This window comes from Halosimplex amylolyticum (genome assembly GCF_051414035.1).
Lineage (GTDB): Archaea > Halobacteriota > Halobacteria > Halobacteriales > Haloarculaceae > Halosimplex > Halosimplex amylolyticum.
Genome location: NZ_JBLKNW010000002.1, coordinates 501941 through 616580, shown reverse-complemented (window position 1 = coordinate 616580; position 114640 = coordinate 501941). Strand labels below are relative to the sequence as shown.

At 69.0% G+C, this 114640-nt stretch carries 94 protein-coding genes (2 of these 94 cut by a window edge); 40 read left to right on the top strand and 54 right to left on the bottom strand.

Going from position 1 to position 114640, the window contains the following annotated elements; translation table 11 throughout:
* The 3 genes from purM to ACMGFE_RS13470 all read left to right on the top strand — a co-directional run.
* Positions 1-915 carry the 3' portion of a phosphoribosylformylglycinamidine cyclo-ligase gene (purM, locus tag ACMGFE_RS13480; protein ID WP_436925725.1) on the top strand. 102 nt of this gene lie to the left of the window's left edge, so the window shows 915 of its 1017 coding nt (coding positions 103-1017); the start codon falls outside the window, past its left edge; it ends in the stop codon at positions 913-915.
* Positions 916-1479: 564 nt separating this feature from the next.
* Entirely contained in the window at positions 1480-1893 is a 414-nt protein-coding gene (locus ACMGFE_RS13475; RefSeq protein ID WP_436925724.1) for an SCP2 sterol-binding domain-containing protein, read from the top strand.
* A gap of 72 nt (positions 1894-1965) precedes the next feature.
* Positions 1966-2154: a DUF7470 family protein gene (locus ACMGFE_RS13470; RefSeq protein WP_436925722.1), complete on the top strand. Its 189-nt coding sequence runs from the start codon at positions 1966-1968 to the stop codon at positions 2152-2154.
* Here ACMGFE_RS13470 and ACMGFE_RS13465 read toward each other — a convergent pair.
* Both ACMGFE_RS13465 and ACMGFE_RS13460 read right to left on the bottom strand, forming a co-directional pair.
* Positions 2151-2618, bottom strand: coding sequence for a hypothetical protein (locus ACMGFE_RS13465; protein WP_436925721.1), 468 nt, complete (start codon positions 2616-2618; stop codon positions 2151-2153). The two genes, ACMGFE_RS13470 and ACMGFE_RS13465, sit on opposite strands and share 4 nt — an antisense overlap.
* Before the next feature lie 57 nt (positions 2619-2675).
* Complete coding sequence (locus ACMGFE_RS13460) at positions 2676-4655, bottom strand: DUF460 domain-containing protein (protein ID WP_436925720.1); 1980 nt, start codon at positions 4653-4655, stop codon at positions 2676-2678.
* A 362-nt stretch (positions 4656-5017) separates the two neighbouring features.
* On the opposite strand from ACMGFE_RS13460, the gene ACMGFE_RS13455 reads away from it, so the two are divergent.
* The 3 genes from ACMGFE_RS13455 to ACMGFE_RS13445 all read left to right on the top strand — a co-directional run bounded on the left by ACMGFE_RS13455 (position 5018) and on the right by ACMGFE_RS13445 (position 7564).
* Positions 5018-5662 (top strand): helix-turn-helix domain-containing protein, encoded by a 645-nt coding sequence (locus tag ACMGFE_RS13455; RefSeq protein WP_436925719.1) that lies wholly within the window; start codon positions 5018-5020, stop codon positions 5660-5662.
* 94 nt (positions 5663-5756) lie between these two features.
* Entirely contained in the window at positions 5757-6719 is a 963-nt protein-coding gene (locus tag ACMGFE_RS13450; RefSeq protein WP_436925718.1) for an ABC transporter ATP-binding protein, read from the top strand.
* Entirely contained in the window at positions 6716-7564 is an 849-nt protein-coding gene (locus ACMGFE_RS13445) for an ABC transporter permease subunit (protein WP_436925716.1), read from the top strand. Before ACMGFE_RS13450 ends, ACMGFE_RS13445 begins: the two co-directional genes overlap by 4 nt.
* 210 nt (positions 7565-7774) lie before the next feature.
* Here ACMGFE_RS13445 and ACMGFE_RS13440 read toward each other — a convergent pair whose 3' ends face one another.
* Positions 7775-8470 carry a class I SAM-dependent methyltransferase gene (locus ACMGFE_RS13440; RefSeq protein WP_436925715.1) on the bottom strand — a complete coding sequence of 232 codons (696 nt, stop codon included), beginning with the start codon at positions 8468-8470 and terminating at the stop codon, positions 7775-7777.
* A 158-nt stretch (positions 8471-8628) separates the two neighbouring features.
* On the opposite strand from ACMGFE_RS13440, the gene ACMGFE_RS13435 reads away from it, so the two are divergent.
* A complete protein-coding gene (locus ACMGFE_RS13435) occupies positions 8629-9021 on the top strand; it encodes a VOC family protein (protein ID WP_436925714.1) in 393 nt (130 codons plus the stop codon).
* A 1-nt stretch (position 9022) separates the two neighbouring features.
* Here ACMGFE_RS13435 and ACMGFE_RS13430 read toward each other — a convergent pair whose 3' ends face one another.
* Entirely contained in the window at positions 9023-9388 is a 366-nt protein-coding gene (locus ACMGFE_RS13430; RefSeq protein ID WP_436925713.1) for a DUF7522 family protein, read from the bottom strand.
* A 153-nt stretch (positions 9389-9541) separates the two neighbouring features.
* Between ACMGFE_RS13430 and ACMGFE_RS13425 the strand changes: the two genes are divergently transcribed.
* Together ACMGFE_RS13425 and ACMGFE_RS13420 are read left to right on the top strand one after the other, a co-directional pair.
* Entirely contained in the window at positions 9542-10513 is a 972-nt protein-coding gene (locus tag ACMGFE_RS13425) for an aldo/keto reductase (RefSeq protein ID WP_436925712.1), read from the top strand.
* Complete coding sequence (locus ACMGFE_RS13420; protein ID WP_436925711.1) at positions 10510-11232, top strand: acetoacetate decarboxylase family protein; 723 nt, start codon at positions 10510-10512, stop codon at positions 11230-11232. The genes ACMGFE_RS13425 and ACMGFE_RS13420 overlap by 4 nt, the downstream gene beginning before the upstream one ends.
* Here the strand turns inward: ACMGFE_RS13420 and ACMGFE_RS13415 are convergent.
* Positions 11158-12627, bottom strand: a complete 1470-nt coding sequence (locus ACMGFE_RS13415) for an FAD-dependent oxidoreductase (RefSeq protein WP_436925710.1) — start codon at positions 12625-12627, stop codon at positions 11158-11160. The genes ACMGFE_RS13420 and ACMGFE_RS13415 overlap by 75 nt on opposite strands.
* A 286-nt stretch (positions 12628-12913) precedes the next feature.
* Between ACMGFE_RS13415 and ACMGFE_RS13410 the strand changes: the two genes are divergently transcribed.
* Both ACMGFE_RS13410 and ACMGFE_RS13405 read left to right on the top strand, forming a co-directional pair.
* On the top strand, positions 12914-13801 hold the full coding sequence (locus ACMGFE_RS13410; RefSeq protein ID WP_436925709.1) for an SDR family NAD(P)-dependent oxidoreductase: 888 nt from the start codon (positions 12914-12916) through the stop codon (positions 13799-13801).
* Positions 13802-13852: 51 nt separating this feature from the next.
* Positions 13853-14848 (top strand): SDR family NAD(P)-dependent oxidoreductase, encoded by a 996-nt coding sequence (locus ACMGFE_RS13405; protein WP_436925708.1) that lies wholly within the window; start codon positions 13853-13855, stop codon positions 14846-14848.
* Between the two features lie 171 nt (positions 14849-15019).
* Here the strand turns inward: ACMGFE_RS13405 and ACMGFE_RS13400 are convergent, their stop codons facing one another.
* The 5 genes from ACMGFE_RS13400 to rnz all read right to left on the bottom strand — a co-directional run bounded on the left by ACMGFE_RS13400 (position 15020) and on the right by rnz (position 19282).
* A complete protein-coding gene (locus tag ACMGFE_RS13400) occupies positions 15020-15502 on the bottom strand; it encodes a hypothetical protein (RefSeq protein WP_436925707.1) in 483 nt (160 codons plus the stop codon).
* A gap of 340 nt (positions 15503-15842) precedes the next feature.
* Entirely contained in the window at positions 15843-16769 is a 927-nt protein-coding gene (locus ACMGFE_RS13395; RefSeq protein ID WP_436925706.1) for a PhzF family phenazine biosynthesis protein, read from the bottom strand.
* Between the two features lie 85 nt (positions 16770-16854).
* The gene (locus ACMGFE_RS13390; protein WP_436925705.1) at positions 16855-17400 is read right to left on the bottom strand and encodes a hypothetical protein; all 546 of its coding nucleotides are present in this window, start codon (positions 17398-17400) and stop codon (positions 16855-16857) included.
* Between the two features lie 68 nt (positions 17401-17468).
* Entirely contained in the window at positions 17469-18239 is a 771-nt protein-coding gene (locus ACMGFE_RS13385) for a class I SAM-dependent methyltransferase (RefSeq protein ID WP_436925704.1), read from the bottom strand.
* Positions 18240-18346: 107 nt separating this feature from the next.
* Positions 18347-19282: a ribonuclease Z gene (gene rnz / locus ACMGFE_RS13380; protein WP_436925703.1), complete on the bottom strand. Its 936-nt coding sequence runs from the start codon at positions 19280-19282 to the stop codon at positions 18347-18349.
* A 355-nt stretch (positions 19283-19637) separates the two neighbouring features.
* Here rnz and ACMGFE_RS13375 point away from each other — a divergent pair, with 355 nt between their 5' ends.
* Positions 19638-20783 (top strand): DUF4382 domain-containing protein, encoded by a 1146-nt coding sequence (locus ACMGFE_RS13375; protein ID WP_436925702.1) that lies wholly within the window; start codon positions 19638-19640, stop codon positions 20781-20783.
* Between the two features lie 105 nt (positions 20784-20888).
* Here ACMGFE_RS13375 and ACMGFE_RS13370 read toward each other — a convergent pair whose 3' ends face one another.
* The gene (locus tag ACMGFE_RS13370) at positions 20889-21416 is read right to left on the bottom strand and encodes a hypothetical protein (protein WP_436925701.1); all 528 of its coding nucleotides are present in this window, start codon (positions 21414-21416) and stop codon (positions 20889-20891) included.
* A gap of 206 nt (positions 21417-21622) precedes the next feature.
* Between ACMGFE_RS13370 and alaS the strand changes: the two genes are divergently transcribed.
* Complete coding sequence (gene alaS / locus ACMGFE_RS13365; protein ID WP_436925700.1) at positions 21623-24400, top strand: alanine--tRNA ligase; 2778 nt, start codon at positions 21623-21625, stop codon at positions 24398-24400.
* A 157-nt stretch (positions 24401-24557) separates the two neighbouring features.
* A complete protein-coding gene (locus tag ACMGFE_RS13360) occupies positions 24558-25259 on the top strand; it encodes a hypothetical protein (RefSeq protein WP_436925699.1) in 702 nt (233 codons plus the stop codon).
* 450 nt (positions 25260-25709) lie between these two features.
* On the opposite strand, the gene ACMGFE_RS13355 is transcribed toward ACMGFE_RS13360, so the two are convergent.
* The 3 genes from ACMGFE_RS13355 to ACMGFE_RS13345 form a co-directional block, all read right to left on the bottom strand.
* Positions 25710-25988 (bottom strand): ubiquitin-like small modifier protein 1, encoded by a 279-nt coding sequence (locus tag ACMGFE_RS13355; RefSeq protein WP_436925698.1) that lies wholly within the window; start codon positions 25986-25988, stop codon positions 25710-25712.
* A gap of 117 nt (positions 25989-26105) precedes the next feature.
* Complete coding sequence (locus tag ACMGFE_RS13350; RefSeq protein WP_436925697.1) at positions 26106-28070, bottom strand: DUF8167 domain-containing protein; 1965 nt, start codon at positions 28068-28070, stop codon at positions 26106-26108.
* Positions 28067-29323: a potassium channel family protein gene (locus ACMGFE_RS13345; RefSeq protein ID WP_436925696.1), complete on the bottom strand. Its 1257-nt coding sequence runs from the start codon at positions 29321-29323 to the stop codon at positions 28067-28069. The genes ACMGFE_RS13350 and ACMGFE_RS13345 overlap by 4 nt, the downstream gene beginning before the upstream one ends.
* A 164-nt stretch (positions 29324-29487) precedes the next feature.
* On the opposite strand from ACMGFE_RS13345, the gene ACMGFE_RS13340 reads away from it, so the two are divergent.
* Entirely contained in the window at positions 29488-30690 is a 1203-nt protein-coding gene (locus ACMGFE_RS13340; RefSeq protein WP_436925695.1) for an NAD-binding protein, read from the top strand.
* A gap of 39 nt (positions 30691-30729) precedes the next feature.
* On the opposite strand, the gene ACMGFE_RS13335 is transcribed toward ACMGFE_RS13340, so the two are convergent.
* From ACMGFE_RS13335 to ACMGFE_RS13325, 3 genes are all read right to left on the bottom strand, one after another.
* Positions 30730-32331, bottom strand: a complete 1602-nt coding sequence (locus tag ACMGFE_RS13335; protein ID WP_436925694.1) for an HPP family protein — start codon at positions 32329-32331, stop codon at positions 30730-30732.
* Between the two features lie 126 nt (positions 32332-32457).
* Positions 32458-33183 carry a guanosine phosphorylase gene (locus tag ACMGFE_RS13330; RefSeq protein ID WP_436925693.1) on the bottom strand — a complete coding sequence of 242 codons (726 nt, stop codon included), beginning with the start codon at positions 33181-33183 and terminating at the stop codon, positions 32458-32460.
* 493 nt (positions 33184-33676) lie between these two features.
* Complete coding sequence (locus ACMGFE_RS13325) at positions 33677-34519, bottom strand: DUF63 family protein (protein ID WP_436925692.1); 843 nt, start codon at positions 34517-34519, stop codon at positions 33677-33679.
* A gap of 159 nt (positions 34520-34678) precedes the next feature.
* On the opposite strand from ACMGFE_RS13325, the gene deoC reads away from it, so the two are divergent.
* From deoC to ACMGFE_RS13305, 4 genes are all read left to right on the top strand, one after another.
* Positions 34679-35368: a deoxyribose-phosphate aldolase gene (gene deoC / locus ACMGFE_RS13320; protein WP_436925691.1), complete on the top strand. Its 690-nt coding sequence runs from the start codon at positions 34679-34681 to the stop codon at positions 35366-35368.
* A 572-nt stretch (positions 35369-35940) separates the two neighbouring features.
* Positions 35941-37140: an MFS transporter gene (locus ACMGFE_RS13315; protein ID WP_436925690.1), complete on the top strand. Its 1200-nt coding sequence runs from the start codon at positions 35941-35943 to the stop codon at positions 37138-37140.
* 92 nt (positions 37141-37232) lie between these two features.
* A complete protein-coding gene (locus ACMGFE_RS13310; protein ID WP_436925688.1) occupies positions 37233-38492 on the top strand; it encodes a tRNA (N(6)-L-threonylcarbamoyladenosine(37)-C(2))-methylthiotransferase in 1260 nt (419 codons plus the stop codon).
* A gap of 47 nt (positions 38493-38539) precedes the next feature.
* Complete coding sequence (locus ACMGFE_RS13305) at positions 38540-39331, top strand: alpha/beta hydrolase (protein WP_436925687.1); 792 nt, start codon at positions 38540-38542, stop codon at positions 39329-39331.
* A gap of 11 nt (positions 39332-39342) precedes the next feature.
* Here ACMGFE_RS13305 and ACMGFE_RS13300 read toward each other — a convergent pair whose 3' ends face one another.
* From ACMGFE_RS13300 to ACMGFE_RS13285, 4 genes are all read right to left on the bottom strand, one after another.
* Entirely contained in the window at positions 39343-40749 is a 1407-nt protein-coding gene (locus ACMGFE_RS13300; protein ID WP_436925686.1) for a dihydrolipoyl dehydrogenase family protein, read from the bottom strand.
* Positions 40750-40845: 96 nt separating this feature from the next.
* Positions 40846-42276 carry a carotenoid oxygenase family protein gene (locus ACMGFE_RS13295; RefSeq protein WP_436925685.1) on the bottom strand — a complete coding sequence of 477 codons (1431 nt, stop codon included), beginning with the start codon at positions 42274-42276 and terminating at the stop codon, positions 40846-40848.
* A gap of 53 nt (positions 42277-42329) precedes the next feature.
* Positions 42330-43268, bottom strand: coding sequence for a cation diffusion facilitator family transporter (locus ACMGFE_RS13290; protein WP_436925684.1), 939 nt, complete (start codon positions 43266-43268; stop codon positions 42330-42332).
* Between the two features lie 50 nt (positions 43269-43318).
* Positions 43319-43867, bottom strand: a complete 549-nt coding sequence (locus tag ACMGFE_RS13285) for an HIT family protein (RefSeq protein WP_436925683.1) — start codon at positions 43865-43867, stop codon at positions 43319-43321.
* A 220-nt stretch (positions 43868-44087) separates the two neighbouring features.
* Here ACMGFE_RS13285 and ACMGFE_RS13280 point away from each other — a divergent pair, with 220 nt between their 5' ends.
* The gene (locus tag ACMGFE_RS13280) at positions 44088-44285 is read left to right on the top strand and encodes a hypothetical protein (RefSeq protein ID WP_436925682.1); all 198 of its coding nucleotides are present in this window, start codon (positions 44088-44090) and stop codon (positions 44283-44285) included.
* On the opposite strand, the gene ACMGFE_RS13275 is transcribed toward ACMGFE_RS13280, so the two are convergent.
* Positions 44280-44753 (bottom strand): GNAT family N-acetyltransferase, encoded by a 474-nt coding sequence (locus ACMGFE_RS13275; RefSeq protein WP_436925681.1) that lies wholly within the window; start codon positions 44751-44753, stop codon positions 44280-44282. The genes ACMGFE_RS13280 and ACMGFE_RS13275 overlap by 6 nt on opposite strands.
* 109 nt (positions 44754-44862) lie before the next feature.
* Between ACMGFE_RS13275 and ACMGFE_RS13270 the strand changes: the two genes are divergently transcribed.
* On the top strand, positions 44863-45105 hold the full coding sequence (locus ACMGFE_RS13270; protein WP_436925680.1) for a hypothetical protein: 243 nt from the start codon (positions 44863-44865) through the stop codon (positions 45103-45105).
* Between the two features lie 51 nt (positions 45106-45156).
* Here the strand turns inward: ACMGFE_RS13270 and ACMGFE_RS13265 are convergent, their stop codons facing one another.
* The gene (locus ACMGFE_RS13265) at positions 45157-46026 is read right to left on the bottom strand and encodes an NAD-dependent epimerase/dehydratase family protein (protein ID WP_436925679.1); all 870 of its coding nucleotides are present in this window, start codon (positions 46024-46026) and stop codon (positions 45157-45159) included.
* Between the two features lie 212 nt (positions 46027-46238).
* Between ACMGFE_RS13265 and ACMGFE_RS13260 the strand changes: the two genes are divergently transcribed.
* Positions 46239-47522, top strand: coding sequence for an RNA-guided endonuclease InsQ/TnpB family protein (locus ACMGFE_RS13260; RefSeq protein ID WP_436925678.1), 1284 nt, complete (start codon positions 46239-46241; stop codon positions 47520-47522).
* An 11-nt stretch (positions 47523-47533) separates the two neighbouring features.
* Here the strand turns inward: ACMGFE_RS13260 and ACMGFE_RS13255 are convergent, their stop codons facing one another.
* Positions 47534-47941 (bottom strand): universal stress protein, encoded by a 408-nt coding sequence (locus ACMGFE_RS13255; protein ID WP_436925677.1) that lies wholly within the window; start codon positions 47939-47941, stop codon positions 47534-47536.
* A 162-nt stretch (positions 47942-48103) separates the two neighbouring features.
* On the opposite strand from ACMGFE_RS13255, the gene ACMGFE_RS13250 reads away from it, so the two are divergent.
* Positions 48104-48802, top strand: coding sequence for a DUF2270 domain-containing protein (locus ACMGFE_RS13250; protein ID WP_436925676.1), 699 nt, complete (start codon positions 48104-48106; stop codon positions 48800-48802).
* A 91-nt stretch (positions 48803-48893) separates the two neighbouring features.
* Here ACMGFE_RS13250 and map read toward each other — a convergent pair whose 3' ends face one another.
* Entirely contained in the window at positions 48894-49790 is an 897-nt protein-coding gene (gene map / locus ACMGFE_RS13245; RefSeq protein ID WP_436925675.1) for a type II methionyl aminopeptidase, read from the bottom strand.
* A 129-nt stretch (positions 49791-49919) separates the two neighbouring features.
* On the opposite strand from map, the gene ACMGFE_RS13240 reads away from it, so the two are divergent.
* Entirely contained in the window at positions 49920-50174 is a 255-nt protein-coding gene (locus ACMGFE_RS13240) for an antitoxin VapB family protein (protein ID WP_436925674.1), read from the top strand.
* Positions 50171-50563: a PIN domain-containing protein gene (locus ACMGFE_RS13235; protein ID WP_436925673.1), complete on the top strand. Its 393-nt coding sequence runs from the start codon at positions 50171-50173 to the stop codon at positions 50561-50563. Before ACMGFE_RS13240 ends, ACMGFE_RS13235 begins: the two co-directional genes overlap by 4 nt.
* A gap of 24 nt (positions 50564-50587) precedes the next feature.
* On the opposite strand, the gene ACMGFE_RS13230 is transcribed toward ACMGFE_RS13235, so the two are convergent.
* Both ACMGFE_RS13230 and ACMGFE_RS13225 read right to left on the bottom strand, forming a co-directional pair.
* Entirely contained in the window at positions 50588-51556 is a 969-nt protein-coding gene (locus ACMGFE_RS13230) for an isoaspartyl peptidase/L-asparaginase (protein ID WP_436925672.1), read from the bottom strand.
* Between the two features lie 104 nt (positions 51557-51660).
* Positions 51661-53745 (bottom strand): receiver/sensor box histidine kinase, encoded by a 2085-nt coding sequence (locus tag ACMGFE_RS13225; protein WP_436925671.1) that lies wholly within the window; start codon positions 53743-53745, stop codon positions 51661-51663.
* A gap of 204 nt (positions 53746-53949) precedes the next feature.
* On the opposite strand from ACMGFE_RS13225, the gene icd reads away from it, so the two are divergent.
* A complete protein-coding gene (icd, locus tag ACMGFE_RS13220) occupies positions 53950-55227 on the top strand; it encodes an NADP-dependent isocitrate dehydrogenase (protein WP_436925670.1) in 1278 nt (425 codons plus the stop codon).
* A gap of 59 nt (positions 55228-55286) precedes the next feature.
* On the opposite strand, the gene ACMGFE_RS13215 is transcribed toward icd, so the two are convergent.
* Positions 55287-57467: an NHL repeat-containing protein gene (locus ACMGFE_RS13215; RefSeq protein WP_436925669.1), complete on the bottom strand. Its 2181-nt coding sequence runs from the start codon at positions 57465-57467 to the stop codon at positions 55287-55289.
* 155 nt (positions 57468-57622) lie between these two features.
* Here ACMGFE_RS13215 and ACMGFE_RS13210 point away from each other — a divergent pair, with 155 nt between their 5' ends.
* The 3 genes from ACMGFE_RS13210 (at position 57623) to ACMGFE_RS13200 (ending at position 60408) form a co-directional block, all read left to right on the top strand.
* Positions 57623-58846 carry a hypothetical protein gene (locus tag ACMGFE_RS13210; RefSeq protein WP_436925668.1) on the top strand — a complete coding sequence of 408 codons (1224 nt, stop codon included), beginning with the start codon at positions 57623-57625 and terminating at the stop codon, positions 58844-58846.
* A gap of 84 nt (positions 58847-58930) precedes the next feature.
* Positions 58931-59581 carry a PH domain-containing protein gene (locus ACMGFE_RS13205; RefSeq protein WP_436925666.1) on the top strand — a complete coding sequence of 217 codons (651 nt, stop codon included), beginning with the start codon at positions 58931-58933 and terminating at the stop codon, positions 59579-59581.
* Positions 59578-60408, top strand: coding sequence for a PH domain-containing protein (locus tag ACMGFE_RS13200; protein WP_436925665.1), 831 nt, complete (start codon positions 59578-59580; stop codon positions 60406-60408). The genes ACMGFE_RS13205 and ACMGFE_RS13200 overlap by 4 nt, the downstream gene beginning before the upstream one ends.
* Before the next feature lie 23 nt (positions 60409-60431).
* Here ACMGFE_RS13200 and ACMGFE_RS13195 read toward each other — a convergent pair whose 3' ends face one another.
* The 12 genes from ACMGFE_RS13195 to ACMGFE_RS13140 form a co-directional block, all read right to left on the bottom strand.
* Positions 60432-60686 (bottom strand): hypothetical protein, encoded by a 255-nt coding sequence (locus ACMGFE_RS13195; RefSeq protein ID WP_436925664.1) that lies wholly within the window; start codon positions 60684-60686, stop codon positions 60432-60434.
* 289 nt (positions 60687-60975) lie between these two features.
* On the bottom strand, positions 60976-61914 hold the full coding sequence (locus tag ACMGFE_RS13190) for a branched-chain amino acid transaminase (protein ID WP_436925663.1): 939 nt from the start codon (positions 61912-61914) through the stop codon (positions 60976-60978).
* A gap of 1742 nt (positions 61915-63656) precedes the next feature.
* A complete protein-coding gene (ribB, locus tag ACMGFE_RS13185; protein ID WP_436925662.1) occupies positions 63657-64325 on the bottom strand; it encodes a 3,4-dihydroxy-2-butanone-4-phosphate synthase in 669 nt (222 codons plus the stop codon).
* Position 64326: 1 nt separating this feature from the next.
* Entirely contained in the window at positions 64327-65058 is a 732-nt protein-coding gene (locus ACMGFE_RS13180) for a DUF120 domain-containing protein (protein WP_436925661.1), read from the bottom strand.
* Positions 65059-65295: 237 nt separating this feature from the next.
* Positions 65296-66879, bottom strand: coding sequence for a methyl-accepting chemotaxis protein (locus tag ACMGFE_RS13175; RefSeq protein ID WP_436925660.1), 1584 nt, complete (start codon positions 66877-66879; stop codon positions 65296-65298).
* Complete coding sequence (locus ACMGFE_RS13170; protein WP_495849300.1) at positions 66872-67168, bottom strand: DUF8530 family protein; 297 nt, start codon at positions 67166-67168, stop codon at positions 66872-66874. Before ACMGFE_RS13170 ends, ACMGFE_RS13175 begins: the two co-directional genes overlap by 8 nt.
* Before the next feature lie 221 nt (positions 67169-67389).
* Positions 67390-68367 carry a 4-demethylwyosine synthase TYW1 gene (twy1, locus tag ACMGFE_RS13165; RefSeq protein ID WP_436925658.1) on the bottom strand — a complete coding sequence of 326 codons (978 nt, stop codon included), beginning with the start codon at positions 68365-68367 and terminating at the stop codon, positions 67390-67392.
* Between the two features lie 794 nt (positions 68368-69161).
* A complete protein-coding gene (locus tag ACMGFE_RS13160; protein ID WP_436925657.1) occupies positions 69162-70241 on the bottom strand; it encodes a M14 family zinc carboxypeptidase in 1080 nt (359 codons plus the stop codon).
* A gap of 321 nt (positions 70242-70562) precedes the next feature.
* Positions 70563-74321, bottom strand: coding sequence for a heparinase II/III domain-containing protein (locus ACMGFE_RS13155; RefSeq protein ID WP_436925656.1), 3759 nt, complete (start codon positions 74319-74321; stop codon positions 70563-70565).
* A 330-nt stretch (positions 74322-74651) separates the two neighbouring features.
* Positions 74652-78455 carry a heparinase II/III domain-containing protein gene (locus ACMGFE_RS13150; RefSeq protein ID WP_436925655.1) on the bottom strand — a complete coding sequence of 1268 codons (3804 nt, stop codon included), beginning with the start codon at positions 78453-78455 and terminating at the stop codon, positions 74652-74654.
* 119 nt (positions 78456-78574) lie between these two features.
* The gene (locus ACMGFE_RS13145) at positions 78575-79903 is read right to left on the bottom strand and encodes a neutral/alkaline non-lysosomal ceramidase N-terminal domain-containing protein (RefSeq protein WP_436925654.1); all 1329 of its coding nucleotides are present in this window, start codon (positions 79901-79903) and stop codon (positions 78575-78577) included.
* Complete coding sequence (locus ACMGFE_RS13140; protein ID WP_436925653.1) at positions 79904-81136, bottom strand: DegT/DnrJ/EryC1/StrS family aminotransferase; 1233 nt, start codon at positions 81134-81136, stop codon at positions 79904-79906.
* 125 nt (positions 81137-81261) lie between these two features.
* Here ACMGFE_RS13140 and ACMGFE_RS13135 point away from each other — a divergent pair, with 125 nt between their 5' ends.
* From ACMGFE_RS13135 to ACMGFE_RS13100, 8 genes are all read left to right on the top strand, one after another.
* The gene (locus ACMGFE_RS13135) at positions 81262-82425 is read left to right on the top strand and encodes a hypothetical protein (protein ID WP_436925652.1); all 1164 of its coding nucleotides are present in this window, start codon (positions 81262-81264) and stop codon (positions 82423-82425) included.
* An 866-nt stretch (positions 82426-83291) separates the two neighbouring features.
* Positions 83292-84518, top strand: coding sequence for a HEAT repeat domain-containing protein (locus tag ACMGFE_RS13130; protein WP_436925651.1), 1227 nt, complete (start codon positions 83292-83294; stop codon positions 84516-84518).
* A gap of 174 nt (positions 84519-84692) precedes the next feature.
* Entirely contained in the window at positions 84693-86873 is a 2181-nt protein-coding gene (locus ACMGFE_RS13125) for an ABC transporter ATP-binding protein (protein ID WP_436925650.1), read from the top strand.
* Positions 86874-86967: 94 nt separating this feature from the next.
* On the top strand, positions 86968-87189 hold the full coding sequence (locus tag ACMGFE_RS13120; RefSeq protein ID WP_436925649.1) for a hypothetical protein: 222 nt from the start codon (positions 86968-86970) through the stop codon (positions 87187-87189).
* 235 nt (positions 87190-87424) lie between these two features.
* Complete coding sequence (locus ACMGFE_RS13115; protein WP_436925648.1) at positions 87425-88510, top strand: ABC transporter permease; 1086 nt, start codon at positions 87425-87427, stop codon at positions 88508-88510.
* Positions 88497-89609 (top strand): ABC transporter permease, encoded by a 1113-nt coding sequence (locus ACMGFE_RS13110; protein WP_436925647.1) that lies wholly within the window; start codon positions 88497-88499, stop codon positions 89607-89609. Before ACMGFE_RS13115 ends, ACMGFE_RS13110 begins: the two co-directional genes overlap by 14 nt.
* 226 nt (positions 89610-89835) lie before the next feature.
* Positions 89836-90096 carry a hypothetical protein gene (locus tag ACMGFE_RS13105; protein ID WP_436925646.1) on the top strand — a complete coding sequence of 87 codons (261 nt, stop codon included), beginning with the start codon at positions 89836-89838 and terminating at the stop codon, positions 90094-90096.
* Between the two features lie 223 nt (positions 90097-90319).
* Positions 90320-92260 (top strand): ABC transporter substrate-binding protein, encoded by a 1941-nt coding sequence (locus ACMGFE_RS13100; protein WP_436925645.1) that lies wholly within the window; start codon positions 90320-90322, stop codon positions 92258-92260.
* A 267-nt stretch (positions 92261-92527) separates the two neighbouring features.
* Here the strand turns inward: ACMGFE_RS13100 and ACMGFE_RS13095 are convergent, their stop codons facing one another.
* From ACMGFE_RS13095 to ACMGFE_RS13055, 9 genes are all read right to left on the bottom strand, one after another.
* The gene (locus ACMGFE_RS13095) at positions 92528-93226 is read right to left on the bottom strand and encodes a type 1 glutamine amidotransferase (protein WP_436925644.1); all 699 of its coding nucleotides are present in this window, start codon (positions 93224-93226) and stop codon (positions 92528-92530) included.
* A gap of 49 nt (positions 93227-93275) precedes the next feature.
* Complete coding sequence (locus ACMGFE_RS13090; RefSeq protein WP_436925643.1) at positions 93276-94040, bottom strand: sugar phosphate isomerase/epimerase family protein; 765 nt, start codon at positions 94038-94040, stop codon at positions 93276-93278.
* 227 nt (positions 94041-94267) lie between these two features.
* Positions 94268-95302 carry a Gfo/Idh/MocA family protein gene (locus ACMGFE_RS13085; protein WP_436925642.1) on the bottom strand — a complete coding sequence of 345 codons (1035 nt, stop codon included), beginning with the start codon at positions 95300-95302 and terminating at the stop codon, positions 94268-94270.
* 121 nt (positions 95303-95423) lie between these two features.
* Positions 95424-97064, bottom strand: coding sequence for a SufS family cysteine desulfurase (locus ACMGFE_RS13080; RefSeq protein ID WP_436925641.1), 1641 nt, complete (start codon positions 97062-97064; stop codon positions 95424-95426).
* A 195-nt stretch (positions 97065-97259) separates the two neighbouring features.
* Positions 97260-98558 (bottom strand): CapA family protein, encoded by a 1299-nt coding sequence (locus tag ACMGFE_RS13075; RefSeq protein WP_436925640.1) that lies wholly within the window; start codon positions 98556-98558, stop codon positions 97260-97262.
* 22 nt (positions 98559-98580) lie between these two features.
* Positions 98581-100665: an alpha/beta hydrolase family protein gene (locus tag ACMGFE_RS13070; protein ID WP_436925639.1), complete on the bottom strand. Its 2085-nt coding sequence runs from the start codon at positions 100663-100665 to the stop codon at positions 98581-98583.
* A 182-nt stretch (positions 100666-100847) separates the two neighbouring features.
* Positions 100848-101906: a Gfo/Idh/MocA family protein gene (locus ACMGFE_RS13065; protein WP_436925638.1), complete on the bottom strand. Its 1059-nt coding sequence runs from the start codon at positions 101904-101906 to the stop codon at positions 100848-100850.
* Between the two features lie 134 nt (positions 101907-102040).
* Positions 102041-103108 carry a Gfo/Idh/MocA family protein gene (locus ACMGFE_RS13060; RefSeq protein WP_436925637.1) on the bottom strand — a complete coding sequence of 356 codons (1068 nt, stop codon included), beginning with the start codon at positions 103106-103108 and terminating at the stop codon, positions 102041-102043.
* Positions 103105-104091, bottom strand: a complete 987-nt coding sequence (locus tag ACMGFE_RS13055) for an LLM class flavin-dependent oxidoreductase (RefSeq protein WP_436925636.1) — start codon at positions 104089-104091, stop codon at positions 103105-103107. The genes ACMGFE_RS13060 and ACMGFE_RS13055 overlap by 4 nt, the downstream gene beginning before the upstream one ends.
* An 829-nt stretch (positions 104092-104920) precedes the next feature.
* On the opposite strand from ACMGFE_RS13055, the gene ACMGFE_RS13050 reads away from it, so the two are divergent.
* Positions 104921-105865 (top strand): dihydrodipicolinate synthase family protein, encoded by a 945-nt coding sequence (locus tag ACMGFE_RS13050; protein ID WP_436925635.1) that lies wholly within the window; start codon positions 104921-104923, stop codon positions 105863-105865.
* A 201-nt stretch (positions 105866-106066) separates the two neighbouring features.
* Here ACMGFE_RS13050 and ACMGFE_RS13045 read toward each other — a convergent pair whose 3' ends face one another.
* The 3 genes from ACMGFE_RS13045 to ACMGFE_RS13035 form a co-directional block, all read right to left on the bottom strand.
* Positions 106067-107287, bottom strand: coding sequence for an aminotransferase class V-fold PLP-dependent enzyme (locus ACMGFE_RS13045; protein WP_436925634.1), 1221 nt, complete (start codon positions 107285-107287; stop codon positions 106067-106069).
* Positions 107284-108018 carry a fumarylacetoacetate hydrolase family protein gene (locus tag ACMGFE_RS13040; protein WP_436925633.1) on the bottom strand — a complete coding sequence of 245 codons (735 nt, stop codon included), beginning with the start codon at positions 108016-108018 and terminating at the stop codon, positions 107284-107286. The genes ACMGFE_RS13045 and ACMGFE_RS13040 overlap by 4 nt, the downstream gene beginning before the upstream one ends.
* A gap of 138 nt (positions 108019-108156) precedes the next feature.
* A complete protein-coding gene (locus tag ACMGFE_RS13035; protein WP_436925632.1) occupies positions 108157-109755 on the bottom strand; it encodes an N-acyl-D-amino-acid deacylase family protein in 1599 nt (532 codons plus the stop codon).
* Between the two features lie 141 nt (positions 109756-109896).
* Between ACMGFE_RS13035 and ACMGFE_RS13030 the strand changes: the two genes are divergently transcribed.
* A complete protein-coding gene (locus ACMGFE_RS13030; RefSeq protein ID WP_436925631.1) occupies positions 109897-111327 on the top strand; it encodes an arylsulfatase in 1431 nt (476 codons plus the stop codon).
* Here the strand turns inward: ACMGFE_RS13030 and ACMGFE_RS13025 are convergent.
* The gene (locus tag ACMGFE_RS13025; protein WP_436925630.1) at positions 111324-112985 is read right to left on the bottom strand and encodes a glycoside hydrolase family 3 protein; all 1662 of its coding nucleotides are present in this window, start codon (positions 112983-112985) and stop codon (positions 111324-111326) included. The genes ACMGFE_RS13030 and ACMGFE_RS13025 overlap by 4 nt on opposite strands.
* Before the next feature lie 103 nt (positions 112986-113088).
* A complete protein-coding gene (locus ACMGFE_RS13020; protein ID WP_436925629.1) occupies positions 113089-113988 on the bottom strand; it encodes a Gfo/Idh/MocA family protein in 900 nt (299 codons plus the stop codon).
* Positions 113989-114105: 117 nt separating this feature from the next.
* Here ACMGFE_RS13020 and ACMGFE_RS13015 point away from each other — a divergent pair, with 117 nt between their 5' ends.
* On the top strand, positions 114106-114640 hold the 5' portion of the coding sequence (locus ACMGFE_RS13015; RefSeq protein ID WP_436925628.1) for an SDR family NAD(P)-dependent oxidoreductase. 329 nt of this gene lie beyond the right edge of the window; only the first 535 of its 864 coding nucleotides appear in the window; the start codon lies at positions 114106-114108; its stop codon lies beyond the right edge, outside the window.

Sequence of the window (114640 nt, the reverse complement as noted above, 5' to 3'; positions counted from 1 at the left end):
GCGGCGACCGCGGCGCTCGTCGGCGCCACCGGCGACTTCGAGGGTGACTACGCGGGCCTGCTCGACATCGGCGACCGCTACCTCGCGCTCGCCGCCGACGGCGTGGGTACCAAACTGCTCGTCGCCGAGGCGCTCGACGACTACTCGACCATCGGCATCGACTGCATCGCGATGAACGCCAACGACCTGGTCGCCGCGGGCGTCGACCCCGTCGCCTTCGTCGACTACCTCGCCGTCGAGAAACCCGACGACGCCACCGCCGAACAGATCGGCGAGGGGCTCGACGAGGGCGCAGAGCGGGCCGGCGTCGCCCTCGTCGGCGGGGAGACGGCCGTGATGCCCGACGTGATCAAGGGCCTCGACATCGCCGGCACGTGCGCGGGCCTCGCGCCGAAAGACGCCATCTTCCCCGGCGAGGCCGAGGCCGGCGACGTCGTCGTGGGGTGGCCCTCCTCGGGCATCCACTCCAACGGCCTCACGCTCGCTCGCGAGGCGGTCACCCGGAATCACGAGTACACCGACCCGTTCCCGCCGAACACCGACCGCTCTATCGGCGAGGAACTGCTCGAACCCACCCGCATCTACAGCGATCTCCTCGGCCCGCTTCGCGAGGCGGAGACTCACGCCGCGGCTCACGTCACGGGCGGCGGCTGGACGAACCTCACCCGGATGGGTGAGTTCCACTACGAGATCACGGACCCCTTCGACGCCCAGCCGGTGTTCGACTTCGTCCAGCAGGAGGGCGACGTGGCCGACGAGGAGATGCACCACACGTTCAACATGGGAACCGGGTTCGTGGCGGCGATGTCCGAGGACGACGCCGAGGACGTCGTCGAGGCGACCGACGACGGTCGGATTATCGGTCGTGTTCAAGATGGCGAGGAGTCCGTCGCGATCCGCGGGCTGGAACTGTAACGGGCGCAGACTACTGATTTTCTGTCGTGGCGCGCGCTGTCGAGTGTCCCGAGCGAACGCGAGGGCACGAGACGACACCGTGCGAGGGATGAGCGAGGGAGCGCAGCGACCGAGTGAATCGGCTGGGGAGGCGTGAGGCGCGGTGCTGTGTGGTGCGGTCCTGCTGTTCCTGGCGTCCTGGCGAGCGAAGCGAGCCAGGGCTCAGGAGACGAGCAAAGCGAGTCTCCTGGCGGACTGAAAGGGCGAGGTCCGGTCGGTGGCGTCCTCGTGAGCCATGCGAACGAGGGCTCGAAAGAGGAGCGAAGCGAGTCTTTCGGCGCCCCGGCGAAGTAAGCACGCGAACGAAGTGAGCGCGCGCAGCGAACCGCGGCGTCCCGAGCGGGCCGAGGGCTTTCATCGCTTGCTGTCGACGACAATTTCACCTGCTAGCGAGCGGGTCGAGAGGCGCCGGCGCGTACTATTGTCCACAGCCGGAACCGGGGGAAGAGGGTGACTGGAGACTGACACGACAACCACAGCTAGAGCCGAAAAGCCCAAGCCCGGAACGGAGCCACACCAGACAAGATGACACCGACGTTGCCCGGCGACGCGGACGAGTGGGCCGACCAGTTGCAAGCGAGACTCAACGACCGGGAGGCGTTCACCGAGGCCGCCGAGGGCTTCGACGCCACCTTCCGGTTCGACATCCTCCCGGACGACCGCTACGACGGGAACCCGATCACGCTGACCGTCGTCATCACCGACGGCGCGTGTGTGGCCGCGCGGGGGAGCGACCCGAACGCGGAGTACGACTTCGGCCTGCGGGGACCCTACGGGGCGTGGGTCGACCTGCTGGAAGACGAGATCGAGGTCACCGAGGCGGTCATGGGCGGCGCCTTCGAGTTCGAGGGGTCGGAGATGCAGTTGCTGAACCGCCGCGAAGCCGTGACGGAGCTCGTCCGCGCGGCGCAGAACGTCGACACGGAGTACGCGTACTGATTCTCCATCGCTGGCAGGTCCGTCACGACCGGTACTGAAACCGTTAAGTCGCGGGGCGGAGCACGGGGAGACGTGTTCGACAAACTCGGCGCCGCCGGGATCGTGGGCGTGCTCGTGATCCTCGGCGGGATCGGACTGCTCGCCTGGGTCGACCCGCTGATCGCCGCCGGTATCGGTCTCGTGGTCGCCGGGCTCGGATTGGTGCTCTACGGCCTGGTCACGAACGTCCTCGCCTCGTTCGGCATGGGCGGGATGGTTTAGCGGTCGAACGACCGCGCCGTCCGGTGCCGGCCCGCAATCCGCCGCGCGCCGGCGCCGACCCCGTACCCGAGCGCGCACGCGACGAGCACGAACGCGACCGAGAGCGCAAGCATCTCCGCGGCGTACCGGAGCCGGTCGGGCGGCGCCATCACGCACACCTCGGACGAGCCCGCCTCGGGGAAACAGCCGACGTGTACCCTCCAGAACTCGCTTCTGAGCGCCAGCGCCAGCCCCGGCGCACTCGTCGCCAGGACGCCGACACCTAGCCCGTAGCCGCGGTAGCCGGCGCGGGCGGCGAGCGCAGCGAGCACGCCCGTACTGATGGATGGCACTCGCGGCCATAGCCAGCCCGGGGGCAAGAACAGCCAGTGCACGACGAAGACGAACACGCCGACCCCGAGCAGGACCCGCAGGTAAAGCTCCCGCTCGTCGGTCGGCGCCGGTCCCTCGCCGAGGCGCGCCATGGACGTTTCCGCGTCGTCGGGAGTGAAAAACGTGCGTGCCGACTCGACGATCCCCGGTTAGTCGCTCTCGCCGCGGTCGCCGGCGCGGTGTTCGCTGATGAGGCGGTCGACCATCTGGGCGTTGCGCTCGCGTTCGCGCTCCTCGGCGCGCTCTTCCCAGTCGGCGATCGCCTCGTCGATCTCCCGTTCGCGGGCGACCGCCAGTTCGTCGACTTCCTGGACGGTCACCATGTCGGCGGGCGCCACCGGGACGTCGTGTTTGAAGAGGATCTCGTCGGCGACGTCGGAGAGGCCGCCGTTGCGGAGGACGATCTGCGGGTCGATATCGACGATCTTGTCGGCCGTCGAGGCGCCCGCGCCGGAGGCGTCGCGGAAGAGGATCACGTCGTCATCGGCGAGTCCGAAGCGCTCGTCGGCGTCGTCGATGGCGTCGCTGGTGAACTGCTCGACGACCTTGACGGGCGTCAACCCCTGTTTCTTCTCGGCGACGTCCGCGAAGTTCGAGTGGTCGAGCTTCCAGAGCGCTTTCAGCCGCTCTAGCTTCCCTTCCAGTTCGTCGATGCGGTCGTCTTTCTCGTCGATCTCGCCCTTCAGGCGGCGGTTCTCCCGCTCCAGTCGGGTGACCTCGCGGTCCTTGCGGGCCTCGACACGGGTCTCGCTGCGGGCCTCCGAGAGCTTGCGCTCGTAGTCGTCGATCTCGTCGTCTTTCTCGTCGATGGTCGCTTCGAGGTTCTCGACGTGGGACTGCAGCTGGGCGACCTGGGATTCGAGCTGGCCGATGCGCCGCTGTTCGGGCGATTGCTCGTTGTCGGGCTGCTCGGACTCCTCGGGCTGTTCGCCGCCGTCGTCGCGCAGGTCGGCGAGGACGGTCTCGACGCTCTCCTCGTTGGCGACGACGCGGGCGACGACGGGGCCGACCTCCTGGCCGGGCGGCACCTTCGCGGCGATGCGCTCGAACTGGTCTTTGTGGGCGTCGAAGGCGCCGAAAGCGGCGGCCATGGCGTCGCGCTCGTGGTCGTTGTCGTAGCCCTCCTCGCGGGTGCGGTGCTGTTTCACGTCGACGGGGAGGTCCCGATCCGGCGTCCACCCGGCGGCGTCGAACGAGCGGCGCAGTTTCTCGACGGTCTCGGGCATCGGCGTCACGTCCGCGGCGACGATGACCGGCCGGCCGCGCTCGACGATCCACTCGGTCACCTCCGCGCTGTCGGCCGTGCGGGTGCTGAGGACGTCCAGCACCTCGCCGTCGAGGCCGACGATGGCGACCGCCGTGGTGGTCCCGGGGTCGACGCCGACGACGACGTGGTCGCGGCGCTTGGCGAGCGGGCGGAACTCGATGCCGTCGCGGCGGACGCGCTCGACCTCGACGCGCACGTCGCCGGCCCGCTCGTTCGAGACCGGGATGTCCCGCGGGCGGCCCTCGACGGTGAATATCGCGTTGGAGAAGCCGCCGTACTTCTCGGTCTCCTCGCGCTCGAAGTCCAGCCCGGCCTCCTTCAGGTCGGCCTCGACCTCGCGGGTCCGCTTCTTGACGGAGCCGTGGATCCGGCGAGTGTAGCGGTCCTCGCTCCAGCCGCCGCCACCGCCGGTCGAGCGGCCGCGGGAGACCTTGATCTCCGTCTCGTCGGTGAACGCCGAGACGACCTGCCCGACGTTCCGGGCGGCGAGGCGGGCGGCGGCCTCGGCCTCTTTCATCGGGTCCTTGCTGTAGGGCACGTCGTGGCGGTTGGCGACCCGTGAGAGGGGTTCCGGCCGCTCCGCCCCGGTGACCTGCACCAGCGTCGTCTCGTCGGGGAGTTCCCCCAAAAAGTGGACGAGGGCGTCCTTGTTCTCCGCGAGTTCGTACATGTTGTCCGTGGCGACGATGGCGGGTTTCTCGTCGCGGATCAGCCGGCGGAGCTTCCGCCGGGAGACCACGTCGCGGTCGACGTGCTCGCCGTCGAACGCGACCAGCGCGTAGGAAACGTCCCCGCGCACGTCGCCACTCTGGACGTCCACCCCGAAGACGACTGCGTCCAGCGCACTCGTTCGCGTGCTCACACGCCTGCGTAGGCAACAGTCGAATATAAACCCGGCGCGGGAACCGGGCAACCGGCCGGGGGCGCGTCTCCGATGGCCTGCACCGGTCGAAGCGCTCGTGATAGGTGCGTATAATATCCCGGGCCCCGTAGGTCGGGGACACAAATGGGAGGACGGGTGAGTCCTCGCTGACTCGCCGGTGGCCGGTCGAAAGCGGACGGCAGCGGTTCGAGACCGAACGAAACACGGACAAACCATGAACGGCGAACAGACCGTCGAACTGTCGAGACTGCTGTCGGTCGCAGGAGGAGGCGTGGAGCATCGCGCGGAAACGACCGCAGCCGTGCGGGGAGCGGTCAGTTGAGCCCGGAGACCGAGTATCCATGCGAGAAGCCGAGATCACTATCAGCGAATCGGAGTACGAGGCCATGGGCATCGGGGAGCTGGTGTCGCTCTGCCGCGAGGCGGGCCAGCGCGAGTTCGAGGAGCTCGCGTGTCACGGGAACGGCGCCGTGGTGCAGGTGGAGGTAGAGACGCGGCTCGACGAGGGGCGGCTCGACGACCTCGAGTACGTCGACCAGTGGGAGCGAGTGACCGACACAGAGGGCGCGTACCTGTATGTCATCGGGTTCACGGCACCGGATCTGTCCGCGGACATCACCGAGTACGCGGAGGACCTCGTCGGCACCTGTGACCCGGACGTCGACGAGGACGGCACCACCCTCTCTCTGGTCGGGTCCCAGGAGGCCATCCGGGGGAGTATCGGCGAGTACGTAGACTCCGGCGTGTCGCCCGACCTGCGAAAGCTGGGGGAGTACGACGGCCCCACTCGGCCGATGGAGCAGCTCACCGACCGCCAGCGCGAGATCCTCCGGGTCGCCTTCGAGGAGGGGTACTACGAGGTCCCGCGCGAAGCGTCGACGGAGGACGTCGCGGCCGAGGTCGGTGTCGACCCGTCGACCGTCGCCGAACACCTGCAACGCGCCGAGCGAAACCTGCTGACCCAGTTCCTCTCGACGGGGACGTGAGGGGACAGGGAGGACGGCGCCGGTCGGACAGTTAAACCCGCCCAGTATCTTCGGAGACAGAGCGTCGGGTCCGCCGGTGGTATCGCGAGTCGAGATGACCGCCATCCGTACGCGAAACCTCACGAAGCGATTCGGCGACGTCGTGGCCGTCGACGGCCTCGACCTCTCCGTCAACGAGGGGGAGGTGTTCGGCTTCCTCGGTCCGAACGGCGCCGGGAAGTCGACGGTGATCAACGTGTTGCTGGATTTCGTCAGACCGACCGAGGGGTCCGCGACCGTGCTGGGACACGACCCCCAGACCGACGCCGGTCGGATCCGTCGTCGGACCGGCGTTCTGCCCGAAGGTGGGGCGCTCTACGGCCGGCTGACCGGCCGCGAGCACGTCGAGTGGGTCGCCCGGGCGAACGGCGTCGAGGCGGACGTCGACGCGCTGCTCAAGCGCGTCGGGCTCTCGGCCGACGCAGCCGACCGGGCCGTCGAGGGCTACTCCAAGGGGATGGCCCAGCGGCTCGCGTTCGGGCTGGCGCTGGTCGGGGACCCCGACCTCCTGATCCTCGACGAGCCGTCGTCGGGACTGGACCCGACCGGGATGCAGGACCTCCGGGAGATCGTCCGGGCGGAAGCCGACGAGGGTCGAACCGTGTTCTTTTCGAGTCACCTCCTGAGCGAGGTCGAAGCGGTGTGCGACCGCATCGGGATCATGAACGACGGACGCCTCGCGACGACCGGGACGCCGGAGGAACTCCGGACCGACCTCGACCTCGGCGGGTCGATCCGGTTCGACGTCGCACGCGTCCCCGACGACCTCGCGCTCGAATCCGTCGCCGGCGTCGAAACGGTCGAGACCGGAGACTCGTCGGTCGCGGTGACGGTCAGCGATCCGACGGCGAAGATCGCGGTCGCCGTCCGCCTCGCCGAACGGGCGCGGGTGCTCGATATCGTCTCGGAGGACGCCTCGCTCGAACAGTTGTTCAACCGGTACACGTCGAGCGGGCGGACGGCGGACCCGACGCCAGTGCCGTCGACGGACCCGCTGGTAGTGGAGGGCGAGCGATGAGCGTCCGCGCCGTCGCGCACAAGGACTTCCTCGACGTCCGGCGTGCGAAGATCGTCTGGGCCGCCGGCGGCGCCTACACGGCGCTGACCGCGCTGTTCTTCCTGCAGGTCCGGCTCGGCAGTTTCGAACGGGCGTCCGACGACGTGCTGGCGCTGTGGAACGTGGTGTTCGTCGGCGCCGTGTTCGTGCCCGCGGTCGCGCTCGTGGCGGCGTACCTCGCCATCGCCGGCGAACGCGAGTCCGGGAGCATCAAGCACCTGCTCTCGACGCCGGTCAGCCGTCGCGACGTCGTGCTCGGGAAGTACCTCTCCCGGGCGGGCGTCGTCGCCGCCTCGCTCGCGCTCGCGTTCGCCGTGGCCGCCGCGCTGGCGTCGGTCTGGTTCGGCCCCGTCCGGTGGCGCGCGTTCGTCGGGATCGCCGCGCTCACGACCGTGTACGCGCTCGCGTACGTCTCGGTCGCGATCGCGATCTCGGCGGCGACCGCCACCCGATCGCGGGCGATGCTCGGCGCCCTCGGCTTTTACTTCTCGACCAACCTGATGGCCCTCAACGACGACGTTTCGGGCCTCGCGGGCGTCGAGTACGTCCTCCGCGAACTGCTCGGAGTGAGCGTCGATCCCGAGTTGATCCAGTTTCTCGGCGTCCTCACGAACCCCACGCGCGCGTATCTCTTCGCGGCGACAGCCGCGTTCCCCGAGGAACTCACCGAGGCGATGGAGATCCCCGTCCCCGCGGATCCGGCGTGGTACCTCCGGCCGGAGGTCGCGCTCGGACTCCTGCTCGCCTGGCTCGTCGTTCCCGCCGCCTTCGGGATTCGTCGATTCGAACGAGCCGACATCGACTGAGAGCCGCTGGCCAGCGCTCTCCCGGCGTTCAGCCGCGAAACGAGCGGTCTCGGCGCCTCGGGCAGGCTTCGTCGCGGCGTCCCACCCGTGCAGACAGCGGGTTCCGACGCGAAGCCGCTCGCGGAGCGCGGTCTGCTCGGAGGCGACCACGGAGAAGATTCGACGCTCGTGTACTCTCGGACGGGACGACGGTGCGGTACCGGACCCCGCTCACCCGGGTTCGGCCCGGATCGCGGTGATCACGCCGAACAGCCTGGTGGACGACTCGCGGAGCGCGAGGGCGGACTGAGAGACGAGCGCCAGCGGTTCCTGGTTCCATCGGCAGCTGTGTTTCTCGTAGTGCGCGTCGGCTCGCCAGTCCTGGAACCGGCCGAACAGTTCCACGCTGCTGCGGCCGTGCTCGAGGAGCAGCACCTGACCGTCGGGCTCGCAGACCCGGTTCATCTCGTCAAGCGCCGCGACGGGGTCCGGGAACGTACACGTCGAGAGCGACGAGATCACCGTCTCGAAGCTGTCGTCGGGGAACGCCAGCGCCTGGGCGTCCATCTCCGCCAGCGTGCCGGCGCGTCCCAGGCGGCGAAGCTCCTCGTCCGCCTCGCGGAGCATCTCCGGGCTGATATCGACGCCGACGTACTCCGCCGACTCGGGCACGTACTCGGCGTTGGTGCCCGTGCCGCAGGCGACGTCCAGGACGCGGCCGGTCGCCCGCTCGAAGAGCCGGCGCCGATACCTCCCCACGAGCAGTCGGTCGAGCCAGCGCATCCGGGCCACCGTCTCGGCCTGGTCCGCGTACGTCTCCCGGATGTCGGCCAGCGAATCCGGCCGACGACCTGTCCGTTCGGCCGTCTCGGCTCCAGCGAGTCCCGTCGTCGGTGTCGATCCGTCGTGGTGGGTGGCGTCTGTCATCAGCCGTCCCTACTCGTTCCGGACTAACAAGTCATACTGCCGACGTACTGGGAGGGTTTATCCGTGGGCCCCGCTCGCGCTCCGTACCGCGGCGAACGGTCGCGAGACCGCTCTCCGGATGCACAAGACCGAAACGACCGCCCCGAGAATCCGCCGTCATGGAAGCGACGGCGATCGACCACGTGAACGTGCGCGTCCCCGAATCGGCGATCGAGCCCTTCGTCGGCTTCTACCGCGACGACATGGGGTTCGACCTGGAGTACTACGAGGACTACCGCGCGGGCGAGCGCGAGTTCTTCTACGTCCGCCTCGGGCCGTCCTGTATCATCCACGTCTCACCCCGCGAGAGCGTCCCCGAGCCCACGGGGGAGACGATCAACCACTTCGCGGTGTTCGTCGACGCGTCGATGGACGAGGTGATGGAACGGGTCGAGGCGGCCGACGTCGAGGTGCTCACGGAGGCGGTCCGCGAAGGCGCGGCCGGCGAGTACCCCTGCGTCTACGTGGAGGACCCCGTCGGCTACACGGTCGAGTTCAAGGCGGCGGGGTGACTCAGAGGAACTCCGTGCAGGTCTCGGCGAACGTCGCCAGCGGCAGGTCGGCTTCGGAGTCGACGCTGACGAACAGACCGGTGAACTCGCCGGTCGCGAAGTGGAAGGCCGTCAGTTCATCGAAGCGGTGGATCGAACACTCCAGGTCTCCCGCGCCGAACAGGTCTTCGAGGTGTCCACGACCGAGCCCCTGGAGGATCAGTTCGTCGTGGACCCGGTCGGCGTACGTCTCCGCGCGCTCGGCCGCGTCTGGCCGCGAGTAAAACACCTCGTACCCGTCCTCGTCGTACGTCGCGGCCAACCGGAGGGAGTCGCCGGCCGCGTCCCGGAGGGCGTCGATCAGGGCACCCTTGTCACCGTCTACCATGCCGTGTTCTTGTCGGCCTCCCATTGTCAAAGTAGGGGGAGAATCGTGTCTGAACCCTGGTAGGCCAGGGTCGTCTCGGATCGGGAGCGCTCCGGACCCGGCTCCGACTTCCGCGAACGGTCGTTTTACGTCGGCACGCACCCTCACTCCGGTATGGAGTACACCACGCTCGGCTCGACCGGCATGGAGGTCTCGAAGGTGTGTCTGGGCTGTATGAGCTTCGGCAGCGGCGACGACTGGATGCTGGACGAGGAGGAGGGTCGCGAACTCGTCGAGCGCGCGATCGACCTGGGCGTCAACTTCTTCGACACCGCCAACACCTACTCGGCCGGCGAGTCCGAGGAGATCCTCGGCGACGTGCTCGCCCACTACGACCGCGACGAGCAGGTCGTCGCCACCAAGGTCCGCTTCTCCGGCGCCAAGGACCACCGCAACGCCGAGGGCCTCTCGCGGAAGACCATCGAGCAGGAGCTCGAGCACTCCCTCGACAGGTTGGGAATGGACACCGTCGACCTCTACCAGATCCACCGCTGGGATTACGACACGCCCATCGAGACGACCCTGCGCGCGCTCGACGACGCCGTCCGCCGGGGACAGGTCCGCCACGTCGGCGCCTCGTCGATGTGGGCCCACCAGTTCCAGGAGGCGTTGCACGTCAGCGACCGCGAGGGGCTGGCCCGCTTCGAGACGATGCAGAACCTCTACCACCTGACCCACCGGGAGGAGGAACGGGAGATGTACCCCGTCTGCAACAAGGAAGACGTCGGCGTCATCCCGTGGTCGCCGCTCGCCGCGGGGTACCTGACTCGCCCCCACGAGGAGTTCACCGAGACCGCCCGCGGCGAGCACGAGATCGACTACGGGACCCCCTATCACGAGGGCCCGGGCAGCCAGGAGATCAACGAGCGCGTGCAGGAACTCGCCGCCGACAGGGGCGTCACGATGGCCCAGATCGCGCTCGCCTGGCACTTCCAGAACGACAACGTCGACGCCCCCATCGTCGGCACCTCCAGCATCGAGCACCTGGAGGACGCGGTCGAGGCGCTCGACGTGTCGCTGTCGAGTTCCGACGTGGCCTACCTCGAGGAGCCCTACGAGCCCGTGCCCGTCTTCGGTCACGAGTGACCCGCCCCCGCCCGGAGACGCACGCGCTCTCCACCGGGCACGAGGTCGCGGTGCCGCTGGAGACCGAGGCCGAAGCCACCGCCCTCGTCGTCACGGCCGACGCCGAGCGAGTCGGCGAACGGCTCCCCGACGGTCTCTCGCCGGTCCGGGTCGCGCCGGGACGCGCCGCGGTCACGCTCCTCTCGGTCGAATACGAGCGTCTCGGCGACGACGCGATGGCGCCCTACGAGGAGTTCGGCGTCCTCCTCGCGGCCACTCCCGCGTCCGGGGCCAGAGTCCCGGAACTCGGGGTCCTCGGGAACGGACTGGGCGGCTACGTCGCGACGCTCCCGGTGACGACCGAGCCCGCTCGCGCGCTGGGTGAGGAGATCTGGGGCTACCCCAAGCGCGTCGCGGACGTCTCGATCACCGACCGCGGCGGGCGGCGGCGGACGGCCGTCGGCGACGAGCGAGGCCACGCCCTCACGCTCGACGCGCCCTGTCGGCCCCGGATCCGGTGGACCGTCGCCACGGAGAGCTACACCGGGGACGGGTCGCCGGAGCGCCAGCCCCTCCGTCTCGCCGGCGCGTTCGGCGTCCGGCCGTTCGGGGGGTCGTACTCGCTGGGGCGACACCCGCTGGCCGAGCGCTTGCGCGACCTGTCTCTAGGGCGGGTGCTGTGCGCGCTCGCGTTCGACGGCCGGTTCGTCATCGGTCGTGGCCGACCGCTCTCGCTCTGACGGAACCGGCCCGGGCCGGGGCGGACTCGGGCCGGCCGACTCGCCGCCGACAGGGAGCAACACGCGTGCGAGTATCCCCGGTCGGAGCAGTTCGGTCGGCGGGACCTCCAGTCCGACGACCGCCCCGTAGGCCTCGGCGACGACGCTGTCGTCGTGGGCCTGCCGGAGCAGTCGCGTGAAGTACCGGTCGAACAGCTTCGTCCCGAGCGACGGCGACCCCTCCGTCTGGGCGTACTGGTAATCGGTGCCCGTCGCCATCCGCCAGGGGGTGTCGAGCACCGGGGCCACGCGGTCGAAAAAGCGGGGGCCGATACGGTCGAGGCCACCGTCGGCGAGCGCGTGGTGGAGCACCAGCGCGTCGAGGGCGGCGATAGACATGCCCTGTCCGTAGACGGGGTTGAAACTCGTGATGGCGTCGCCGGTGACGACGAGGCCGTCGGGGAACCGGTCGAGCGCCTCGTAGCGGCGTCGGAGACTCCCGGGGAAGGGGTAGCGGGCGACGCCGTCGGACACCCACGGCTGCGTCCGCAGGATGTCGCCGACGATGTCGATGGGGAGGTGGTCGGCGAATTCGAGGACGCCCTCGCGGTCCGTCGGCGCGCCGTCGCCGTGTATCTCGGCGAGGAGCACGTCCCACTGGCCGTCTTCGATCGGTATCAGGACGCCGCCGCGGGTCTCCGGCGCGTTGGCGGGCACGCTGATCAGCCGGCGGTCGTCCGGCGGCCGCTCGATCCGGAGCGACGCGTACTGCAGGTCGATGCGGACCTCGTCCGTCGGCGGAGCGGCGTAGCCGTTGTTCGCCAGCCACTCGGGCGTCCGACTCGTCCGTCCCGTCGCGTCGACGACCAGATCCGCCGCGAACGTCTCCGGTGGGCCGCCGCCGTCGCGGACCGTGACGCCGGTCACCGCCCGCCCCGCGTCGTCCGTGCGGTAGTCGCGGAACTGGCACTCGCCGAGGAGTCGGACGCCGTCCAGTTCGCCGACGCGCCGCCGCACGACGTGTTCGAACAGCGGCCTGCTCGCGCAGTAGGAGGGCGTCCGCTCCGTGCCGGTGGCGAGAAAGCCGCCGTGCTGGTACTCGACCAGTTGCTTCGTGATGTCGAGGACCAGCCCGCCGGCGCCGGCGAGGTCCTCGCCGAAGCCGACGAACAGATCCTCCAGCGTCTCCTGCCCGGCCGCCAGCAGCGCGTGGGGATGACTGGTCTGGGGCGCGCCGTCCCGCGCGACCGGTGTGTCCGGGAACGGGTCGCGCTCGACGACGAGCACCTCGTCGAAGCCGTCGGCGAGGACTCGCGCCGCGCAGAGTCCGGCGACGCTGCCGCCGAGAACCACGGCTCGACCCCCGAGGTCGCCGACGCGGTCCGGTTCGTACCGGTCGACGGCCGCCAGCGTCACCGCTCACACCCCCGGACCGCCCGCGAGGGCGCGATCGCCGTCGACCGCCTCGCTGGGTCGCCACCGGGCGTCCCGCGTGCGTTCGCGGCCCTCCGGCGCGACCGTCCGACGCGTTCCACCACGGCTAGAGAGGACAACTCGCTCACACGAGACCCTGCGCGCCCCACTTAGTTAGGTAATGCCCCTCACCTGTGGTGTAGATTTAAATCACCAACTGGGAATCCGGCGGTGAGGGGGCGACCGGACAGCCGGAATCCTTTTTTCGGCGCGACGCGGTCGGTCGGGCGTGTCATCGAACGACGAGACGGGGGCGACGGCGACGGACGGGGACGGGGCCAGCCCGGTCGTGCTGGTGACGGGTGCCGGCGGGGGGATCGGGTCGGCGATCGCGCTGGCGTTCGCCCGCCGAGGGTGGCGCGTCTACGCGACGGACGTGGCGACGCCGCTCCCCGAACGCGTGCGGGAGTGCTGCGAGACGGCCGAACTCGACGTCACCGACGAGGGGCAGTGTCGCGCAGTCGTCGACCGGGTGGTCGGCGAGGCGGGGCGACTGGACTGTCTGGTCAACAACGCCGGCTACGCCGAGGCCGGGCCGGTCGAGGACGTGCCCGTCGACGCCGTTCGCGCGGAGTTCGAGGTACTGGTCCACGGGCCGCACGCGCTCGCCCGGGCCGTGCTCCCGCACATGCGCGGGCGGGATCGGGGTCGGATCGTCACCGTCTCCAGCGTGCTGGGGCTGAGCTTCTCGCCGGGACTGGGCGCCTACGCCGCCGGGAAGGCGGCCGTCGAGTCGCTCCACGACGCCCTCCGCGTGGAACTCCGCGGGACCGGCGTCGACGTGGCACTCGTCGAACCCGCGTGGGTGGCGACGGACTTCGGCGACGCGGCCCGTCGCCGACTGGCCGGTCGCGAGCGGACCCCCGCCTACGCGCGGACCTACGCCGGCCTCGACGACGGCTGGATCCTCGACGGGACCCCGCTGGCCGCCGCACCCGAAGCGGTGGCCGGCGCGGTGGTTCGAGCGGCGACGGCCGACGACCCGAACGCCCGCTACCCCGTCGGGCGCTTCGCCCGGTTCGTCCGCTGGACCCACTGGCTCCCGGCGCCGGTGGTCGACTCGATACAGGCCGCGTACGGTCGCGTGACTGCGGCTATCGGTCGCTGGACTCGGTGACCAGGGGCCGTCAGGGAGAGTGTTTACGGGCTGGGGCTCGAACAGTCGCCGATGACAGACGCTCCGCCCGACGACGGATCCGCGCTCGGCGACGGACACGTCGCGCTGGTCACCGGCTCGACCGACGGCATCGGCGAACAGACGGCGCGCAACCTCGCAGAGACGGGCGCGACGGTGATCGTCCACGGCAGAGACCGGGAGAAAGGCCAGCGGCTGGTCGCCGAACTCCCCGGAGACGGCCACGCCTTCTACGAGGCGGACTTCACCGACGTGTCGGACGTCCGTGGCCTCGCGAACGCCGTGGTGGCCGACTTCGACCGCCTCGACTGCCTGGTCAACAACGCCGGGACGATGCAGAGCGACCGGCACCTCGTGGACGTGCCCGGGAGCGACGAGGGGATCGAGATGTCCTTCGCGGTCAACCACCTCGCGCCGTTCCTGCTGACGAACCTGCTCGCCGACAGGCTGGCGGCGACGGGGGAGCGCCGGACGGAGGAGCGCGGCGACGCGTCGGGCGCAGACGCCGACCCCGCCCGCGTCGTGACCGTCTCCTCGGACCTGCACCGGCAGGCGACGCTGGACCTGGAAGGGGTTCGCGGGCCCGACGCGATGGACGGGCTGGACGCGTACAACCACTCGAAGCTCGCGAACGTGCTGTTCACGTTCGAACTCGCGCGGCGGCTCCCCGACTCGGTGACGGCGACCTGCTGTCACCCCGGCGTCTCGCCGCTGACCGGACTCGCGCGCGACAGTTCCTCGCTGATGGGCCTCGGCTGGACGGCCTACGGCTACGTGGGCGGCCTGCTCGGACTGACCGACTCCGCCGCCGAGTCCGCGGAGACCCAGACGTATCTCGCCCGCTCGCCGGCGGTGACGGGCGTGACCGGCGCGTACTTCGACGACTGCGAGCGCGTCGAACCGGCGGCGGCTGCCGACGACCGCGACGCCCAGCGCGAACTCTGGCGAGCGAGCGTCGAGTGGCTCGCGCTCGGTGACGACGAGGCGGTCGGCGTCGAGGAGGGTCAGGTGGTGGAGTCCGAACAGTAGTGCGGTTTCTTCGTTCAGATCAGGGAGTGAAACTTATGGTCAGTATAGGTGAAAGAGAGAACATATCGGTCCGATAGACCTCCAGTATCTGGTAGGAATGGAGTGCTGCATATAGAGGATGTGTTCATCACGTCCCCTAGTACGGCGTGTACGCGGCACTCCCGTGCATGGTTACTCCGTCTCAAGAACGGACAGGTAGACGACGTATACAAGTGCGACCACGACCAGCGAAACAGCTAGTACGGCTATCCCGGCCCATTCGTCTAGTGCGACCTCCGGGTTCTCCCAGAGATACGCACCACCTTCGAGCGCGAGGATGACCAGCGTTCCGTACACCGCAGTTGTTCCGACTGCGCGAGCCAGCCCTTGCGCGTTCAAGGACCGGCTCCGCGACAGTTCGAGCACGAATACGAGCGCAAGCGCGAGCAGATAAAACGGTGGGGGAATCGCCTGCCCTAACCCCACGTCCGCCACCGCTTGGGTTCCGTAGTATCCGAGTGCGAGTAACACTCCCGTGAGGAGTACCATCGACAAGCCGAATCCACTCGCATCATCGGCTGTTGGCGCCGTGAGAACTTTTGTCGGTGTTCTCGCCGTCTCGTCGTTGTCGTTGGGCGGTTCCGATTCGCCTCCGTCTCCGCTACTTCCGTTCATGCTCGTGCCATGTTCGGGCTGACAAGGAAAGTAATTGACCGGTTATAGGGAGAGCGACGAGCATCGACGGCAGTACTCAGGTGAACGACGAGAACCAATTCTGGACGGAAAGGGGCCATTTCGCGCGGGATCGATCGATACACACTACTCGAACCCATCTGCTCAGTTTGGTTCTGTGTGAACCCGGTGCTAGATACGCGCCCTGTGTTCAGCAAGGGGTTTCGAACATCATCGATACCTGAAAGAACTCTCGATAGTCCATTTGCATCTGTAGTTACCGACTCACCCGATGACGTTTCAGAAGCAGTTCTGAACGAAGGGACCGTGCTGCTATCTGCTGCTAAACCAGGTTCCCGCGGGCGACCGCTTCGACCGCCCCGCCGACCTCGACGGTGATCCCCTCCGTGTCTCCCGACCCGTCGCGCTCCCACGCCCGGAGGTGGACCAGCGACGGCCGGCCCATCTCGTACCCCTGTTCGACGCGAGCGTCGACGGCCGCCGCGTCGCGGTAGCGGTGGCGGACGAGATAGGCCGCGAGACAGCCGTTCGAGGAGCCGGTCGCCGGGTCCTCCGGGACGCCGTAGTAGGGCGCGAACACCCGGACCGCGAAGTCGTTCGCGTCGTCGCGAGGGTCGGGACAGAACGCGAGAACGTTCTTCGCCTCGCGGTCGCCCGTCACGGCGTCGTAGGCCGCGCGGTCCACGTCGATCGATTCGAGCGCCGCGCGGTCTTCGAGCGGGACGACGACCGTCGGGAGGCCGGTCGAGACGACCTGTGTCGGGTAGTCGTGATCGAGGTCGGTGGGGTCGAGCCCGAGGACGCTGGCGAGGTCGTCGTGAGCGAGGTCGTCGCCGAACGTCGGCGGCTGCTGGGTCATCCACAGCGTCTCCCGGCCGTCCCGCTCGCGGACTTCGACGGGCACCTCGCCCACGTCGAGGTCGAGGACGACTTCCTCGGGAGTCCCGTCGGCGAGGTGCTCGCGGATCACGTGGGCGGTGCCGAGCGTCGGATGCCCCGCGAAGGGGATCTCCGCCTCGGGCGTGAAGATGCGGACGGGCCACGTGTCCGCGTCGTCGCTCCGCGGTCCGGCCTCGGTGTTCGGTTCGGCGTCGGTCTCGACGTACGTCGTCTCGGAGAAGCCGATCTCGGCGGCGAACGCCTGCATCTCGTCGTCGGCGAGGTCCGCCGCGTCGGTGACGACGGCGAGCTGGTTGCCGGCGTAACGCTCCCGCGCGAACACGTCCACCAGATGGAGGGGCTGGCGCATGCCCGAGTCTGGTTCGGGACGCGGGAAAACTGTTCCCCGGTCGCGTGTATTGGTGGCAATGGACAACTACCGCCCGACGACCGTCTCACTCGGGCGTCGCCGTCGAGACCGGGTCGGCCATCTCCACGGTGTACGTTACGGTGACGCTCTCCCGGCTGGGTCCGGTCGCTTGCTCCGTGTAGTCCAGCGCGAAGATGAACTCCCCCTCGGGGAGTTGCTCGACGACCTGTGCTTCGGAGACGTCCGTGCGACTGAACGCGGAGACGACGGGCACGTCGCGGGCACCTTCCGCGAAGGCGTCGTAGTCCTCGCGCCGGAAGACGAGACAGTCGACCGTTCCCTCCCCGTCGACGGTCACGTCGTACGCCAGGAACCCCCCGGAGGCCTCCGGCGAGTTCGTGAGCGCGGTGGCCTCGAACTCGCCGACCTCGATCGTCGTCGTTCCCTCGGAACTGCTCGACCGACGGGCTCTGCGGCCGTCGTCCGGGTAGTCGTCCGCGCCGTCCGGGACGCCGTCGCCGTCGCGGTCGGGACGGGCGGTCGGGGTCGAACTCGACGACGAGCCGAGACCCGTGCATCCGCCCAGCGCCGCTACGAGGGTCGACACGAAGGCGCGTCGTCTCGGTGACACATCGGAACTTTCAACGGTACTGGAATAAGCTTTCTCCACCGCATCTCCGTGGTCGGGATCGCCCCGGCCTACGCCGGTTTCAGGAACCGGAGGCAGAGGAAGTTCGGCGGTCCGTCGCGGAACTCCGCCGCGTGGTCCGGCGCGATCTCGGCGAAGACGTCCGTGACCTCGGGTTCGAGGACGCGCTCGACGAGCAGTCCCGCCTCGGTCGCCGGTCCGAAGACCGCCTGGAGCGGGCGGCGATAGAACGGGACGACGAACGGGTCGCCCTCGTCGCCCCAGTCGCGGTCGACGCGCTCGATATCGTCGTACGTGGCGCTCTCGGCGAGAACGTGGTCGCGGACGAAGAACTCGGCGTCGACGTAGTCCCGGACCGGATGGCTCGTCGAGATCACGGCGTGACCGCCGGGTCGCAGGACGCGAGCGAACGCCTCGAAGACCGGGCTCCAGTCCCGCACGTGTTCGAGCGCGAGCTGGCAGAGCACGAGGTCGAACGCCGCGTCGTCGAGGAACGGGAGCCCGTCCGTGAGGTCGGCCTCGTGGACGGTGATCTCCCCGGGGACCTGTTCGTCGTCGAAGCGGTCGCGTGCCCGCCGGACCATCGCCGGGCTGGCGTCGACGCCCACCGGGTCGGCGCCCGCCTCCGCGAGTCGCGCCGTGTAGAAGCCGTCGCCGCAGGCCGCGTCGAGGACGCGCTCGCCTTCGAGCGGGGGGAGCAGCCGCTGGACCGTCGGCCACTCGTAGTGCTCGCGGATGGCCGCGTCGGTGATATCCTCGTACCCGGGCGCGAGTTCGTCGTACGTGCTCCGCGAGATGGGCGGGTCGTCCTCCGGGGACATCGTGTCGGTTGTGTGGTCTGTCGGTGTGATATACTTTCCCGAGGTCGTTCGCATTTGCTCACGGAGAGCCGTTTTCGCCGCTGTCGGTCACGTGCCACCGCGGAAACTCAGTCGTCGTTCTCGTCTTCGTCGGGGAACGGGACCTCCAGGCGTTCGCCGTCGTCCGGGACCCACGCCTCGCCGTCGAAGTGCCCGCGGGCCTCGCGCTCGATGGGCGTGTGGTCGCCGGCGTAGCGCGTCGAGATGTGAGTGAGTGCGAGCCGTTTCGCGCCCGCCCGCTGGGCGACGACGGCCGCTTCTCGTGCCGTGGAGTGGGCAGTCTCCCTGGCGCGGTCGGCCCAGTCGCTGGCGAAGGTGGCGTCGTGGACCAGCAGGTCGGCGTCCTCGGCGGCGGCGACCACCGCGTCGGTGGGTCGCGTGTCGCCGGTGTAGACCATGCGGCGCCCGGGCCGCGGCGGGCCGACGACTTCCTCGGGCTGGATCGTCCGCCCGTCGTGTTCGACGGGTTCGCCCCGGTGGAGCTTCGAGTACTTCGGGCCGGGCGAGATGCCGAGTTCCGTTTCGGCCTTCTCGCGGTCGAAGCGACCCTTGCGGTCGTCCTCGACGAGGGCGTAGCCGACGGCGTTAGTGCGGTGGTCGACGCGGACGGCGCTGACCTCGTACTCCGGGCGGTCGAGGACGGTGTCGCCGGGGTCGACCTGGTGGATGCGGACGGGGAACGCGGGGTCGTTGCCGCCGGCGTGGACGAGGTCCTCGAGCTGTCCCCGGGTGCCGCTGGGAGCGTGGATGGCGAGGGGGTCCTCCCGGTCGTTGAAGTCGAAGGTCTGTATCAGGCCAGGGATGCCGAGGACGTGGTCGCCGTGGAGGTGCGTGACGAAGATGTGGTCGACGGCGAAACCGGTGGAAAATCGCATCATCTGGCGCTGCGTGCCCTCGCCGCAGTCGAAGAGGAGGCGGTCGCCGTCGCGGTTGACCAGCAGCGCGCTCGTGTTGCGCTGGGTGGTCGGGACCGCACCGCTCGTCCCGAGAAACGTCACGCGCATGTCCGCCTCTCGGCGGGCGCCCGGTAAACGCGTGTCGGATCCCGATCCTCAACCCGCGACCGGCTCGCCGCCCGACCATCGGCCTCGCCGCCTCGAATCCGTCACCGGACGAAGTAGTATAAAATTCTTTCGACAGTTCACACCCGCGATCGAGAGTGTTACCAGAAACCAAGCGGCTGCGGGGCTGTGGAACCGGGTGCAAATTCGAATTGATCGGTGTTGATCTGGCTTCGGCGTCGTGTTTATATATGGATCTGGGGGTGATATCGGGGAGTACGATGTCACAGCCAGACCGACCACGAATCGAGTGCGGGCCGACGGCGAGACGCCGATCGCGACGGACGGAGGTAATCGCATGAAGCGCGCGATCGTCGCGCTCGCCACCGCGCTGCTGGTCGTCACGGCCGGGTGTGCGGCGACGCCGGGAACCGGGACGCCGACCGCGGTCGACGGCGGGGACGGCACTGCGGGGGACGGTACCGACGGTGACGCCGGCGGTACAGACGACAGTACCGACACGGCGGACGCCGACTCGGGGACGGTCAACTTCTACGTGAGCGACGAGCCGAACGCCATGGACGACTTCGAACGGCTCAACGTCACGATCTCGTCCGTGCAGTTCCACCTCGTCGACGCCGCCGACGACGGGTCGGCTGCCAAGGAGAACGCGTCCACGGCCACGCCCGTGAACGAGACCGAGGGCGACGAGAGTGATGCGAACGAGACCACGACGGTCACGCCCGAAAACGAAGCCGAGGGCGACGAGAACGAAACCGAGGGCGACGAGGAAGACGACAGCGAGGAGAACCAGGCAGACGACGACGAGAGCGAAGGCGAGGACGGCCGCTGGGTCACGCGAGAGGTGAACGCGACCGAGGTCGACCTCTCGCAGTTGCGCGGCGCCAACGCGACGCTCCTCCAGCAGTTCGACCTGCCCGCGGGCGAGTACGACAAGGTCCACGTGGAAGTGAGCGAGGTGAACGGGACGCTGACGAGCGGCGAGTCGGCGAACGTCAAGCTCCCGAGCGAGAAACTGCAGCTCAACAGCCAGTTCACCGTCGAGAACGGCTCCGACGTGGACTTCGTCTACGACGTGACCGTCCACGAAGCGGGCAAGAGCGGGAAGTACATCCTCAAGCCGGTCGTGAGCGAGTCGGGGACCGACGTGCCCATCGAGCGAGTCGACGGCGAGGACGAGAAGGGGGAGCGAGACGACGAACGCGACGACGAGCGGTCCATCAGCGCGTCGTTCGTCGGGAACGTCTCCGCCGGCGAGAACGTCACCGTCCGGGTGACCGAGAACGGGAGCGCCGTCGCGAACGCGACGGTCAGCGTCGACGGCGAGACGGTCGGCACGACCGACGGCGACGGCGAATACGTCGTCAACGTGCCCGCCGACACCGAGGAATTCGAAGTCGAGGTCGAGGACGGCGATGCCGAGGCCGAACTCGAAGCGGAGTTCGAGGACGTTGACGAGAGCGAGTCCGAAGCCGGGAACTGAGCGGGCGGCGACGACGATGCGAACGGACAGGCCGCGGCCTGACGCGGTGACGGGGAAGGATGCAGTAACGCGGTCTGAGGGGGCAACCCGGTCCGATGCAACGGATTAGTTTTCGCGTTCGTCCGCGCACGGCACGTCGCGCTCGGCGACGCCGACCGTGCGCGACGCCGTGGCGGCGGTGGTCTTCTCGGTGGAGACGACCGCTTGGACGGTCACCGAGTCGCCGCCGTCCAGCGACGGCGGCCGCTCGTCGATCGTGAACAGGGTCACCCGCTCGGAGCCGCCCGTCGAGAGATTCACGGTATCCGTCTGGACGAGTCCTCCGTCGCCGACGGTCACGTTCACGCGGAACGTCGCCTCGGGCGGGCCCTCGTCGCCGACCGACCGTTCTAGAACGAGCGACCCGCTCAGCCCGGCGTTACCCGGCAAGGGCCCCCGCTCGTTGCAGGTGACGACCTCGCCGGATCCGGCGCGGGCGTCGTCGGATTGGTTGCCGATCGCGACTCGCGGTTCGAAGGCGGAGACGGTCGCGTTGGCGGGGCGGTCCTCGGAAGTGATGGCCGACAGCGCGACGGTGGCACCGCCGACGACGGCGAACAGGAGGACGATCCCGGCGACGGCGAAGCGACGCATACGTCACCCGCCGTCCGGCGCCGTAATGTGCTTTCTTATCGACGTGTCGACATCGATCGGAGGGCGACCAGCGAGACGAATTGGGGCCCGGCGACCACCGCGAGACGGCTCAACCGCGACCGAGCGTGAGCCGCCGAGGGCCGCGAGTACGGGAGCCGTACCTTCGGAACTGTTTTACGCGCCGCTGGGCGACGTTGTACCAACAGATGAGCGATCTCGAAGCGGAGTATCGACTCGACTATTTCGAGGAACACGGCTTCCACCGCAAGCAGTGTTCCGAGTGTGGGGCTCACTTCTGGACGCTCGACGGGGAGCGCCGGACCTGCGGGGAGCCGCCATGCGAAGAGTACGGCTTCATCGACGACCCCGGGTTCGACGAGTCCCTCTCGCTGGAGGAGACCCGCGAGCAGTTCCTCTCTTTCTTCGAGGAGCGGGGTCACGAGCGCATCGATCCCTATCCCGTCGCCGCCAACCGCTGGCGCGACGACGTCCTCCTGACCCAGGCGTCTATCTACGACTTCCAGCCGCACGTCACTAGCGGCGAGTCCCCGCCGCCGGCGAACCCGCTCGTCGTCTCTCAGCCGTGCATTCGGATGCAGGACATCGACAACGTCGGCAAGACCGGCCGACACACGATGGCCTTCGAGATGGGCGGCCACCACGCGTTCAACGCCGACGAGGGCACCGACTACGCCTACGAGGGCGAGGTCTACTGGAAGGACCAGTGCGTCGAGCACTGCATGGACCTCCTCGCCGAGGTCGGCGCGCCCCGCGAGGACGTGACCCTCATCGAGGACCCCTGGGTCGGCGGCGGCAACGCCGGCCCCGCCTTCGAGGTCATCTACCGCGGGCTCGAACTCGCGACGCTCGTGTTCATGCAGTTCGAGCAGGACCCCGACGGCGACATCGAGATGAAGGACGGCAACACGTACAGTCAGATGGACCGCCGGGTCATCGACACCGGCTACGGCATCGAACGCTGGACGTGGATGTCCCAGGGCACCCCGACGGTGTACGAGGCGGTCTACCCCGAGATGATCGACTTCCTGAAGGACAACGCCGGGCTGGACTACTCCGAGCGCGAGGCCGAGATCGTCCACCGCGCCGCGACGCTCGCCGGCCACATGGACATCGACGAGGCCGAGGACATGGAGTCGGCCCGCGACAACATCGCCGACAAGCTCGACGTGGGCACCGGCGAACTCGTCGACCTGCTGGAACCCCTCGAAGACATCTACGCCATCGCCGACCACTGCCGGACGCTCGCGTACATGCTCGGGGACAACATCGTCCCGTCGAACGTCGGCACGGGCTATCTCGCGCGGATGGTCCTCCGTCGGACCAAACGCCTCGTCGACAACGTCGGCGTCGACGCGCCGCTGGACGAACTCGTCGACATGCAGGCGGATCGACTGGGCTACGAGAACCGCGACACCGTCCGCGACATCGTCCGCACCGAGGTCGAGAAGTACCGCGAGACGCTCGACCGCGGCGGCCGCCGCGTCCGCCAGCTGGCCGACGACTACGCCCAGCAGGGCGAGCCCATCCCCGTCGGCGAACTCATCGAGCTGTACGACTCCCACGGCATCCAGCCGGACATGGTCGAGGAGATCGCCGCCGAGAAGGGCGTCGCGGTGGAGACGCCCGACGACTTCTACGCGCTCGTCGCCGAACGCCACGGCGGCGGCCAGGCCTTCGACGAGGAGGACGAGCGGCCCTACGCCGACCGCCTCGAAGAACTCCCGGACACCGACCGGCTGTACTACGAGAACCAGCAGCGCACCGAGTTCGAGGCGGTGGTGCTGGAAGTGTTCGAGCGCGACGACGAGCGGTTCGACGTGGTGCTCGACCAGACGATGTTCTACCCCGAAGGCGGGGGCCAGCCGCCGGACCACGGGACGCTCTCGACCGACGACGTGACCGCCGAGGTCTCTGACGTGCAGATCGTCGACGGCGTGATCCTCCACACCGTCGACACCGACCCCGGCAAGGGCGAGTTCGTCCGCGGGCAGATCGACGCCACGCGCCGTCGTCGCCTGATGGCCCACCACACCGCGACGCACGTCGTCGTCCACGCCGCCAGGCAGGTGCTCGGCGAGCACGTCCGCCAGGCCGGCGCCCAGAAGGGCACCGAGTCCTCGCGCATCGACGTGAGCCACTACGAGTCGGTCTCCCGCGAGCAGGTCCGGGAGATCGAACACCGCGCCAACGACATCGTCCGGTCGAACGTGCAGGTCAAACAGGAGTGGCCCGACCGCCACGAGGCCGAGGACGAACACGGCTTCGACCTCTACCAGGGCGGCATCCCCGCGGGCGAGAACATCCGCCTCATCCACGTCGCCGAGGACGTACAGGCCTGCGGCGGCACCCACGTCGCCCGCACCGGCGACATCGGGACGATCAAGGTGCTGGGCACCGAGCGCGTCCAGGACGGCGTCATCCGCATCGAGTTCGCCGCCGGTGACGCGGCCGTCCAGGCCACCCAGGACACCGAGGACGCCCTCTACGAGGCCGCCGAGATCCTCGACGTGGCTCCCGAGGAAGTGCCCGAGACCGCCGAGCGCTTCTTCACGGAGTGGAAAGAGCGCGGCAAGACCATCGAGCAACTCAAAGAGGAACTCGCCGAGGTTCGCGCCGCGGCCGGCGGCGACGAGGGCGAAGAGGTCGACGTCGGCGACGAGACCGCCGTCGTCCAGCGCCTGGACGCCGACATGGACGAACTCCGGGCGACCGCGAATGCCCTCGTCGAAGAGGGGAAGATCGCCGTGCTCGGTTCGGGCAGCGACGGCGCGACGTTCGTCGTCGCCGTCCCCGACGGCTCGGCCGTCAACGCCGGCGAGGTCGTCAGCGAACTGGCGAGCAAGGTCGGCGGCGGCGGCGGCGGCCCGCCGGACTTCGCCCAGGGTGGCGGACCGGACGTCGACGCCCTCGACGACGCCCTCGACGAGGCCCCCGACGTGCTCCAGCAGGTCGCCAACGCCTGAGACCGGCGGATCTCGTTTTTCGCAGCCGAATCGAAGGGCTGTCGCTATCGCGTCGCTTCCGACCGAGGAGGGACTCGTAGCGGTCGCGTGCGAGTGGAAACTTCCCTGTCATGAATGGGAAAGTACATGTGTGAGAGTCGGCAATTCGGTATCGAACATGAGCGGGTCAGTCCAGTACGATGCACCGGGGGTAGAGTCGACAGCGTCGCGGAGCGTCTCGCGGATAGCGGGGATCGGGGCCGGGCTGGTCGCGCTGAACATCGTGGCGATGCTGGCGCTGAGTTACACGCCGGTCGCGCCGCTCGGCGCGGCGTTGTTCCGAAACTTCTTCATCGGCATCGCGACGTTCGTCGTCACCGTCGGGGGCGGCTACTGGCTGGCGACCACGGGCATCGAGAAGGGGAGCCTCTCACTCGCCGGCGCGGGCGTGGCGCTGACGCAGTTCGGCTACGCCCTCATCGGGTCGTCGATCCTCATCTGGGTGGAGTCGGCGTCGATGCGCGTCACCGCCCTCGGGATCACCACGGTCGTCACGGGACTAATCACGGCCGTCGTGACCGTCGTCGTCTTCCAGACGAACCACTCCTTCGAACGGTGGCAAATGTACTCCTGGGTGTGCTTCGGCGGCGGGTTCGTCGTCGGTGCCATCGGCTACTTCGTGAACCCAACGATCATGCTCGCCGCGGGCGCGCTCTTCCTGCTCGGGTTCATCGTCGATCTGACCTACGAGATCTGGGCGGTCCGCGAGAGCAAGTACGGCGACCTGCGCAGTGCTATCGGCATCTACATCGCCGTGATGGGCGTGTTCATCCACATCCTCCAGCTCGTGTTGCGCGTGCTGGACATGCTGGACGCCTGAGAAGCGCGGTTTTTCGCGAGCGAACGTGAGAGTTCGGTCGCAGCTGTTGCTGGCCTGAACCGTTTCACAGCGTCCGCCGGCTCGGTCGCGACCGCAGACAGCGTGAAAGCCCCCGGTCGCTCCGGTCGAGGGGCTCGCTGCGCTCCTCGTCACTCGCTCCGCTCGTTCCTGCGGTGCTTACGTCGCCCGTCTTCCCGGAGCGACCGGCCCCTTTCAGTCCCGTCCTCTTAGACCTGGCTGACCAAGCTAGGCGGGTGGAATGAAAGGGGCGACGCGTTCGACGAAGGTCGACGACGCAAGCACCGCAGGGGCCGAAGATGAGCCACGCGAGTCTTCGGCCCCGAGGAGCGCAGCGAGGCGCCCGAGTCGAACGCGTCGGGGCTTTCACGCTGTTCCCGGTCGTCATTCCGCTTGCCGTACTGTCGTTCGAAACGGAATCTCCACCGTTCCTTACCCGCCGCTCACGGGCGGGAACAGCGCGAGTTCGTCGCCGTCCTCCAGCGCGGTCTCGAAGCCGTCGTCCTCGGTGAACGGGTCGCGGCCCTCGTGGAGCAGGCGGACGTGCTCGTAGAGGTCGCCGTCGTCGTCGAGCACCTCGTCTTCGAGCGCGGGGTGGGTTTCGAGAAGCGCATCGAACGCGTCGCCGACGGTGGCGCCGGCGTCGACGTCCACCGCGACCTCGGTGTCCCCGGCCGTCTCGGCCAGCGTGGCAAAGAGCCGCCAGTGCATAGCAGAGCGTCGGCGCCGACACTCAAAGAGCGTTCCGCACTCGCTCCGGTTCGGCCCGCGTTCGCCCGCCGACCGACCCGCACACGTTCGCTCCCGGTTCGTTCCCGGCCCAGTTCACTACCGGTCCGAGTCGTCGTCTCGGCGCTCGTCGACGGCGACGGTCCACCCGCCGTCGTCGCCGGTGTCGTCGCTCGATCCGTCGCCATCGTCATCGTCAGTTCCGTCGTCGTCATCGCGAGTCTCGCCGTCGTCATCGTCAGTTTCGTCGCCGTCATCGCCAGTTTCGTCGCCATCGTCTGGTTCGTCGGTTGCCGTCTCGTCTGCGGGCCCGCCGCCGTCGTCTGGCTCGACTGCGTCGTCCGTCCCGTCGGAGTCCGTGGCCTCGTCCGTCTCCTCGGAGTCCGTGGCCTCGTCCGTCTCCTCGACTTCGACGGTGGGTTCGTCCGGCGAGTCGCCGTGCTCGCCGTTCGCGTCGACGGTGACGTCGGTGCCAGTCAGGTCGTCGACGTCGACGCCGGCGAGGTCGTTCAGGTCCTCCCGGGTCGGCTCGCCGTCGGGCGAGTCGTCTTCGGCCAGTTCGGCACTGACCGACTCGCTGTCTGTCGACCGCTCGGCGTCGCCGGCGCCTCCCGGTTCGTCGGTTTCGAGCGCCTGGATGCCGGGCGCGTCCGCGTCGGAGAGGTCGTCGACGCCGGCGGAGTCGTCCGTCCGGGGAGTCTCGTCGGTCGATCCCGACGGGCTCGCTGTCGTTCCGCTCGCTTCGGAATCCTCGCCAGCGACGGGCGTCGTCGCGTCGACCTGTTCGTCGGGGGCGAGTTGCGCGCCGCTTCCCGCGGACGGAGCGGTCGAGTCCGCGGCCGGGCCGCCGACGGCGGGGGTCGCGCCCTGTTCGACCTTGCGGATTGCTTCCGGCGCGGCGACGAGGTAGAGCGCGTCGCCCGCGGTCAGCACCCGGTCGCGGGCGGGCAGCGGCTCGACGGTTCCCGCTCGGGGGCGGATCGCGACGACGGTCACGTCGAGAGCGCCGACGGGCTGGCCGGCCAGCGGGCTGCCGTCGGCGACGGTGACGGCGGCCATCGTCTCGTCGGCCGCGCGGAGCACCGACGCGAACTCGCGGTCGGGTCGGGTCTCGACGGGCAGGGTCACGAGGCGGTAGCGGGTCTCCGCGTCGAGTTTCCGGGTGTCGGCGGCGTCGACGGCGAGCGTCACGACGTCGTCGACGGTGCCGCGGACTTCGGCGGTGAGGACCCGCTCGAAGGGGTCGGTGCCCCACACCTGGACGAGGTCGCCAGCGCTCGCGGCGAAGGCGGGGTCGGCCTGGACGGCGACCGCGGAGGTCTCGGGCGGGAGCGTCGGGCCGATACCGGCAGCGCGCGAGCCGACCGCGAGGTACTCCACGGCCCCGTCGTCGGCGAGTTCGACGTCGACGTGCCCGACGGCGTAGTCGGCCTTGAGACGGGTGACCAGCCGCCCGCGGAGCTCGTCGACGGTCAGCCGCCGTGGGAAGACGAAGGTCTTGCCGGCCAGTGCGTCTTTCGTCTCGTCGGGGACCGGGTCGTAGCCGACGATGTCCTCGACCTCCTCGGGGAGTTCGACGGTGATGACCCGCCCGACCGCCTGGACGACGCGACCGACCTCGGACTCGACGCCGCGCTCGCCGGTCGCGACGGTCAGGTCGCTCCCGATGCGGTCGCCCACGTCGGTACCGACGCGCGTCGCCGCGAGCGCGACGAGGAAGGCGGCGATGTTGAACAGCGCGGTCGCCGCGTTGAGCGGGTCCCCGCTCGCCGTCGGTTCGATGAGCTCCTGGAGCAGTTTCTGCGTGCCGAAGAGGGGAACGACCGCGCTCAGACCGAGCAGGGTCGGGAGTCCGCCTGGAACTCGCTCGCGGACGTACCAACGGTAGAGGATGGCGACGACCGCCGCCACGCCCGCGGCGATCAGCGAGAGTCCGAGTATCTGCGCCGCGCCGATCAGGACGCGGTCGGTCAGCGGCCGCGACTGTGCGACGATAGCCGGTGTCTCGACCGCCAGTGCTTCGACGGCGCTGGCGAGCGGTAGTCCGAGCGGGCGTCCGCTCACGCGACCGCCTCCCGGAACGCGTCGAGTTGTTCGCGCGTCCCGACGGCGAACACCTCGTCGCCCGCCGAGATCGTGACTGTGCCCCGGGGGGCGACGGCCCACCCGCTCGCGCCCCGGACGGCCATCACGGCCACGCCGTACGAGTCGCGAACGTTCGCGGCGCCGACGGTCGCGCCGTCGAGCGGGCCGCCAGAGCCGACGGTCACCCGCTGGAACCGTCGGCCCGCGCGGCGCAGGAGCGAGACGAGTTCGTACTCGCGGCGGACGCCGCGCGACTCGACGACGACGCGCGCCCGGTCGGCCCGCAGGAGCGGTTCGGCGTCGGTCCGCGTCACGGCGACGGTGATCCGCCCCTCGCCGCCGGTCGTCGTCGGCGCTCGCACCGGTTGCGGGACCGAATCTTCCGCGCCGTCGGCGTCCGCGTCGTCGCCGTCCCCGTCGGCCGCGCCCGTCGACTCCGGATCGGGGCCAGCCTCCGCCGTCGGCTTCCGGGTCTTCGCGCTGACGACGGTGCCGCGGACCTGCGCGTCGGGCGTGATGAGCGTCACTTCGTCGTTGCGGGCGACGCCGGTCGGGACGAGCGCGTTCACCGACACCGCGCGCTTGCCGTCGGGGACGCGCTTGGAGAGCCCCGAGAACGGCGGCGCGGCGACGACCGAGGCGCGACCGCGCTCGTCGACGGTCACCGCCGCGTCGCCCAGGTCGTACTCGGTCTTGAGCCGCTCCGCGAGGCGGGATTCGAGCTCGGAGATACGCAGATCCGCGGGGAAGGTCCACTCGCTGTCGCGGATCTCGGCGCGCATCTCGTCGGTCAGCGGCGGGTACCCCTCCATGTCGGCGACCTCGCCGACGACGCGGATGCGCGCCTCGTCGCGGCCGGCGAGCGCGCCGCGCACGTCGGCGGCGAGCGTCCGCTCGCGGAGCTGCTTCAGGGAGAGCCGCTTGGGGAACGTCGCGCCCATCGCGTCGCCGCGGTTGTGGGCGTACAGCGAGATCATGAGGACGACCATGATCGCGGTCGTGATCGTCACGGCGTTCGCGTTCTGGGTGATCGTCGGATCGGCCAGCGCGAGTAGCCCGCCGTTGACGCCCGCGAGCGCGACCGAGAGGACGACCACACCGAACCCGGGGATGGTGACGCCGGTGAAATACTTGAAGAGAAAGCCCAGCGACCACGCGACGAGCCCGGGGATGATTCCCGTGAGGATGCCGAGATAGATACCGAACAGCAGTTCGACCGGAAACGCAGCCATGCACGGTGTCACGGAATCCACTCTTAAACGTGTACCGGCGAGACTCCCTGGGGGCGTCACCGCGCGCGGCGACTGGACCGCCGCTGGCCGGAGTGTGTGGCCTCGCCGACAGCTAGCGCTGGGTGTCGGCAGGATTTTACCCGTTGGCCCACCTCCGAGAGGATATGGATCCGAGGCGGGCGATCGACGAGCCACTGACGGTGTTCGTCGGGACCCGGGCAGCGATCTGGCTGCCGACGGTCGTCGCCATCCTCTCGTTCGGGACCGGCGTGGCGAACATCAGTGCCACGACCGTCAACCCGCTGCTGGAGACGTACTTCGAGATCCCCCCCGAGATCCAGCGAGCGGCCGGGTTCACCGGCGCGCTGACAGGGTTCCTGATGCTGGTGAGCGCGTGGGGGATGCGCCGCCGGTTGCGCGCCGCGTGGGTCTCGACGGTGATCCTCCTCCCGGTCACCGCCGTCCAGGGGCTGGCCCAGTCGAGTCAGTACTCGCTCCCGCTGATCGCGCTGTCGCTGCTCTCGCTGCCGACGGTCCTCGTGAACTACCGGCGGTTCGACCGCAACGCGGACCTGTCGACGACGCAACTCGCAGCCCTCGCGGCGCTGTCGGGGACGCTCGTCTACGGCACCGCCGGGTCGTACCAGCTCAGAGACGACTTCGGCGGGCTCTCGACGCTCACCGACGCCATCTACTTCACAATCGTCACCGCCAGCACCGTCGGCTACGGCGACGTGACCCCCCAGAGCCAGCAGGCGAAGCTGTTCGGCATGTCCGTCGTCGTGCTGGGCGTCGCCAGCTTCACCGTCGCACTGGGGTCGCTGCTCGGCCCCGCCATCGAGGCCCGCCTCTCGCAAGCACTCGGTACCATGAACGACTCAGAACTCGAACTCCTGGACGACCACGTCGTCGTCCTGGGGTACGGCGACCTGACCGAACCGCTGCTGGAAGAACTCGCGGCCGTCGTCGACTTCGTCGTGATCACGCCCGACCACGAGATGGCGGCGACGCTTCGCACGCGCGACCTCCGCGTGGTCGTCGGCGACCCCAGCGACGAGGAGCCGCAGAAACAGGCCGGGATCGAACACGCCCGCGCCATCATCGCGGCGACGAACGACGACGCCCAGGACGCCCTCTCGATCCTCACCGCCCGGCAGTTCCACCCCGGGGCGCGCATCGTCGCCGCCGCGACGGACCGGGAGAACACCGAGAAGCTCCGCCGCGCCGGCGCCGACGCCGTCATCAGCCCCGCCGTCATCGGCGGCCACCTCCTCGTCGAGTCCGCACTCGGGAGCGCCGACATGGAAGGACTCGCCGAGCGGCTCCTCGACGGCGAGGGCCAGGAGAACCCGGCGGCGGACGACTGACGACCGCGTTCGAACGGGCTCCGGCGGTCGCGGCCTCGCTCACGAGCGGTCGACGATGGCCACGTCGGCGTCGAGGTCCTCGATCCGCTCGAAGGTCGGCGGGGAGACGAGTCGCGAGGCGGCGCTGCGGTCGGTGCTCGCGCCCATGAAGACGAGGTCGAACTGGTCGGCGTTCTCCGCCAGGTAGCGCTCGATGGGCTGGGTCGCGACGCGCGTCTCGTAGCCCCCGTCGAACGCCTCGACGAGGTCGGCGAGCATGTCCTCGGCGCGGCGGCGCTCGCGCTCGCCCGAGACGCACGAGCAGACGCTGACGCGACCGCTCCGACCGACCAGCCGCGACGCGAAGTCGATCATGCTGTGAGCCACGTCGCTGGCCCGCCGGACGGGTACCATCACGCGCTTCCAGCGGGTCCGCCCGGCCGACGACCGGTGGACGACCACGTCGACGTCACCGCGGAAGAGGTCGTGGAGGTACGGGGAGAGCGCGCCGTGGCGCTGCTCGTAGGCGGCCGCGACGAGGTCGCAGTTCGCCTCGCGCGCCGTCTGCAGGACCGTCGCGGCCGGCGACCCCCCACCCACCGCCACGACCACCTGACAGGGGACCCCCACCCGCGTCTCGATCTCGTCCGCCCGCGCTTCGAGGTGGGTCGCCGCCTCGGCGACCGCGCGCTCGGCCGCCAGGTCGTCGCCGTCTGCCGGCGAGGAGTCGCCCCCGTCCCTGTCGCCAGCGTCTCCGTCGGCGGTGTCCCTGTCGCCAGCGTCTCCGTCAGCAGTGGAGTCCCCAGCCGCGGAGCCATCGACAGCGGAGCCGTCGATTGGGTCCCCCTCGGCGCCGCCGTCGGTGGTGGCGCGTCTGTCGACGCGACGGCCGTCGTCGATGAGGTCGCGTTCGGCGCTGGCGACGGCGGCGTCGTCGACCACGTCGAGGAGGACGACCTTCCCCGCGTCGTGGGCCGCGGCCAGGCGGGCGCCGAGCATCGCGGTCGCGTCGGGGTTCTCGCCGCGCATCGGGACGAGGACGTGGTCGTCGCCTCGCGTCGACTCGTAGAGGAACTGCGCGCGCCGTTCGTAGAACTGCTCGCGCCAGACGACGAAGACGAGGGCGACGACGCTGCTCGCGACCAGGACGGTCAGCGCGAACACCGGCTCGTTGCCGGGCCGGACCAGCAGGCCGAGCAGCGCCGCCGAGTACGCCGAGGGCACCTCGACGTCGAGCGCCCAGGTGGTCGACCCGACGAGGAACACGGCGACGGCCGCCTCGAAGGCGCCGACGCTCAGGTTCCCCGGGCCGCCGGCCAGGCCGAGCGTCGACGCGAGGACCAGCGCCGCCCAGCCGCAGAGCGCACCGACGGTCAGCCCCGCGACGAACCGCGTCGGGGAGGCGTATCGCCCCTCGGGATCGGCGAACAGCGTGTAGGTCCCCGAGGCCAGCGGGGGAAAGAGCAGGAACGTCAGCGACGAGAAGCTGTTGAACAGCGTCGTCACTACCGCGACGAGCAGCGGCGCGACGACGATGATCGAGAGGTGGACGAGGTTGCTCGTCCGCTCGACCCACCGCCGGAACGCGCGCACCTCGCGGCGTTCGAGACGGCGGAGCCTGGCGAGCGTCGCGAACAGCCAGTCCCCCGCCGGTCCGCGCATGGTCGCTACTATCCCGGTCGCGCCACAAAAGGGCGTTCCCCTCCGGTCGGAAAGTCACGTTACTCCGCGGCCGCGGGGTCACCCCCGGGAGGTCGTTGCGTCGCCGCCCGGGGTCCCGCGTCCGTCTCAGAGCTCCGTCGCGGCGTCCAGCGAGATGCCGATGGAGCGCTCGACGTTGTTCTTCGCCTTCTCGGGCAGTTCCTCGCCCTCGGTCTCGCCCTTCTGGGTGCCCTCGACGAGGTTGCCGTCGACCGTGCAGATGGCGCCGGCGCGCAGGCCCTTCCGCCGCGCGAGCGTGAACACCGCGGCCGCCTCCATCTCGACGGCGAGCAGGCCCGCCTGCTCCCAGTCGTCGACGTACTCCTCGGTCTCGGCGTAGAAGGCGTCGTCCGTCGCGATGGGGCCGACGTGAACGGCTTCGTCCCTGGATTCCGCGCTGTCGACGAGCGCGGAGAGCGTCTCGTAGTCGGCGACGGCAGGGTACTCGACGTCCTCGTAGCGCTTCGTGGTGCCCTCGTTCTTCGCGGCGCCCGTCGCGACGACCATGTCGCCGATCTCGATGTCCGACTGGAGCGCGCCGGTGGTCCCGACGCGGACGAACGTCTCGACGCCGACGTTCGCGAGTTCCTCGACGGCGATGGTGGCCGAGGGACAGCCGATCCCCGTCGAGCAGATGGTCAGGTCACGGCCCTCGTAGGTCGCGTTGACGAGTTTGTATTCGCGGTTCTCGGCGACCTGTTCGACGTCCTCACAGTGGTCGGCGATGCGCTCGACCCGCCCGGGGTCGCCCGGGATCAGCGCGATGTCGTGGACGTCGCCCGGTTCGACCAGCAGATGGGGCTGTTTCGCCATACGCGCCCGTGGGACCGGCAGCGGCAAAACGGTACCCGTTTCGGCGACCGCCTGCGTCGCTCGACGGACCGCGCGGTCCCGAGCCCTACCGACCGCTCCCGGTCGCTTCCCACCCCTCTATAGCCGAACACCGGACCGTTTCGTTAGCGATTCGATCCGGCGAAATCGCGTGAGTGGAGTGCGATTCCACGTGAAAGAAAGGGGTTCGACCGTACGCCGACGGCGAGGCGGAATCGCGGCGGGACCGCCCGAGCGAGTCGCTCCCGGATGCGGACGGAGGGGGCCGTCGCTCGCCGACCGGTCGGGGGTGCGTTTCGGTAGCGATCGGTGAGGGCGAAACCGCGGGATCGTGACGAGATTCCACGCGAAAGAAGGGGGTTCGACTCGGTTATCGCGAGGGGTATCGAAACGGGGATCGCGAAATCGATCGGAGCGAGGATCTCGAGACCAATCGAGGCGGCGGTCGTCGGTCGTTCGACCGGTCGCCGGCGGCTCAGATCGTCGGGCCGAGCAGGAACAGGAAGAGGTTGTTCGCGGCCGGGCCCATGCCGACGGCGGCGACGAACGCGAGCAGGACGTTGCCCTCCGTCGGGCTCTCGTCGACGATGTCGGCGAGGAGGACGACGATCACCATCGCCATGACGAGTTTGACGACGGCGAACAGCCAGCCCTTGCCGATGTAGGGGTAGGTGGGCAGCGTCTCGGCGAAGCCCATGATCCGGCGGGGGATGGGCGTGCGCTCGCCGGTACCGATCACGTCCACGCCGATGGCCGTCGAGAGGCCGTCGAGCGCGTGGGCGAAGACGACCAGCGGCCCGCCCCAGCCTGCCCGGTCGACCGCCCCAGTCCACCCGATCGCGAGCAGGTAGTAACACGGGGCCGTGAGGACCGCGGCGCCGAGAAACCCCAGCGGGAGCCAGACGAGCGCGACGTTCGATTCCACGCTGCCGGCCGCGTAGGTGTAGGCGAACACGATCAACCCGAGGACGAGCAGTCCGCCGGCGACGCCGAGGTTGCGGGCGATCCGGCCCACGTCGTCGAGCGCCTGGGCGCGGACGACCGACGGCAGCCAGACCGCCGCGGCGAGGAGGAACGTCGTCACGTAGACCGCCGGCGCACCGAAGAAGGGCTCGGCGACGTCCGGGATCAGCCCCACCTGGTAGAGGGCGTGGAAGGCCCCGCCGGCGATCATCCACGGCGCGAACGCGACCACCTGTTTCGTCGTGACCGGCGGGCCGAGCAGGTAGAGCCCGGCGAGAGACGCCGCCGTCAGCACGACCAGGACGATCGCGTAGGGCAACGGTGGGATCGCCAGCCCGCTCGGGAGGAACTGCATACCCTGTGGGGGTGCACGGACCGCCGAAAGGGTTCCGGTCGATACGGGGTTTCGGTCGATGCGAGGCTCCGGTCGATACGGCGTGGAATCGGGATCGGCGGTCCGAGACGCCTCGACGGATCCGAACGGGCTTTTACGCGGGGGTGAGACGGGTGAGCCATGAACACGGACGCGGCGGAGGTGACGGGCCGTATCGAACACACGGTCCTCGGGCCGGAGACCACGCCGGACGACGTGATCGCGGTGCTCGACGCCGCCATCGAGTACGGGCTGCGGGCGTGCATCCCGCCCTGCTACCTCGAACTCGCCGACGGCTACGCCCCGACGGTCCCGCTGTCGACGGTCGTCGGCTTCCCCCACGGCCAGCACACCACCGCGACGAAGGTCGCTGAGGCCGAAGACGCCTGGGAGGAGGGCGCCGACGAACTCGACGTGGTGATCAACGTGGGCCGGTTGAAAGCGGACGAACGCGAGGCCGTGACCGACGAGATCGAGGAGGTGGTGGCCGCCGTGCCGATCCCCGTGAAGGTCATCGTCGAGACGCCGCTGCTGTCCGACGAGGGGGAGAAGCGCCTGGCCGCCGAGTGCGCGCTGGAAGCCGACGCGGACTACCTGAAGACCGCGACCGGGTTTTCGGACGGCGGCGCGACCGTCCCCGACGTGGAGTTGCTGGCCGAGTACATGCCCGTGAAGGCCTCCGGCGGCATCGGGTCGTGGGAAGAGATGGAGGCGATGCTCGACGCCGGTGCCGAGCGGATCGGGGCCTCCAGCGGTGACGTCATCGCCCGCGAGTATCTGGACCAGCACGAGACGGCGACGCGCGAGGACGTGAGCGGCTGGGACGACTGAGTCGGCGTTTCGTTCGGAGCGGTTTCTGGTGATTACGGCCTCTGAGACCCCTCTTCAGAGAGAACGGCGACCGTCGCGGACTGCAGGTGCCGAAAGGCCTCGGCCCGCTCGCTCACGGCTCGCTTCGTTCGCCGTTCGCCTGTCGAGGCGCGACCGCAGGGAGCGCCTCGCTCTCGCGGTCGCTGACCAGCATATCCGCGCTCGAACACCCGCACCGCCCCGCACTCGCGCGGATAGGGGTCGGTCAGACGACTACACAGAACGCGATCGCGCCTCGCTCTTTCAGTCCGCCAGGGGAGCAAGCTCCCCTGAGCCCTGCTTCACTTCGTTCGGCAGGACGCCGGGAACCGCAACCGCATAGCACTGCAAACAGCCTCACGCCTCCCCAGCCGATTCGCTCAGTCACTGCGTTCCTTCGCTCATCCCTCGCACGATGCTGTCGCGGCATGAACGCCGCGACAGCGCGCGCCGACGAGAAGGGGTCGGATCCCGAACCAGATCGTGACGCCGCGACTACAATAATCGGCTTCAGAGAACAGTTACGTGGCGTGCGCCGAGACAGCCGATAGAGAATGTCGCTGCGCGACCGCCTGCCGGCGCGACCGGTCGTCAAGTACTACCTGTACATGGCGACGAACACGATGGGGCTGGCGCTGCCGATCTGGGTCGTCTTCCTCCGGGCGCAGGGGCTGTCGTACACCGAGATCATGGTCCTCGACGCTATCTGGTGGCTCGGCCTGACCGCGGGCGAGATCCCGACGGGGTTCGTCGGCGATCGGATCGGCTGGCGAAACAGCCTCGTCCTCGGGAACGCCCTGCGGGCGGTCGCCGTCGTCGCGATGGGGCTGTCGAGCACGTTCGCCGTCCTCGCGGGCGTCTACCTGCTCTGGGCGGTGGGCACGACGCTGCAGTCCGGCAGCACCGACGCCTGGCTGTACGAGCTGCTGGAGCGGCGCGTGGGGGACGAGACGTTCGAACACGTCCGCGGCCGCGGTGAGTCGGTGACGCTCGCGGTCGGCGCGGCGGCCGCCGTCGCCGGCGGGTACGTCGGCGACGTGAGCCTCCGGTGGCCGTTCTACGCGACCGGGGCGCTCTGGGCTGTCGGAACGCTCGTCCTCGTCACCTTCCCGTCGATTTCGGTCGACGCCGACGACCGGGTCACCCCGCTGGAAGTGCTCCCGCTGTTGCGCGAGCGGGTCCTCGGGTCTGACCTGCGGCGGTTCGTCCTGTGGGTCGGGATCCTGCTGGGCGTCGCGCAGGCGGTCGGGCGGTTCACCCAACCGGTGAGCGTCGATCTGGGCGTCCCCGTCGCGTCGCTGGGGTGGCTCTACGCCGGCTTCACGGTGCTCGCGGCGCTGGCGAGCGCTCGCTCGGAGTGGATTCGCGACCGGGTCGGGCTCGACGGGTGGTTCCTGCTGGCCCCCGCGGTCCTGGGGACGCTGTTCGTCGGGGCCTGGGTCGTCCCGCTCGTGGCGATCCCGGGGTTCGTCGCGATCCGTGCGATGCGAGCGGTGACGCGGCCGCTCTCGAAGGGGTACGTCAACGACCGCGTCGCGACGGCGGGCCGGGCGACCGTCCTCAGTGGCGTCTCGATGGCGTACTCGCTGATCAAGCTCCCCTTCTCGGTCGCCGGCGGCGTCCTCGCGGACGCCCTGTCGCCTACGGTCGCGATGACGCTGCTCGCCCTCGCCCTGCTCGGGGCGACGCTGGTCTTCCACCGGCGCGGGTCGCCCGTTCGACTGCGGACCGGGACCGAGGTCGGCGCCGATTGAGGGGCCAACCGAGCGACGGCGACCGACGACGCCGACCGAGCGGGGCGATCCGTCGCGCTTTTGCCCGCGAGCGCCAAGGGAGAACTAACGAGATGGCCCGTTATCACATCGAGACCTACGGTTGCACGGCCAACCGGGGCGAGAGCCGCCAGATCGAGCGGGCGCTCCGCGACGGCGGCCACCACCCCGCCGACGGCCCCGAGGAGGCCGACGTGGCGATCCTCAACACCTGCACCGTGGTCGAGAAGACGGAGCGCAACATGCTCCGGCGGGCCGAGGAACTCGACGCCGAGACGCCCGCCGACCTCGTGGTGACGGGCTGTATGGCCCTCGCACAGGGCGAGGAGTTCCAGCGAGCGGACCTGGAAGCCGAGATCCTCCACTGGGACGAAGTGCCGGAGTACGTCCGCAACGGCGAGTGCCCGACGACGACGCCCGATACCGAGCCGGTGCTGGACGGCGTCGTCGGCATCCTCCCCATCGCCCGCGGGTGCATGAGCGACTGTTCGTACTGCATCACCAAGCAGGCGACCGGCCGCATCGACTCCCCCACCGTCGAGGAGAACGTCGAGAAAGCGCGCGCGCTGGTCCACGCCGGCGCGAAGGAGATCCGCATCACCGGCCAGGACACCGGCGTCTACGGCTGGGACCGCAACCAGGGCGAGAGCCTCCTGCCGGAACTCCTCGATCGGATATGCGACATCGACGGCGAGTTCCGGGTCCGCGTCGGGATGGCCAACCCGAAGGGCGTCCACGGCGTCCGCGACGAACTCGCCGAAGTCTTCGCCGCCAACGAGGAGATTTACAACTTCCTGCACGCGCCGGTCCAGTCCGGCAGCGACGACGTGCTCGCGGACATGCGCCGCCAGCACGAGGTCGGCGAGTACGTCGAGGTCGTCGAGACCTTCGACGAGCACCTCGACGAGTGGACGCTCTCGACGGACTTCATCGTCGGGTTCCCCACCGAGACCGACCACGACTTCCAGCAGACGATGGCGCTGCTCCGGGAGACCCGCCCGGAGAAGATCAACGTGACCCGGTTCTCGAAGCGGCCGGGCACCGACGCCGCCGACATGAAGGGCCTCGGCGGCACGGTCAAGAAGGAGCGCTCCTCGGCGATGACCGACCTGAAGATGGAGGTCATGGAGGAGGTCTACGGGTCGATGGTCGGCGACACCCGCTCCGTACTGCTGACCGAGGACGGCACCGACGACTCGCTGGTGGGCTATGACCGCGCCTACCGCCAGGTCGCGATCCCCGGTGCGCAGACGCAGGGCGCCGACGTCGGCGACACGGTGGACGTGACGATCACCGGTCACAACACCGTCTACGCGCTCGGCGAACTGGCCTGACTGCCGCGACCGAAAACCGTTTTCCGACACCGGGCGACCGGCAGGCCGTGACCGACGTGATTGTCGACCGAGACGTCGTCTTCCACCGTCCGCCCGATCGGGAGTCACCGCTCGAACTCGACGTGTACCAGCCCGACGACGGCGGGACGGATCGCCCGGCCGTCGTCGTCTACCACGGCGGCGCCTGGATCGAGGGCGAGAAGGGGCAGCTCGAAGCGCTCGAACGCGGGCTGGCCGAGCGCGGCTCCGTCTGCTTCGACGCGAACTACCGTCTGAGCGGCGAGGCGACGTTCCCGACGCCGGTCGAGGACGCGGCCGCGGCGGTCCGCTTCGCGAAGGAGCACGCCGACGAGTACGGGGTCGACCCCGACCGGGTCGCGACGACGGGCCACTCGGCGGGCGGTCACCTCGCGGCGCTGATCGCCGCGTCCGACGGCGGGTTCGATCCGGCGGACGCGACCGTCACTTCGGCGGTGGCGGCGAGCGCGCCGATCAGCGGGGCGTACGACCTGCGCGACCGTGACCCGGAGACGGCCAACGACCTCGAACGGCAGTTCCTCGGCGGCGGCCCCGACGAGGTGCCGGCGCGCTACGAGCGCGCGTCGCCGGCGGCCCACGTCGACGAGGCGACGCCGCCGACGCTCGTCCTGCACGCCGACGACGACGGCGTCCTGCCCGCCGACGGCGCCCGCGAGTACGCACAGGTGCTCGCGGAAGCAGGACGACCGGTCGAACTCGGCATCGTCCCCGGGGGCGGCCACGGCATCGTCGTCGAACCCGAAGACTGGCAGGACCGGGGCATCGAGACGGTCGCGGACTTCCTCGATCGGCGCCTCTGATCGAGACCGACTTAGATCCCGCTCGGCGCCACGTCGCACACCTCGCGGAAGGCGCCCTGGACGACCTCCGAGAGGGCGGGGTGGACGTGGATCGTCTCGGCGATCGTCGCCGCGTCGGCGCCGGCCGCGACCGCCGTGCTCACCTCGTGGATCAGTGCCGAGGCCTCCGGCCCGACGACGTGACAGCCCAGCACCTCGCCGTCCGCGCCGACGAGGACCTTCGCGAACCCGCCCTCGTGGTCCAGCGCCGAACCGAGCGCGGTGTCGTCGTACGCGAAGGTCCCGACCTCGTAGTCGTCGGCGAGGTCTCCGTCGTCTTCGAGGGCGTCCTCGGTCTTCCCCAGACTGGCGACCTGCGGCGAGCCGAAGACGGCGTGGGCCATGCCGGGGTACTCGACAGCCGCCTCGCCGCCGTGGACGGCGTTTTCGACCACGTATTCGGCCTCCTTGTCGCCGGAGTGTTTGAACATGTAGTTGCCCGCGATGTCGCCGATGGCGTAGACCCCCTCCGCCGAGGTACGCAGGTACTCGTCGGTCTCGACGAACCCCTCCTCGGTCGTCTCGATCCCGGCCGCGGAGACGTGCCAGGTGTCCGTGTTCGGTCGCCGCCCGGTCGCCAGCAGGAGACGGTCGCCCGAGACCTCGATCTCGTCGCCGCTCTCGCCCTCGGCGGTGACGCGCTTCTGCCCGTCGACCTCGGCGATTTCGGTCGCGCTGTAGCCGAGCCGGAGGTCGTGTTTCTCCCGGTAGACCTCGGTGAGCCGTTCGGCGACGTCGCGGTCCTCGCTGTCGAGGAGGCGGTCGCCGTGACCGACGATGACCACGTCGGTCCCCATCTGCGAGAAGAAGTGGCTCAGCTCGACGGCGATGTAGCCGCCGCCGACGATCACCAGGCGGTCCGGTCGCTCCGACAGCCACAGCGCCTCGTCGCTCGTCAGGAACGCCGTCTCGTCGGTGCCGTCGACGGCGTCGGGGACCGTGGGCCGGGAGCCGCCGGCCAGAACGACCGTTTCGGCGGTGAGACGGTCGCCGCCGGACCCGTCGTCGGCGACTTCGACGGTCCGTTCGTCGACGAAGCGGCCCTCGCGGTGGAAGACCGTCAGGTTGTCGTGCTCGCGGGCCCGCTCGGCCTTCGCCGCGGCCCGTTCCCGTATCGCGGTCCGGACGTCGTCGACGATCCGTCCGAAGTCGACGCGTTCGACGGACGCCTCGATGCCGAGCGCGTCGGCCCGCCGCACCGTCTCGGCCACGTTCGCTCTGTGGATGAGCTTCTTCGAGGGGTTACAGCCGCGGTTGAGGCAGGTGCCGCCGAGTCGGCCGCGCTCGACGAGCGCCACGTCCTCCCCCTCCTCGGCGGCCGCCGAGGCGACGGCGTTTCCGGTGCCACCGCCGAGGACGACGAGATCGAACTCGGGCATACAGATCACACGGGGTAGGAGTTCGGCGCTTTTGTCCCTTGCGCGCACCCCGGCCGGCCGGTTCCGGAGCGGGCCCGCCAGGGCATTCGAGCCCCGCTACTCCTCGAGATACCGGCCGTGAAATCCGAACGGCACCGCGTGCGGGAGCGGCGCTCGCGCCCGCTCGTCGAGCGTCTCGCCGTCGAGGACGAGTAAGTCCGTCCGCCGCTCGTTCGTGTTCAGCGCGGTCACGAGAACCACCCCCTCGTCGCTCGGCCGCTCGGCATCGGGCGCACGGACGAAGACCGGTTCCTCGACGAACAGCCCCGACTCCTCCCAGCGGTGGGACTCGCCGGTGGTCACGTCCACCTTCGCGACGTGGTTGCCGTCCCGCGTTGCCGCGCCCTGCGCGTAGACGTAGCGGTACGCCTTCGTGCGGTCACCGGGGGCGACACGCGGGAGTTCACAGCCGTCGTACAGGGGTTCGCTCGCGACCGGGCCGCCGCCCAGCGGCACGCGGAACCGCCGGAGGTGGCCGTCTCGGCCGCTCTCGAACCAGTCGGCCGCCTCGGTGAGGTAGAGGCCGTCGACCACGTCGGCGTTGGGGTAGGCGACGAGGTCGACGACGAGTTCGTCGGCGTCCCCGTCACCGTTCGGCCCCGCGCCCGCCTCGAATGCGTTGACGTGGTGGAAGACGAACCACGGATCGGTGACGGCGGTCGCGACCCGCTCGCCAGTCTCGCGGTCGAGGACGTGAAAGCGCGTCCCGCGCTCCGGTCGCCAGTCGTAGTGGTCGACGAAGCTGTCCCGGCCGGGCAACAGGAACGACGCGGGGGTCGTCACGAACGGGTGTTCCGTGAGGACGACGAATCGCTCGGTGAGCGCGAAGCTGTGGAGGTACGCGGGGTCCTCGATCGTGACCGAGCCGATCCGCTCGCGCGAGCGCGAGCCGTCGGGGAGCCGGTAGAGCATGTACTCGCTGGGGCGACCGAACGTGGTCAGGAGCCCGATCGTCTCCCCGCGGTGGGGGTCGGGGAGGACGTGCGCGCAGTTGACGTGCCCGGTGAGCGCGTCGGCGAAGGCGAACTCGCCGCGGGATTCGAGGGTCTCGGGGTCGCAGGCCACGTACCGGGGGACCTCCGTCATCGCGACGAGCGACCCGTCGACGCGGGCGACGTGGACGTTGCAGTTGTCGGTCGGGTCGCCGAACAGCAGTTGGCGGATCCGCCGGAGGTAGCCGCCGCCGGTCGCGAACTGACCGGATATCTCGCCGGTCTCCATCGCCCGGCGGTAGGTCTCCGAGCGGAGCGAGCGGTTGGTGTAGCGAACCGCGTCCTCGCGGCCGTCGAACGCGAAGCGGTGGAGCATCGCCAGGCCGTCGAACCAGTGTTCGACCCGTTCGCCGCCCGCCTCGAAGGTCGCGGGCCCGTTGCGAACCAGCGCGCCGTCGAGCCAGTCCGGCAGCGATCCCTCGACGGCGAGCGACCGGTCGGTGACCTCGTTCGAGAGCGAGGCGAACCCCAGTTCGAAGCCGGCCTCCATCGACATACCCGCCGTTGGGGCGCGAGCGGGGAGTCACTGACGGTGGATCGTCCCGCGGACTACTCCTCCCGTGAGCGCCAGCGGCCGCCCGCCAACTGGTCGACCTCCTCGTCGGGCTTCCACTCGTCGAGTTCGCGCGGGTCGACGTGGACGAACACGTCGTCGACCTCCGGGAGGTCGCGGATCGACGCGACGACGGCCGACTCGATGTCGTGGGCCTCGAAGAGCGTGCGGTCGCCTTCGACCTCGATGTGGAGCGAGACGTCGATCTCCGGGCCGACGTAGTGGGCGATCACGTCGTGGGCGCCCTCGACGTCGGGGTGGGAGAGCGCCCGGCGGACGATCTCGCCGCGGAGTTCCTCGGGCGGCGCGCGACCGACGAGGTACCCGAGGTTGTCGCGGACGACCTCGACCCCGGTGTAGACGATGCCGACGGCGACGACGACCGCCGCCAGCGGGTCGAGGATGGGGTAGCCGGCGCCGGCGCCGAGGACGCCGACGATGGCCGCGCTGGCCGTGAGGATGTCGTTGCGGTTGTCCAGCGCGGTCGCGGTCAGCGCCGGCGAGTTGTGGCGCTCGCTCGCGGCGAGCACGTAGCGATAGAGGAGGTACTTCGTGACGGCGGCGACGACCAGCACTGCGACCGCGGTCGGCCCTCGCGAGACCGACACGTCGCCCGACAGCAGGGCCATACCCGACTGGTACAGCACCGTCCCGCCGGCGGCGAAGATGCCCAGCGCGACGAACAGGCCGACGAACGGCTCGATGCGCTCGTGGCCGTGCGGGTGCTCGAAGTCCGGCGGACGGGTCGTCAGGTAGAGGCCGGCGACGGTCACCAGCGAGTAGACCGAGTCGGCGGCGCTGTTGACCGTCTCGGACTGTACCGCGAGGCTGCCGGTGGCGAGCCACGCGCCGCCCTTGAGCGCGACGAGACCGAGGTTGACAGCCAGCAACAGCAGCCCCACCTTGCGGAGCACTCGCGGCCGGTCGTCTGTCATCGTCCGGGATTGTCGGTCCCGGGTCAAAGCCGTGTCGAACGCAGGGCAGACTACGAGAACTCGACGGCGCGGTCCTCGCCGGACACCTCGGCGCCGTCCTGGGCGGCGAAGGCCTCTCGGAGGCGGTCGTAGGAGTCGTCGACGGCCTCGACGATGACCTGGGTATCCGAGACGACCGGCATGAAGTTGGTGTCGCCCTCCCAGCGCGGGACGACGTGGGTGTGAAGGTGGTCGTCGATGGACCCGCCGGCGGCGCTCCCGCCGAGGTTGAGGCCGGCGTTGTACGCGTCGGGGCCGAGGCCGTCGTCGAGCGCGTCGAAGGTGCGCTGTTTCAGGCGAGCGTGGTCCAGGAGGACTTCATCGTCGAGGTCACGGTAGTCACCGGTGTGGGCGTGGGGGATGACCATCGCGTGGCCGGGATTGTAGGGGTAGTTGTTCAGGAGGACGAAAGCGTGGGGCGAGCGGGCGACGACGCGGCGCTCTCGGTCCCGGTCGCGGTCGCCCTCGGCGAATGCACAGAAGACGCAGCCGTCGACGTCGTCGTTGCCGCCCTCGCGTTCGACCCACTCGATGCGCCACGGGGCGAAGACCTGGTCCATGCCCCCTCTGTGGCGCGGACGCACTAAATCCCGGCGGGCGGCGGGGCGACGAACGAGGACCACAGCGAGGTGACGAACGAGGACCGTGGCGGGGTGACGAACGATGACCACTGGAGCGGCGAGGAAGCGCGGACGAACGCCAGGGGACGGTCTGGGGCCCGACAGACCGAGCGGCGGCGAGAGAAAAAAGGTATTCAACTGGGCGACAGATGCCAGACGTATGGCATCCGCCCTCCAGACGACGCCGCTCCGCGCGGCCGGGATGGCGTTCGTCGCCGGCGTCCTCGCCGTGACGGTGTTCGGCGTCGTCGTCGCCGGCGACGCCCCCGAGCGGGCTGCGCTGGGCAGCCTCGGCTACGCCGTCGGCGCCGCCATCGGCGTCTACATCGCCTACGCGGGTCCCGGCGTCGACCTATAGCCCCCGCTCCATCACCTGCCCCCACACCTCCAGCCCCTCCGCCTCGTAGAAGGCCCGCCCCGCGTCGTTGTCCCCGTGACACGCCAGCGCCAGGTTCTCGCAGTCACGCTCGCGAGCCCACTCGTCGAGCCACGCCAGCAGTTCGCCGCCGAGCCCTTCGCCGCGACGGGGTTCGTCGACCACGAAGTCGTGCACCCAGAGGTGGCGTTCGTGGTGGAGGACCCGCTGGATCGAGACGCCGGCGACCGCGACGAGCGACGCTTCGCCGTCCGGGTCCAGATCCGCCTCCTCGTCGGCCGCCGATTCGCCGTCACCCTCCAACTCGTAGAGCCCGAACAGCCGGTACCCGTCCTCGTCACGCCACCCGTGGACGAACTCCTCGTCGGCGTCGCTCCACAGTTGCCGGACGATCGGGACCGCCTCCTCCCAGCCCTCGTCGGTCGTCACTTCGCGGACGTGCGTCGGCATGTGCGAGTCCTGCCGGGCGCGGCGGAAAACCGTTTCCGGAGCGTGCGATCGGGTCCCACGGCCACTGCCGCCGGAACCGTTTTGGTCGATTCGAGCGTCCGTACCTGGTATGGGACTCCTCGAAGCGATCCTCGTGTTCGCCGTCGGCTACGTCAGCGGCGCGGTCACCAGAATCTTCGCGGGACTCGCCGCAGTCGCCGCGCTATTGCTCGCGATTCTGGGGGTCGCCCTCCCGTCCTCCATCGTCGGCATCGTCGATCCGATCCTCGGGGTGTACCTGGGCAACGAACTGCTGTTCCTCTCGGGGTTCCTGTTCGCCATCGCCCACAATCCCGCGGAATCAGAGGAGTGAGGCGGAGCGGCGTGCGTTCGCGTCCGTGATCGAGAGTCCGCGAAAACCGCCTCAGATCGTCGGTTCGGGCACGTCCTCGTCGGCGGCATCGCGCCAGGTGTGTTCGGGCTCCCAGCCCAGCAGGGCCGCCGCTTTCGCGTTCGAGATGGACGCGTCGTCGCCCGCGACCTCGCAGGGTTCGGGCACGTCCCCGAAGTGTTCCTCGAACAGGTCGACGGTCGGACGGTCGACGTAGTTCTCGTCGGCGACGGCGAAGACGGCCTCGTGCCCCTCGACGTCGGCGTCCAGCGCGGCCGTCACGATGGAGGCGATGTCGCGAACGTCGACGTAGCTCCAGAAGTTCCCGACGCCCTCTTCCGGCGGTTCGTTCCCGAGACAGGCGTACTCGCCGGGGTACTGGATCCAGGACGGGCGGACCGAGACGACGGGTACGCCGTGGCGCCGGACCGTCGTCCGCGCGAGCGCCTCCCCGGCCTCCTTCGAGGCGCCGTAGGGGTCCTCGGGACGCAACGGGTGTTCCTCGTCGATCGGGAGATAGTCGGGCGCGGGCGTCTCGGCGGCGAAGGGGAAGCCGAGCGCGCTCTCGGAGGAGGCCCAGACGACGCGGGCGTCGGCGCGACCGGCCGCTTCGAGCACGTTGTACGTCGAGACGACGTTGTTCTCGAACACCTCGCCGCCGGGGTGGTCGAGCGGGTCGGGGATGGCCGCCCAGTGGACGACCGCGTCGGGGTCGAACTCGCCGACCAGGTCGAACACGTCGCCGCGGTCGGTGAGATCGGCGACGCGCACGTCGACCTCGTCGCGCTCGCTCTCGGCGAAGCGCTGGTCGACGCACAGCACCTCGTGGTCATGGCTGGCGAGTCGGTCGACGATCCATCGGCCGGAACCGCCGAGTCCGCCGGTGACGAGAACTCGTGACATACTCCTCTCGTGGGAGCCTGCGCAGATAAAGCCGGAGAAAGCGGATCAGCACAATACAAGGTGGAGCCCCCGACCTCACGGAGCGAACGAAGTGAGCGAGTAGGTTGAGGAGGAAACCGACACGGTATGACGCTATCCACACTCGATGGCTGACCGACTCCCCCATCGAACCGTTACTAGTATGAAGACATAGGACTACATCTGAAGTACGGATGGAGGTGAGTCGTACTGTTCCCGTCAAACTCGACGTGACCGACAGCGACGCCGACCTCCTCCACGAAACCATTACCGAGTTCCTGTGGGCCGCAAACTACGTCGTCGACCACGCGTGGCAAGGCGAGTACAAGACGACGAGTAAAGCCGAACTGCAGCGCGAAACCTACGACGATGTACGGGCAGAGACGCGGCTTCAAGCGAATCTCGTCCAGAACGCTCGCAACAAGGCTGCCGATGCCGTCCAGAGCGTCGTCGCCCGGTGGAAGCAAGGCAACTACGCGGGGAAGCCGCAGTTCTCTGCACCGACCCTCGTCTACGACAAGCGATGTGCGACGTTCAACGACGACCACGCGACACTTTCAACCGTCGACGGGCGCATCACCGCCGAGTACGTCCTCCCCGACGAAAGTCACGAGACGCCCCACTCGGCGTATCTCTTCGACGACGACTACGAAGTGACCAGTGCGGAACTCCACTACCGAGACGGCGAGTTCTACCTTCACGTCCGAACAAAGGCGGACGTAGAGTTCGAGACGGCCGACGAAGGCAACGCCGAGCACAGCACAGTCCACGGCGTTGACCTCGGCATCGAAAACCTCGTCGTCGCTTCCACGGGCACGTTCTGGAGCGGTGGGAAGTTAAACCACTGGCGCCGCGAGTTGGAGAAACGGCGCGCCTCGCTTCAACAGCGTGGAACGCGAGCCGCCCACGAAACCATCCAGTCGGTCGGACGTACCGAGACGGGCCGCTACGACCACTTCTTACACACCGTCTCGAAAGAGCTCGTCGCAGAAGCGGTCGAGTACGACTGCGACGTGATCGCGTTCGAGAACCTGACGGGGATTCGAGACCGGATGCCAAACGCGAAGAAGTTCCACGCGTGGGCGTTCCGACGGCTGTTCGAGCACGTCGAGTACAAGGCCGAAGTGGTCGGCATCTCGGTCGAACAAGTGAGTCCTGCGTATACGAGCCAGCGGTGTTCCAAGTGCGGATTCACTCACGAGAAGAACCGACCGACCTCGGACGGACAGGACTCCTTCGAGTGTCTGAATTGCGGGTACTCACCCCACGCAGACTATAATGCGGCGAAAAACATCGGCCTGAAGCATCTCCGCTCGGCGCAAACGTCGTCGGGCGTAGGCGCACCCGTAAACGTGCGCTTGAATCGCGGGACGTTGAACGTGAACGGCGATTACGAGCCTGCCAGCAATGGCCAGAACGCGAGTCCACGCGAAAGCCCCACCCCCAACGAAGCGAACGGCCACGCCGTGAGCGAGTAGGGTGCGGTAGTTTACACGGGGACGAGGAGGACCGGGACCTCCCGCATCTCGAGGACGGCCTCGGTCATGCTCGGCAGGACGAAGCTCTCGACGGCGGAGTGTTCGACCTCGCCCATGACGGCGTAGGTGAACTCCCGGTCGGCGTCGACGATCGCGTCGGTCAGGCGCTTCTGCGCCGAGACGTTCGTCTCGTCGGACTCGCCTTTCCCCTTCTCGACCTCGATTTCGACGGGGACCTCGACGCCCGTCCGGTCGAGGACGGATTCGATCTCCTCGCGGACCTCCGTCGTCTCCTCGTCGGCGACGTCTTTCGTGTGATAGACGTACAGCCCGTGTCCGGCCTCGGCGGCGCGTTCGACCGCGTATTCGAGCACCGTCTCGCGTCCGTCGCCTCCGTACGCGACGAATATCGTACCCATGTCGGTTCGATTGCGGCGCGGGTCCCTTCAGTTCACCGGCGGCTCGCGCCGCTCGCGTCACCGGGTTACGGCGTCCGCGATGCGCCCCGACGGCGGCCGCTGGGAAGGCGACCCGGGACCTGCCGGGGAAGACCCACGTCCGTGGCAGTCGTAGCGACGGGCATGGCTGACCGTTCCGATTCGGACGACACGAGCGCGAAAACCAAGATGCTAGCCGAGCTGGATGAGAACATGTCGTCGTTGCTGGGCCACTTCTACCGTGCCGAGATGGATCGCTCGACCGCGTGGCGCGGCCGCCTCGACAACACGACGAACTGGGCGGTGACGATCATGGCGGCGCTGCTCACCTTCGTCTTCTCCAGCAACGACAACCCGCACTACCTGTTGCTGATCGGGATGGTGACGGTAGCGGTCTTCCACGTCGTCGAGACGCGCCGGTACCGCGCCTACGACGTCTGGCGGTCGCGGGTCCGCCTGCTCGAAGAGGACGTGTTCGCGCCCACCGTGGATCCTGCCGGCGGGTTCCAGCACGAGGACTGGCGCCGCGACCTCGGGGAAGACCTCCGCCGTCCGGCGCTCAAGACCTCGTTCTTCGAGGCCTATCAGCGGCGGCTCCGGCGGATGTACCTCCCCCTGCTCCTCGTGTTGCTCGCGTCGTGGATCGCGCGCGTCACGGTGTTCGCCCCGGAAGGCAGCGCGGTCGAGAGCGCGGCTATCGTCAGCGTCCCCGGGACGATCGTCATCGGCGCCGTGGCACTCTTCTACGCGGCCGCCGCCGTCGTCGCCCTCTGGCCGCAGGACCGCGAATCGAAAGGCGAGTTCTACGAGCGCCACCAGGAAGGGGCGTGGAAGGACAACTGAATAGAGGTGCTTCCTTCGGACGACCTCGCTGCTCGCGGGTCACTGCGTTCCCCGCTCGCCACAACGTGGTTCTCACTCCGTTCGGGCCACGCTATCGACTCCGCGTCGTCACTTCCGCCCCGTCTTCGGTCACGATGACCGTGTGCTCTTTCTGGCTGACGAGACAGCCGTCCTCTTCCTTGAGGACGGGGTACCCGTGGACGACGTCCTGGCGCTGGAGGCGCCGCAGCGCCATCGACGCGCGGGAGTTGTCGATCCAGCGCGTCGCGAAGGGGAGCGTCTTGAACTCCTCCGTGATCTGGTCGAGTACCTGGCGCGCGTTCCGGTCGCGAACCGACCCCTCGCGTTCGAGGGCCCAGATCTCCTCGTCGCTGCCTTCCTGGACCTTGCCGCCGCCGTCGGTGGCGAACGGTTCGATGGCGACCACGTCGCCGGCTTCGAGTTCGACGCTCTGGGCGACAGCCCGGTTGGGGATGTTCGGCGTCGTGTGCTGTTCCCAGTGGCCCAGGCCGTGGCCGGTGAGGTTGACGACCGGGTTGTAGCCGTACCCGTCGATGACCTCCTCGATGGCGGCGCCGATCTCGCCCGTCTCGACGCCGGGTTCGATCACGTCGATGGCGGCGTCGAGCGCCTCTGCGGGCGCCTCGGCGAGTTCCGGGTTGCCGGAGAGGTCGACGGTGACGGCGGTGTCGGCGAGCCAGCCGTCGACGTGGACGCCGATGTCGAGGTTGATCATCTCCTCGCCGAAGGTCTCCTCGTCGTCGACGCTGGGGGTGGCGTGGGCGGCCTCCTCGTCGATGCTGATGTTGACGGGGAAGGCGGGCTTGCCGCCGAGTTCGCGGATGCGGTCTTCCGCCCACTCGGCGAGTTCGAGGTGGCTGGCGCCGACCTCGACGCGCTCTGCGGCTTCGTCGCGCACCTGCGCGAGGATCTCGCCGGCCTCCCGGCACTTCTCGTACTGCTCGGACTCGAAGTCCACGTCGCTCATGGCAGGCGATTTGCGCCGGGCGCTGAAAGTGTTTCTGTGTCGCGAGTGGCGATTGTCAGGCCGCAGGCCGCAACAGATACCCCGGCCGCCGAGCCAATATTTTTCCGTCTTTGTAAACGACGTATACGCATGGGAACGAAGACGGTCCGCCTCGACGACGACGTGTACGAACGTATAAAGAGCAAAAAGCGGGCGGACGAGACGTTTTCCGATGCTATCGACAGACTCACGAGCGAATGGACGCTCCTCGATTTCGCCGACGGGGACTCGCCGGCCGACCCCGCCCGGCACAGAGAGCTCATCGAACGGTCAGAACAGGCCGGCACTGAAGATAGCGAAAACCGCCTGGAGCGACTCGGTATCGACACTGACAGCGACGGATGATCCTCGACACGGACTTTCTCGTCGCGCTCGACGAAGGGGACGATGCCAGGGAGAAAGCCCTCGAACTCGAAACCGCGGACGTTCCGTTACGAGTCCCGACGATCGTCTTACAAGAGCTATACGTCGCCGTCGGCGCTGGTGAAAACGCGAACAGCAACGCACGGAAGTTCGAAGCGCTGGTCGCGAACAAACCGATCGTGGACGTCGACGAAAACATCGCTCGACGCGCCGGTGTGTTAGAAGGCCAGCACCTCGCTAGCGACCGGAAACCGACGCTCGGGCCCGGCGACGCGCTCGTCGCCGCGACAGGTCTGCAGTTCAACGAACCCGTCGTCACGTCCGACGGAGACTTCGGGACCGTCGACGGACTTGCCGTCGAATCGTTCTGACAGGACAGCCGCACACGGTTGCGTCTACTCGGACCTCGCTCGCGCCGTCTGCATCGCCGGACTGTTGAACGCCTCGCCGACGGTCCCGTCGGCACCGACGACGACGATCCCGGCGTCCCCGTCCGCGGCGTCGTCGAACTCCTCGATCGCGATTCGCGCGGCGGCCTCGGCGTCGGCGCCCCGTTCGAGTAGATCGACGGCCCGGCGGGCCAGGCCCTCCCGAGCGATGTCCTCACCGGCGCCCGTCGCGCTCGCGCCGCCCGCCTCCGAGGTGTAGAAGCCGGCGCCGACCTGGGGCACGTCGCCGACGCGGCCCGACAGCGCGCACCAGCGCCCGCCCGTGGAGGTGGCGGCCGCGATCTCGTCGCCGTCGCGAGCGACCGCGCCGACGGTGTCGTGGTCGTGCGGGTCGGCCCGGCGCGGTTCCTCCGCTCCGTCGCTTCCGGCGGCGTCCGCCTCACGGCCATCGTCGGCCGGTTCGGTCCCCTCGTCGGACGCCTCGGACCCTTCGTCGTCCCCGAATCGCTCGCGGACCCACTGGAGGTGGGTCTCGGGGTCGTCGGCAGGTGGGTCGGCATCGGCCCAGCGCTCGCGCGTGCGGTCTGTCCACAGGTCGAGGCTGGTTTCGACGCCGACCGCCTCGGCGAAGGAGACGGCTCGCTCCCCGGCGAGCATGACGTGGGGCGTCTCCTCCATGACGGCGCGAGCGACTTCGACGGCGTGACAGACGCCCGGCATCGCGGCGGCGGCGCCGACCGCGCCGTCGGCGGTCATCAGGCCCGCGTCGGTGCGGACGACGCCGTCGCTCTGGACGGCGCCGCCGACGCCGGCGTTGAACGCCGGGTCGACTTCGAGGACGCGGACCGCCGCGCAGACGGCCGCGACCGGGTCCGCGGCCTCGGCCCCGCAGGCGACGGCCTCGTCGAGCACTGCCTGGCGGTCGGCGGGCTCGTCGGGAGGGGAACCCGCCCCGCCGTGGGCGATGAGTTGCATACCCGTCTCTGTCCGCGCCGACGGCATAAGTTCGGTGTCCCGACGGCGACGGACGGCGGTCCCGTCGGCCACTCTTCGACGGCGACGGTCGCCGGCCCCGCCGGTCACCCCTCGACGAGTTCAGCCGCGGTGACGTTCTCGAACGCGGCCTCGCAGTAAGCGCCGATCATGATGCTACAGGCGGCGAGGCCGACGCAGACGCGATCGCCCAGGGCGACCGAGCGCTGGTCGACGGCGTGCCACTCGTCGCCGTCCGTCGAGAGGAACGCGGTGACGCGGTCGCCCGTCCGTTCCAGCGCGAACCACTCGAAGCTGCGCTCGCCGCTCTCCAGCAGTTGCCGGCGCGTGGGCTCGCCGTCCGCGGTGCGCCAGAGCACCTCCGTGCGACCGTTGCCGGCGACGCCGACGTAGCCGAACGTCGCCCGCTCGGTCGCGGTGTCACGGACCATGACGCCGGCCTTGCTCCAGTCGGCGGGCGGGTCGAACTCCGTCAGGCGCGCCTCGATACGGCAGGGGCCGCCGATCGCCGCCCACCGGAAGTGGAACTCGTTGGTCTGGCCGATCAGGTTGTCGCCCGCGGCGTGCAGCGTCCAGCGGCCGGTCGCCGCGTCGTGGGAAGACTCGCCGGTGTTGAGCACGTCGCCCACGTCCGTCCCGGTGGTGAGCGGACGGGGCGGCCCCGTCTCCCCGACCGGGTCCGGGTCGGCGACCAGGAGCACGTTCCCGAACTCGAAGCGCACGCCGCCGGAATCGCCGCGCTCGCGGATGCGGAAGTCCCAGCCGTGCGTCTCCGCGATCTCGGAGACGATCGCCAGCCCGGTCCCGGGGCCCGTGGGCGTGAAGGTGTAGCCGTCTTCGAGCACCGCTACGCGCTCCTCCTCGGGGATCCCGGGGCCGTCGTCCTCCACGTAGAAGCCGTCGCCGGTGAGCCCGACGCGGACGGTCACGTCCGGGCCGGCGTGCTCGACCGAGTTCTCGAAGAGGCTCTCGAACAGGGGTTTGAGCTGCAGTCGGTTCGTGTACAGCCGCGTCGCCGGCGGCATCTCGATTTCGAGCGTCGCCCGCGCGGTCGCGACCTCGTCCCAGGCGACCTGGAGGAACGAGTGGAACTCGACGCCCCCGACGGGGGCCGGCGCGGTCCCGCCGGAGGCGGCGAGTTCGCTCAGGTTCTCGACCTGTTCCTCCATTCGTTCGAGCGCGTCCGCGACCGTCTCGGCCGCCCCCTCCCGGCCCTCGCGGGCGAACTCGTGGTAGGCCATCGCGACGTGGAGCGGGTTGCGCAGGTCACGGGCGACGAACGAGGCGAAGTCGTCGAGCCGGCGGTTCTGCGCGCGCAGGTCGCGGATCGTGCGCTTCTCGTCGGAGACGTCCTGAGTGATCCCGATCAGCCCGCGGACCTCGTCGCGGTCGCGCCAGGGGACCTTCGTCGTCTTGAGCCAGCGGGCGGCCTCCGGCGGCCCGTGGCGCTCCTCGCGCCCGCGGATCGACTCGCCCTCGTCGATCACCAGCCGGTCGTCGCCCAGCGCCTCGACCTTCGACTCGTCGTCCCACGAGTACAGCTCCCAGTCCGTCTTGCCGATGGAGTCCACGGGGTCGGGCGCGCCGTGGACGTCGGCCATCTTCAGGTGGCGAGCCTCGTCGTCTTTGACGTACAGCGGGACCTCCAGGTCTTCGAGCATCGCGTCGAGCATGTCGCTCTGCACCGCGGCGCGGTAGCGCCGGTCGTGAACGGTCAGCGCCTCGCCGACGGTGTCGAGCAACTCCCCGTGGTCGGGGACCGCCGCCGCGTCGGCGGGCTGTGGGAGGTACGCGAACGCGCCCGCCCGCGTCGCCGCGCTCGCGAGCGCCTCGTCGCCGTCCGCCGCGTAGACGACTACCGGCAGGTCCGGGTGCTCGTTCACGATCGACGCGACGCAGTCGGCGACCGACGGGTCCGCGAACGCGTCGTCGACGACGACGCATCCGATCGCTTCGGTCGAGGCGATGCGGTCCAGCGCCGCTTCGCACGCGACGCAGGTGACCGCCTCGACGTCCGGGTCGTGGTCGGTCGCGTCGGCCGCGCGGACCTCCGCGCTGGTGACCGGCGAGGGAAACGGCCGCCGCTCGACGGCAGTCGCGACCGACTCGCCCAGCGCGGGATCGCCGGCGGCGATCAGCACGGCCGATGGCCCCCGCAGGAACTTCCCCATCACGGACCCCCTGTCGCCACCGATGTTCTCCAGTGTCGCTGATAAGTTTTCCGACGCCTGCGGGGATCGTCGACACGCCGCTCGGGCATCGTCGAAATTCGTTCGGTAATTCCGAACAAATTCGGGTCTCAGCGGCTCTCGAGCGCCGGAGAATCCTTCACGGAAAACGGCAGTCCTTTAGGCCCGAACGCAGAAGGGCGGCGTATGGGATACGAGTACGACAAGGTCGAGGTTCCGGCTGACGGAACGGCGATCGAGGTCATCGACGAGGAGGCCGACGAGCTGGACGTGCCGGAGAATCCGATCATCCCGATCATCCACGGGGACGGCATCGGGAAGGACGTCGGGCCGGCCGCCCAGAAAGTGCTGGAGGCCGCCGCGAACGCCACGGGCCGCGACATCTCGTGGATGCGCGTCTACGCCGGCGAGTCCGGCCGCGAGAAGTACGACGAGAACCTGCCCGACGACACCGTCAACGCCATCGACGAGCACCGCGTCGCGATCAAGGGCCCGCTGACGACGCCCGTCGGCGCCGGGTTCCGCTCGCTGAACGTCGCCCTGCGCCAGACGCTCGACTTCTACTCGAACGTCCGGCCGACCTACTACCTCGACGGCGTCCCGTCGCCGATGAAGGCGCCCGAGGAGATGGACATGGTCACCTTCCGTGAGAACACGGAAGACGTCTACGCCGGCATCGAGTGGGAAGCCGGCACCGAGGAGGTCGAGCAGGTCCGCGACTTCGTCGAGGACGAGATGGGCTTCGACGACGTGATGCACGACGGCCCGATCGGCATCGGCATCAAGCCGATCACCGAGTTCGGTTCCAAGCGCCTGGTCCGCAAGGCCATCGACTACGCCCTCGAACACGACCGCGACAAGGTCACGCTGGTCGGCAAGGGCAACATCATGAAGTTCACCGAGGGGCAGTTCACCGAGTGGGGTATGGAGGTCGCCGACGAGGAGTACCCCGACGAGGAGGTCTTCGCCGCCCCCGACTCCCTGTGGGAGACCCAGGACGAGATCGACATCCCGGAGGACGCCGTCATGGTCGAGTCGCGACTCGCCGACGCGATGCTCCAGTGGATGCAGCTGCGCACCGACGAGTTCTCCGTGCTCGCCATGCCGAACCTCAACGGCGACTACCTCTCGGACGCCGCCGGCGCCCAGATCGGCGGTCTCGGCATCGCGCCGGGCGCCAACTTCGGTGACGCCCGCGTGCTCGCCGAGCCGGTCCACGGCTCCGCGCCCAAGCGCGCCGGCCAGAACATGGCCAACCCGACCGCGCTGATCCTCTCCGGCCGCCTCATGTTCGACTACATGGGCTGGAAGGACACCGCCGACCTCGTCCGCGACGCCGTCGAGGAGACCATCTCCTCGGGCAAGGTCACCTACGACCTCGAACGCCAGCTCGACGACGCCGAGAAGCTCGGCACCGACGAGTACGCCGAGACCATCGTCGACAATATCGAGCAGCTGTCCTAACGGACTCGCAAACACGCTTTTTCACGCTGTCGCTGGAATCGGCAATCAGTCACGACAGCTCAGGCGCCGTCCGACCACGTGTAGTGCTGGGCCACGTGCAGCGTCGAATCGGGCACGACCACGTCGACGCCCGCCGCGTCCGAGACGTCGCCCACCGACAGCAGGTACGGCAGCCAGAGGCTGCCCGAGGTCGGGTCACCGCCGAACGCACGCAGCGAATCCACGGGGCGTAAGCCGCCGTCGGCGTCGCCGTCCTCGGCGAAGACGTCGACGGCCCGGGTGACGAGATCGAGGACGAAGAGGGACCCGTCGTGGGTATCGACGGAGATGGGGAGGAGGAACTCGTGGCCCGAGGCGTACCCCGGTGCCCCGACTGCGTGCCACTCGTCGCCGTCGTAGCGCTGGACGCGGTGGTTGTTCTCGTCGGCGACGTAGAGTCCGCGCCGGCCGACCGCCACGTCCGAGGGGTTCCAGAAGCCGCCCTCGAAGTGTCCGAAGCAGCCGCGGTCCCCGATCGGCGTGGCTTCGTCGCACACCCAGTCGTACTCCCAGACGCCGATCCGACCGTTGCCCGAGTCCGCCGCGTAGACGCGCGCTCGCTGGTCGCCGACCGGGTCGATCGCCACGCCGCGCGGGAGTTTGACCTCGCCCTCGCCCAGTCCCCAGGAGCCGAACGAGTGGACCAGCGAGAGGTCGACCGACGCGCCGGACTCGCCACCGCTCCCGTCGTCGACCGCGTAGACGTGGATCTGCCCGCTCTCGTCGGCCTCGCGGTAGTGAGCCGTGTAGTCCGTCACGAACAGCCGGCCGCCGCCCCCGACCGACGGCCAGAACGCGAGCCCGAACGGGAACCGCGTCGGCGGGAGCGCGACTGGTGTGAGCGAATCCGCGTCGCTGTCCCCGGGGGCGGAACCGTCGCTCGGGCCGCAGCTATCGAGCGAGAACCGCTGGAGGCGACCGTTGGCGCCGTCTGCGACGAGCGCGCTCCCCGCGAGCGGGCCGCCGTCGGCACCGACGAGCGTCGACCCCGTCGGGACCGAGAACTGGCCGGGGTCGTCGCGCACGCCGCCGACCGTCCCGAATCGATGGCCCGTCTCGCGGTGCGTATCCAGGGCGTACCCGCCGATCCGCTGGGAGAGCGCCTCGGAGACGAGGACGGCGAGCGTCGGGTCGTCCGCGTCGCTGTCCGGGACGGAGACGCCGTCGAACGGCCGGATCCCGACGGGGCCGTCGAAGCGGCGCTGTTCGGCGGGATCGGCGTCGCCGGGGCCGACGCCGGCGTGCTCCCCGCCCGTGGCCACGGAGCCGTCGTCCCGGGGGAGGCCGACCCCGTCTTCGAGGCCGGCGTGGGCCCGCAGGTCGTCGTCGCTCTCCGGGACGACGCCGTCGGGGATGCCGACGCTGGTGTAGACGTGGACGCGGCCGGTCGCCGCATCGGGGACGAAAATCTGGGCGTCGCGGCCCGAGCCGACGACGGCCACGTCCCGCGGCATCGGCAGGTCGTCGAGGACGGCGTCGGCGCACCCCTCGAAGGGAGCCGGTTCGCCGGTCCGGTCGCAGCGGACGATCGAGGCGAGCTTCGGCGGTCCGGTCGGGCCGTCGTGGAGGACGCCGTAACCCGTGTTCGCGACGTAGAGGCGGCCCTCGTCGTCGACGTCGAGGCCCTGCGGCCAGTACAGCGGCGTCGGGTTCTCCTCGCCGACCGCGCGGATCGAACGCAGTTCGGTCCCGTCGCCGTCGAAGACGACGAGCCGGCCGCGCAGGTCGTCGCCCTCGCGGTAGAACTCGTCGGCGGCGATGACCCGGACGCCGTCCCAGTACTCGTGGGCGACGACGCCGTTCGGGTGGAACTCGCCGGCGGCCGCGAAGACGTCGACGCCGGTGATCTGCGGGACGTCGCCGTCGTACTCGTAGTCGAGCCGCTGGACCCGCCCGTTGCCCGTGTCGGCGACGTAGATGGCCGACGCCGTCGGGTGGTGGGCGAGCCGCAACGGCAGGTCGAACGATCCGGGCTCGTCGCCCGCCGCGCCGACCTGGCCGAGCAGTCGCTCCAGCGTGTCGTCGACGACGAGCAGACGGTTGTGACCGGCGTCGGCGATCCAGACGTTGCCGCGGCGGTCCTGCGCGAGGCCCACCGGCGACGCCAGTCGCACGTCGCTCTCGGCCAGCGGTGCGGGCCGCACCGACGAACAGACCGGCGACCGCGACCCGTACGACCTCCGGAACGTGAACCCACCCATACAGGCCAATTGACACCTGCGCACATGTGGTTTACTGTTCGGGCGAGTGGAAGTCTCTCGCTCCCGGTCAGCGGGACCGCCGCGATCCCTCGACCGGTCGCTGGCACGGCGGCGAACCGAAATCGACTATACGGGCGCGGCCGGCCGGTCGCTGTATGCGACGTGACTGGGGGATGACACTGGTGGTCGCGGCGCTCGTAGTCCTGTCGGGCTGTGCGGCGATCGGCGGCGGGACCGCGACGCCCGACCCGACGGCGACGGACCAGATGGGATCGACCGCGAGCGCGGCGTCGACCGGTGATCCGACGGCCACCGAGGAACAGAGCGCCGACGCGGACGGCGACGGGTCGGCTGACGCGACAGTGGGGTCGACCGAGTCGGCGACGCCCGGCCCGACGGAGACGCCGGCGGCGACGGCCACGGGGACGCCGATGCCGACGCTCACCCCCGAGTCGCTCCCGACGCCGAGCGACGGGCAGTCGCTCCCGCCGGGCGTCGCGGAGGACGGGGAGGTCAACGAGACGCGAGTGCTGGTCGCCCACATCGAGACGGCCAACGAGTCGGGGTGGCGCCTCGACCACCGCAACGGCAACGACACGCGGGTGCTCTACCACGCCGACGGGACGAGCTACGAGCGGACGGCCGAGGGCGTCACCTGGTACCGCGACGGCGTCAGGGTGACGAACCGGACGTACTTCGGCCCGCCCTACAGGGTGTCGGCGACGCACAACACGACGATGGGGCTCGACGACCCGACGGGGACGATCACCTTCGCGCTCGCTGTCCGACTGTCGTCGGGCAACTACGAGTGGGCCGGCACGACCGACGTCGACGGGCGGACGCTCCACGAACTGCGGATGACCGGCACGAAGGGCGCCGGATCGACGCTCGGCCACTACACGGGACGGCTGCTCGTCGACGACAGCGGCCGGATCCACCGCCTGCACGGCGAGGTCGGCGAGAACGAGTCGGTCGCCGACGGCTACGACTACGACTACGAGTGGGGCGTCGAGACGGTGCCGCGACCGCCGTGGTTCGACAGCGTGCCACGCGGCGTCGCCGAGAAGACGCCGGACGGCACCGCCCTCAACGTGACGCTGACCGGCGGAGCGGCCGTCCCGGCCGGCGCCGAGTTCGCATTCAGACACAACGACACCGAGGTGACGGTCACGCTGGAGGAGTCCCTCGACCCCGGCGAGTCGCTGTTCGTCGGCGTCCGCGAGGAAGGCGGCGAGCGGACGGTCGTGTCCGCGCGGGAACCGCTCGACGGCGAGGCCCTCCTCGACCTGCGCGGCAAGCAGACGAAGCTCTCGGGGACGGTGACCGTCGACGGCGCGGAGGTCGACCTGTCGTTCACGGTCGGCTGGCTGGACTTCTGAGCGCGGAACGCGGGATCGGCGGGCGAGCGCGTCGTCGGCGCCCGTCCCGTGGTTTTATCTCCCCGACAGTACCACCCTCGCGATATGACAACCGAGTACGAGTGGCTCTCGCTCGATCCGGACGAGGAGGTCGTCTGGACCGGGCAACCCCGAGTGTGGCGCATCGCGGGCACGGTCGCGGGAGGGGCGATCCTGACGCTGCTGGCGTTCGGCGGGGCGATCGCCGTCAGCACGGGGAATCTGCCCGGTATCGATGGCCTCTCGGGAAGTTCCAACTCGATCGTCTGGGGAATCGCCGTGCTGATCGCGCTTTCGCAGGTCGGATCGGCGGCGTTCGCGTACCTCAGGGTCGAACACACCGACTACGTGCTGACGAACCGGCGGATCTATCGGAAAGCGGGGGTCTTCTCCGAGACGGTCACCAGCGTCGGCGTCGACCGCGTCCAGAACACGACCCTGCACAAGGACGTCACGGGCAACGTCTTCGACTACGGGACGGTGTCGATCAGCACCGCCGGCAGCGGCGGGGCGGATCTGTCGATCACCGACCTGACGGACCCGGAGACGTTCCGGGACCGACTGCAGGAACAGGTCCGCGCCGCCGAAGCGGCCCGCGGAGAGGAACGCTCGTCCGCCGCGGAGACGGGCGAACTCGACGGCGAGGCGATGGCCGCGCTGCTGACGGAGGCGCGCCGCCTCCGCGCCGTCGCCGAACGGATGGAGGAGCACGCATGAGCGATGGACAGGGGTCGGACGGCGGTCGGTCCGATGACGGAATCGGCGACGACAGTGGGGAGCGGTCCGCGAGCGACGCGTCGGTCGTCGACCGGGCCGCGGAGGCGGCCGACTCGGACGTCTCGGAGTGGCTCTCGCTGGAACCCGGCGAGGAGGTCGTCTGGGTGGGCGAACCGACGAAGTTGCGGATGGTCGGCACCGTCGTCACCGGGATCGTCCTGATCCCCGTTCTGGTGGGACTCATCGTCCTGCTCGCTGCGCCGGTGTCGTACCTGTCGATCACGCACACCGACTACGTGGTCACGAACCGCTCGCTGTACGTCAAACGGGGGATCCTCTCGACGAACATCGAGAGCGTCGACCTCGATCGCATCCAGAACACGGAGTTCACGCAGTCGTTCTGGGGCAAACAGCTGGGCTTCGGGACCATCGACATCAGCACCGCCGGGAGTTCCGGTGCCGACATCTCCTTCGACGACGTGGAGGACGCCCGCGAGGTGCGCGAGCGGATCTCCCGCGTCCAGCGGGAGTTCGGCGGCGGCCGCGGCGCCAGTGACGGCACCGGCGGCGACGGCGCAGCGGGGGACCGACGGGCCGCGAGCGCCGACCAGCTGGACGAACTCGTCGCCGAACTCCGGGCGACGCGGGAAGCGCTGGAACGGGTCGAAGAACGGATGGCCGCCGGGGATTCGACGGGCTCAGCGGAAACCGCCGGCGACTCGACGGACGGGACCGAGACGGCGTCCGACCCGTTCGGCGCGGCGAACGACGAGGGCGGACGCGGAGCTGGCGAACGGGACGGATCGAGTCGGGACGGGGGCGACTGATCGACGCGGAACTGGTCGGTCGGTCACTCGCGGGAGAGCGTCGCCGAGACCTCCTCGACGTCGTTCCCGCAGGTCGAACAGGTGGACTTCTCCTCGGCGACGTAGACGGTGTCGCACGTGACGCACTCGTAGAGGCTCGTCTCGGGGACGTCGCGCGACTCGGCGCGGTCGGCCGAACCCGCGCCACCGGGTCGCGGCGCGTCGTCCGAGTCGTCCGCGCGGCCCGCGCGCTCCCGAGCGTCGTTCAGTACGGAGCGTAGTCGAGCAGTCAGTGCCATCGTCGTGTCACCCCCGGCGCAGGATGGTCTTCGGCGGTTCGTACGCGCCGGCCGTGACTGCTGCGGTTACTCGTGGGTTGCATCTACCAGATATCAGGCGAGAAGACCCCTGACCGTTACCCCTAACTGTTTAACCTCCTCGGCGGAGTCCGGCGATATCACGGTCGAGCGGGCGCCCGTCCCGGAACCCTCGGAGCCGCGACGCACGAAGGAGCCTGCGAACGCAAGGCGGCGACGAACGGTGGTCTGCCACCGAGAGCCGCGCGGTCGATACTGCGGGCGAGCGCCGTCAGACGTAGGTGAACCAGTCGTCGTAGCCGTCGAGACGGCCCTCGACGAGGTCGAAGAACTGCGACTGGATGTCCTCGGTGACCGGGCCCCTGGTCCCCTCGCCGATCACGTTGTCGTCGACGCTGCGGATGGGCGTGACCTCCGCGGCGGTGCCGGTGAAGAACAGCTCGTCGGCGGTGTACAGTTCGCCGCGGGAGATGGTCGCCTCGTCGTGGACGGTGTACCCCATGTCCTCGGCGAGTTCGATGGCGGTGCGGCGGGTGATGCCGTCGAGGATGGACTCGGCGAGTCCGGGCGTGAAGATCTCGCCGTCGCGGACGAGAAAGAGGTTCTCGCCGGGGCCCTCGGCGACGTTGCCCTCCTTGTTGAGGACGATCGCCTCGGTGTAGCCGTTGCCTTTGGCCTCCTCGGTGGCGAGCAGGGAGTTGACGTAGAGGCCGGTGGTCTTGGCGTTGGTGGGGATCTGGCTGGAGGCGTGCTTGCGCCACGAGGAGACCATCACGTCGACGCCGTTCTCCAGGGCGTCTTCGCCGAGATACGCGCCCCACGGCCAGACGCCGATAGCGACCCGCGTCGGGCAGTCGCCGGGGCTCACGCCCAGCGATTCGTAGCCGTAGAAAGCGATCGGGCGGATATAACAGGATTCGAGGCCCTCACGACGGATCAGCTCGACGGTCGCTTCGGTGATCTCCTCGGGCTCGAAGGGGATCTCCAGATCGTAGGGCTTGCCCGACTGGTAGAACCGTTCGAGGTGCTCCTCCCAGCGGAAGATCGCGGGGCCGTCGCTCGTGTCGTAACAGCGCACGCCCTCGAAGATGCCCGAGCCGTAGTGCAGGCCGTGGGTGAGGACGTGTATCTGTGCGTCGTCGAAGTCGACGAACTCGCCGTCCATCCAGAGTTCGTCGACCCCCTGAAACATCTCTGGGCGCTCGGTCATGGGTCGTACCTCCCGGTGATGGGCGCCCCCGATTTATACGTTGTCAGTCCGCCGGCGTCGGCGCCGCTCGATCCGTCCATGTCGGGGTGTTGCGACCCCGCTGTAAAGAGTGTTGACGCTCCGTGCGAGTCCGTGACATTGCACGCGGCGTTCGGCCCGTGTACCCTGGAGAGTCACCCAGCCTGGAGAATCGCCGGTGCGGCCGGTCACAGAGCGTCGGACAGTTCCGGCGCCTGCGGCCGGTCGAAGGTGCTCCGGCGGCGTTCGCCGCCCACGAAGCTGCAGACGACCAGCCTGACGAGGTGTTCTGAGATCGGGCGTGCCCCCGAAGACGACCTCGTTTGGCTGCGTTCGCATCGACTCGTCACGAGACATTCCCGTGTGCGGTAGCCAACTGATAGAAAAATTCTATAATAATATATCTGATTTGAGCCCATCATAACATAGTGACGGACGTGTTTTGGCGCATCCCGGTACCCACGGCAACCAGTGAGTGCTCCTGATCCAGCACTGAAGCGGAACCAGTGACGCAGATATCCTCTCAGGGCGATCAGCGGCGGATGACGACCGGCCAGAAGGATCGAGAAGGATGGTCGGAGCGCATAAGCATTACGTCCATACGACTGTAATAGCCACCCCCCGCGTAGAGCGACGTCGACGGAGTCCCCGAGGCCCTGCCGTTGTTTCTGCGAATACTACGGTACAGCGGTCCGCCACGGCCGATATCTGCGAGTTCGGAAGCAGCGAACGAGGCGTATCGGTACGGCGGATCGTTTCATCGACTGAAACAGATAGTGTCGGACGTGTTGACGCTCTCGCGGAAAGCCAGTCAGGTTCGACCAGCAGACGCCGAACGGGCACAGCCCCGCCGAAAGAGCGAATCTCCGCCGAGAGTCCGGTGACGATCGCGCACCTGGACGGAGTGGCGTTCGAACCCCTGTAAGCCATGCCGCCCGGCCCGCGGGGGCGTCACCGGTTCTCTGATTTCAGCTGGCGAACGAAGCGGACAGTGACTCCTGACGGCGTCGAACCCGGCACGTCCACAGTGCGGGTCGACTGCGGGCGAGCTCCCGTCGGCCAGCAGTGACACTCGGGGTGAGGACCGTCGCCAGTTGGGCGGGCCGTACCAGCGATCGATGGGGAAGACCGGTAGATTTAACAAACACATCCAGTCTCGTGTAAACGCGGACAGACGGAGCGGCCAGTCCCATTGCCATGACTCACAGTGGGAGATCCGACTCGCCGCGAACAGGGGCAGAATCCGCCCCGAAACGCCGTTGAGTACTGTCTGCATCCGGTACCCGGTCGTGCGGGAGGCACCCATCTCGCGGTTTCGCCGTTCGTCCACTGGACCGGGGTGAGAGATCCGACGCCTGGGGAGGCAACGTTCGGAGCGAACGGGCGAAACCACACGTTTCTCTTCGTGAAACGGATCTGGTAGCATGCCGAGAGGACGAGAAAGCGGGTTTCCAGAGAGGGAGATATGTGTCTAATCTCAGTTAATTCCCCCTACGTACTAGCGTACGATCATATTTAGAGTCGCAGCCGTCTGTGGCGGGTCGCGCTAGACAGATCTCCTCGTTCTCCGCCAGCTATCTCGGTCATCCCCTGTCGAGAAGCGATCTCGCGGACGAACGAGCGCCGAGAACCGTCTCTCGTCGTCCCTTCTGCGGACGGAGAACTCTCCAGTATCTCGACGTGGGAGTCGAAGTCGGGGTCGGGAGAAGCGATCGGTCGCGGGGTTATCCGAGCCGGTCGATGACGGCGCTGCCCTCGACGTAGACCAGTCCTTCGCGGTCGGCGTAGGTCCGGGCACCTGCCGGCGAGAGGGCGCCGCCCGTGTCGTCGTCGAGCATTTCACAGACGACCATCGCGGGCGGGAGGTCCGCGGCCTCGGCGAGCGCGACGGCGAGTTCCGTGTGGCCCTCGCGGTCGGCGAGGAGTCCCGGCGCGGCGCGGAGGACGTGGACGTGACCCGGTGCGCGGAACTCGCTCGCGAAGTCCGCGTCCCCCGGGTCGGTGGCGGCGGCGGCGAGTTCCGTGATCGTCAGCGCGCGATCCTCGTCGGTGATCCCGGTGTAGGTGTCCCGGTGGTTCACGGTCAGGGAGAACGACGAGCGGTCGTCGTAGCCCAGTTCGTGGTCGGCCGCGGCGGGGTGGTCGAGCACGTTCTGCACGTACGGTAACTCGAAGGCGGCGGCGACCGCGTCGTCGAGCGCGACGCAGACCAGGCCGCCGGCGTCGTTGCGCATCCGCGCGACGGCGTCGGGGGTGACGGCGCCGGCGGGGTAGATCAGGTCGGTTTCGCCCTCGCGGTCCGCCGCGTCGTGGACGAGGATCGGTTCGCCGCGGCGGAGCGCGTCCATCGCTCGCTCGACGCTCGCGGCCGCGGTCGATGCGTCGCCGGTCATGCTATCGCTGTTCGGTGACATCGATGGTGAGTGGGGAGCCGTCTTCCAGGCCGAGTTCCTCGCGGAGCTTCACCGGGGCGATCACTTCGAGCTGGTCGTCGCCGTGGTGCGTGCGCTCCGGTGTGATGACGTGGGCGTCGGCGAAGCGACCGGCGGCTTCGCCGCCTCCCGAGGCTGAAGCCTCGCTCTCGACGGACGCGGGGTAGCAGTACGCCGGGCCGTACGTCCGCTCGTCGTCTTCCCAGCCCTCGATGACGATGGGCTCGAACGAGGAGAGACGGCCGCGCTCGCGGACGCTCTCCTCGGACAGTTCGACGTTGAGCGTCCCCAAGAACGGCTCGTAGCCGAGTTTCTCCTCGAACTGGCGCATGTAGCCCGGCAGCGAGATGTAGTGGCGACCCTCGCCCATCCCGCTCGTGATCGAGCCGTGCAGTTCGACGCTCGCGTCGCGCTCGAAGATGCGACGGTAGTCGGCGTACTCGCGCTGGAGCGCGCGCTGTCCGGCCTCGGTGACCGTCACCCACTGCCCGTCGCTGACGATCTCCCGCTCGATGAGGTCGGCTTCCTCGAGCCGCTGGAGGCGCCGCGAGGCCGTCTGCGTCGACGCGTCGAGGCGGTCGGCCAGCGCCGAACACGAGACCTTCTGGTCGCCGTCGAGCCCGCCCTGCAACGCCAGCGCCTTGAGCGTCGCTCGCTCGGCGTGCCCGACCGACGACGCCGTGATACCTGCCATACCTGCGAATAGTCGATACCGGCCGATAAGTATACCGAATGCGGAATGCGTCTCAGAAATGGAACAGCGAGTCAGTTGAGAGGAGTTGTCGAGGCAGGGCTGTCGGCGGAAATACGGAGCGACCCGTGAAAACAGCGTCGGCATCGCCGTGGCAGTCCGGGGGGTGCGCGGCGCCGAACGAACCGCCAGTGTGGACAGGTGTGGGGACGCGAAACTCCGAGGTGGCGCGGACGCGATTCAGGCCGTCGGATCGTCGCGAGCGGGCGGGCCGCCGTCGGTCGCCGCACGGATCGAGGAGTCGTCCGCGTGGTCCGCATCCCCGACGACGAACTCGTCGAGCAAGTCCCGCAGATCGTCCGCGCGGTCGGACATCGAGTGGGCGTTCTCGGTCGCCTGCGTGAGCGAGGCGGTCTGTTCCTCGGCGGCCGCGGAGACCTGGTCGGACTCCGCGTCGATGCGACTGGCCATCTCGGAGACTTCGTCGACCATACTGGCGACTTCCTCCGTGGAGGCCGCCTGGTCGTCGGTGGCCTCGCTGATCTCGCGGATGCTGTCGTGGGCCGTCCGGACGGTGTCGGCCATCTCGTCGAGCGCGTCCAGCGCTTCCCCCGTCGTCGCGGTGCCGGCCTCGACGCGGTCGCCCATCTCGCGGATGTTGACGACCGTCTCGTCGGTCGACGTCTGGATGTCGGTGATGAGCTGTTCGACCTCGTCCGTGGCGTCGGCGGCCTCACTGGCCAGCCCCTTGATCTCGTCGGCGACGACGGCGAAGCCCTCCCCGGCCTCGCCGGCCCGAGCGGCCTCGATCGACGCGTTGAGCGCGAGCATGTTCGTCTGCTCCGCGATCTCGGCGATCATGTCGACGACGTCGCCGATCTCGTCCATCTCGGCGGCCAGCGAGTCGACCTCGTCGACGGTCTCGTCGGCCTTCGCCTCGACGGCGTCCAGTTCGGAGAGCGCCCCGCTGGCGGACTCGCGGCCGCGTTCGCCGACCTGGACCGACTCCTCGGTCGCGTGCGCCAGCTCGTCGGCCGAGGCGGCGACTTCTTCGATCGCGCCCGAGAGCGTCCCCATCTCGGTCGAAACAGACTGGAGGCGCTCGTTCTGTTCGTCGGTGTCCGCGGAGACCGTCTGCATCGAGTCGGCGACCTGCTCGCTGGCGGACTGGCTCTCGCTCGTACCCGCGGTGACTTCCCCGCTCGCGTCCCGCACCTCGTCTGCGAACGACCGGATCTGTACGAGCGTCTCCTCCAGGTCTGCCATCATTTCGTTGAACGATTCGGCGATCTGGTTCATCGCGTCGTTCTCGCCGTCGGCGTCCATCCGCCGGGTGAGATCGCCCGCGGCCGCCGCGGCCATTACGTCACCGAACTCCGTCGCCTTGCGCTCCAGCGTCTCGCTCAGCTGACGGGCCTGCTCGCGCTCGCGTTCGGCCGCTTCGCGCGACTCCTCGGCCGTCAGCCGCGCGTCCTGAGCTTCTTCCTGGAGTTCGACCGCCTCCTGGCGTGCACTGTCGGCCCTGGCGGTCGCCTGCTTCATGTCGTCGACCACGGCCATCGTCCCCGTCGACCCGACCGCGTAGACGCCGATGGTCGTCCCGAGGAACATCACGCTCAGCGCGTCCATCAGCGTGGGCATGACGCCGAGCCACTCCAGCAACACCGAACTGGTCCACAGGAAGCCCAGGCTCGCGCCGAACACGAAGTTAACCCAGAACCCGCGCTCGAGGTCGGTGTCCCGCCAGTTCCTGACGCCGACGACGATCGCGGCCGCGAACGCCACCGCCGCGACGAAGTCGAACAGGATCGTGATCTCAACCATCGTCGGCCACCCCTCCTTCGATCTCCCGTTGCCGGTGGACGTAGGCCGCCACGAAGAAGGCGATCCCGGCGCCCATGAGCCCGACGCCGTGTTCGATGCCGTTCAGCAACTCGCCGAGCAACAGATCTTCGATGTTCGTCGCCAGCGCCGCGATAACGAGCATCGCGTACCCGACGGCGAACCACTTCGAACGATCACGATACTGTATCACTACCGGTGCGACCCCGATCACGCCGATGATTGCCATCGCGACCGTAATCGGGTCTAACGTCGACCATAGTCCTGCCATTCCAGTTCTCCAGTACTACCCCTCCCCCCGGCGGGCATGAATATAACTCCCCGATTATAAAGGACGATAACCAGGAGCAGGGGTAGCCCGCGTGAAACCGTCCGGACAGGACTGACACGCGTGGAATCCCGGAGACAGGGGCGACCCGCGTGAAGTCGCCGGGGCGGGACCAGCGGGTCGGGCGCCCGCAACAGATCACGCTTCCGTGCTGACGTACGTCGTTACGCGTCGGCGTACGGGTCGCGTTCCCAGAACTCGCTGCCCTTCTGGAGTTTCGGCACCCACGTATCCTCCGTCTTCGAGAGGAGCGTGACGTGCGAGACGGGCACGTCGTTGAGGTAGTCGTGGTCGGGCATGTGTTCCATGACGTCCTCGGTGAACTCGCGGACCTCCTCGTGCTCGGGCATCGAGTCGCGGTCGAGACGGCCGCGCGAGTGGCCGACGTGCATGTACGCCTTGAGTTCGACGAAGTCGGGGTCGGCCCGCTGGAACATCGACGCGTACCACTCGGGGTGGTGCATGTTGTTGCCCTTGACGAGTGTGGTGCGGAGCACGGTCCTGGTCTCGTCCTTCTCGGCGAGCACGTCCAGCGTGTCGATCAGCCGCTCCCAGGCGTCGTCCTCGACGGCCTTGACGGTCTCGTCGAACGTCCAGCGGTCGGGCGCGTCGACGCTGACGTACAGCTGCGTGGGGTCGCACTCGGCCAGCACCTCGGGTTTCGTGCCGTTCGAGACGAGGAAGGTCGTGATGTCGCGGTCGTGGAACTCCTCGATGAGTTCGGGGAGGTAGGGGTAGAGGGAGGGCTCGCCGTCGAGGGAGATGGCGACGTGGCGCGGTTCCATCGCTTCCTCGAAGCGCTCGCGGGGCACCTCGTCGTTGCCGCCGAAGCCCGAGAGGAGCTTCTTCTGGAGTTCCAGCGAGGCGTCCGCGACGGCGCTGGGGTCGTCCCACTCGACGTCGCCGAGTTCGTAGGCGTGGCCGGCGTGGTCGCGCCAGCAGAAGACGCAGCGCTCGTTGCACTTGACGACCGGCGTCATCTGGATGCAGCGGTGGGACTCGATCCCGTAGAAGGCGTACTTGTAACACTTGCCCTCCCCCCGAAGCGAGTTCGCCGTCCAGCCGCAGGTCTGGGCGGCCGTGTGGTTCTCGCTGTGGTAGTCCGGGTCGTCTACCTGTTTCGGACCGTCCGATTCGCTCATTGAGCGGTATCAAGACGGGGATTCGTATACATCTGTTCCTCCCGAACTCGGCCGTTGCAGTCGCGGGACGAGGCGCTGTCTGCGGGGACGCGTCCTGCCCGCCACCGGCCGATCGACCGTGCCTGCCGGCCGACCGCGAGGGGTCGATAGCGGTGAGTGGAGCCGTGGGGGGTCGCAGGGGCGAACGACGACTGTGTAGACCGTTCGCAGACACGCCAACGAACATACCAGTTTTAGAGGTATTACTCCTATAATTAATTGGGTATTCAACTAGAGTGGCGAGTATAGAGTGATCGGTGATCCGAATGTGCCGAAATATACAGTTCACAGCCGTTGATAGCAGATGCACGCTTCATCACGGATCGGCGTTCTGCACGGCGCGATTTGAACTTTGCTCGTACAGGCCGATTCAGTGTGACGGGGATTACATCGCCAAGAGCGGTATTTGGCCGGATATTCGACCAGGAGCGATGAATCCGGCACTCGACTGGATTCAGTGCTCTTCAATAGTAGATCTGATGATTACACTGTTTCCCCAAATTACTAGGATAATCACGGACGGTTTTCAGCGTTTCACCCTTTCGAAGGCGACCGAGACGGCTCCAGTCTCCGTTCCGGCGGTCGTCCGAGACCACGCAGCCAGCCGACGATCGCGCGTCTTCGGCCCGTCTCGTCCGGTTCGCCGCGCCATCGGTCTCCGCGGTGGACGGCTGGAGAGATGTCGACCGTTCCGGCACGATACTCGGACGGCGGGGGGCCGAACCGGCAGGGTGCGCGTCGCGGTTCGCCGGGCGCTAACCGTCGCGCTCGACCGCGTAGCGGAGCACCGATTCGTAGAGCGCTAACTGGGTCTCGAGGATGTCCTCGTGGGACGCGGGACACAGGTCGTCCAGCCCGTGCGGACACTCGTGGAGGACGCCAGTCGTCCCGCTGACGTGGTACGCGGCGCTGAGGAGGTTGAAGTGCGGAGGCGGCGTCCCGCTCTCCGCGGCGACGTCCACGAGCGGAAGCGTCGGGATGTCTCGGGCGCCGAGGAGCGAGTTGTACTCCCGGTGGATCGCCCGGACGTCGGCTTGCTCGGCGGGTGGGACGTACTTCGTGCGGTGGAGCGTCGGCGCGTAGCCGTGACTGTGGAGCGAGAGCGTCACGTCCGGCGCTTCCCGGCGGACGACGTCGAGGATCGCGGGCGCCTCGGGCCCCATCGGGTCGAAGAACTCGTCGTGCATCGGATTCACGCCGTCGTCGTCGAAGTAACAGCCGAGGAACCCGACGTTCTCTCCGGTCATCGGGTGTTGCTGCTTCGCGTCCGGCCAGCCGATGAGTCGGTCGTCGGCCCACGTCCCCTGTCCCCAGAACTCGAGGTCCGAGAGGGTCAGCCCGTGGAGCGAGTCGGGTTCGAACCGGGCGAGGCCGTCGGGGTTCCCGCACGGCACGACGAGCAGCCGGCACTGGTCCGCGAGCTGCCGGACCACCGGGCGCGACTCCCCGCGGAGGTCGCTGCCGGTCTCCAGGATCGAGAGGAGGTTGCAGAGCCCGGTCAGCCCCTCGACCTCGTGGCCGTGGACGGGGCCGACGAAGCAGACGACCGGGTTCTCCCGCTCGTCCCTGTCGGCGTAGTTCGTCGGGTCCCGGGCCGCGACGGCCGAGTTGAAGTTCGCACGTCGCTCGGGCTCGTCCCTCGCACCGTACGCGACGAGTCGGATCGGACGGTCGCCCGGTGACTGGGCGATCGTCTCGACCCGGCCGCGCACGACCGCGTCGAGGCGCTCGTCGAGCGCCTCGCGACTGCCGACCCAGAACGACGGCACGCCCCGGCCCGGGAGCCGGTCCACGGCCTCCTCGTACGTCATCCGTTCGCCTGTGTCACTCGGCATCGTATCGAAACGAGCGCAGGACCGGGCTTATAGCTTCGGCCCGAGGGAGTTGTGCCGGGGGACACGCGGAACCACCGGAGTTCAGAGAGCGTGACGGATCGCCTGATGGTGACGGCTGGTGCGAGCGAGTCCGGGGACCCTCGGTCGTGTCGTCCGGAACGCGTGACGAGAACCGCTACGGTGGTGCGGCGCCGGCGGATCGAGCGGGGACCGACGCGAGTGCCGAACGTGGCAGTCGAGCCCCCGTCTGCGGGGTATCGACGGGCGTTTTCGGGCGTTCGCGGCCGTTCGACGGGTGTTTTCGAGCGGTTGCGGGCGGTTTCACTCGGACGACCAGGTCTCGGCGACCGGGATTCGCACCGCTGCGCCCTCGTCGACGATGTACTTGTAGCCTCCCGACTCGAGTTCGTCGGGGTTCTGGAACCCCCAGAGGAACGTGCGGCTCCCGACGTCGACGCTCACGCGGTTGCCCTGCACGATCTCCATCCCCTCGACGGGGTACGCGCCGTTACCGATCCCGCGCTGGCCACGTTGGCCGGCCGGCCCGTCGACCGCGACGTACGCGTACTGCGCGCTCGTCCCCTCCCGTTCGCTCAGTTCGACGGCGTCGCGGTGGTGTCCGTGGAGCCGCACTTCCAACTCGTTCTCCACGGACATCTCCCGCGTGAAGTCCTGTACCGTCCCCGTTAGATGGGGGTACGAGCGCTGAATGACCGGCGACCCGTTCATCGGCCGGATCATCCGCCCGTCGTTGAGGTAGGCGAACGCCGGATCCTCGCTCTCGGTGTCGCCCTCGTCCTCGTAGGAGACGACGCCGAAGAAGCCCTGGACTTGGAAGCGCCCGTCGACGGTGAGCGTGTGCTCCGGATCGTACGCACAGACCGCGTAATCAGTCCGCCCCGTCGCGAGTTCCACTTTGACGGCGTGGCCGTCGCCGCCCTCGACGTGGACCGTCTCGACGGACTCGACGGCGCGCTCGCCCTCGTAGTGCTCGACGGTCGAGACGAACGTGCTGTCGAGGTCGCTACCCTGCCGGCGGAGGAGCGCGTACGGCAGCGTCTCGGGGTTCCCGTCCCGCTGGGGCGGGTGGCCGTCGGCGAGCGCGACCTCGTCGAAGTCGCCGAACGAGGTGAGTCGCATGTGGACGTCCTCGGCGTCGTCGTCGCGCTGGTCCCAGTAGTCCTCGACGTCCCAGTCGACGGCGACCGCCTCCCCGGGGTCGTCGTCGCGTTCGACCCCGGTGAGGTAGTTGAACCCGCTCCCGACCTCCCGGTTGTACTCGGTCTCCTCGCCGTACTCCGGCTTCGGGACGTCCGCGCCGGCGTAGGTGCCGCCGTCCTGCGGCGTCAGGTCGACGCCGTCGGCGCTCGTCTCGCCGACGTGGCCGTGGAAACTGAAGACGTGGTCGTCGCCGCCGACGACGCGGAAGAAGTCCACCGCGTAGGAGTGTTCCTCGTCGATCTCGATCATCGCGGTCGTCCGGCGGTACTCGTCGCACTGCTCGTAGCAGTCGGCGGCGTCGACGTCGATCACGTTGACGCGGTCGCTGCTCCCGTCGAAGTGCCGGGGCGTCGCGACCCACTGGTGTTCCTGACGGGACTCGTCGACGGTGACGGCGTTGTGGCTGATCGTCCCCCGTGTGAAGTCGTGTTTCGGCCAGTCGCCGGTGCGCTCTGGATAGCCGAGATCCGGGGACAGCTCGAGCTGGTGGGCCGCGACGCCGAGGTTCAGTGCGTCACCGTGGTTGTGGGTGTTGCCACCGGCGTCGATCCCCGTCCGGCCGTAGTACAGCCAGAACGCACGCTTCGCGTTCCCGAGTTCGGCCGCGGCCTCCCGGTCTTCCCGCTCTTCGGCCGGGATCGCCGTCAGATAGTACAGCGCCATCAGGTAGTTGCTGGACTCGTCGTTCTTGCCGACGCACTCCCAGCGCATCTCGTTGGTCCCCTCCTCGAGGTCGTGGACGTACGAGATCGTGTCGCGGGTGAAACTCTCGGCGTAGAAGTCCACCGTGTCGACCTGCTCGTCGTTCACGTAGAGCTCGTAGATGCCGTAGCTGGAGACGAACAGCGTCTCGATCTCCAGTTCGTACTCGCCGGCCGACGCCGCCTCGAACTCGAACGTCCACTGCTCGCCCGTCTCGTAGGCCTGGAGCTGGATCGCCTCGTCGAAGCTGTCGTCGACGTCGGTCGACGCTTCGACGAACAGCTCGGACGTGTCGTACGTCGTACCGAACGACCGGTTCAGGTAGTTCTCGCCGTCGCGCAGCGCGGCGAACCCGAAGCCCGGGAGGTTCCGACTGTCGAGGTCCAGCGGTCCCTCGGCGTCGATGACCGCCTCGATCTCGTCGCTCAGCCCCTCGGGATCCTCGTCGTAGATCGACCCACGTATCCCGGCCGTCGAGTAGCCGTTCTGGTAGTGCCACAGTTGCGCGAAGAACGGGTCACCGGTCAGCTCGAACCCCTTCTCGACGCTGGTCTGGCTCCACTCCACGGCGCTCGGGCCGTGCGCGTCGCCGAGTTGCGGCGTGTACCGGTCGAGCAACAGCAGATGCGTGTTCTGACGCAGCGACTGGCGCAGCTTGGGGTGCTGGTAGAGGTCCGCGCCGTCGAAGGCGTCGTACCCTTCGAGGTAGTCGGCGACTCCCCGAACGGCGGTGTGGGGGATTCGGTTGTAGTGGGGCGCCTCTTGGTTGAAGTAGCCGTCGCGGTCGGCGACGTCGACCAGCGGCACCAGGACGTTGCCGCCGGTCGTGATCCAGTTCTCCGGCTCCTCGTTCCACGTGTCGCCGGTGAACCGCTCCTCGCCGGGCTGGAACACCCACTCGATCGCCTCACGGGTGTACCCCTCGGGCTCGTCGAGCACCCGCGCCGCCTGTGTGACCGCCGTGAGTCCGCCGCTCTCGGTGACGATATCCGAGTTCTTCGCCGCCGGGAGCACCTCGCGGACGAGTCCGTCCTCGATGTTCTTCCGGATCGTCTCGATCGAGTCCTTGTCGTCCAGTCCCGGGTACTCCTCGGTCTTGCCGTCGAGGAAGTCGACGAGTTCGTCGTCGCCCGCCATCCCAGGGAAGAACGCGTCGTACGCGGGGAGGATCGACCGCAGCAAGTTGTCCTCCCAGAACGCGCCGACGACCCGGCCGGTCTGCCGGCCGCCGTGACTGTTCCAGAAACCGTGGATGGTGTCCGTGTACGCCGCTCCGATCGACATCTCGGGGTAGACGTCGGCGATCCGGTCGAGCAGGGCCGTCCCGGCCCGCGAGTACGTCCGATCGCCGGTCAGCAGGTAGGCGTCGACGAGGTCGCCGACGATCGAGACGATCCCGCCCGGACGCCAGACGTGCCAGTGGTTGTAGAAGGCGACGAAGTTCCAGCGGACGCCTTCGCCGCCGCCGAGGTCGTCGTTCTCGTCGACCCAGCCGTACCCGTCGTCGACGCCCCAGCCCTCCCCCATCTCCGGGTGTTCCTCGTTGACCAGCAGGCTGTCGTCGGCGAGCTCCGGGTCGAACATCCCGCGGTCGTCCAGCCCGCTCTCGCGATACGCCCCGAAGTCGTTGGTCGGCACCGTCAGCTTGCCGTCGCCGTGGGGGTCGTCCACCGTCGTCTCGATCTTCCAGCGGCGGGCGTCGCCGGAGTCGTGGTAGCCGCCGAGGATCTCGCGCTGGTTCACCTGCCCGCCGCCGCGCGGGACCCCCTGGGCCGTGACCAAGCCCCAGAGCGCGTCGAGGTCCGGATCGTCCGCGCTCCCGGCGTATCGTTCCAGGGACGCGCGGGCCTCCTCGACGGCGGCGTCGCGCCGGTCCGCCGCCCAGTCGTATCGGTCGACGTTCCGCCGCGCGTTCTCGCGGTCCGCGTCCGTCCAGATCGTCGTCCGCCTCTTCGCGTGGAGCGCGTCGCTCTCCCGGGCAGCGACTGTCCCGCTGCCAGCGAACAGGCCCGTCAGGATCCCTGCCCCGGTCGTCGCCAGCACCGACCGCCGGGTGACGTCTCGGTCCAGAACCCGCCCGCTTCCCTCGCAGCGCGCCCCCTCGCCTGGTTTGCAGTCGCTATCCCCACCGCTGGAGTCGTGGCTATCGTACGCCATCAGCCGGAGTGTCACGTCAACTGTTGATAAGTTTTGTGCAATGTGCTGGCAAGTAACACGAAACGGGCGTGGGCGCAGTCGATCGAACTGCATTGAACGCCGGCGCTCGGAGCAGATCGACGACTCCGCACGGCTCGCATCGGCAACCTCGGCGAGTTGTGCGAGACAAGCGATGGACGCCGCCGCGGACGAGGAACGCCCTGCAGTTGCGTCGCTATCGCGTCCGCCGAGTCTCGCGACCGAGGGCGACTTCGGCGTCACCACCGGCCGTTCCCGATGAAACTACGCCGGAAAGCGGCACCGGCGAAAAACGCGGCGGACGGGGCCGACTTACTCGGCGGACCAGGTCTCGGCGACCGGGATCTGTACGTCGTCGTCCTCGTCGACGACGTAGTGGTAGCCACCGTCCTCGAGCTGGTCGGGGTCGACGAAGTCACGCGTGAACGTCTTCCGACCGACGTCGACGCTCACGCGGTTGCCCTGGACGAGTTCCAGCCCCTCGATGGGGTAGGCGCCGTTGCCGTTGCCGCGCTGGTTCCGCTCGCCCGTCGGGCCGTCGGCGTCGACGTAGACGAACTCCGCGCTGGTGGCGTCCTGGCTGTTTAGATCCACGGCGTCGTGCTGGTGTCCGTCGAGCCCGACCTCGAGTTCGTTCTCCAGCGACATCTCCTTCGTGAAGTCCTGAACGGTCCCGGAGAGGTGAGGGAACGAGCGCTGGATGACCGGCGACCCGTTCATCGGCCGGATCATCCGCCCGTCGTTGAGGTAGGCGAACGTCGGGTCCTCGCTCTCGGTGTCGCCCTCGTAGGAGACGACGCCGAAGAAGCCCTGGACCTGGAAGCGCTCGTCGACCGTGACAACGTTCTCCTGGTCGTACACGCAGACGACGTAGTCCGTGCGGCCGGTCGTGAGGTAGACCTTCACGGCGTGGCCGTCGCCGCCCTCGACGTGGACCGTCTCGACGGACTCGACGGCGCGCTCGCCCTCGTAGTGCTCGATGGTCGAGACGAACGTGCTGTCCAGGTCTGATCCGCTGCGCTTGAGGAACGCGTAGCGTATCGACGGTTCGGTCGGCGCCCCGCTCGAACTCTCGGGCGGGTCGCCGTCGGCGAGTTCGACCTCGTCGAAGTCGCCGAACGAGGTGAGCCGCATGTGGACGTCCGCGGCGTCGTCGTCGCGGACGTCGAAGTGGTCCTCGACGTCCCAGTCGACGACGACCTTCTCCGCGGGGTCGGTGTCGCGCTCGACGTTCTCGAAGTAGTTCAGGCCCGAGCCCGGCGTGCGCTCGGCGGCGTCGGCGTACATCGCGTCGTCGTAGTCGTCGTCGCCGTAGGGGACGTCCGGACCGGCGAGGGTCCCCGACCCCTGTGCGGAGAGGTCGAGTCCCTCCGTCGAGACGTCGGCCTTCGTCCCGTGGAAGCTGAAGCGGTGGTCGTCGCCGCCCGAGACGTCGAAGAAGTCGACGGCGTAGGAGTGTTCCTCGTCGACTTCGATCATCGCGGTCGTCCGGCGATACTCGTCGGTGACGTCGTAGCTGTCGGGCGCCTCGACGTCGACGAGGTTCACGCGGTCGCTACTCCCGTCGAAGTGCCGGGGCGTCCCGACCCAGCGTTCGATCTGGGCTCTCTCGTCGACGACGACGGTGTTGTGGCTAATGGTGTTCTCGGTGAAGAACTCCCGCGGCGGGTACGAGCCCGTCTGCGACGGGTAGCCGAGGTCGCGCGCGAGTTCCATCTCGTGGGCGGCGAAGCCGACGTTCAGCGTGTCCTGGTGGGCGTGGTCGGTCCCGCCGCCGCCGAACCCGGTCCGGCCGTAGTACAGCCAGAGGGCGCGCTTGAAGTTCCCGAGTTCGTCGGTCCCCTCGCGGACCTCGCGGTCCTCCTCGTCGTAGAGGGTGAGGTAGTACAGCGCCATCTTGTAGTTGCTGGAGTCGTCGTTCTTGCCGACGTTCTCCCAGCGCAGCTCGTTGGTCCCCGCCTGCAGGTCCGCGACGACGGAGACCGTGTCCCGGGTGAAGCTGTCGGCGTAGAAGTCGAAGGTGTCGACGAGTTCGCCGTTGACGTACAGCTCGTAGATGCCGTAGCTCGAGACGAACAGCGTCTCGATCTCGAGTTCGTACTCGCCGGCCGACGCCGCCTCGAACTCGAACGTCCACCACTCGCCTTCCTCGGTGGCCTCGAGCTGGATCGCCTCGTCGAAGCTGTCGTCGACGGCGGTGGAGGCCCCGGCGTAGAGCTCAGAGGTGTCGAGCGTCTCGCCGATCGACCGGTTCAGGTAGTTCTCGCCGTCGCGCAGCGCGGCGAAGCCGTAGCCGGGCACGTTCTGACTCCCCACGTCCAGCGGCCCCTCGGCGTCGATGACCGCCTGGATCTCCTCGGACAGCCCCTCGGGGTCCGCGTCGTAGATGGAGCCGCGGATGCCGGCGGTGGAGTAGCCGTTCACGAAGTGCCACAGTTGCGCGAACTCTGCGTCGCCGGTGACCTCCCAGCCGTCCCGGATCGCCGACGCGCTCAGCCAGAGTTCGTCGCCGCCGTCCTTGTAGGCGTGCGTGTCACCGATCTGCGGGGCGATGCTGTCGAGCAGGACGAGGTCCGAGTTGATAGCGAGCGCCTCCTGCATCTTCGGGTGCTGGTAGAGGTCGGCGCCGTCGAAGGCGTCGTAGCCCTGCAGGGTCGCGGCGACCTGCCGGATCGAACTCATCTGGATCCGGTTGTACAGCGGCGCCGACTCGTTCCAGTAGCCGTCGCGGTCGCAGTGGTCGACGACCTGCTTGAGCACCTCACCGCCCGTCGTCTCCCAGTTGTCCGGTTCCTCGTTCCAGACGTCGCCGGTGAACCGCTCGCCGCCGGGCTGGAAGAGCCACTCGAGCGCCTCGCGGGTGTAGCCACCGTCTCTGGTGTCGTCTTGGACGCGGGCCGAGACGGCGACCGCGGGCCGCTGGCCCCTGTCCGGCGAGATGTCCGAGTCCTTCGCGGCGGTCAGGATCTCCTGCACGTAGTTCTCCTCGATGTTCTCCCGGATCGCGGCGGCCGAGTCCTTCCCGTCGAGGCCGCCGTACTCGTCGGTCTTCCCGCTGAGGAAGGTCGTGACCTCGTCGGCGACCGCCTGGTCGTCCAGCGCGGGGAAGAAGGCGTCGTATGTCGGCAGGACCGCCTCGACGAGGTTCCCCTCCCAGCCGCTGCCGATGATGCGACCGGTCTGGCGACCGCCGTGGTTGTTCCAGAACTCCGGCTGCTGGTAGGGGTGGGTCGACATCTCGGGGTAGACATCGGCGATCCGGTCGAGCACGACCAGCCCGGAGACCGCGTACGTCGACTCGCCCGTCAGCAGGTACGCTTCCGCCAGCGCTTCGAGGATGCGGCGGATTCCGCCGGGGCGCCAGATGAACCAGTGGTTGTAGTACGCCGCGAAGTTCCACTTGTTGCCTTCGCCGCCGCCGAGGTCGTCGTCCTCGTCGACCCAGCCGTACCCGTCGTCGACGCCCCAGCCCTCCCCCATCTCCGGGTGTTCCTCGTTGACCAGCAGGCTGTCGTCGGCGAGCTCCGGGTCGAACATCCCCCGGTCGTCCAGCCCGCTCTCCCGATACGCGCCGAAATCGTTGGTCGGCACCGTCAGCTTGCCGTCGCCGTGGGGGTCGTCCACCGTCGTCTCGATCTTCCACAGCCTGTCGGTCCCGGGGTCCGAGAACCCGCCGAGGACGTCGCGTTCGTACGCGAGGCCGCCGCCGCGTGGGATCTCCTGTGACGTGACCAGCCCCCACAGCGCGTCGAGGTCCGGGTCGTCGGCGCTCCCCGCGTACTGCGTGAGGTAGCCGTCGGCCCCATCGACGGCCGAGTCCCGCCGGCTCGCCGCCCAGTCCAACTGCTCGACGTTCTCGCGAGCGTTCTCGCGCATCGACTCGGTGTAGATCGTCGGCCGAGTCTTGCGGTGGTACACGTCGTCCTGGGTCGCCGCCGCCCCGCTGCCCGAGACGACACCGCCGAGGAGTCCCACCGCGGTCGCCGACAGCACCGACCGCCGGGAAACGTCTGTCCCGACCGTCGCGTCGAGAACCGTACAGAGGTCCTCTCTCACCCAATTCTGTCCCGATTCGTCTCGATACCCGTCGCTGGAGTTCTGGCCCGAATGTGCCATCTTCTCTCAATTCATTTGCATCGTTAATAATAGTTTGGGGAGGAATACTTACCAGTCGACCCCAGAATGCGAGCGATCGGGTATCGACCCGCGACAGCCGGTTCCCCGAGCGACCGTGTTCAGCCACGGGTTCCGCCGACCCGACGCGCCAGTGCCTCACCCGTAGACAGCACCCGCCGTTCGACCGACGGTTCGACGCGGCCGGGGTACCGGCGGAACCGCGTCACGCTGCCGCCCTCGTAGCCGCCTTCGGCGAGCGCTCGCCGCGTGGGGACGTAGGTGAAACTGCCGTTCGTGTACCCGGCGACCCACAGCGGGCCGGGGAGTCTCGCCTCGAACCGCAGCGCGTACTCGACGAGGGGTTCGCCCGCCAGCGCGAGCAGGGTCAGGTCCGTCCCGAACCCGACGGCCCGCATCGGGTACGGGTAGGTCTCCCGTAGGTCGCCGTCTTCCCCGAGGCGGTCCAGGAGCAGACGGGCGTGCCGTCGTTCGTACGGGTCCGCGGACGCTCGCAGTCGCTCTAGTTCTGCGCGCCCGTCGTACCCCTCGAACGCGACCGGGACCGTCTCGCGAGCCAGTCGGAGGGGGCCGTGAACCGGCCGTCGGCTCGCTTCGAGAGCGGCCTCGACCGCGTTCGCCAGGGACCGACCGTGGTCTCTCGCAACGTCGAGCCGCCGCTTCGGATAGGGGTTCTGGTCGCCGGCACAGCCGGTGAGAAACAGCGCCGTCGCGCCCCCGTAGCGGTCCTCGACGGCGGCCATCGCGAACCCCGGCCAGTCCCCGCAGTAGCGGTCGAGTCGAAGCGTCGTCGCGTGACACGCGTAGCCGAACGCCACCGCTTCGAGGCGCCCCTCGGACTCGACGGCGAGCACCGGTACGTCGTGATCGACCGGCCCGTCCGGATACGCGGCGTTGGCGATCCCGTCCGGCGTCGGGCGGCGCCGATTCATCGCGAACCCGCAGCGCGCGTGACCGTACGAGAGCGTCGCCGGGTCCCGGTCCGCCAGGGCCGCCCCGACGACGTCGACCAGGTGGTCCGCGAGGCGGTCACGATAGGCGAGGGCCGCGTCGACGCCGTCGTCGCCGAGGCCGTACATCCGCCCGCGGAACGACTGGACGATCGGTCCGCAGTGCGTGTGCGTCGCGGTGAACGCCAGCGACTCCGGCCCCAGACCGAACTGGTCCGCACAGCGGTCCAGCAGCGTTCGCCTGAGCGCCGGCGGGATGGAGATGATCTCGACGCTGACGAGGACGACGGTCGCGCCGTCGGCGTCGGAGACGGCGAGCGCCTTCGCGTGGAGGTCCGTCTCGGCGCCGTCGGCAGGCTCGGTCCTGTCCGCGTAGCCCGCGAGCCACAGCGACTCGTCGGGCGTGATCGTCGTCGTCGCCACCCCGGCGCACCACTCCCCGGGCCGCCCATCGCCCGATCCCGCGTCCCGGTCCGGCATCTACGCCTCCCGGGCGCGGAGGTCGGCGGCGTGGGCTTGCACCTTCCGGATCGCGTCGGCCACGGCGCGGATCCCCTCCTCGTCGGCCAGCAACAGCGGGTGACTGTAGGCCACGTTCTCCCGGCAGAGCTGCTCGGCCCCGGGGAGGGGCAGGTTCCGGTAGTCCGGGATCTCCGCGCCGGGCGGGAGGAGTCGCCGGACCTCGTCGCGGAAGAACGCCGGCTGTCTGTAGATCGGTACCTCGTAGCCGTCGAAGACCGGGACCCCCTCGGTGCGGAGGGCCTCGACGAACCGCTCGCGGCTCAGCCCGTCGAAGCCGTCCGGGTCGTACCGGAAGTTCTCCAGGCAGTACCCGCGAGCGGTGATCCGGTCGTCGCGCGGTTTCGTGCGGACACCGTCGATCGCTTCGAGTTCGGACAGGAGGATCTCCTCGTTCTCCTCGCGGCGCTCGTTCTCCGCGGGCAGCGTCTCCAGCTGGCCGAGGGCGACCGCGGCCTGGAACGCCGACATGCGGGAGTTCGACGACAGCGTGTAGTGGCGGTACCCCGTCTCGCCCTGCGCCCGTCCGATGTTCTGCATCGTCCGGGCCCGCTCCGCGAGGACGTCGTCGTCGGTGACGACGATCCCGCCCTCGCCGCTGGGCAGTGACTTCGATTCCTGAAAGGAGAAGGTGCCGAACGCGCCGAATGCGCCGACCTTCCGGCCGCGCCACTCCGACCCGTGGGCGTGGGCGGCGTCCTCGATCAGGAAGAGGTCGTGTTCCTCGCAGATCGGGACAAGTTCGTCCAGGTCCATCGGGTACCCGGCGAAGTGGACGCCCACGACGCCGACGGTGTCCGCCGTGATCTGTTCGCGAACCGAGTCGGGGTCGATCGTGAACGTCGCCGGGTCCGTGTCGGCGAACCGCGGGATCGCGCCGACGGTCGGGACGGCGCTCGCGCTCGCGATGAACGAGTACGAGGGGACGATCACCTCGTCGCCGGGTTCGACGCCCGCCGCCCGGAGCGCCAGTTCGATGGCGACCGTCCCGTTGCTGACCGCGATCGCGTGCTCGGCGTCGTGGTAGTCGGCGAACTCGTCTTCGAGCCGTTCGATCCAGGGACCGCGACACCACGTCCCGCTCTCGAACACTTCGAGGAGGTTCTCGCGACTCTCCGCGACCGGCTGCGGCCACTCGGGGATCGAGAGCGCCTCGGCTGCCGCTGGTCCGCCGTCTATCGCCAGATCGGGCATGCCTCGGCGTTCCCCCCGGGGCCGCTTAACTCTTGGTCCGACCGGGCATCGCACCGGTTTCCGTGCGAACGGGGCGCGGGTTCCCCGGCGGAACGTTTTTACAGCCGATCCGCGAGTTGGCTCGTATGCCTGCGCTGTGGACCTATCCATGGACGCTCGAGCGCGACGGACTCGACGACGCGTGTGAGACCCTCGCCGACCGCGGTATCGACGCGCTAAACGTCGCGAGCCACTACCACTCCGTGCGATCGATGCAACCGCGGTCCCCGGGCGCCCTGTTCCGCTCGTTCCCGGGCGGCTGTTACTTCGACCCCGGCGAGGGGTTCGCGGACGTGCCCGTCGAACCCCCGGTCAACGACGTCGGGACGTGGGACGATCCGCTGGCGTCGATCGTCGACGGAGCCCACGAACACGACGTCGCCGTCAACGCCTGGACGGTCTGCCTCCACAACACTCGACTCGGGGCTCGCAACCCCGACTACCGGATCGAGAGCGCGTTCGGCGACGCCCACGACCACTCGCTGTGTCCGTCCCACTCTGCGGTTCGCGAGTACTTCGCCGCCGTCGTCGACGCGATCACGAGGCGGGGCGTCGACGAGGTCCAGCTCGAGTCCGTCGGCTTCCCGAGCGCCTTCCACGACCACGGGGCGGCGTTCGGCCACGACAAGCGCCAGACGGTGACGACGACGGCCGGGGAAGCGCTGCTGTCACAGTGCTTCTGCGACGGTTGCCGCGCCGCGGCGGCACCCCACGCCGTCGACTTCGAGCGCGCACAGTCGCGCGTCAGAGACCTCGTGCGCGAGTCGTTCGCGGACCCAGCGGCCACTCCGCCGCCGATAGACGAGCTCCTCGAGAGCGATCCGGTGGTGCGGTCGCTGTTCGACTTCCGCGCTTCGGTCGTCGAGTCGCTCGTCGAACGGCTCGCCGACGCCGCCGGAACGACGCCGCTCAACTACTACGTCATGGAGGCGTTCGGATCTGACCCGACCGCGCTCGGGGCGGCCGGCGTCGACCTCACGGCCCTCGAACCGCACCTGGACCGGACGACCGCGATGTGCTACGTGGCCGACCCCGAGACCGCTCGTGGTCGGATCGCCGCCGTCGCCGACGCCGTCGATCTCCCCGTCGACGCCGGCGTCACGGTCGATCCCGACGTGGTCGACGGCCGGGACCGGTTCCTGACCCTCGTCCGCGAACTCCGGTCGGCGACGGACGGCGACCTCTCGGTCTATCACCACACGCTGGCCACCAGGACGCACCTCGAGTGGATCGGCGCGGCGTTCGACTGATCTGTCCGTCGGTCGGTTGGCTGTACCGCGGCCGATCGCGCGCCGTTCGAGAAGCTGACGTCGGCTGTCCCTGCCCTCGCCCGAACGGGCCGCCCTCGTTTTGATAGACCAAACGTGATTCGCAGTCGCGATCCGGCGAGCCGGCTCGACCTCAGACCGAAGTAGCCCGGAGGGATGCCGGTCGAGACGGGCGCCGTTGTTTGAAAATACAAAACGCCACGGGCGCCACTTCCCGAGCGCGGGGACGATCCAACCGGGAACGGCGGTGAGCGCCGTTCGGCCAGCCCGGTTGGCGTCGCGCGCCGAGAGCCGTCGAACCCGCCGCCGCGAGCGGTCTCGACTGCGTGAGTCTGCCGGACGTCGGGCGTGCGATCGGTCAACCGGGCGCCGATCCGGCGAAGTCGGCCCGCCGAACGACTCATCGACTCGTGCTCTTCAGGCCCCGGCGGCCAGGTCTACAGCGTCCCTGCCCAAACCGACCCCTACAGACGCGCTGTTCGGCCTCGCCAGCGGTGCAGCGCTGGCTGGAGGAACCCGGGAGCAGCCCCGAATATTACGTTAGTATGTCTGTAATCTCGTGGCGGTGAACGACGACCACCTCGTTTTTTATTACAAAACGAAGTGTGCAAATCGATCCCACGCATCTGCCTGTGCTCCCCAGCCGAGTTCGAACCGTTCGTCGGTCGCGCAAACCAGTCACCGTCGGTCGCGTAGACCAGTCACAGCGGCGAATCGGGGTCTTTTGCCATCGCTCGGCGTTCCGTTCCTGTTCGTCGAGGTCGGTTCGTCGAGAACCGATCGCGTCCGAGAAGCCGGTCCCCGATCGGCCAGCAGATATTTATTCCCGACGCGTTCATAGAGAGAGTATGACACGGTCGCTGAACGATGGAGCGGATCGTGCAGCGAAGCTCCGCGAGGCGTCGACGATCGAGCCGGAGACGGTCGACGTCACCGACGTCGTCGACCTCCTGCTCCATCCTGATCGCCGGGTCCGCGGAACCGCGTCCGACGCGCTGGAGCGACTCGTCGACGCTCGACCGGGTGCGATCGACGGGGCCGTCGACCGACTCGCGGCTCACCTCGATGCGGACGACCCCGACCGGCGCCGGAGGGCCGCGCTGACGGTCGCGAGTCTCTCGGGTGATCACGCCGAGGAGCTCGCTCGACTCGTTCCGCGACTGGCCACACTCGGCACAGACCGGTCCGAACCGGGGCGGGAACCGGCGGTCCTCGCCCTCGCGAAGATCGGGATCGCCCGACCGGCGGCGGCAGTGGAAGCCGTCGACGTCCTGCTCGGACTGTCCCGTGATCCACTCGCCGACGCCACTTCAGGGGCGGGAAGTCCCGGGGCACCGGCCGCGGGCCCCGACGCACCGACCGCGGGCCACGGGACGTCGGCCGTCGGTCCCGGGGGATCGACACGTCTGCCCGTCGGGCAGACGCCTCGAGAGCGGGATCGGGCTCGCCGAGACGAGGTCCGAGTCCACGCCGTCGCGGCGCTGGCGCGTATCGCGACGGCGGACCCGGATGCGGTCCGGGCGGCGACCGACGGCGTCGCAGACCTGCTCGACGACGACCACGGGGGGGTCCGCGCGGCCGCGTGCGAATTCCTCGAAGCGGTGGCGCCCGAGCACCCATCGGCTGTCGAACCCGCCGCACCGGACCTCGCCGAACGGGCCGTGTCGGACCCGAAACACCCGGTCCCCTGGCGGGCGGCCGACGCGCTGGGCGCGCTCGGCGAGGAGCGTCCCGAGGCGGTCGGCGCGGCTGTGGCGCCGGTCGCGGGCGATCTCGACCGGTTCCTCGAATCGCGCGACGGCGATCGCCGGGCTGCGGGGGCCGCGTTCCTGGCACACGCCGCGCTCGTCCGGCCCCGTTCGATCGAGCCACAGGCCGCGACGCTCGAAGGGCTGCTCTCCGACGAACGACCCCCCGTTCGCGCCAGCGCGGCCCTCGCACTCGGACGTGCCGAACGGATCGACGCGCGCGAACCGATCGCCGATCTCGCCGAAAACGACCCCGCAACGGGGGTCCGGGACGCCGCGAGGCGGGCACGAGAGCACCTCGAAGGCGCTCAGCGTAGCGATGAATAGCGCCCCTGACCCGCGAGCGCAGTCTCCCCGTGGGACGACGCTGCCGGCGGTCGTCGCCGTCGGCTCAGTTAGATTTATATGGACCATATGTCAACACCTATCGCACGAGACCGCGGCAGGGTTCGAGAGCGGTCGCGAATGGGACGCGAGTGATCCACGAACAATGATTGCACGATGACACACAGCGAGTACGACGCCGGATCGCGACGGGACAGCCACTCCGAGACGGTGCTGGAAGTGCGGGACGTCTCGGTGAGTTTCGACATGGAGCGAGGTGAGTCGCGAGTCCTCGACGAGGTGACCTTCGACGTTCATCGCGACGAACTACTCGGAATCGTCGGCGAGAGCGGGAGCGGGAAGTCGATGTTCGCCTCGTCGCTGCTCCACGCGGTCGTCGACCCGGGGGTCGTCACCGGGGAGGTCTGGTATCAGCCGGAACAGGGCGAGCCGGTCGACGTCCTCTCGCTGAGCGACGACCAGCTCGAACAGTTCCGCTGGGAGGAGATCGCGATGGTGTTCCAGGGGGCGATGAGCTCGTTCAACCCCACGATGAAGATCGGAGAGCACTTCGAGGAGACGATCCGCGCCCACGGCGGGGAGATGGACGATCGCATGGCCCACGCCCGCGAGCTCCTCTCCGACCTCTACCTGGACCCTCAGCGGGTCCTCTCCTCGTTCCCCCACGAGCTGTCGGGCGGGATGAAACAGCGCGCACTCATCGCGCTCAGTCTCGTCCTCGACCCCGAAGTCCTGGTGATGGACGAACCGACCGCCGCGCTGGACCTCCTCATGCAGCGGTCGATCATGAGTCTCCTCGACACGCTGCAGGACGAGTACGACCTCTCGATCGTGTTCATCACGCACGATCTGCCGCTCGTGGCCGGGTTGGCCGATCGACTGGCCGTCATGTACGCCTTCGAGTTCGTCGAGTACGGCCCGAGCGAGCGGGTCATCCGGGACGCGGCCCACCCCTACACCCGGGCGCTGTTGAAGTCGGTCCCGAGCGTCGACACCGCACTGGAGAACATGAATCCGATCGAGGGCGAGAGCCCCGACCCGGTCAGCACGCCGGCGGGGTGTTCCTATCATCCGCGGTGTCCGCTGGCAACCGAGCGGTGCGTCCAGGAGGACCCCGAGTACCGGAGCGTCGACCCGGGCCAGGAAGCGGCGTGTTTCCACTGGGAGCGATCGCGTGACACGGTCGCGTACGACCTCGGGACCGAGACGACCGACGAGCCGCCGGGGGAGCCGGCACCGGTGGGCGACGACGAGACCGTCGTCTCGCTGCGAGACGTCGACGTCCAGTTCGACCAGTCCGGGTTCATCGACAAGCTCTTCGACGAGGACATGACGGTCCGGGCGGTCGACGACGTGTCGCTCGACATCGCCGAGAACGAAGTCGTCGCCCTCGTCGGCGAGTCCGGCTGCGGGAAGACGACGCTCGGGAAGACCGCGATCGGCATCCAGGAACCGACGGACGGGACCGTCGCCTACCGCGGCCAGGACGTGTGGGAAGCCAAGCGCGGCGAGGGTGGCCTCGACCACGACGAGATCCGGCGCGCCCTCCAGATCGTCCACCAGGACCCGGGCAGCGCGCTCAACCCGTCGCGGCTCGTGCGGACGAGCCTCGCGGCGCCGCTGAAGCGATGGCGTCCCGACCTCAACCCGACCGACCGTGAGACGGTGATCCACAACCTCCTCCAGCGCGTCGGGATGAAGCCCCCCGAGGACTACGCCGACCGCTTCCCCCACCAGCTCTCGGGCGGGGAGAAACAGCGCGTCGTCCTCCTCCGGGCGCTCCTGATGAGCCCGGACCTCATCCTCGCGGACGAAGCGGTCTCGGCGCTCGACGTGAGCCTCCGGGTCGAGATGATGGACCTGATGCTCAACCTGCAGGAGATGTTCGACACCTCCTACCTGTTCATCTCCCACGACTTCGCCAACGCGCGGTATCTCGCGGAGAAGTCGGGCGGCCGCATCGGGATCATGTACCTCGGGCGCCTGGTCGAGATCGGCCCGGCGGCGCAGATCATCCACGACCCTCGCCACCCGTACACGCAGGTGCTCAGGTGGGCAACGCCCCCGCTGGACCCGGACGCTGCCGCGGAGGCGCAGGCGACGGAGCCGCCCGTCCGGGAGATCGACATCCCCGACCCGACCGACCCGCCGTCCGGCTGTCCGTTCCACACCCGGTGTCCGGAGGCTCGCGATGTCTGTCAGCGCGAGCGGCCGGACCTCTTCGACGCCGACAACGGCTCCCGCGTGGCGTGCTTCCGGGAAGTCGACTCCCACGAGTACTGGGACAGCGAGCCGCTCGCCGACGACGAAACGGTCTCGGTCGACGAGGTCACCTGAGGCGGCTCGCTCCGCCGCGGCGCTCGGTCCGGCGACGGATCCCGCCCCCACCCGGTGGCGAAGGCTTATTGACGCGGCGGCCGCCCCGGAAAACATGGCAAGTAAGTACGACAGGACGTTCCTCGATCACCTCTGTGACTACGACCGGGGATTGCGCCTCGTCTTCACCTTCTCCGTCGCCGTGCTCGGACTCTCGCTCGTCTGGCTGTACTTCCTCGACGCCGGGTCCCCGGCCTACGTGGTGACGGTGATGAACCTGCTCGGAACCGGCGTGCTCGCCCTGCTGAGCGGCCTCGTTCTGCGAAACTGTGACTGAGCGTCGACCGACGACGCCGCGGGCGCTGGCCCGCCACGTGACAGCGGCGCCCGCTCGGTAGCGGCCGTTCCGCGGACCGGCCGTTCCGCGGACCGACCGTTCGGCGGACCGGCCGTTCGGCGGACCGGCCGTTCGGCGGACGATCGAGCACCCAGATCGCCTGACAGGACTGGCTGCGTCCGGTATTGCAGGACAAGCTATAATAGGTTCCGGGTCACAGTCTGATTCAGCTTACATGAGACCGCACCTGGAACGAGCCCGGAGCGCGCTCGCCGGTGTGTTCGGGATCCTCGCCGGATTCGAGTACTACTGGCGACGGATCGGGCACGCCTTTCTGACGCTGATCAGTGTCACGACGATCACGTTCGCGCTGTTCCGATTGATGCCCGGCAACCCGGCGCAGGCGATGCGAGCGCAGTTCGAGGCCCAGCTCGAAGGGACCGGGCAGGCGGCGGACCCGGAGATCCTCGACCAGATGGTCGAGGTCCACACGGGGTTCGACCCGAGCCAGCCCATCTACCTGCAATACTACGAGTACGTCCGCGACATCGTCCTCTACCAGGACTTCGGCCAGTCGATCCAGTACGGCGATCCGGTGTTCGACATCCTGTTCACGGCGATGCCGTGGTCGGTGTTCATCAGCGTCTACGGGCTCGCGCTGGGATACTCCACGAACATCTTGCTGGGTGCGGCGATGGCGTACAAGGAGGGGTCGCGGTTCGACAGCACGATGACCGTGGTCGCGACGTTCCTGAACTCGATCCCCTACTACGTCGGCGCGATCCTGTTCCTCGCCTTCTTCGCACACGAACTGGGCTGGTTCCCGAGCGGCGGCCGGTACGACACGAGCATCGAGGCGGGGCTGAACGTCCCCTTCATGACGAGCATCGTCCACCACGGGACGCTCCCGATCATGTCGAGTTTCATCGTCGGCTTCGGCGGGGGCGCGCTGGCGATGCGCGGGAACTCCGTGCGGATCCTGGGGGAAGACTACCTCCGCGTCGCTCGGCTCAGGGGGATCAGCTCCGTCCGGATCGCGACGCGGTACGTCGCCCGGAACGCGATCCTGCCGCTGTACACGCAGATGATGATCGGCATCGCCGCGGTGTTTTCGAGCAGCGTCATCCTCGAGTACATCTTCACGTACCCCGGCGTCGGCTGGTACACGTTCGACGCGATCAACATGCGCGATTACCCGCTGTTGATGGGTTCGTTCCTGTTTTTCACTATCGTCACGCTCGTCGGGATCCTCCTCGCGGAGTTCACCTACGGGATAGTCGATCCGCGTGCGGGCTCGGGAGGCGAGAATGAGTCCTACTGACCGGACCTCCACGGACGGCGGCGCACAGCTCAGCGACGACCAGCTGTTCGGGCAACTCGCCGACTCCAACAGCATCCAGCTCACGCGCCGCGAGCGGTTCGACCGGATCCTCGACGCGTACGTGCTCGCGCCGGGGCGCGTCGCGTGGAGCGACTGGCGGACCCGGCTGGGCATCCTCATCATCTCGCTGTTCGTCCTCAGCGGGACGGTCGGGACGCGAGTGGTCGAGAGTCCCGCGACGAATCAGGCGCCGACCAACTACCCGCCGTTCGTGGGCGGGCTCGCCGCGATCACCGAGGACGGCGGGTGGATCGACGTCACGCAGGTCTCGCTCGGGGCCGTCTCACTGCCCTGGATATCGCTCCGGTTCCCGCTGGGCGCGGACAACTACGGCTCACCGATCGGACGCCAGCTCGTCCACGCGACGCCGGACATGCTGGAGATGGTCGTCGCGGGCGCCATCGTCTCCATCGCGTTCGCGACGGTCATCGGGGTCACGGCCGGATACAAGGGCGGCCGGATCGATTCGGTCCTGATGTACCTCACGGACGTCGTCATGACGATGCCGGGTCTCCCGCTGGTCATCGTCATCGCGGCGATATACCCGCCACGACAGGCGTGGCTGGTCGGAGTCATCCTGGCGATCGACGCCTGGCCGGGCCTGGCGCGGTCGTTGCGGTCCCAGGTGCTCACGCTTCGCGAGGAGAGCTACGTCGAGGCGTCGCGGACGATGGGAATCTCGACGAAGACGATCCTCGCTCGCGACATCACCCCGCAGCTCATGCCGTACGTCCTCATCAACGCGGCCCAGGCCGGGAGGAAGGTCATCTTCGAGTCCGTCGCGCTGTACTTCCTCGGCGTGTTGCCGTTCACGACGGCCAACTGGGGGATCATGATGGACACCGCCTACAGCGAGGCGTTCGCCCTGGTCGATCTGAGCAACTTCTACCAGATCCTCTGGCCGATGAGCGCGATCGTGATCATCTCGTTCGGGTTCATCCTGTTCTCCCAGGGCATGGATCGCGTGTTCAACCCGCGCATCCGGGCGCGTCACACCAAGACGGTCGGCGCCGACGACGACCAGCCGCCCACCGAGTGAGCGGCCCGGGCCGACACGGTTCCTCCTTCCCGGTTTCACCACGTTCTGGAAGCGAACTTCGGTCACCGAGCGTCGCGCCGGACCGAGAACGCGCGGTTCCGGGCTGCGACCGAGTGAGAACCCGTTCCCCGGTCGCTGTCACGTCGTGGCGAGTCTCGGATGGGAGACGGCTTGACGTGTGACAATATTTATATGCCAGTCCTACGAGGCGTTGACTACAGAAGCCATGGCATCAGTAACTGACGAGACCGCGAACCCGCGATGGCAGACCCTCTACTGGGGACTCAAAGCGCTCAGGGGGTCGCTCCTGTTGTCGGCCGTCGCCGCCGGCTTCGTCTTGCTGCTCGTCGCAGCGGTTTTCGAGAGCGGCCTCACCATCACGCAGAACGACGGCGTCCTCGCGGGGATGCTCGGCGTGTTCGGCCTCTCCGCGATCGTCACTGGCGGCGTCGGCTACGCGCTCGTCAGAGTGCTCCACCGGAGATAGGTGAACGTCCCGGCGCCGCTCCCCGGAGTCGTCCCGAAGATCGAGCGTCCCAGGGCCGGGCGCACTACTCTCCGGCCGTGTCCCGGCCCCACACCCGGCAGTTCGTACCGGGTCGACCGACCAGGGTAGTTCCCCGTCAGTCGACGGAACGCGCCAGGCCCCGATGGAACTATAATAATTATTAAGTAATCTTTAAACCCCATCCCCTTTGAACAAAGATAGTATGGGTAACAGCGACAAGAGCGGTAGCATAGACTCGGCACAGGAGTTCTTGACGCGCCGCAAGATGATGGCGACGAGCGCAGCGGTCTTCGGCACCGGGCTGGCCGGCTGTTCCGAAAGCGGTGACGGCACTGCCGACGGCGACGGGAACGGCGATGGCGGCGACGGAAACGGCGACGGCGACGGGAACGGCGATGGCGGCGGTGGCGGCGACGGGAACGGCGACGGCAGTTCAGGGGGTGACACCACCATCACGACGTTCATGCAGTCCATCCCCGGCGAGATGAACTTCAATACGTGGGCGCCCAGCTATCCCTGGACTCCCACCTGGCTCCTGCTCGAACCCGTCGTCCGCTTCTACGCAGACGGGTCCGTCACCCTCGAGATGATCGAGGACTGGGACTACGACGGGGACTCCCAGCAAGTGACTATCGACTTCAACGACAAGTTCCACTGGTGGAACGGCGACCAGGTGAAGGCCGCCGACAAGTACTGGTTCGAGGAGGTCGCCCGCCGTCTCAGCCCCGACTCGAGCAACCTCGAACAACTCAAACTCGAGAACAACGGACAGCGGCTCGTTCGCGAGTACAAGCAACAGCAGAACCCGCAGCTCCTGGAGTACTCGCTCGGCGGGTACCTCGGCGCGATGCTGCGTACCCACCGGGACAGCATGCGCCCCTGGGCCGAGGAACTCGAAGACGCCTCGACGTCCGAAGAGCGGACGGATATCCAGGAGCGGATGGCCGAGGAGATGCCGCTCAACATCCAGACCGTCATGGAGGACGGGCTCGGCAACGGTCCGTTCAAGATCGTCGACTACGACGAGCAGGGGATCTACTGCGAACTCCACGACGGCCACCCGTTCTCGGACCAGATCAACATCGACAAGCTGAACTACGAACTCGCGGCCAGCGAGGCCGTCGCCCAGAACATCATGGGCGGCGAGTACGACTTCGGTTTCTCGACGCTCGCGAACTGGCTCGGCGGCAACAATCCGGACCACACCGAGACGATCGCCGAGTACCAGGACACGTTCATGCGGAAACTCGAGTTCCAGATGCAGGGCCCCGGGTCGAAGCACACCCGTAACCTGAACTTCCGGCGGGCGGTCATCCACGCCCTCAGCCTGGAGCACATCTCCACGAACGAATCGAGCCAGACGACGCCCCGGGTGCGCCAGACCGGTCTCACCGAGAGCGTGACCGAGGAGTGGCTCGGCGACTACGCCGACGACTTCATCGAGTACCCCATCAAGTCCGACGAGAGCGGCGCCGCGGAACTCCTCCAGGGGGAGGGCTACGAACAGGACGGCGACACCTGGCTCGGCCCCGACGGAGAGCAGGTCGCCCTCGATATCGTCATCCCCCAGCGGGAGTCGAACCCCGCCCGGACTATCACGGACCAGCTCTCGCAGTTCGGGTTCGAGGTGAACATGAGCGCCCTCGAAGGCGCGTCGTACAACGACCGGACCGAGAGCAGCATCGAGTTCGACCTGTCGATCTTCAGTCACGGCTCGCTCGTTGCACACCCGTCTTCGTTCTTCAGGCCGACGCACAAGGCCGGCAACGACCTCGGTGAACAGGCCGTCGTCGAGCAAGCGCTGGAGAACGGGAAAGAGCGGTCACCGTACAACGGCAAGGAACTCGTCGTGGAGATCCCCGAGACGGTCGGCCAGGAGGGCCTTTCCGGGTCCACCCAGGAGGTCAATCTCTACGAGCGCTACCAGGAGTGGCAGACTGCCCAGACTGACGAACACAACCAGGAACTCGCCGAGACGTTCAGCTGGCTGTGGAACTTCTATCTCCCGGGAATCGACATGTACGAGGAGATCAACGGCTCCTGGGGCAAGACCTCCGAGTGGAGCTTCGATATCAACGAAGAGTGGGAAGCCTACCGCGGCGCCTACCGCGCCCTCAAGCGCGGCTACATCGGCCCGAAGTAACGACGGCCGCCGACCTCGGTCGGTCGCTTACCCGTGACTCGTTTTCCCCGTTCGCAATTCTATCGCGTCGGTCGCCGGGGGAGCGGCGCACGGGCCAACGGTGACGCCGCGGACGAACAGCGTAACCACGGACGAACAGCGTAACCACGGACGAACAACTAGACGGTGGCCAGTGACCCCGGCCGGAGACGATTTACTACACGAGGACGATGCCCCGAGACAGTGCGCTTCCCGATGTTGACGCTCGTTACTGCGGCGATCGCCGCTTCAACGGATGTTGGGATCGTCGGGGGCGCCATCGGCTGCGTGGGACAGGAAGTTGTCGAACAGCGACTTGGCCTCGTAGGCGGCGGCGACGTTCTCCACCGAGATGCTCTCGAGGACGGCCTGCTCGTGGTCGGCGGCGAGGTCCCTGTCGCGCGTGACGGTCTCGGCTGTCTCGGCGTCGTACTCCGGGTGGAACTGGACGCCGAAGACGCGGCCGCGACGGAACCCCTGGACCGAGTAGTCGTTCTCGGCGATCAGGTCGGCGTCGGGCGGCAGCCGCGCTACCTCGTCGGAGTGCGTCGTGAACGCGAGGAATCGCTCCGGAACGCCCGCGAGTAACTCCGATTCGCCGACGCGGTCGATCTCGCGGTACCCGATCTCGTACTCGCCCATGTCGCGCACTTCACCGCCGAGCGCGCGCGCGAGTAGCTGGTGGCCGAAGCAGACGCCGAGCAGCGGCAGGTCGCGCTCGACCGCGCCGTCGACCCACTCCAGTAGCGGCGGGATCCACGGCTCGTCGCCGTAGACGGAGGCGCCGGAACCGCTCACGATCGCGGCGTCGTAGTCGTAGCCGCCGGGGAGTTCGCCGTCGTTCACGGTGAACTCTCGGAGGTCGGCGTCGACGTCCCGGTGGAAGTTCTTCCGTGTGGCGGCGTCGTTGTACGAGGCGTTGAGCAGCGCTACGCGTACCGATTCCATGTTCTTCGAGTACCACTCGTCAGCGAGACAGTATGAAACTTCCGTGTCCTCACGCGACGAGCGAGCGGAGGTGCGACAGGTCGTCCTCGATCGCCTCGCGGTACGGCCGCTCGTCGGTGACGAACTCGACGTTGGCGTAGCCGTCGAACCCGCGGTCGAGGAACGGGTCGAGGACCGCCGCGAGATCGTAATACACCGCCGAGAGCGGCGCTCTGTCCTTCCCGGTCCGCTCCCGGGTGCCCTGGAGGTGCAACTGGTTCGACAGCGGGGCCAGGGTCTCCGCCTCGCGCTCGATCTCCGCCGCCGGGATGGAGAACCCGGGCTGGTAGTTGAGTCCGCACCGCTCGTCGTCGATGGCCTCGATCAGGCGGCGGGCCCCCTCGCGGTCGTTCGTGAGCGTGTTGGCGTGTTTCTCCACGGTGACCGACAGGCCGCGGTCGCCGGCGCGCTCGGTCACCCGTTCGAGGTCGGCGACGACCGCGTCCCAGTGGTCGGGGTCGTGGTCGCCGTACTCCTGGCGCCCGGCCCACACGCGGACCGTCGCCGCCCCCAGGCGGTCCGCGACCGCGAGTTCGTGTTCGAGCACGTCCTCGACGTCGTCGTCCCCGCAGCGCAGGTACGACCCGTACGCCGCGATTTCGAGGCCGCGATCGGCCGCGGCCGCGGCGATCCCCTCACAGGTCTCGGTCGACCCGTCGCCGACGTGGTCTCTCCCCCAGACCTCGACCCCGTCGTAGCCGGCGTCTGCCGCCAGCCCGATCACCTCCTCGACCGGACGGTCTTTGCTGGAGATCGTACAGAGGCCGAACTTCATCGATCCGTCCTCCACCGGGTCCCCCCGGAGCGGACGCGATGGATCGGACGTGAAGCAATCGCCCCATGGTCGAAGCGACGTGACACCGTCGACTCACCGCCGACATCGGGCAGTCGAGTTACCATGTGGGCGAGGAGGCGCCTCACCAATGAAACGGTGTGGGAGACGGCAGAATATTCGTCTTCGTGGCCGCCGGATCAGTCGCGACCGCCGTCGAGTCCGTCGGATCAGTCCCGGCCGCCGTCGAGTCGAACGGCCTCGCCGCGCTCGCTCGACTCGTAGAGAGCGGCGAGGACCCGCTGGACCGTGAGCGCCGCTTCGACCGTCCCGCCCGGCGGGTCGCCGTCGCCCGCGACCGCGTCCAGCAGGGCACGGTCCTCGGCCAGGTGCATCTCGTTCTCCCCGAGGCTGACGGGGTCGGCTGTCGCGTCACTGTCGGCGTCCACGACGGCGAGCGACGTCTCGGTCACGTCGAAGGTCGCGCCCGCGTCGGTCCCGCGTATCACGCACTCCCGGGAGGGGGCGCAGGTTCCGTGCCAGGACGCATCGACGGCGACCGTCGCACCGTCGGCGCACCTGAGCAGCGCAGTGACCGAATCCTCGACGGGATAGTCGCCGAACTCGGAACGGGTCTCGGCGGTGACCTCGGCGACGGCCGGGTAGTCGAGGAGGTGGAGCGCGAGGTCGACGACGTGGACGCCGAGGTCCATGGCGACGCCGCCGCCCGCGAGTTCGGGGTCGGTGAACCAGCCGTCCCCGCCGCCGGGGACGCCGCCGCGACGCAGGTAGTCGACCCGCACGTGCGACAGCGAGCCGAAGCGACCGGCCTCGCGGAGTTCGATCGCCCGTTGGGTCGGCGTCGCGTATCGCATCGTGAATCCCACGGAACAGAACCCCGCGGCCTCGCGAGCGGCCGCGGCGATGCGTTCGGCGCTCTCGACCGAGTGCGCGAGCGGTTTCTCCACGAGGACGTCTGCTCCCGCCGCGAGCGCGTCGACGGCGACCTCCTCGTGGAACCGGTTCGGGACGCAGACGACCACGGCGTCGACGCCAGCGTCGAGGAGCGCGCGGTGATCCTCGTACGACTGTGCGTCGAACTCCTCCGCGAAGGCCTCGCGCGCATCGCGGTCGAGGTCGGCGCCCGCGAGGTCGGCGCCGAGGCGGTCGAGTCGCTCCGCGTGGATCCGTCCGATCGTGCCGAGCCCGACGATACCGATGCGGGCAGCCGTCGCTTCGCTCGTCGATGACGCGTCTCCGGTCATTGGTGACGGGTCGCGCGGACGGTACAAAAATCCCGCCTTCGGAGTGGTCGACGGTCCGCCGAGGGGTCGGACTCCGGTCGGGCGGGTCGCGGGCCGACAGCGGGGCTCTCGGTCCCGCCGATTAGCGCTCGGACGTCGCCGGTCCCGACTCGGCGGCGGCCTCGAGGTGTTCGCGCGCCCCCTCGCGGACGACTTCCTCGGGCCCGACGACGCAATCGCGGCGGAGGTCGGGGAACGTGCCCTCCAGCATGTCGACGACGTCGCCGTCGAGCGACGCGGCGACCGACAGCGGCTCGCCTTCCAGCTGCTCCGAGAGTATGCTCGCGACGGCCGTGCTGACGGCGCAACTCTCGCTCTCGAAGGCGAGGTCCTCGATAGTCCCGTCGGGTGCGACCGCGACGTGGAACTCGCCGTCGTCGCCGCAGGACGTCTCCTCGGAGGACTTGGTGAACGTCGGCGCTTGCATCGCGCCCTCGTTTCGGGGGTTCGCGTAGTGCTCGGCGATAGCGTCGTGGTACCGATCCGACGCGAGATACGCGTCGAGTGCTGCCGGCGCGTCGTCGACCGCGTCGAGCAGCCGGTCGACCTCTGCGGTCGTGTTGTAGACGTAGAACGAGGCGCGGACCGAACCGGGGATCGACAGGACGTCGTGGAGCGGTTGGGTGCAGTGGTCACCGGCGCGCACGGCGATGCCGCGGTCGTTCAGGAGCGACGAGAGGTCGTGACCGTGGACGCCGTCGACGTTGAACGCGACGACGCCGGAGCGCTCCTCACCCGCCGGAGGCCCGTAGGTCTCCACGTGGTCGCGATCGGCGAGGCGTTCCAGCGCGTACTGGGCCAGTTCGGTCTCGTGATCGCGAACGGCGTCCATCCCGACGTCGGCCAGGTAGTCGGCGGCGGCCGCGAGTGCGATGCCTTCGGCGATCGGCGGCGTTCCCGCCTCGAACTTCCAGGGGAGCCCGTTCCAGGAGGCGTCCGAGAAAGTGACGTTCCGGATCATCTCGCCGCCGTAGAGGAACGGTTCCATCCCCTTCAGGAGCGACCGCTTACCGTAGAGGCCGCCGATACCGGTCGGGCCGGCCATCTTGTGGCCGGAGAACGCGAAGAAGTCGGCGTCCATCGACTCGACGTCGATCGGCCGGTTCGGTATCGACTGGGCGCCGTCGACGAGAACGAGGGCGTCCCGGTCGTGAGCCAGCTCGGCGATGGTCCCGACCGGGTTGACGGTCCCGAAGACGTTCGAGACGTGGACGACGGAGACGATGGCCGTGTCGGGCCCGATCAGCTCCTTGGCGTGCTCCAGGTCGAGCTTCCCGTCGTCGGTCACTTCGACGTATCGCACGGTCGCGCCGGTCCGCTTGGCGACCTGCTGCCAGGTCACCAGCGACGCGTGGTGTTCCATCTGCGTCGTGACTATCTCGTCGCCCGGCCCGAGTTCGTTGAGCCCCCACCCGTACGCGACGAGGTTGATGGACTCGGTGGCGTTCTTCGTGAACACCATCTCTTCGCGACCGCCGCTCGCGCCGACGAACGCCGCGAGCCGGTCGTGGGCTTCCTCGTAGGCGACGGAGGCCTCGTGGCTCAGCGCGTGGATCCCGCGGTGGACGTTCGCGTTGTAGCCGCCGTAGAACTCCTCGTATACCTCGTACACTTGCCGTGGCGTCTGCGTCGTCGCCGCGTTGTCGAGGTACGCGAGCCGATGGTCGCCGACCCGCCGTTCCAGGATCGGAAAGTCGGCTCTGATCGCGGAGATGTCCCGCATACCGGCGGTGGTAGCGCAACTATTATAAATCTAACCGGTAGCGCGAGGGACGACGGCCGCCGGTCGGCGACGCAGCCGGGCGCGGATCACGGGATCGGAGCGACCCGGGACGAGCGGGACCGCGTGGACTTGCGGGAGCGCCGGTCGGTGGTCGGCTCAGGGGTAACAGCGGCCTGTGGACCGACCGATTCGTCGCTACCTTCGACACTCTCGCCGCGTCCAGTCGAGCAGTTCGGCGACCTCGTCCTCGATCGCCGGCGTCCGCAGATCCGGCGAATCGCCGGTCAGGACCGACAGCACTTCGGTGACCACCCACCGGTGTGAGTCCATCCGGATCACGTTCAGGAGCGCGAGCAGTTCGGCTCGCCGGCGCTCCGGGTCGTCGTGACGGTCGGCGGTCGGGACCCACCGATCGCGACCGGTCTCGGCGTCGGACGACGACGCCGCGTCGCCGGCGCGAACGCCGCGGGTGAGGTGGTCCGCGTATCGCTCGTCGAACAGTCGCATCGCCACGTCCTGCCAGTACGCTCGGTACTGTTCGTCGGACGTGAGCGACGCCACGCGGCGGAGGTGAGACGCGTACTCGGCCGCGGGGTCGCCACGGAAGCGGTCGACGGTCCCACCGTCGACCCGCGTCGGGAGCAGTTCGACGGCGACCGCCGTCGCGCCGTCGAACCTGGCCGACAGCACCGTCCCGCGGCGCGTACTCTCGGCGTCGGTGTGCGTCCCGAAGTAGCAGTTCCCCAGGCTGTGGACGACGAGCGTCCCGTCGTAGCGTTCCCACCCCTGGGCGACGTGCGGGTGGTGCCCGACGACGAGGTCGGCACCGCTGTCGACGAAGCGTCGGAGGCGCTCACGGCGCTGGGGCGGCGGGAACGGGACGTACTCGACGCCGCCGTGAGCGACGACGATCACCGCGTCTGCCGCGTCGGCCGCGGCCGCGGTCGCCTCGTACGCCTCCGGCCGCGCGTCGACCGCGGCGCCCGGGCCGTCGTCTCCGGCGGCGTTGAACTCCCGTTCGCAGACGTTGACGACGGCGACCTCGGTGCCGGGCTCGGGCGAGAACCATGCCGGTTCGACGGCGTCGACGCGGTCGTCGCCGACGCCGACCGTCGCGAGGCCCGCTGCCTCGCAGCCCGCGACCGTTCGTTCGAGGCCCGCGGGCCCGTAGTCCGTCACGTGGTTGTTCGCCAGCGTCGCCAGGTCGAATCCCGATTCGCGCAGCAGTGCGGGTGCGTCGGGGTGACTCCGCAACACCGGACCGCTCTTCGGTATCGGATCGGCGTCGGCCGGGGCGACCGGCGCCTCCAGGTTGGCCACCGCGACGTCCGCTTCGGCGATCCGGTCGGTCAGCGACGGACCCACGAACGGTTCGCCGTCGCCGTCCGCCGGGAGGAAACAGTCGCCCGCGACGCACAGCGACCACGGTCGCGCCGGCGGTCCGTCGGCGATCCCGTCCGCGAGTTCGATCTCGATCGTCGGTGTGTCGGTCATGGTGACTCCACAGTCGGACCGGTTATCGGAACCGCGACGGGTCGGTGCCGTCCCAGACGACGTCGCGGTCGGCGAGCGCGGGGAGCAGCTGCGGGACGTCGCAGTCGCCGACGAAGCCGTGGACCCGCAGTCGGGGGTCGTACTCGTACTCGCGGTTCGTGGCCAGCTCGTGGAACGAGTACGGCAGCTCCGCGAGCCTGACCGACCGGATGCGAGGCTCTGCCGCCGCGGCGTACAGCGCGTGGAGCGCCCCCACGCCGGTGCCCTCGACGGCGAACCCGTCCGCAGCAGTCGACGGGGCGCCGCTGTTCCAGGGCGCACCGACGCCGTCCCCGCTGGCCGCTTCGACGACGTGTTCGCGTGCGCCGTCCGCGCCCTCGATCCGCCGTTCCAGGTACTCGCGGGCGCGGAGGACGTCGGCAACGCGCAGGCCGAACAGCGAGGTCCCGAGCATGAGCGCGTCGCTGGCGAGCTTGTACTCCGTGCCGTGGTAGTCGAAGTACTCGCCGCCGTTGGCGAGCGGCGTGTTCACGTCGCGCGCCTGGACGGCGCCGACGCCCCGCGGGTCGAACGCCATGGCAAGACCGCGCTGGCGTGCGAGGGCTGCGATCCGTTCCTGCCGGTCGCCGAAATCGGCCGTTCCGCGGTCCGGCAGGACCACGGTCGGCTGCACCGCGTCGGGCGGTTCGAGCGCCTCGGCGAGGATCCCGGCGACGATCACGTCGGGCTCGCTGTAGAAGAACACTTTCTCCCAGCGCACCCCCCGTTCAGCGTCGGTCTCCCGCTCGATCCGCCGCGGGTGGAGGCCGCAATCGGGCCGGTCGAGGCCGAGGCGCTCGATCACGGTCTCGCGGATCCCCTCGGCGTAGGCCTCGTGGTCGGCTACCGAGGGGGCGCTGCCCGCGTCGTCGAACCGGTCGCGGATCCACATCCGATTCAGGTCGACCACGTGCGTCTCGTCGGCGTACTCGCCGTGGACCTGCCCGGCGTCGGTGCACCGGAGCGTCGCCTCGTCCTCGGTCGCGGGGTCACCCGTCTCGAAGTCCGGCGGGACGTCGCGGAGGTGCTCCCGGAACCAGTTGACCATCGCCTGCCGGAGCGGCGGCGTCAGTCCGTGCGTCCGGTCCGACACGGCGAGGTCGACGTTCTCGGGACAGTCGTAAAGGTCGTAGACGTCTCGGGCGCGCGCCAGACTCCGCCGCGCGCCGTCGATGCAGAGGAAGTCCGACTGCGCGGATCCGATCAGCGCGGGCCTGGGGGCGAACGCCGAGACGAAGTCGTCGTAGTCGAGGCCGTTCGCGACCGCCCCGTAGACGATCTGTTCGCCGTCCTGGGCCTGGCCGGTCTCCATGTAGGCCTCGCGCGAGGTGACGAAACAGCACGGGACCGCGGCGTCGAGGCGGTCGTCGACGAGCATCAGGAACCCGGTCTGCATCCCGCCGCCGGAGTTGCCCGTCGCCCCGAGGCGCGACTCGTCGACGTCCGGGCGCTGTTCGAGGTAATCGAGCGCCCGGACCATGTCCCAGACGACGTAGCGGGCGAGACCGGTCCCCGCCGCGGCGCACTGCTGGGCCAGGTACGTGTGCTCGACGACGTTCCGCCGGGGCGCCTCGCCGGTAGCGGGGTCGTAACTCTGGATCCGCTCGCCCTGGCCGATCGGATCGACCGCGAAGACGAGGAACCCGTTCCGGGCGAGTTCGATGCACGCCCGCTGGTAGCTCCCGGCCGCCTTCCCGACCGCGGCGTGGCCACAGAGGAAGAGCACTGCGGGGAACGGTCCGTCGCCGTCCGGGCGGTAGCAGTTGCCGGTCACGTGGAACGCCGGCAGGCTCTCGAAGACGACCGTCTCGACGGCGTAGCCGTCCCGCTCGACGGTCCCCGTCGTCCGCGCGTTCAGCGGCGCCCGTTCGTCCGGCAGTCCCCCGATGCCGTCGAGGAACGCGTCACGCATCGCCGCTGCACGGCGTTCGTGCTCGGCGACGGAGTCGATCGAGGCCTTGCGAGCGCGCGTCCGCTCGAAGTGCTCGCTCGCCCGCTCGCGGAGGTGCCGGGGAAGCTGGTTCTCGACGTCGTAGTAGCCGTCGAGGTTGCTGTCGAACCCGTCCATGCCGAGTATCGCGCCCACCGACAACTTCAACGTTCCGCCGACGGGGTCGGAACGGATCCGGCGGCCGCGGACCCATCGCGGGCTCCGCTCCGCGCGGCAGTCGACCCGGGCGCTCGGCTGGGACGAGCTCGTCGGCCCGTTCGCGATAGATCGCGCGGTGCGGGTCGGGGTTCGGCCACGCGTCAGGGCGACGCGTCCGGTGGGAGGTCCCCCGCCTCGACCATCGCCCGGAGGGGATTGTCGTCGATCGTCAGCGGGAGGTCGACTCTGCCGCGGCGGCGCGCCGACTCCCAGATCGCGAAGACGATCTCGGTTGCGGCGAGCGCGGTCTCGCCGCGGCTGGTCGGCGCCTCGTCGTCCGCGAGGCTCTCGATCACGTCCTCGATCGCGCGGTCCTGCGCCGGCGGGCCGCCGACCTCCACCGTCCGCCAGCCGTCCGCGCCGTCGGTCCGGATCCGGTACTCGTCGGCCAGTCGGTACGCGATCTCGCCCGCGGTGCCGCGGAACCGGTTCGTGTGGGCCCCGACCGCGTCCTGTCCCTCGCCGGTCGAGCAGATGGCGTGGACGCCCGACTCGTAGGCCCACATCCCGAGGCTCTGCAGTTCGGCGTGCATGTCCGTGTACCAGACGCGCTCCTCGGGGTAGTCGATCCCGCCGAGCACCCACTCGACGGGTTCGTCGTCGAGCACGAAGTTAGCGAGGTCGACGTGGTGGAGTCCGGTCTGGAGGAGGTCCCGCCGACCGATCTCGACCCGCTGGAGGTCGCCGATGGCACCGTCGGCGACGGCGTCTCTCACCGCCGCGGCGGCGTCGCTGCAGCGGTTCTGGAGGTTGACCGTCAGCTGGACGTCGCGGTCGTCGCAGACGTCGACGAGCCGACGGCTCTCGCCGAACGTCGGTGCGAGCGGCTTCTCGCAGTGGATCGCCCGCACGGCGTCGTGGCTCGTACAGGTCTCGACCAGGTCGACGTGCGTCGACGGGGGCGTGCAGATGCTGACGACGTCCGGCCTGGCCCCGTCGAGCATCGCCCCGAGGTCGGTGTAGGCCCGATCGTCCGGGAGGCCGAACTCGGCGCCGAAGTCCGTCGCGTTCTCGGGGACGACGTCTGCGCAGGCGGCCAGGCGGCAACCGTCGACAGCCCGGTAGCTCCGCGCGTGGCGGTACCCCATCGAGTAGCCGTCGTGGTCGGCGTCGTCCGGATGCGGACCGGTCCCGACGACACCGACGGTAACGTCGGTCATCTACGCGGTTCCTTGGCCGGAACCGCCCATAATTCTGCCGGTGAGACGGGCGGCGTCCGGGGAGTCGCGTCCCTCGCGTCGGGGGAGAGCCGCGACGACAGCGAAGACGTTCCACTCGGCGCCACGACGGCGAGTCAGGAGTCCGCGCGCTCGACGGCGACCCACTGGTCGGTCTCGGCCGACTCGTAGGCGGCGTCGACGATCCGGAGCACGTCCAGGGCGTCGCGGAGGGTGACTGGGGGATCGCGCCCGTCGTCGCAGGCCGCGAAGAACGCCTCGACGAACTCCTTGCCCCACGAGCCGCCGTAGCCGGGCGTCGGGTCGTACTCGTGGGTGATCGTCCGGTGGGGGGTGCTCGACCAGTCGCCGCTCGCGTCGTCGAGTTGCAGCGCTGTCTCGCCCTCGAAGCCGAACTCGCGGCCCATCGGGTCCCAGCAGCTCCGGCCGTCGCTCCCGTAGAGGTCGAACTGGGTGTCGTAGAGGCCGTCGCCGAGGAAGTACCCGCACTGGAGCGTCCCCAGCGTGCCGGCGGTCGTCTCCAACTGGAGGGTCATCGCGTCCTCCACGTCCACGCCGTCCGTCCGCGACTGTGCGTTGGCGTTGACCCGTTCGATCGGCGCGGGGAGGAGCCGGGCGAGTAGCTGGAGCCAGTGGATGCCGAGCCACTGGAGGATGCCGCCGCGGCTCGCGTCCGCGTCGAAGATGTAGTGGGACGTGTCGCGGAACGCCATCTGCGACGCGACGAACCGGGCGTCGAACGCCCACACGTCGCCGAAGAAGCCGTCGTCGACGAGCGCCTGCAGCTCCGTCGCGATCGGGTGCGACTGCCAGGGATACGAGACGCCCACCGTCGCGTCTGTGCCGTCGACCCGTCCGAGGACCCGTTCGAGTTCCGCGGCGGTCCGGGCGGCCGGCTTCTCCGTGTAGACGTCGACTCCGGCGTCGACGGCCTGCTCGATCGCCGCGGGCGTGTCGCGATTGGGGAGGGTGAGGAACACCGCGTCGGGGGCGGCCCCCGCCAGTAGCTCCTCGAGGCTGTCGTACACTGGCACTTCGTCGAGCGCGCCGACGCTCGACGGGTCGAACGCCGGGTTCGGTTCACAGGCCGCCGTCACCGTCGCCGGGAGGGTTTCGAGGGTCCGCAGGTACGGCTGTGCGTGGTGGTGGTCGAGGCCGACGTAGCCGACAGTTCGCCCGGTCATCGGCCGTCGACGGCGGGCAGGACTTCCTCGCCGAACCGCTCCATCGTTTCGAGGGTCACGTCCTGTGGCTGTCCGGGGAACTGGAACCGGAGGTAGATCTGGTCGACACCCAGCTCTTCGTACTCGCGCAGTTGCTCGACGCAGTCCGCGGGCGACCCGAGCACGAACTTCTCGGCGAGTTCGTCGTAGTCGACCTCGACCTCGTGTTCGTCCATGTACGTCTGCCCCCAGCGGGCGTACCACTCGTACAGCTGCAGCAGGTACGGTTCGATGGCCTCGCGGGCGTCGTCGACCGAATCGGCGACGAAGCAGTCCCGCATCAGGATCACGTCGTGGTCGTCGCGGTCCTCGTCGAACTCCTCGAGCGAGTCCTCGTACACGCCGATCTGCGCTTCGAGATCGTCGGTCGTCGACGACGCGCTGGCGATCCAACCGGTCCCGCGGTAGGCCGCGCGCTTGATCGCCACGTCGGCGTGACCGCCGATCCAGACCGGGATGCCGTCCACCGGCCGCGGGCTGACGAACACGTCGTCGAACGACCAGTGGTCGCCGTCGTGTGTCACGCTGTCTTCCGTCCAGAGGCGCTTCAAGACGTGGAGGGACTCGATGAAGGCCTTCGACCGCTCGTCCATGGAGATGCCGAACGGTTCGATCTCACGCTCCCGGTAGCCGATCGCCGCCCCGAACCGCATTCGTCCGTCCGCGAGGTCGTCGATCGACGCGACCTGCTCGGCCAGCGAGAGGGGGTTGTAGAGCATCGGCAGCGTCGCCATGGTCGCGAGGTCGAGCGACTCGGTCCTGGCGGCGAGGGCGGCCAGCGTGGTCATCGGCTCGACGAACCCTTCTTCGTGGACGTGGCGCTCACCGAGTGCGACGCCGTCGAAGCCCAGCCGCTCCAGCAGTGCGGCCTGTTCGAAGAGATCCGAGCGGTCGAACTCGCCCTCGGGCGTGTAGTACTGATTCAGAAAGACCCCGAAGTTCACGGTGAACGCACCTCTGACTGTCCCGTCGAGCAAGGCTGCATTGTGTTCGCGAGGAAGACCCCCATGATAATGTAATTTGTGGGACCGGGAACGGCCGCCGGCAGACTGGCCCGCGACAGTGGGCACGCCGCCACCGCCACGGCCACCGCAGGCCAGCGGACCGACCCATCGCGACCGCCGGTGGACCTCCGTACCCCCGAAATCGTTTGGAAGCACAAAACGGAACTCCCCCTCCTCTGCGGCGACCGCGGCCGAAATCGGCTATCCGCGCCCGAGCGGCGCGATCTGAATCGCCATCATTTGGAATAACAAAACGATTTTGTCGCGACGAGATCGCGCCGAAACGGCCGCTTCCCCACGTTACGCCGGGAAAGCGCTGGAATGGGACAGTTGGCAGATTCCACCCATACAATTGTAATTTGAGACGCGGCGCACGCCCAGTGAGGCGCCCGACGGTGGCGGCGTTCGTGGAATTGTTTGATAATGTAAAATCTCGTGGGGAGATACTGGAGGCAGGACAGGGCCGGCGCCAGGGAACCGCCCGCGTCGCACGTCGCACGAACGCGGCGGAGCCCGAGAGAACAGGTACGGTCCACCCCGTCGCGTGTCGGCGACGACCACCGCAGGACCAGAAGGGCCACCGGATCGCAGCCGCCGGGCCGGTCGCACTCGTCGACCGACTGGCCCGAATGAGATGGTCCAGATCCCACGCGCGTCGAGTCCGGAGCGTCGCCAGCCGTCACGCGTGACAGTCCGCCGGGAATGGCGTCGCCGGGCCCACTGACCGGAACTATAATGGTTGTTGACTGACTCGGTCTGGAGTATAGCCATGTCATACGACGAGTTGCGCGAGAGCCTTCGGAGCGTCTCGTTCACGAATGCGACGCCGTTCAGCGAGGACGGAGACCGGGTGCTGACGGAGCGTCTCGCCGAGAACGTCCGGGCCCTGTACGACGAGGGCGCGCGCGCCTTCATCCCGTGTGGAAACACCGGCGAGTACTACTCGCTGTCGCAGTCCGAGCGAAAGGCCGTCGTCCGAACGACGACCGAGGCCCTCCCGGCGGACGCCTCCGTCGTGGGCGGCGCCGGCGGGAGCACGAAGAACGCGCTGGACCTCCTGGAGGCCTACGAGTCGGCCGGCGCCGACGCGGTGATGATCATGTACCCTCGCCACACGTACGTTCACGAGGAGGGGCTGATCGACTACTACCGGACGCTCGCCGACGCGACCGACATGGGCGTCGTGATCTACAAGCGCGGGCCGCTGCTCAGCGAGACCGTCATCGACGAACTCTCGCGGATCGAGAACGTGGTCGCCGTGAAGTACGCCGTCAACGACGTCAAGCAGTTCTCTCGGCTCGTCGAGACAGTCTCGGGAGACGTCGAGTGGCTCAACGGCGTCGCCGAGCGCTACGCGCTGTCGTACGCCATCGAGGGCGCCGACGGGTTCACGACCGGCATCGGGAACTTCATCCCCCGGCCCGTCCTGGCGCTGGACGACGCGCTCACCGCCGGCGACTGGGGACGCGCCAGGGAGATCCGCGACGCACTCCGCCCGCTCGAAGACGTCCGTGAAGAAGCCGACGGCGGCGGTCCGGCCTTCGGCGCCGCGAAGAACGTCCCCGTGGTGAAACACGGCCTCGACTACCAGGGGCTGTACGGCGGGCCGGTCCGCGCCCCGCTCGTCGAGCTCTCCGCTGCGGACCGCGACCGGGTCGAACGCCTCGTCGAATCGCTCGACGACGTGGCCGCGCTGACCGAACCGACTGCGTGAGGAGCCCCTGCGGACGCCCTGGGCGTGTGATCGTCACAGAGCGATCGCCGCCACCGCGACGGGTGCGATTTGGTGAGTAGCGGGCCCTTCTCCCCGTCAGACGCACTCACGACCGGGCGGACTCGGGCGGAGCGACCGGGACGGTTCGGGCAGGAACACGCAGGCGAGCGGACGGTGAGGGGTGCGAATCCAGGGGCACCCCTACTCGGGGTCGACGTGAGCGGCGATCCGCTCGACGACGTAGTCGACCTCGTCGTCGCCGAGACACCGCGGATTGACCGTGAACTGCGAGTCGTGGAGGTCGTCTCCGCCGACGAACACGCGCGGGTTCTCGCGGCGGAGGGCGGCGACGAGACCGGCAGCGTCGACCGCCGATCGCTCCTCGTCGACAGTCCCGACGACCGTCGAGACCGAGTCGGTCTTCCCGGCGTTGGCGAGTTCGACCGAGAGCCCGTCGACGGCCCGCAGGCCGTCTGCGACCCGCTCGGCGCGCTCGTGCCACTCGGCCAGCACGGCCCCGTCGTCCGCTTCGACGAACGCGTCGAGCGCCGCGAGCAGGCCCGCGAGTTCTTCCTTGCCGACCTTCATCGACCGTCCGAGGCCCTGACGCGGGACGCCGGGCAACTCCTCGATCCCGACGAGGTCCTCCGGCGGCTCGTAGGCGGGCTCGGCGGCGTGCATGTCGAGGTGCTGCCGGGCGGCGGACTTGATCAGGTCCGCTCGGCCGGCGAGGATGCCAGACGACTGCGGGCCGCGGATCGCCTTGCCGCCGCTGAAGGCCACCAGATCCGCGCCCTGCTCGGTGTACTTCGAGAGGTTCGCCGCGGGCGGGAGTTCCGCCGCGGCGTCGACGATCACCGGGACGTCGTGTTCGTGGGCGATCGCGACTACCTCGGGGAGCGGCGGTCGCGTGTACGGTTTCTCCAGGTACGCCACCGCGACGGTCTCCTCGCCGATCGCGTCCGCGATCTCCCAGAGCTCGGTGTTCTCGGCCCCGGTCCCGAGGTGGTAGTCGTTCCCGCCGACGTCGACGATCTCGGCGCCGGCGCCGCGCAACGCGTGGTCGTACCCGTTGCGATGGGTCCGCGGCATGACGATCTCGCTCGGGATCCCCTCCGTGTCTGGCAGCCGCGCCATCGTCCCGAGGTCGTCCCCGGCGATACACGCCGCCGCGGCAAGGGTGAGCGCGGAGTTCGCACCGTTTGTGACGTACCCCGCCTCGGCGCCGGTCACCTCCGCGATCCGCTCCGAGGCCGCGGCCTGCAGGTCGGAGATGCGGACGAACGCCTCCGCCGCGCGGTCCATCGCCTCGCGGGCCTCCTCCCGCATGAGCGTCCCGCCGATGCGGGTCTTCGTGCCGGTCGCGTTCACCACCGGAGCCACGCCGAGGTCGTCGTAGATGGTGTCGCCGTCCAGCGTCATCGCTCGGTCACCGTGTTCTCGAGGACGCCCACGCCGTCGAACTCGACCTCGACCGTGTCGCCCGGACTGAGATCGTCGGGTCCGAACGGCGTCCCGGTCGCGATGACGTCGCCGGGTTCGAGCGTGATCAGCTCCGTGACCTCCGCGACGAGTTCGGGGACGGAGAAGATCATGTGGTCGCGCGTCGTCTCCTGTTTCGTCTCGCCGTTCAGGCGCAGCGAGAGCGTCGCGTCCGCGGGCACCTCGTCCGGCGACGCGACGACCGGGCCCATCGGGAGCGACGAGTCGAAGGCCTTCCCGCGGACCCAGTTGCGTTCGTCCCGCTGGTCGTCGCGGTTCGAAACGTCGTTGACGCAGGTAAAGCCCGCGACGACGTCCATCGCGTCGTCCTCGGCGACCTCCCGGCACTGCTCGCCGACGACGATCCCGAACTCCGCCTCGAACTCGACGTCGTCGCGTCCCGGCGGGAGCTCGATCGCATCGCCGTGCGAGACGACGCAGTTCGGCGCCTTCATGAACAGCTCCGGGCGGTCCGGACGGTCGTCGAACCCTTCCTCCGCTCGGTGGTCCATGTAGCCGCCGGCCTGACAGATGATCTTCGTCGGCTCCGCCGGCGGGCGGACGGTCACGTCGTCGGGATCGTAGGTCTTCCCGTTCGCCAGTATCCCGTCGGCCGTCCACTCGCCGGTGCGCGTGTACCCTGTCGAGTCGCTAAATCGAACGGTTCGCATCGTGACTCAGTAGTGCTCGCGGCGGTACAACGTTCTTTCGGTCGGCTCGATCGGCCGCCGCCGTTCGCCCGCGCGAACGCCGTCCGTGGCCGGGAACTGGGTTCCAACTGGGCGTTCGCTCGTGGGACGAACCGTCGCTCAGGCCCGGATCGATCCGCCGGGGCGAGCGCCGGTGTCCGCTCCGTCGCGGACGATCGGCGTCCCGTCGACGATCACGTGTTCGATCCCGGTCGGATAGCGGTCCGGCTCCTCGAACGTCGCCCGGTCGGCGACGACAGCGGGATCGAAGACGACGAGGTCGGCGTCGAGTCCGGGTCTGATGACGCCCTTCGCGTCCAGTCCCATCGCCCGGGCGGGCAGCGAGGTCATCTTCCGGACGGCCTCCTCCAGCGAGAGGACGTTCTCCTCGCGCACGTAGCGGCCGAGGACGCGCGGGAACGAGCCGTACACGCGCGGATGCGGTCGCGAACCGAACAGGCCGTCCGTCCCGACGGCGACGCGGCTGCTCCCCATGATCGCGCGGACGTCCGACTCGATCAGCCCGTGAGCGATCATCGACGCGTCGAGGTCCTCGGCCAACAGGACGTCACAGAGCACGTCGATGGGTTCGCAGCCGCGCTCGCTCGCGATCGCGGCGACGTCCTGTCCCTCGTGTGGTCCGAACGCGTCCGACGTCAGGCTCGTCACTTCGATCCGGTCCCAGCCGGTCTTCCCCGGGACGTTCTCCCACCCGTCGACCCGCCACTCCTCGATGTCCCGCCGGATCGCCTCCCGCTGTTCGGGGTCGGCGAGCGTCTCGCGAAGCTCCTCGGCGTCCTGTGACTGGGCCCACGGGGGCAACAGCGACGTCAGCATGCTGCTCCCCGCGGCGTAGGGGTACTGGTCGGCCGTGAGGTCGACGCCGCGCTCGCGGGCGGTCTCGACGTGAGCCAGCAGCCGGTCGGTCTTGCCCTGCTGGGCCGCGCCTGTCAGCTTGAAGTGCGAGATGTGCAGCGGGATCTCGTGTTCGGCGCCGACGTCCACGAACTCGTCGAGCGCGTCCCAGATCCAGCGGCCCTCGCTCCGGATGTGGGCGACGAACGGCCGACCGTACGGTTCGAGTTCGGCCGCGAGCCGCGAGACCTCCGCGGTGTCCGAGTAGACCTGCGGCGCGTAGACGAGCCCGGACGAGAACCCGACGGCGCCGTCCTCCAGGCCCTCGGCGACGAGCGCGGCCATCGCCGCGAGTTCGTCCTCCGTCGGCTCGACGTCGTCCATGCCGAGCACCTCGTACCGGACCGTCCCGTGGCCGACGAGCGTCGCGACGTTCGGAGCGACCGCCGCCGCGTCGATCTCGTCGAGGTACGTCGCGAGCGAGCGCCAGGACCACTCGCGGTCGAGGCGGCCGGCGAGTCCGCCGAGGTGGTCACGCCACTGGTCGATCCCATCCTCGCGGTACAGCGGCGCCATCGAGAACCCGTCCTGTCCGACGATCTCCGTCGTGATCCCCTGGCGCGTCTTCGGCGCGAGCGACGGGTCGGCGAACAGGCGGAGGTCGGAGTGGGAGTGCGCGTCGATGAATCCCGGGGCCACGACGCTCCCGTCGGCGTCGATCCGCGTCTCGGCGCTCAGGCCGTGGGCAGAATCGCGGCGGATCGCGGTGATCGTCCCGTCGTCGACCGCGACGGCACCCCGGAACCAGGGCGCGCCCGTGCCGTCGACGACGCGCGCGTCGTCCACGAGTAACTGGTGGCTCATGTGTCTCTCCTTCGGGACCGAGCCCCTAAATCCACCGCCCGGACGCGGCCCGAGACAGCCCGCCGTTAGAAACGAGGGGCGAGGAACGCGGCGGGTGAGAACGGCCGCCAGGAATATGGTGATCGCCCCCGCGTAGCCGGTATGGTGACTCGTCCGAACGTCCTCTTGATCACCACCGACCAGCACCGCGGCGACTCGATCGGCGCCGACCCCGCCTGTCCCACCGACCGCCACGGGGACCCGCTCGTCCACACGCCGAACCTCGACGCCCTGATCGGCGACGGCGCGATGTTCACCCGGGCCTACGCGCCGGCACCCTCTTCGATCCCCGCGCGGCGCTGCCTCTGGACCGGCAAGCGCCCGGCCAGCGTCGACGCGACGACCTACCACGACCGGCCCTGGGAGTTCGACTACACCCTGCCGGGACTCCTCCGGGACGCCGGCTACCAGACCCGGCTCACCGGAAAGACCCACTCGATCCCGGCGCGCCGGCACTTCGGGTTCGAAGACGTGACGCTCCACGCCGGCCTCTCCGGACAGGCCGACGACTACTCGGAGTGGCTCGACAGCGAGTACGACGGTGCCGACGAGATCGGTCACGGCGTCGGCCGGAACTCCTGGGACGCCCGGCCGTGGCATCTGCCCGAACGGGCCCACCCGACCAACTGGACGACCGAACGGGCCATCGAGTTCTTCGAGAAGCGCGACCCGACGCGGCCGTTCTTCCACTACGTCTCCTACGTGCGACCCCACCAGCCGTACGACCCGCCCCAGCCGTACTGGGACGCGTACGACGACCGGGACATCCCCGCGCCCCCTGTCGGCGACTGGGCCGAGGAGGTGTACGGCGACCGGATCCCCGAGTACCCGTCGCTGAACGCCTGGCTCGCCGACCTCCCCGCCGAGACCGCCAGGCGCGCCCGCGTCGGCTACTACGGCTCCGTCACGCACGTCGATCACCAGCTCAACCGGCTGTTTCGCGCACTCGGCCGGACCGGGGCGGCGGAAAACACCCTCGTCGTCTTCACCTCCGACCACGGCGACGTCCTCGGCGACCACAACGTCTGGCGGAAGACGTTCGCCTACGAGGGCTCGGCGCGCGTGCCGATGCTGTGTCGCTTCCCGTCCGGGAGCGACTACGAGACCGGCCGGCAGATCGACCGCCCCGTCGGCCTGGAGGACCTCCTGCCGACGATCCTCGACGTGGCCGACGTCGAGGTCCCCGACGCGGTCGAGGGCCGGTCGCTGACCGCCCTCTGGGACGACGACGGGGCCGACTGGCGCTCGCGGTATCACGGTGAACACGGCCCCTGCTACGACCCGGACACGGGGACGCAGTTCCTCGTCGACGAGACGACGAAGTACATCTGGCACCCGACGACCGGCCGCGAACTTCTCTTCGACCTCGAGAACGACCCGAACGAGACCGAGAACCTGGCAGCCGACCCGGACCACCGGGAGGAACTCGCGACCTGGCGCGAGGCGCTGATCGACCGGCTCGACGGTCGGCCCGAGGGGTTCACCGACGGCGAGTCACTCCAGACGGTTGCGGCAGCAGACGGCTGGCGCTAGTCGGACGCACCGATCGACAGTTCGTCGCGGGCAGTCGCGTCACTGGCGAGGACGGCCGCGAGCGCGTCGCCGGCCGCGTCGGGGAACGGCGAGGGCATCCCGAGTCGGTCCTGGGCGTAGGTCGCGACGTACGCCACGTCGTCCGGCAACTGTTCGAACTCGTTGGGGAGACCGAGCGAGACGACGACGACCGGGAGCGCCGCCGCGACCGCCTCGACGACCCGCCGCTGCCGGTCCGGGAACGACTCGCGGGCGTACGTGGTCACGACGGCGACGTCGAGGCCGTCCGCGACCGACCGGAGCGTTCCGATCTGGCGGTCGGGGGACTCGGGTTCCGTCACGGGCTTGCCGTCGTCGAGCGTCCGCGCGGCGGCCGGGGCGAGCGACGCGCTGACGACGTCGCCGAACGCCGCGTCGAGGTGCGGTTCGAGGGCCTGGACGCCCCTGATGCCCGTGAGGAGGACGGACGCCTCCCCGTCGATCGGGAGGAGGTCGTCCCGGCCCAGGAGCGTGAACGACTGCTCGTAGGCCTCCCTCGCGAGGGACCGGTGGGCCCCGCTGCCGGTCGTCTCCAGCGCGTCGAGGGGATCGACGTACCGACGCTCGGCCAGGTCGTACTCGGCTTTCAGCGCAAGGATCCGCTCGACCGACTCGTCGATCCGCGATTCGGACAGGTCGCCGGACTCGACGGCGTCGACGACCGCGTCCCGGATCGACACCACGTCGTCCGCGGGGACGTACCCGGTCAAGAGGAGGTCGACCCCGGCGTCGAGCGCCCGGACCGCCGCGTCGCCGTATCCGTAGTTGTCCGCGACGGCGTCCATCATGAGCGCGTCCGTGACGACGACGCCGTCGAACCCGAGTTTCTCGCGGAGGAGGTCGCCGAGCACCGCTGGCGAGAGCGTCGCCGGCCGGTCCGGATCGAGACAGTCCACGACGACGTGCGAGGTCATGACGCAGTCGACGCCCGCGTCGACCATCGCTTCGAACGGTGGCAGGTGGACGCGCTCGAGGGTCTCGCGGTCGTAGGTGACGTGCGGGAGCGTGTGATGGGAGTCGAGTTCGGTGTCGCCGTGGCCGGGGAAGTGCTTCGCGACGGCGATCTGGTCTGCCGCGTGGATGCCCGCCAGTGCCTCGCTCGCGTACGTCGAGGCGGTTTCGGGATCGCTGCCCGGCGAGCGCACGCCGATCACCGGGTTGTCGGGGTTGGTGTTGACGTCGACGACCGGCTGGTGGTTCATGTTGATCCCCATCGCCGTCATGTCCCTGGCGACCGCTGCCGAAACGTCGCGAGCGAGGTCGCGGTCGCCGGCCGCCGTTCGGCCCATCAGCGCGGGGTACGCCTGCGTCTCGTGGTCGACGACGTCAACCGTGCCGTACTCGCTGTCGCAGGAGAGCAACAGCGGCAGGCCGTGCGACGTCCGCTCGGCCCACTCCTGGAGCTGGTTCGCGTACTGGGCCACGAAGTGCGGCGTACCCGCGTGCGAACCGTATATCCTGACGGCTCCCGGCCGGACGGTCTCGATCAGCTCGGCCATGTCCGCTGCCGGCCAGTCCGTCGGCGTCTCGAAGTTACCGAGCCCGATCCCCACGTGTAACAGCTGGCCGACTTTCTCCGCTAGCGATAGCTCTGTGAGACCTGCTCTCGAATCTCGCATACGTCTACTCCAGCACCGGGTACCAAGATTCTTGCGGCGGGCGGCGACGGCTTTCCCGGTCGACGCCGTCGCTCGCCGGCGCGGAGGACCACGGCGCACCGTATCAGTAGTATGGCTCGTAGTTGGCGAGGAACGGCGAACTGTCGATCGTCATCGCCGCGGACCGTGCCTCGATCTCGTCGGGCGGGACCGTCCGCGCTTCCTCGAAGGCGACCTGGACGCCCAGCAGCAGTCGCGCGCCGTCGATCAGGCGCCGTCGGTCGTCGCGCCGACCGCGGGCGGCCGCGAGGAACCCGTCGAGGAACGGCCCGTACATCCGCTCTAACTCCGCGGCGGTGCTCTCGATCGTCACGGTGTCCGTCCGCTCGCCGACGCTCAGGAACGCGAACGTCCCGTCGGTCTCGGAGCCGTCGAAGTCGAACGTGACGGTCGAGCCGTCTTCGAACTGGACCGCCGCGACCTGGCCGTCGCTGTCCAGCGGTTCGATGCGCGACCAGTCCGCGTCGATCAGGACGCGGACGGTGTCGATCAGGTGGGCGCCGTAGTAGAACGGGTCGCCGAAACCGGAACAGAAGACCGTGTCGGCGTTCATCTCACCCAGCTTCGCGATGGCCGGGTGGAACGGCACCGCCGAACCGCCGAACAGGGGGGCGCCGCTTCGCTCCGCGGCGGCCGAGATGGCCGCCACGTCGCCCGTCGAGCCGGCGAGCGGCTTGTCGATCATCGTCGGCACGCCGGCCTCGAGGAACGGGACCGCCATCGAGCGATGCAGACTCCAGTCGACGGCGAGCACCATCGCCGCGTCCACGGCGTCGATCATCGCCTGTGGGTCCGCGTACCTGGTCGCGCCGTGATTGGCGCAGAACGAATCCGCGTACGCGTCGTCGCGGACCTCCCCGCTGTCCCAGACGGCAGCGACGGTCGCGTCGTCCCGGTCGGCCAGGAGCGACGCGAACTTCTCGGGGTGACTGGTGTCTAATCCCAGGACTCCGACCTCGATCATCTATCCTAGGTGCCGGGTCCTCGTATATAGTTCTACCCCTCCGGATCGTCGCCACCGTCCGACGCCGTGCGCCCGACCCGATCGATTAAGACGTGGGGTGTGCAACTCACGCTCACGATGACGGGAGTACTCACTGACGAGACTGCGATCATCACTGGCGCCTCGCGCGGGATCGGACGGGCTATTTCCGAGCGGTTCGGCGAGGCGGGCGCGGACCTCGTCCTCTGTTCGCGGAGCGAGGACGAGGTGAGCGAGGTCGCCGAGGCGGTGGCCGACGAGCACGGCGTCGAGGCCGTCGGGCTCGCGTGTGACGTCACGGAGCCGGTCGAGATCGAGGCGATGGTCGACGCGACGCTGGAGCGCTTCGACGGGATCGACGTCCTCGTCAGCAACGCCGGCGGCTCGATCGACGACGACAACCTCCATCGGATCGACGAGGAGGCCTGGGACCGGACGGTCGAACTCAACCTCAAGTCGCTCTTCCTCGTCGCGCGCGAGGTCCTGCCGCCGATGGTCGAGGGGGGCGGCGGCTCGATCGTCCACATGTCTTCGGTCAACGGCCTCGACGGCATCGGCCAGGCCGCCTACTCCTCGGCCCGGAGCGGCGTGCTCGGCCTCTCACGGCTCGTCGCGACGCAGTACGGCCGCCACG

Excerpts from the sequence above, each read along its gene's own strand:
- ACMGFE_RS13475 (WP_436925724.1), top strand. The coding sequence starts at position 1,480 with ATGACACCGACGTTGCCCGGCGACGCGGACGAGTGGGCCGACCAGTTG.
- ACMGFE_RS13465 (WP_436925721.1), bottom strand. The coding sequence starts at position 2,618 with ATGGCGCGCCTCGGCGAGGGACCGGCGCCGACCGACGAGCGGGAGCTT.
- ACMGFE_RS13455 (WP_436925719.1), top strand. The coding sequence starts at position 5,018 with ATGCGAGAAGCCGAGATCACTATCAGCGAATCGGAGTACGAGGCCATG.
- ACMGFE_RS13450 (WP_436925718.1), top strand. The coding sequence starts at position 5,757 with ATGACCGCCATCCGTACGCGAAACCTCACGAAGCGATTCGGCGACGTC.
- ACMGFE_RS13445 (WP_436925716.1), top strand. The coding sequence starts at position 6,716 with ATGAGCGTCCGCGCCGTCGCGCACAAGGACTTCCTCGACGTCCGGCGT.
- ACMGFE_RS13440 (WP_436925715.1), bottom strand. The coding sequence starts at position 8,470 with ATGACAGACGCCACCCACCACGACGGATCGACACCGACGACGGGACTC.
- ACMGFE_RS13435 (WP_436925714.1), top strand. The coding sequence starts at position 8,629 with ATGGAAGCGACGGCGATCGACCACGTGAACGTGCGCGTCCCCGAATCG.
- ACMGFE_RS13430 (WP_436925713.1), bottom strand. The coding sequence starts at position 9,388 with ATGGTAGACGGTGACAAGGGTGCCCTGATCGACGCCCTCCGGGACGCG.
- ACMGFE_RS13425 (WP_436925712.1), top strand. The coding sequence starts at position 9,542 with ATGGAGTACACCACGCTCGGCTCGACCGGCATGGAGGTCTCGAAGGTG.
- ACMGFE_RS13405 (WP_436925708.1), top strand. The coding sequence starts at position 13,853 with ATGACAGACGCTCCGCCCGACGACGGATCCGCGCTCGGCGACGGACAC.
- ACMGFE_RS13400 (WP_436925707.1), bottom strand. The coding sequence starts at position 15,502 with ATGAACGGAAGTAGCGGAGACGGAGGCGAATCGGAACCGCCCAACGAC.
- ACMGFE_RS13395 (WP_436925706.1), bottom strand. The coding sequence starts at position 16,769 with ATGCGCCAGCCCCTCCATCTGGTGGACGTGTTCGCGCGGGAGCGTTAC.
- ACMGFE_RS13385 (WP_436925704.1), bottom strand. The coding sequence starts at position 18,239 with ATGTCCCCGGAGGACGACCCGCCCATCTCGCGGAGCACGTACGACGAA.
- rnz (WP_436925703.1), bottom strand. The coding sequence starts at position 19,282 with ATGCGCGTGACGTTTCTCGGGACGAGCGGTGCGGTCCCGACCACCCAG.
- ACMGFE_RS13375 (WP_436925702.1), top strand. The coding sequence starts at position 19,638 with ATGAAGCGCGCGATCGTCGCGCTCGCCACCGCGCTGCTGGTCGTCACG.
- ACMGFE_RS13370 (WP_436925701.1), bottom strand. The coding sequence starts at position 21,416 with ATGCGTCGCTTCGCCGTCGCCGGGATCGTCCTCCTGTTCGCCGTCGTC.
- alaS (WP_436925700.1), top strand. The coding sequence starts at position 21,623 with ATGAGCGATCTCGAAGCGGAGTATCGACTCGACTATTTCGAGGAACAC.
- ACMGFE_RS13360 (WP_436925699.1), top strand. The coding sequence starts at position 24,558 with ATGAGCGGGTCAGTCCAGTACGATGCACCGGGGGTAGAGTCGACAGCG.
- ACMGFE_RS13355 (WP_436925698.1), bottom strand. The coding sequence starts at position 25,988 with ATGCACTGGCGGCTCTTTGCCACGCTGGCCGAGACGGCCGGGGACACC.
- ACMGFE_RS13345 (WP_436925696.1), bottom strand. The coding sequence starts at position 29,323 with ATGGCTGCGTTTCCGGTCGAACTGCTGTTCGGTATCTATCTCGGCATC.
- ACMGFE_RS13340 (WP_436925695.1), top strand. The coding sequence starts at position 29,488 with ATGGATCCGAGGCGGGCGATCGACGAGCCACTGACGGTGTTCGTCGGG.
- ACMGFE_RS13335 (WP_436925694.1), bottom strand. The coding sequence starts at position 32,331 with ATGCGCGGACCGGCGGGGGACTGGCTGTTCGCGACGCTCGCCAGGCTC.
- ACMGFE_RS13330 (WP_436925693.1), bottom strand. The coding sequence starts at position 33,183 with ATGGCGAAACAGCCCCATCTGCTGGTCGAACCGGGCGACGTCCACGAC.
- ACMGFE_RS13325 (WP_436925692.1), bottom strand. The coding sequence starts at position 34,519 with ATGCAGTTCCTCCCGAGCGGGCTGGCGATCCCACCGTTGCCCTACGCG.
- deoC (WP_436925691.1), top strand. The coding sequence starts at position 34,679 with ATGAACACGGACGCGGCGGAGGTGACGGGCCGTATCGAACACACGGTC.
- ACMGFE_RS13315 (WP_436925690.1), top strand. The coding sequence starts at position 35,941 with ATGTCGCTGCGCGACCGCCTGCCGGCGCGACCGGTCGTCAAGTACTAC.
- ACMGFE_RS13310 (WP_436925688.1), top strand. The coding sequence starts at position 37,233 with ATGGCCCGTTATCACATCGAGACCTACGGTTGCACGGCCAACCGGGGC.
- ACMGFE_RS13300 (WP_436925686.1), bottom strand. The coding sequence starts at position 40,749 with ATGCCCGAGTTCGATCTCGTCGTCCTCGGCGGTGGCACCGGAAACGCC.
- ACMGFE_RS13295 (WP_436925685.1), bottom strand. The coding sequence starts at position 42,276 with ATGTCGATGGAGGCCGGCTTCGAACTGGGGTTCGCCTCGCTCTCGAAC.
- ACMGFE_RS13290 (WP_436925684.1), bottom strand. The coding sequence starts at position 43,268 with ATGACAGACGACCGGCCGCGAGTGCTCCGCAAGGTGGGGCTGCTGTTG.
- ACMGFE_RS13285 (WP_436925683.1), bottom strand. The coding sequence starts at position 43,867 with ATGGACCAGGTCTTCGCCCCGTGGCGCATCGAGTGGGTCGAACGCGAG.
- ACMGFE_RS13280 (WP_436925682.1), top strand. The coding sequence starts at position 44,088 with ATGGCATCCGCCCTCCAGACGACGCCGCTCCGCGCGGCCGGGATGGCG.
- ACMGFE_RS13275 (WP_436925681.1), bottom strand. The coding sequence starts at position 44,753 with ATGCCGACGCACGTCCGCGAAGTGACGACCGACGAGGGCTGGGAGGAG.
- ACMGFE_RS13270 (WP_436925680.1), top strand. The coding sequence starts at position 44,863 with ATGGGACTCCTCGAAGCGATCCTCGTGTTCGCCGTCGGCTACGTCAGC.
- ACMGFE_RS13265 (WP_436925679.1), bottom strand. The coding sequence starts at position 46,026 with ATGTCACGAGTTCTCGTCACCGGCGGACTCGGCGGTTCCGGCCGATGG.
- ACMGFE_RS13260 (WP_436925678.1), top strand. The coding sequence starts at position 46,239 with ATGGAGGTGAGTCGTACTGTTCCCGTCAAACTCGACGTGACCGACAGC.
- ACMGFE_RS13255 (WP_436925677.1), bottom strand. The coding sequence starts at position 47,941 with ATGGGTACGATATTCGTCGCGTACGGAGGCGACGGACGCGAGACGGTG.
- ACMGFE_RS13250 (WP_436925676.1), top strand. The coding sequence starts at position 48,104 with ATGGCTGACCGTTCCGATTCGGACGACACGAGCGCGAAAACCAAGATG.
- map (WP_436925675.1), bottom strand. The coding sequence starts at position 49,790 with ATGAGCGACGTGGACTTCGAGTCCGAGCAGTACGAGAAGTGCCGGGAG.
- ACMGFE_RS13240 (WP_436925674.1), top strand. The coding sequence starts at position 49,920 with ATGGGAACGAAGACGGTCCGCCTCGACGACGACGTGTACGAACGTATA.
- ACMGFE_RS13235 (WP_436925673.1), top strand. The coding sequence starts at position 50,171 with ATGATCCTCGACACGGACTTTCTCGTCGCGCTCGACGAAGGGGACGAT.
- ACMGFE_RS13230 (WP_436925672.1), bottom strand. The coding sequence starts at position 51,556 with ATGCAACTCATCGCCCACGGCGGGGCGGGTTCCCCTCCCGACGAGCCC.
- ACMGFE_RS13225 (WP_436925671.1), bottom strand. The coding sequence starts at position 53,745 with ATGGGGAAGTTCCTGCGGGGGCCATCGGCCGTGCTGATCGCCGCCGGC.
- icd (WP_436925670.1), top strand. The coding sequence starts at position 53,950 with ATGGGATACGAGTACGACAAGGTCGAGGTTCCGGCTGACGGAACGGCG.
- ACMGFE_RS13215 (WP_436925669.1), bottom strand. The coding sequence starts at position 57,467 with ATGGGTGGGTTCACGTTCCGGAGGTCGTACGGGTCGCGGTCGCCGGTC.
- ACMGFE_RS13210 (WP_436925668.1), top strand. The coding sequence starts at position 57,623 with ATGCGACGTGACTGGGGGATGACACTGGTGGTCGCGGCGCTCGTAGTC.
- ACMGFE_RS13205 (WP_436925666.1), top strand. The coding sequence starts at position 58,931 with ATGACAACCGAGTACGAGTGGCTCTCGCTCGATCCGGACGAGGAGGTC.
- ACMGFE_RS13200 (WP_436925665.1), top strand. The coding sequence starts at position 59,578 with ATGAGCGATGGACAGGGGTCGGACGGCGGTCGGTCCGATGACGGAATC.
- ACMGFE_RS13195 (WP_436925664.1), bottom strand. The coding sequence starts at position 60,686 with ATGGCACTGACTGCTCGACTACGCTCCGTACTGAACGACGCTCGGGAG.
- ACMGFE_RS13190 (WP_436925663.1), bottom strand. The coding sequence starts at position 61,914 with ATGACCGAGCGCCCAGAGATGTTTCAGGGGGTCGACGAACTCTGGATG.
- ribB (WP_436925662.1), bottom strand. The coding sequence starts at position 64,325 with ATGACCGGCGACGCATCGACCGCGGCCGCGAGCGTCGAGCGAGCGATG.
- ACMGFE_RS13180 (WP_436925661.1), bottom strand. The coding sequence starts at position 65,058 with ATGGCAGGTATCACGGCGTCGTCGGTCGGGCACGCCGAGCGAGCGACG.
- ACMGFE_RS13175 (WP_436925660.1), bottom strand. The coding sequence starts at position 66,879 with ATGGTTGAGATCACGATCCTGTTCGACTTCGTCGCGGCGGTGGCGTTC.
- ACMGFE_RS13170 (WP_495849300.1), bottom strand. The coding sequence starts at position 67,168 with ATGGCAGGACTATGGTCGACGTTAGACCCGATTACGGTCGCGATGGCA.
- twy1 (WP_436925658.1), bottom strand. The coding sequence starts at position 68,367 with ATGAGCGAATCGGACGGTCCGAAACAGGTAGACGACCCGGACTACCAC.
- ACMGFE_RS13160 (WP_436925657.1), bottom strand. The coding sequence starts at position 70,241 with ATGCCGAGTGACACAGGCGAACGGATGACGTACGAGGAGGCCGTGGAC.
- ACMGFE_RS13155 (WP_436925656.1), bottom strand. The coding sequence starts at position 74,321 with ATGGCGTACGATAGCCACGACTCCAGCGGTGGGGATAGCGACTGCAAA.
- ACMGFE_RS13150 (WP_436925655.1), bottom strand. The coding sequence starts at position 78,455 with ATGGCACATTCGGGCCAGAACTCCAGCGACGGGTATCGAGACGAATCG.
- ACMGFE_RS13145 (WP_436925654.1), bottom strand. The coding sequence starts at position 79,903 with ATGCCGGACCGGGACGCGGGATCGGGCGATGGGCGGCCCGGGGAGTGG.
- ACMGFE_RS13140 (WP_436925653.1), bottom strand. The coding sequence starts at position 81,136 with ATGCCCGATCTGGCGATAGACGGCGGACCAGCGGCAGCCGAGGCGCTC.
- ACMGFE_RS13135 (WP_436925652.1), top strand. The coding sequence starts at position 81,262 with ATGCCTGCGCTGTGGACCTATCCATGGACGCTCGAGCGCGACGGACTC.
- ACMGFE_RS13130 (WP_436925651.1), top strand. The coding sequence starts at position 83,292 with ATGACACGGTCGCTGAACGATGGAGCGGATCGTGCAGCGAAGCTCCGC.
- ACMGFE_RS13125 (WP_436925650.1), top strand. The coding sequence starts at position 84,693 with ATGACACACAGCGAGTACGACGCCGGATCGCGACGGGACAGCCACTCC.
- ACMGFE_RS13120 (WP_436925649.1), top strand. The coding sequence starts at position 86,968 with ATGGCAAGTAAGTACGACAGGACGTTCCTCGATCACCTCTGTGACTAC.
- ACMGFE_RS13115 (WP_436925648.1), top strand. The coding sequence starts at position 87,425 with ATGAGACCGCACCTGGAACGAGCCCGGAGCGCGCTCGCCGGTGTGTTC.
- ACMGFE_RS13110 (WP_436925647.1), top strand. The coding sequence starts at position 88,497 with ATGAGTCCTACTGACCGGACCTCCACGGACGGCGGCGCACAGCTCAGC.
- ACMGFE_RS13105 (WP_436925646.1), top strand. The coding sequence starts at position 89,836 with ATGGCATCAGTAACTGACGAGACCGCGAACCCGCGATGGCAGACCCTC.
- ACMGFE_RS13100 (WP_436925645.1), top strand. The coding sequence starts at position 90,320 with ATGGGTAACAGCGACAAGAGCGGTAGCATAGACTCGGCACAGGAGTTC.
- ACMGFE_RS13095 (WP_436925644.1), bottom strand. The coding sequence starts at position 93,226 with ATGGAATCGGTACGCGTAGCGCTGCTCAACGCCTCGTACAACGACGCC.
- ACMGFE_RS13090 (WP_436925643.1), bottom strand. The coding sequence starts at position 94,040 with ATGAAGTTCGGCCTCTGTACGATCTCCAGCAAAGACCGTCCGGTCGAG.
- ACMGFE_RS13085 (WP_436925642.1), bottom strand. The coding sequence starts at position 95,302 with ATGACCGGAGACGCGTCATCGACGAGCGAAGCGACGGCTGCCCGCATC.
- ACMGFE_RS13080 (WP_436925641.1), bottom strand. The coding sequence starts at position 97,064 with ATGCGGGACATCTCCGCGATCAGAGCCGACTTTCCGATCCTGGAACGG.
- ACMGFE_RS13075 (WP_436925640.1), bottom strand. The coding sequence starts at position 98,558 with ATGACCGACACACCGACGATCGAGATCGAACTCGCGGACGGGATCGCC.
- ACMGFE_RS13070 (WP_436925639.1), bottom strand. The coding sequence starts at position 100,665 with ATGGACGGGTTCGACAGCAACCTCGACGGCTACTACGACGTCGAGAAC.
- ACMGFE_RS13065 (WP_436925638.1), bottom strand. The coding sequence starts at position 101,906 with ATGACCGACGTTACCGTCGGTGTCGTCGGGACCGGTCCGCATCCGGAC.
- ACMGFE_RS13060 (WP_436925637.1), bottom strand. The coding sequence starts at position 103,108 with ATGACCGGGCGAACTGTCGGCTACGTCGGCCTCGACCACCACCACGCA.
- ACMGFE_RS13050 (WP_436925635.1), top strand. The coding sequence starts at position 104,921 with ATGTCATACGACGAGTTGCGCGAGAGCCTTCGGAGCGTCTCGTTCACG.
- ACMGFE_RS13045 (WP_436925634.1), bottom strand. The coding sequence starts at position 107,287 with ATGACGCTGGACGGCGACACCATCTACGACGACCTCGGCGTGGCTCCG.
- ACMGFE_RS13040 (WP_436925633.1), bottom strand. The coding sequence starts at position 108,018 with ATGCGAACCGTTCGATTTAGCGACTCGACAGGGTACACGCGCACCGGC.
- ACMGFE_RS13035 (WP_436925632.1), bottom strand. The coding sequence starts at position 109,755 with ATGAGCCACCAGTTACTCGTGGACGACGCGCGCGTCGTCGACGGCACG.
- ACMGFE_RS13030 (WP_436925631.1), top strand. The coding sequence starts at position 109,897 with ATGGTGACTCGTCCGAACGTCCTCTTGATCACCACCGACCAGCACCGC.
- ACMGFE_RS13025 (WP_436925630.1), bottom strand. The coding sequence starts at position 112,985 with ATGCGAGATTCGAGAGCAGGTCTCACAGAGCTATCGCTAGCGGAGAAA.
- ACMGFE_RS13020 (WP_436925629.1), bottom strand. The coding sequence starts at position 113,988 with ATGATCGAGGTCGGAGTCCTGGGATTAGACACCAGTCACCCCGAGAAG.